The organism is Xanthomonas protegens (genome assembly GCF_038442435.1).
Taxonomy (GTDB): Bacteria; Pseudomonadota; Gammaproteobacteria; order Xanthomonadales; family Xanthomonadaceae; genus Xanthomonas_A; species Xanthomonas_A sontii.
Window position 1 is genome coordinate 1 of record NZ_JAQJCQ010000013.1, and the last position, 115,343, is coordinate 115,343.

88 protein-coding genes and 1 tRNA gene (1 of these 89 running past the window's edge) are annotated in these 115,343 nt (G+C 69.7%); 39 read left to right on the forward strand and 50 right to left on the reverse strand.

All coding sequences use genetic code 11. The features are described 5' to 3' along the window. Positions 1-474: 474 nt before the first annotated feature. Positions 475-4,665 (reverse strand): ATP-dependent RNA helicase HrpA, encoded by a 4,191-nt coding sequence (gene hrpA, locus PIQ37_RS14965; RefSeq protein ID WP_342074048.1) that lies wholly within the window; start codon positions 4,663-4,665, stop codon positions 475-477. A gap of 92 nt (positions 4,666-4,757) precedes the next feature. On the opposite strand from hrpA, the gene PIQ37_RS14970 reads away from it, so the two are divergent. From PIQ37_RS14970 to PIQ37_RS14985, 4 genes are all read left to right on the forward strand, one after another. Continuing rightward, positions 4,758-5,327, forward strand: coding sequence for a Dps family protein (locus tag PIQ37_RS14970; RefSeq protein ID WP_043091808.1), 570 nt, complete (start codon positions 4,758-4,760; stop codon positions 5,325-5,327). Between the two features lie 399 nt (positions 5,328-5,726). Further along, on the forward strand, positions 5,727-7,535 hold the full coding sequence (gene recQ / locus PIQ37_RS14975) for a DNA helicase RecQ (RefSeq protein WP_342074049.1): 1,809 nt from the start codon (positions 5,727-5,729) through the stop codon (positions 7,533-7,535). 151 nt (positions 7,536-7,686) lie between these two features. Further along, positions 7,687-8,181, forward strand: coding sequence for a hypothetical protein (locus PIQ37_RS14980; RefSeq protein ID WP_342074050.1), 495 nt, complete (start codon positions 7,687-7,689; stop codon positions 8,179-8,181). Between the two features lie 566 nt (positions 8,182-8,747). Next, entirely contained in the window at positions 8,748-9,374 is a 627-nt protein-coding gene (locus PIQ37_RS14985; RefSeq protein WP_017912596.1) for a TetR/AcrR family transcriptional regulator, read from the forward strand. A gap of 267 nt (positions 9,375-9,641) precedes the next feature. Here the strand turns inward: PIQ37_RS14985 and PIQ37_RS14990 are convergent, their stop codons facing one another. Beyond that, the gene (locus PIQ37_RS14990) at positions 9,642-10,550 is read right to left on the reverse strand and encodes a LysR family transcriptional regulator ArgP (protein ID WP_342074051.1); all 909 of its coding nucleotides are present in this window, start codon (positions 10,548-10,550) and stop codon (positions 9,642-9,644) included. Between the two features lie 104 nt (positions 10,551-10,654). Between PIQ37_RS14990 and PIQ37_RS14995 the strand changes: the two genes are divergently transcribed. Continuing rightward, positions 10,655-11,272 carry a LysE/ArgO family amino acid transporter gene (locus PIQ37_RS14995; protein ID WP_342074052.1) on the forward strand — a complete coding sequence of 206 codons (618 nt, stop codon included), beginning with the start codon at positions 10,655-10,657 and terminating at the stop codon, positions 11,270-11,272. 251 nt (positions 11,273-11,523) lie between these two features. On the opposite strand, the gene PIQ37_RS15000 is transcribed toward PIQ37_RS14995, so the two are convergent. From PIQ37_RS15000 to PIQ37_RS15075, 16 genes are all read right to left on the reverse strand, one after another. Then, positions 11,524-11,877 (reverse strand): hypothetical protein, encoded by a 354-nt coding sequence (locus tag PIQ37_RS15000; RefSeq protein ID WP_342074053.1) that lies wholly within the window; start codon positions 11,875-11,877, stop codon positions 11,524-11,526. Positions 11,878-12,219: 342 nt separating this feature from the next. Continuing rightward, positions 12,220-12,295 (reverse strand) — tRNA-Lys (locus PIQ37_RS15005). Positions 12,296-12,359: 64 nt separating this feature from the next. Beyond that, the gene (gene queC / locus PIQ37_RS15010) at positions 12,360-13,025 is read right to left on the reverse strand and encodes a 7-cyano-7-deazaguanine synthase QueC (RefSeq protein ID WP_342074054.1); all 666 of its coding nucleotides are present in this window, start codon (positions 13,023-13,025) and stop codon (positions 12,360-12,362) included. Between the two features lie 211 nt (positions 13,026-13,236). Beyond that, entirely contained in the window at positions 13,237-13,914 is a 678-nt protein-coding gene (gene queE, locus PIQ37_RS15015; protein WP_342074055.1) for a 7-carboxy-7-deazaguanine synthase QueE, read from the reverse strand. A gap of 46 nt (positions 13,915-13,960) precedes the next feature. After that, positions 13,961-14,788, reverse strand: a complete 828-nt coding sequence (gene ybgF / locus PIQ37_RS15020) for a tol-pal system protein YbgF (protein ID WP_342074056.1) — start codon at positions 14,786-14,788, stop codon at positions 13,961-13,963. Between the two features lie 6 nt (positions 14,789-14,794). Next, positions 14,795-15,313 (reverse strand): peptidoglycan-associated lipoprotein Pal, encoded by a 519-nt coding sequence (pal, locus tag PIQ37_RS15025; RefSeq protein ID WP_342074057.1) that lies wholly within the window; start codon positions 15,311-15,313, stop codon positions 14,795-14,797. A 68-nt stretch (positions 15,314-15,381) separates the two neighbouring features. After that, a complete protein-coding gene (tolB, locus tag PIQ37_RS15030; RefSeq protein WP_148828954.1) occupies positions 15,382-16,701 on the reverse strand; it encodes a Tol-Pal system beta propeller repeat protein TolB in 1,320 nt (439 codons plus the stop codon). A gap of 170 nt (positions 16,702-16,871) precedes the next feature. Further along, entirely contained in the window at positions 16,872-17,873 is a 1,002-nt protein-coding gene (gene tolA / locus PIQ37_RS15035; RefSeq protein ID WP_267105627.1) for a cell envelope integrity protein TolA, read from the reverse strand. Beyond that, entirely contained in the window at positions 17,863-18,300 is a 438-nt protein-coding gene (gene tolR / locus PIQ37_RS15040) for a protein TolR (protein ID WP_017907449.1), read from the reverse strand. Before tolR ends, tolA begins: the two co-directional genes overlap by 11 nt. 37 nt (positions 18,301-18,337) lie before the next feature. Next, positions 18,338-19,114 carry a protein TolQ gene (tolQ, locus tag PIQ37_RS15045; RefSeq protein ID WP_043091800.1) on the reverse strand — a complete coding sequence of 259 codons (777 nt, stop codon included), beginning with the start codon at positions 19,112-19,114 and terminating at the stop codon, positions 18,338-18,340. Continuing rightward, on the reverse strand, positions 19,111-19,614 hold the full coding sequence (ybgC, locus tag PIQ37_RS15050) for a tol-pal system-associated acyl-CoA thioesterase (protein ID WP_342074058.1): 504 nt from the start codon (positions 19,612-19,614) through the stop codon (positions 19,111-19,113). The genes tolQ and ybgC overlap by 4 nt, the downstream gene beginning before the upstream one ends. Continuing rightward, positions 19,611-20,645 carry a Holliday junction branch migration DNA helicase RuvB gene (ruvB, locus tag PIQ37_RS15055; RefSeq protein WP_342074059.1) on the reverse strand — a complete coding sequence of 345 codons (1,035 nt, stop codon included), beginning with the start codon at positions 20,643-20,645 and terminating at the stop codon, positions 19,611-19,613. Before ruvB ends, ybgC begins: the two co-directional genes overlap by 4 nt. 131 nt (positions 20,646-20,776) lie before the next feature. Next, positions 20,777-22,690, reverse strand: a complete 1,914-nt coding sequence (locus tag PIQ37_RS15060; RefSeq protein WP_017907445.1) for a potassium transporter Kup — start codon at positions 22,688-22,690, stop codon at positions 20,777-20,779. Positions 22,691-22,748: 58 nt separating this feature from the next. Next, a complete protein-coding gene (gene ruvA / locus PIQ37_RS15065; RefSeq protein ID WP_017907444.1) occupies positions 22,749-23,333 on the reverse strand; it encodes a Holliday junction branch migration protein RuvA in 585 nt (194 codons plus the stop codon). Between the two features lie 124 nt (positions 23,334-23,457). Beyond that, positions 23,458-23,970, reverse strand: coding sequence for a crossover junction endodeoxyribonuclease RuvC (gene ruvC, locus PIQ37_RS15070; RefSeq protein WP_081613235.1), 513 nt, complete (start codon positions 23,968-23,970; stop codon positions 23,458-23,460). Between the two features lie 166 nt (positions 23,971-24,136). Beyond that, complete coding sequence (locus tag PIQ37_RS15075) at positions 24,137-24,871, reverse strand: YebC/PmpR family DNA-binding transcriptional regulator (RefSeq protein ID WP_209229715.1); 735 nt, start codon at positions 24,869-24,871, stop codon at positions 24,137-24,139. A 283-nt stretch (positions 24,872-25,154) separates the two neighbouring features. On the opposite strand from PIQ37_RS15075, the gene PIQ37_RS15080 reads away from it, so the two are divergent. After that, a complete protein-coding gene (locus PIQ37_RS15080; protein ID WP_342074060.1) occupies positions 25,155-26,051 on the forward strand; it encodes a hypothetical protein in 897 nt (298 codons plus the stop codon). 92 nt (positions 26,052-26,143) lie between these two features. Here the strand turns inward: PIQ37_RS15080 and PIQ37_RS20685 are convergent, their stop codons facing one another. The 6 genes from PIQ37_RS20685 to aspS all read right to left on the reverse strand — a co-directional run bounded on the left by PIQ37_RS20685 (position 26,144) and on the right by aspS (position 29,825). After that, complete coding sequence (locus PIQ37_RS20685; protein ID WP_407136759.1) at positions 26,144-26,386, reverse strand: hypothetical protein; 243 nt, start codon at positions 26,384-26,386, stop codon at positions 26,144-26,146. Further along, positions 26,350-26,769, reverse strand: coding sequence for an esterase/lipase family protein (locus PIQ37_RS15085; protein WP_407136760.1), 420 nt, complete (start codon positions 26,767-26,769; stop codon positions 26,350-26,352). The genes PIQ37_RS20685 and PIQ37_RS15085 overlap by 37 nt, the downstream gene beginning before the upstream one ends. Before the next feature lie 7 nt (positions 26,770-26,776). Further along, complete coding sequence (locus tag PIQ37_RS15090) at positions 26,777-27,088, reverse strand: I78 family peptidase inhibitor (RefSeq protein WP_342074061.1); 312 nt, start codon at positions 27,086-27,088, stop codon at positions 26,777-26,779. A gap of 88 nt (positions 27,089-27,176) precedes the next feature. After that, positions 27,177-27,695 carry a GNAT family N-acetyltransferase gene (locus tag PIQ37_RS15095; protein ID WP_342074062.1) on the reverse strand — a complete coding sequence of 173 codons (519 nt, stop codon included), beginning with the start codon at positions 27,693-27,695 and terminating at the stop codon, positions 27,177-27,179. Between the two features lie 3 nt (positions 27,696-27,698). Next, the gene (locus tag PIQ37_RS15100; protein WP_342074063.1) at positions 27,699-28,007 is read right to left on the reverse strand and encodes a DNA primase; all 309 of its coding nucleotides are present in this window, start codon (positions 28,005-28,007) and stop codon (positions 27,699-27,701) included. Positions 28,008-28,040: 33 nt separating this feature from the next. Further along, positions 28,041-29,825 (reverse strand): aspartate--tRNA ligase, encoded by a 1,785-nt coding sequence (aspS, locus tag PIQ37_RS15105; protein ID WP_342074064.1) that lies wholly within the window; start codon positions 29,823-29,825, stop codon positions 28,041-28,043. Between the two features lie 157 nt (positions 29,826-29,982). Here aspS and PIQ37_RS15110 point away from each other — a divergent pair, with 157 nt between their 5' ends. Further along, the gene (locus PIQ37_RS15110) at positions 29,983-30,936 is read left to right on the forward strand and encodes a DUF3011 domain-containing protein (RefSeq protein WP_342074065.1); all 954 of its coding nucleotides are present in this window, start codon (positions 29,983-29,985) and stop codon (positions 30,934-30,936) included. A gap of 169 nt (positions 30,937-31,105) precedes the next feature. Here the strand turns inward: PIQ37_RS15110 and PIQ37_RS15115 are convergent, their stop codons facing one another. Further along, complete coding sequence (locus tag PIQ37_RS15115; RefSeq protein WP_342074066.1) at positions 31,106-31,447, reverse strand: FmdB family zinc ribbon protein; 342 nt, start codon at positions 31,445-31,447, stop codon at positions 31,106-31,108. Positions 31,448-31,518: 71 nt separating this feature from the next. Continuing rightward, the gene (locus PIQ37_RS15120) at positions 31,519-32,802 is read right to left on the reverse strand and encodes a cation:proton antiporter (protein ID WP_342074067.1); all 1,284 of its coding nucleotides are present in this window, start codon (positions 32,800-32,802) and stop codon (positions 31,519-31,521) included. A gap of 484 nt (positions 32,803-33,286) precedes the next feature. Between PIQ37_RS15120 and PIQ37_RS15125 the strand changes: the two genes are divergently transcribed. Together PIQ37_RS15125 and PIQ37_RS15130 are read left to right on the forward strand one after the other, a co-directional pair. Then, on the forward strand, positions 33,287-35,683 hold the full coding sequence (locus PIQ37_RS15125) for a TonB-dependent receptor (RefSeq protein ID WP_342074068.1): 2,397 nt from the start codon (positions 33,287-33,289) through the stop codon (positions 35,681-35,683). A 70-nt stretch (positions 35,684-35,753) separates the two neighbouring features. Continuing rightward, a complete protein-coding gene (locus PIQ37_RS15130) occupies positions 35,754-37,910 on the forward strand; it encodes a phosphocholine-specific phospholipase C (protein ID WP_342074069.1) in 2,157 nt (718 codons plus the stop codon). Positions 37,911-38,058: 148 nt separating this feature from the next. Here PIQ37_RS15130 and PIQ37_RS15135 read toward each other — a convergent pair whose 3' ends face one another. Beyond that, the gene (locus PIQ37_RS15135; RefSeq protein WP_342074138.1) at positions 38,059-38,982 is read right to left on the reverse strand and encodes an alpha/beta hydrolase; all 924 of its coding nucleotides are present in this window, start codon (positions 38,980-38,982) and stop codon (positions 38,059-38,061) included. A gap of 307 nt (positions 38,983-39,289) precedes the next feature. Further along, positions 39,290-40,198 carry a class A beta-lactamase gene (gene bla, locus PIQ37_RS15140; RefSeq protein WP_342074070.1) on the reverse strand — a complete coding sequence of 303 codons (909 nt, stop codon included), beginning with the start codon at positions 40,196-40,198 and terminating at the stop codon, positions 39,290-39,292. A gap of 98 nt (positions 40,199-40,296) precedes the next feature. Between bla and ampR the strand changes: the two genes are divergently transcribed. Both ampR and PIQ37_RS15150 read left to right on the forward strand, forming a co-directional pair. Further along, on the forward strand, positions 40,297-41,175 hold the full coding sequence (gene ampR, locus PIQ37_RS15145; protein WP_342074071.1) for a LysR family transcriptional regulator AmpR: 879 nt from the start codon (positions 40,297-40,299) through the stop codon (positions 41,173-41,175). Positions 41,176-41,384: 209 nt separating this feature from the next. Further along, positions 41,385-41,675, forward strand: a complete 291-nt coding sequence (locus PIQ37_RS15150; protein ID WP_242004261.1) for a hypothetical protein — start codon at positions 41,385-41,387, stop codon at positions 41,673-41,675. A gap of 495 nt (positions 41,676-42,170) precedes the next feature. On the opposite strand, the gene PIQ37_RS15155 is transcribed toward PIQ37_RS15150, so the two are convergent. Then, a complete protein-coding gene (locus PIQ37_RS15155) occupies positions 42,171-44,030 on the reverse strand; it encodes an ABC-F family ATP-binding cassette domain-containing protein (protein ID WP_267105640.1) in 1,860 nt (619 codons plus the stop codon). Between the two features lie 252 nt (positions 44,031-44,282). On the opposite strand from PIQ37_RS15155, the gene PIQ37_RS15160 reads away from it, so the two are divergent. From PIQ37_RS15160 to PIQ37_RS15175, 4 genes are all read left to right on the forward strand, one after another. Beyond that, entirely contained in the window at positions 44,283-46,673 is a 2,391-nt protein-coding gene (locus tag PIQ37_RS15160; RefSeq protein WP_342074072.1) for a TonB-dependent receptor plug domain-containing protein, read from the forward strand. 334 nt (positions 46,674-47,007) lie between these two features. Continuing rightward, entirely contained in the window at positions 47,008-49,398 is a 2,391-nt protein-coding gene (locus PIQ37_RS15165; protein ID WP_342074073.1) for a TonB-dependent receptor plug domain-containing protein, read from the forward strand. Between the two features lie 811 nt (positions 49,399-50,209). Continuing rightward, entirely contained in the window at positions 50,210-52,594 is a 2,385-nt protein-coding gene (locus PIQ37_RS15170; RefSeq protein ID WP_342074074.1) for a TonB-dependent receptor plug domain-containing protein, read from the forward strand. A gap of 800 nt (positions 52,595-53,394) precedes the next feature. Next, on the forward strand, positions 53,395-53,826 hold the full coding sequence (locus PIQ37_RS15175; protein WP_026144368.1) for a hypothetical protein: 432 nt from the start codon (positions 53,395-53,397) through the stop codon (positions 53,824-53,826). On the opposite strand, the gene PIQ37_RS15180 is transcribed toward PIQ37_RS15175, so the two are convergent. Then, entirely contained in the window at positions 53,816-55,327 is a 1,512-nt protein-coding gene (locus PIQ37_RS15180; RefSeq protein WP_342074075.1) for an MASE1 domain-containing protein, read from the reverse strand. The genes PIQ37_RS15175 and PIQ37_RS15180 overlap by 11 nt on opposite strands. 481 nt (positions 55,328-55,808) lie before the next feature. On the opposite strand from PIQ37_RS15180, the gene ybaL reads away from it, so the two are divergent. The 9 genes from ybaL to PIQ37_RS15225 all read left to right on the forward strand — a co-directional run bounded on the left by ybaL (position 55,809) and on the right by PIQ37_RS15225 (position 68,374). After that, positions 55,809-57,488 carry a YbaL family putative K(+) efflux transporter gene (gene ybaL / locus PIQ37_RS15185; protein ID WP_342074076.1) on the forward strand — a complete coding sequence of 560 codons (1,680 nt, stop codon included), beginning with the start codon at positions 55,809-55,811 and terminating at the stop codon, positions 57,486-57,488. 204 nt (positions 57,489-57,692) lie between these two features. After that, positions 57,693-58,424, forward strand: a complete 732-nt coding sequence (locus tag PIQ37_RS15190; RefSeq protein WP_342074077.1) for an HpcH/HpaI aldolase family protein — start codon at positions 57,693-57,695, stop codon at positions 58,422-58,424. A 79-nt stretch (positions 58,425-58,503) separates the two neighbouring features. Beyond that, entirely contained in the window at positions 58,504-60,582 is a 2,079-nt protein-coding gene (locus tag PIQ37_RS15195; protein WP_342074139.1) for a TonB-dependent receptor family protein, read from the forward strand. Between the two features lie 249 nt (positions 60,583-60,831). Next, positions 60,832-62,058 (forward strand): ATP-grasp domain-containing protein, encoded by a 1,227-nt coding sequence (locus PIQ37_RS15200; protein WP_342074078.1) that lies wholly within the window; start codon positions 60,832-60,834, stop codon positions 62,056-62,058. After that, positions 62,055-63,851 carry an IucA/IucC family protein gene (locus tag PIQ37_RS15205; RefSeq protein ID WP_342074079.1) on the forward strand — a complete coding sequence of 599 codons (1,797 nt, stop codon included), beginning with the start codon at positions 62,055-62,057 and terminating at the stop codon, positions 63,849-63,851. The genes PIQ37_RS15200 and PIQ37_RS15205 overlap by 4 nt, the downstream gene beginning before the upstream one ends. Further along, positions 63,848-65,020, forward strand: coding sequence for an MFS transporter (locus PIQ37_RS15210; RefSeq protein WP_342074080.1), 1,173 nt, complete (start codon positions 63,848-63,850; stop codon positions 65,018-65,020). Before PIQ37_RS15205 ends, PIQ37_RS15210 begins: the two co-directional genes overlap by 4 nt. Then, complete coding sequence (locus PIQ37_RS15215) at positions 64,998-66,755, forward strand: IucA/IucC family protein (protein WP_342074081.1); 1,758 nt, start codon at positions 64,998-65,000, stop codon at positions 66,753-66,755. Before PIQ37_RS15210 ends, PIQ37_RS15215 begins: the two co-directional genes overlap by 23 nt. Beyond that, positions 66,752-68,005 carry a type III PLP-dependent enzyme gene (locus PIQ37_RS15220; RefSeq protein WP_342074082.1) on the forward strand — a complete coding sequence of 418 codons (1,254 nt, stop codon included), beginning with the start codon at positions 66,752-66,754 and terminating at the stop codon, positions 68,003-68,005. Before PIQ37_RS15215 ends, PIQ37_RS15220 begins: the two co-directional genes overlap by 4 nt. A gap of 54 nt (positions 68,006-68,059) precedes the next feature. Beyond that, positions 68,060-68,374 carry a PsiF family protein gene (locus tag PIQ37_RS15225; RefSeq protein ID WP_017910801.1) on the forward strand — a complete coding sequence of 105 codons (315 nt, stop codon included), beginning with the start codon at positions 68,060-68,062 and terminating at the stop codon, positions 68,372-68,374. Between the two features lie 255 nt (positions 68,375-68,629). Here the strand turns inward: PIQ37_RS15225 and PIQ37_RS15230 are convergent, their stop codons facing one another. Beyond that, the gene (locus PIQ37_RS15230) at positions 68,630-69,739 is read right to left on the reverse strand and encodes a sterol desaturase family protein (protein ID WP_342074083.1); all 1,110 of its coding nucleotides are present in this window, start codon (positions 69,737-69,739) and stop codon (positions 68,630-68,632) included. 102 nt (positions 69,740-69,841) lie between these two features. Further along, positions 69,842-71,089 carry an MFS transporter gene (locus PIQ37_RS15235; protein ID WP_342074084.1) on the reverse strand — a complete coding sequence of 416 codons (1,248 nt, stop codon included), beginning with the start codon at positions 71,087-71,089 and terminating at the stop codon, positions 69,842-69,844. 30 nt (positions 71,090-71,119) lie between these two features. Here PIQ37_RS15235 and PIQ37_RS15240 point away from each other — a divergent pair, with 30 nt between their 5' ends. Then, positions 71,120-71,950, forward strand: a complete 831-nt coding sequence (locus PIQ37_RS15240; RefSeq protein WP_342074085.1) for an AraC family transcriptional regulator — start codon at positions 71,120-71,122, stop codon at positions 71,948-71,950. Between the two features lie 25 nt (positions 71,951-71,975). Here PIQ37_RS15240 and PIQ37_RS15245 read toward each other — a convergent pair whose 3' ends face one another. From PIQ37_RS15245 to clpB, 3 genes are all read right to left on the reverse strand, one after another. After that, positions 71,976-73,262 carry an O-acetylhomoserine aminocarboxypropyltransferase/cysteine synthase family protein gene (locus tag PIQ37_RS15245; protein WP_342074086.1) on the reverse strand — a complete coding sequence of 429 codons (1,287 nt, stop codon included), beginning with the start codon at positions 73,260-73,262 and terminating at the stop codon, positions 71,976-71,978. Between the two features lie 276 nt (positions 73,263-73,538). Further along, positions 73,539-74,189 (reverse strand): HAD-IA family hydrolase, encoded by a 651-nt coding sequence (locus PIQ37_RS15250; protein WP_342074087.1) that lies wholly within the window; start codon positions 74,187-74,189, stop codon positions 73,539-73,541. Next, entirely contained in the window at positions 74,189-76,774 is a 2,586-nt protein-coding gene (gene clpB / locus PIQ37_RS15255) for an ATP-dependent chaperone ClpB (protein WP_342074088.1), read from the reverse strand. The genes PIQ37_RS15250 and clpB overlap by 1 nt, the downstream gene beginning before the upstream one ends. Before the next feature lie 218 nt (positions 76,775-76,992). Here clpB and PIQ37_RS15260 point away from each other — a divergent pair, with 218 nt between their 5' ends. Beyond that, positions 76,993-77,697 carry a glutathione S-transferase gene (locus tag PIQ37_RS15260; protein ID WP_342074089.1) on the forward strand — a complete coding sequence of 235 codons (705 nt, stop codon included), beginning with the start codon at positions 76,993-76,995 and terminating at the stop codon, positions 77,695-77,697. Between the two features lie 268 nt (positions 77,698-77,965). Here the strand turns inward: PIQ37_RS15260 and PIQ37_RS15265 are convergent, their stop codons facing one another. From PIQ37_RS15265 to PIQ37_RS15285, 5 genes are all read right to left on the reverse strand, one after another. Beyond that, complete coding sequence (locus PIQ37_RS15265; RefSeq protein ID WP_342074090.1) at positions 77,966-78,799, reverse strand: DUF3014 domain-containing protein; 834 nt, start codon at positions 78,797-78,799, stop codon at positions 77,966-77,968. Positions 78,800-78,938: 139 nt separating this feature from the next. Then, entirely contained in the window at positions 78,939-80,144 is a 1,206-nt protein-coding gene (locus tag PIQ37_RS15270) for a lysozyme inhibitor LprI family protein (protein WP_342074091.1), read from the reverse strand. A gap of 54 nt (positions 80,145-80,198) precedes the next feature. Beyond that, positions 80,199-81,797, reverse strand: a complete 1,599-nt coding sequence (locus tag PIQ37_RS15275; RefSeq protein WP_342074092.1) for a hypothetical protein — start codon at positions 81,795-81,797, stop codon at positions 80,199-80,201. Between the two features lie 106 nt (positions 81,798-81,903). Beyond that, complete coding sequence (locus tag PIQ37_RS15280) at positions 81,904-82,323, reverse strand: GNAT family N-acetyltransferase (protein WP_342074093.1); 420 nt, start codon at positions 82,321-82,323, stop codon at positions 81,904-81,906. A gap of 100 nt (positions 82,324-82,423) precedes the next feature. Next, positions 82,424-82,903 carry a DUF3574 domain-containing protein gene (locus PIQ37_RS15285; protein WP_342074094.1) on the reverse strand — a complete coding sequence of 160 codons (480 nt, stop codon included), beginning with the start codon at positions 82,901-82,903 and terminating at the stop codon, positions 82,424-82,426. Positions 82,904-83,147: 244 nt separating this feature from the next. Here PIQ37_RS15285 and PIQ37_RS15290 point away from each other — a divergent pair, with 244 nt between their 5' ends. The 6 genes from PIQ37_RS15290 (at position 83,148) to PIQ37_RS15315 (ending at position 94,826) form a co-directional block, all read left to right on the forward strand. Further along, entirely contained in the window at positions 83,148-85,586 is a 2,439-nt protein-coding gene (locus tag PIQ37_RS15290; RefSeq protein WP_342074095.1) for a TonB-dependent receptor plug domain-containing protein, read from the forward strand. 320 nt (positions 85,587-85,906) lie between these two features. Next, positions 85,907-86,659, forward strand: coding sequence for a trehalose-phosphatase (otsB, locus tag PIQ37_RS15295; RefSeq protein WP_342074096.1), 753 nt, complete (start codon positions 85,907-85,909; stop codon positions 86,657-86,659). A 76-nt stretch (positions 86,660-86,735) separates the two neighbouring features. Next, positions 86,736-88,517 carry a glycoside hydrolase family 15 protein gene (locus PIQ37_RS15300; RefSeq protein ID WP_342074097.1) on the forward strand — a complete coding sequence of 594 codons (1,782 nt, stop codon included), beginning with the start codon at positions 86,736-86,738 and terminating at the stop codon, positions 88,515-88,517. Beyond that, positions 88,514-89,884, forward strand: a complete 1,371-nt coding sequence (gene otsA, locus PIQ37_RS15305; protein ID WP_017916188.1) for an alpha,alpha-trehalose-phosphate synthase (UDP-forming) — start codon at positions 88,514-88,516, stop codon at positions 89,882-89,884. Before PIQ37_RS15300 ends, otsA begins: the two co-directional genes overlap by 4 nt. Before the next feature lie 304 nt (positions 89,885-90,188). Continuing rightward, positions 90,189-92,660 (forward strand): membrane-bound PQQ-dependent dehydrogenase, glucose/quinate/shikimate family, encoded by a 2,472-nt coding sequence (locus PIQ37_RS15310; protein WP_407136772.1) that lies wholly within the window; start codon positions 90,189-90,191, stop codon positions 92,658-92,660. Positions 92,661-92,972: 312 nt separating this feature from the next. Further along, on the forward strand, positions 92,973-94,826 hold the full coding sequence (locus tag PIQ37_RS15315; protein WP_342074098.1) for a methyl-accepting chemotaxis protein: 1,854 nt from the start codon (positions 92,973-92,975) through the stop codon (positions 94,824-94,826). Between the two features lie 36 nt (positions 94,827-94,862). Here the strand turns inward: PIQ37_RS15315 and PIQ37_RS15320 are convergent, their stop codons facing one another. The 5 genes from PIQ37_RS15320 to rluD form a co-directional block, all read right to left on the reverse strand. Next, positions 94,863-95,615: a hypothetical protein gene (locus PIQ37_RS15320; protein WP_342074099.1), complete on the reverse strand. Its 753-nt coding sequence runs from the start codon at positions 95,613-95,615 to the stop codon at positions 94,863-94,865. Between the two features lie 249 nt (positions 95,616-95,864). Further along, positions 95,865-96,308 carry a thiol-disulfide oxidoreductase DCC family protein gene (locus tag PIQ37_RS15325; RefSeq protein ID WP_342074100.1) on the reverse strand — a complete coding sequence of 148 codons (444 nt, stop codon included), beginning with the start codon at positions 96,306-96,308 and terminating at the stop codon, positions 95,865-95,867. Further along, positions 96,295-96,837 (reverse strand): DUF4166 domain-containing protein, encoded by a 543-nt coding sequence (locus PIQ37_RS15330; RefSeq protein ID WP_342074101.1) that lies wholly within the window; start codon positions 96,835-96,837, stop codon positions 96,295-96,297. Before PIQ37_RS15330 ends, PIQ37_RS15325 begins: the two co-directional genes overlap by 14 nt. Beyond that, on the reverse strand, positions 96,822-97,595 hold the full coding sequence (gene pgeF / locus PIQ37_RS15335) for a peptidoglycan editing factor PgeF (RefSeq protein ID WP_342074102.1): 774 nt from the start codon (positions 97,593-97,595) through the stop codon (positions 96,822-96,824). Before pgeF ends, PIQ37_RS15330 begins: the two co-directional genes overlap by 16 nt. A 97-nt stretch (positions 97,596-97,692) precedes the next feature. Continuing rightward, positions 97,693-98,700 carry a 23S rRNA pseudouridine(1911/1915/1917) synthase RluD gene (gene rluD / locus PIQ37_RS15340; protein WP_342074103.1) on the reverse strand — a complete coding sequence of 336 codons (1,008 nt, stop codon included), beginning with the start codon at positions 98,698-98,700 and terminating at the stop codon, positions 97,693-97,695. Between the two features lie 116 nt (positions 98,701-98,816). On the opposite strand from rluD, the gene PIQ37_RS15345 reads away from it, so the two are divergent. From PIQ37_RS15345 to PIQ37_RS15360, 4 genes are all read left to right on the forward strand, one after another. After that, on the forward strand, positions 98,817-99,692 hold the full coding sequence (locus tag PIQ37_RS15345; protein ID WP_017910377.1) for an outer membrane protein assembly factor BamD: 876 nt from the start codon (positions 98,817-98,819) through the stop codon (positions 99,690-99,692). 333 nt (positions 99,693-100,025) lie between these two features. After that, positions 100,026-100,976 carry a glycoside hydrolase family protein gene (locus tag PIQ37_RS15350; RefSeq protein WP_342074104.1) on the forward strand — a complete coding sequence of 317 codons (951 nt, stop codon included), beginning with the start codon at positions 100,026-100,028 and terminating at the stop codon, positions 100,974-100,976. Between the two features lie 52 nt (positions 100,977-101,028). Beyond that, complete coding sequence (locus PIQ37_RS15355) at positions 101,029-101,766, forward strand: ATP-binding cassette domain-containing protein (RefSeq protein WP_342074105.1); 738 nt, start codon at positions 101,029-101,031, stop codon at positions 101,764-101,766. After that, positions 101,763-103,265 carry an ABC transporter permease/substrate-binding protein gene (locus PIQ37_RS15360; RefSeq protein ID WP_342074106.1) on the forward strand — a complete coding sequence of 501 codons (1,503 nt, stop codon included), beginning with the start codon at positions 101,763-101,765 and terminating at the stop codon, positions 103,263-103,265. The genes PIQ37_RS15355 and PIQ37_RS15360 overlap by 4 nt, the downstream gene beginning before the upstream one ends. Before the next feature lie 251 nt (positions 103,266-103,516). Here PIQ37_RS15360 and PIQ37_RS15365 read toward each other — a convergent pair whose 3' ends face one another. Beyond that, positions 103,517-104,725: an aminotransferase class V-fold PLP-dependent enzyme gene (locus tag PIQ37_RS15365; protein WP_342074107.1), complete on the reverse strand. Its 1,209-nt coding sequence runs from the start codon at positions 104,723-104,725 to the stop codon at positions 103,517-103,519. 70 nt (positions 104,726-104,795) lie between these two features. Between PIQ37_RS15365 and egtB the strand changes: the two genes are divergently transcribed. Continuing rightward, a complete protein-coding gene (egtB, locus tag PIQ37_RS15370) occupies positions 104,796-106,085 on the forward strand; it encodes an ergothioneine biosynthesis protein EgtB (RefSeq protein ID WP_342074108.1) in 1,290 nt (429 codons plus the stop codon). After that, entirely contained in the window at positions 106,082-107,065 is a 984-nt protein-coding gene (gene egtD / locus PIQ37_RS15375) for an L-histidine N(alpha)-methyltransferase (protein ID WP_342074109.1), read from the forward strand. Before egtB ends, egtD begins: the two co-directional genes overlap by 4 nt. 175 nt (positions 107,066-107,240) lie before the next feature. Here egtD and PIQ37_RS15380 read toward each other — a convergent pair whose 3' ends face one another. The 4 genes from PIQ37_RS15380 to sucC form a co-directional block, all read right to left on the reverse strand. Further along, a complete protein-coding gene (locus PIQ37_RS15380; protein WP_342074110.1) occupies positions 107,241-108,878 on the reverse strand; it encodes an NAD+ synthase in 1,638 nt (545 codons plus the stop codon). A gap of 631 nt (positions 108,879-109,509) precedes the next feature. Then, a complete protein-coding gene (locus PIQ37_RS15385; protein WP_342074111.1) occupies positions 109,510-111,567 on the reverse strand; it encodes a pyrroloquinoline quinone-dependent dehydrogenase in 2,058 nt (685 codons plus the stop codon). A gap of 378 nt (positions 111,568-111,945) precedes the next feature. Next, positions 111,946-112,821 (reverse strand): succinate--CoA ligase subunit alpha, encoded by an 876-nt coding sequence (gene sucD, locus PIQ37_RS15390; protein ID WP_010342226.1) that lies wholly within the window; start codon positions 112,819-112,821, stop codon positions 111,946-111,948. A 22-nt stretch (positions 112,822-112,843) separates the two neighbouring features. Continuing rightward, positions 112,844-114,013 carry an ADP-forming succinate--CoA ligase subunit beta gene (sucC, locus tag PIQ37_RS15395; protein ID WP_010342227.1) on the reverse strand — a complete coding sequence of 390 codons (1,170 nt, stop codon included), beginning with the start codon at positions 114,011-114,013 and terminating at the stop codon, positions 112,844-112,846. Positions 114,014-114,401: 388 nt separating this feature from the next. Between sucC and PIQ37_RS15400 the strand changes: the two genes are divergently transcribed. Beyond that, positions 114,402-115,343 carry the 5' portion of a sensor histidine kinase gene (locus PIQ37_RS15400; RefSeq protein ID WP_342074112.1) on the forward strand. 672 nt of this gene lie beyond the right edge of the window, so the window shows 942 of its 1,614 coding nt (coding positions 1-942); the start codon lies at positions 114,402-114,404; the stop codon falls past the right edge of the window.

Here is a 115,343-nt window from a genome sequence, read left to right on the forward strand (position 1 = left end):
ACAGGTGAACTGGCTAGGCAGGGCCAGGCAACGTCGAATCACCACCGCGCTGTTCGCCCGCGAGGCATAGCGCATGGCGCACGCGCCGGAGCGGCTGCTGTGGGAGGGGCTTCAGCCCCGACGCATGAACGCCAGAGCAGCGGGAATGCAGGGCACTTCCAGTAGCCCTGGAGCGTACGCGTAGGAGCGGCTTCAGCCGCGACGCATGGCGCCACGATGGTCGCGGCCGAAACCGCTCCTACGACACGACAAGACGCGACTGCGTCGGTGCTTTGCACCAAACACCACACGCCGTTGCAGCGCACATGCTTGACCGTCCACACGGCGCATCCCTTTTGTAAGAGGAGCTTCAGCCCCCACGCCTGCCGCTGAACGCGTCGGGACTGAAGTCCCTCCCACAAGAATGCTGCTCACGCGGGTGGTACGGGAACAGCACGGGAATCCCGCCACCAATCCCCAATCCCAACTCCCAAATCACCGCAGCAAAGCCACCCGCTGCGCCAGCTTCTTGGCCGAGATACCGGCGCGGGCGCCCAGTTCCTGCGCGAACAGCGACACGCGCAGTTCTTCCAGGTCCCAGCGCAGCGCCTGCCACTGCGGGTCGTTGCTGCGGCCGGCGGCGGCCGCGTCGATCAACGCGTCGACGAACGGCTTCAGTTCCAGCATCCGCGCCTGGTCGCGCGCCGGATCGCGCTTGGCGCGTTCGGCGCGCAGAATCATCGCGCGCAAATAGCGTGGGAACTGCGCCAGCGCGGTGGCCGGAGTCTCGCGCAGGAAGCCCGGGTGCAGCAGGGCCGCCAGTTGCGCGCGCAGGTCGTCGAGGTTGCCGCTGGCCCAGCCCATCAACGGCGATTCCAGTTGCGGCTTCAATTCCGCGGCCGCACCCATGATCGCCTCGGCCAGCTTCAGCCGTTCCATCGCCTCGCCAAACAGCTGCTTGGCGGCGGCGTCGCGGCGCTGGGCGAAACCGTCGGCATCGCGGATCGCCTCCAGCCCCTGCTCCAGCAGCGCGTTCAAGGCCGCTTCCACCAGGTCGCCACGCAGGCGTTCCTGCGATTCGATCGCGGCGTACAGCAGCCCGGTCTTGGGCGACACCGGCAACTGCTTGCGCGCCTGCTTGACCTTGTCGGCCAGGGCGATCTCCAGCAACCGGCGCACGCCACGCGGATGCGCCGCCTCGGCCTGCGCACGGTCGGCGAAGATGCGCAGCGCGGCGCTGTCGCCCTCGTCCACCAACGCCGGATACGCCGGCACACCGGCTTCACCCGGCACCTGCAGCGGGATCGGCGTGGCCGGGAACTCGCGCAGTCCGGTCGCGGCCATGGCGCGGCCGGCGCGCGCGGCGAAGGCCTGCCCGGCACGTTCGCCGAAGCGCGCACGCAGCGCGTCCAGGTCGCGCGACTCGGCCAGCACCTTGCCGGCCTCGTCGCGCAGGCGCAGGTTCATGCGCAGATGCGGCTCCAGCGTGCTCTCGTCGAACTCCAGCGCACTCAGCGGCGCGCCGGTGGCGCGCTGCAGGAACCGCGCCAGCTCGCCACGGATGTCGTCGGCGCTGGGCTGCGGGAACGCCTCGTAGAACGCACGGGCGAAGTCCGGTGCCGGCACGTAGTTGCGGCGCAGCGCCTTGGGCAGGCTGCGGATCAGCGCCGCCGCCTTGTCGGTGACGAAGCCCGGCGCCAGCCACGACAGCCGCGCCGGATCCAGCGCGTTGAGCAGGTGCACCGGCACCTCCAGGGTCACGCCGTCGTCGGCCGCGCCCGGTTCGAAGCGATAGTGCAGCGGCAAGCGCGCATCGCCCAGCGGGAAATACGTGGGATAGCGTTCGGCGGCGCTGCCCTCGCCCGGCAGCAGATCGGCCAGCGACCAGTGCAGCGCGCGCCGCTGCTCCGGCGCCAGCGCCTTCCACCAGGCGTCCAGGCCGGAGGCGGAATGGATCTCGCCGGGAATCCGGTCCAGATACCAGCGCGCCTGCCAGTCCTCGTCGGCGACGATGCCGGCGCGGCGCAGCTTGGCCTCTTCCTCGTGCGCCTGCGCCAGCACCTTCTGGTTGTCGGCGACGAAACTGGCACGGGTGTTGATCTCGCCCGGCACCAGACCCTGGCGCACGAACAGCTCATGCGCGCCTGGCGGATCGATGCGGCCGTAGTGCACCGGCTTCTTCGGCGCCAGCACCAGCCCGAACAGGCTGATCTGCTCGGAGGCCAGCACCTGCCCCTGCGCGCGCGACCAGTGCGGATCGAAGTGCTTGCGCGCCAGCAGGTGCGGCAACTCGGCGATCACCCAATCCGGCTCGATCGCGGCATTGGTCAGGCCCCACACCTTCTGCGTGTCCAGTAGCGTGGCCGGCAGCACCCACGGCGGCGGCTTTCGGGCAAGCGCCGAGCCAGGGAACAGCAGGAAACGGCGCTGCCGCGGCGCCAGGAAATCGCCCTTCTCTGTGCGATGGCCGACCTGGGTCGGCAGGCCGGCCAGCAGCGCGCGGTGCAGCGCCTGGTAGGCCGCGGCGCGCTCGCGTTCGCTGGCGCGCGGCGCCTCGCCCGCATCGGCGGGCGCTGGCGGCGGCGTCGGGGCCGCCGCCGGGACGGGCGTGGTCGGCGTGCCGCGGCCTTCGCGGGCCAGGCGCGCCGCACGGTGCAACTGCCCGCGGGTCGCGCGCGCCGCGGTTTCGGCATCGCGCGCCGGTGCCGGCGCGGCGGCGCCGGCCAGCAACGGCTGCAGCGAGGCCGCCGCCGGCTCCTCGGTCCAGCCCAGTTCCGCGCACAGCAGATGCAGCTGGCGGTGCAGTTCGCGCCACTCGCGCATACGCAGGAAGCCGAGGAAATGCCGTCCGCACCAGTCGCGCAGCTTGGATTGGGTCAGGTCCTCGTGCGCCTGCCGGTAGCCGTCCCACAGGCGCAGGATGCCGACGAATTCCGAGCGCGCGTCGGCGAACCTGGCGTGCGCGTTGTCGGCGGCCTCGCGCGCCTCCGGCGGGCGCTCGCGCGGGTCCTGGATGCCCAGGAACGCGGCGATCACCAGCATCGGCCGCAGGCAGCCGTGCTGCTGCGCCGCCACCAGCATCCGCGCCAGCTTCACGTCCACCGGCAGCCGCGCCATCTTGCGGCCGATCTCGGTGAGCTTGCGCAGGCCATGGCGGTCCGGCTCGCCGACCGCGCCCAGCTCCACCAACTGCTGCCAGCCATCGGCAACCGCGCGCTCGTCCGGCGGCTCCAGGAACGGGAAATCCTCGATCCGGCCCAGCCCCAGCTGCAGCATGCGCAGGATCACCCCGGCCAGGCTGGAGCGGCGGATTTCCGGATCGGTGAACTCCGGGCGCGCCGTAAAATCCGCCTCGGCGTACAGCCGGTAGCAGATGCCCTCGGCGATGCGGCCGCAGCGGCCCTTGCGTTGGTTGGCGCTGGCCTGCGAAATCGGTTCGATGTGCAGGCGATCGAGCTTCTGCCGCGGACTGTAGCGCTTGACCCGCGCATAGCCGGGATCGACCACGTAGCGGATGCGCGGCACCGTCAGCGAGGTCTCGGCGACGTTGGTGGCCAGTACCAGGCGCCGCTTTGGGCCGGGGTTGAACACCCGGTCCTGGTCGGCGTTGGAGAGCCGCGCGTACAGCGGCAGCACCTCGGTCTCGCGGTACTTGCGCCGCTCCAGCGCCTGGTGCGCATCGCGGATTTCGCGCTCGCCGGGCAGGAACACCAGCACGTCGCCGCGCGGGTCCAGCCGGGTGATTTCGTCCACCGCCGCCACGATCGCATCGTTGACCGAGAGGCCGGGATTGGGGATTCGGGATTCGGGATTCGAAACGGCAGTTGGCCGCGCGCGTTCGGCGTCACGGGCTTCTGCCAATCCCGACTCCCCACTCTCCAATCCCGGCTCTTCCAAGGGCCTGTAGCGCACCTCCACCGGATACGTACGGCCTTCCACGCTGATCACCGGCGCATCGTCGAAATGCGCGGCGAAGCGCGCGGTGTCGATCGTCGCCGAGGTCACGATGACCTTCAGGTCCGGGCGCTTGTGCAGCAGCTGCTTCAGATAGCCGAGCAGGAAATCGATGTTGAGGCTGCGCTCGTGCGCCTCGTCGACGATGATCGTGTCGTAGCTGGACAGCCAGCGGTCGCTGGCGATCTCGGCCAGCAGGATGCCGTCGGTCATGAACTTGATCCGGGTCTGCTCGCCGACCCGATCGTTGAAGCGCACCTGGAAGCCCACCGTTTCGCCCACCGGCGTGCGCAGTTCCTCGGCCACGCGGCTGGCCACCGCGCGCGCGGCGATGCGCCGCGGCTGGGTGCAGCCGATCATGCCGGCGGCGCCGCGCCCGGCGGCCAGGCACAGCTTCGGCAACTGCGTGGTCTTGCCCGAACCGGTCTCGCCGGCGATCACCACCACCTGGTGGTCGCGGATCAGCGCGACGATGCGCTCGGCCTCGCGCGCGATCGGCAGTTGCGGATCCAGGGTGATCGCCGGCTGCTGCGCCGCACGCGCGGCGCAACGCGCCTGCGACGTCTGCAGCGCCTGCTCGAACGCCGTCTCCAGCTCGGCATTGCCGGGCGCGGCCTGCCAGCGCGACCATAGGCCCAGCAGGCGCCCACGGTCGCGGGTCAGCGCGCCGTCGATCGCGGCGCGGCGTTCGCGCAGGCGCGCCGGCACGGAAGGTTTCTCGATAGCGTTCATCAATCGGATGCCATTGAACGTTGAATCACAGCACATGCTTTAGTCTGTCTATTGTGACGCCATCTCGTCCGTAACCCCCAGGAGGAATTCCCATGGCCAAGAACAAGACCCCCGGCAAGACCAAGAACACCGCCAGCAAGGCCATCGCCGCCGGCCAGCCGCTGGCCGGCCTGGCGCCGTCCGCGCCCAACATCGATATCGGGATCGGCGGCGGCGATCGCAAGAAGATCGCCGACGGCCTGTCGCACTACATGGCCGACGCCTTCACCCTGTACCTGAAGACCCACAACTTCCACTGGAACGTGACCGGGTCGATGTTCAACTCGCTGCACCTGATGTTCGAGACCCAGTACACCGAGCAGTGGGCGGCGCTGGACGACGTGGCCGAGCGCATCCGCGCCCTGGGCTTCAACGCCCCCGGCTCCTACAAGGAATACGCCGCGCTGACCTCGATCCCGGAAGAGGAAGGCCTGAGCGACAGCGCCGACTGGCGCGAAATGGTGCGCCAGCTGGTGGTCGGCAACGAAGCGGTGTGCCGCACCGCGCGCAAGGTGCTCAAGACCGCCGACGACGCCGGCGACGACCCGTCGGTGGACCTGCTGACCCAGCGCCTGCAGACCCACGAGAAGTACGCCTGGATGCTGCGCTCGCTGCTGCAGTAAGGGGTTCTGCCCTGCCTGCCCGGCAGGCAGGGCGGGCCAACCGGGCGACGCTGTGCGCTGCGTCCCCTGGATTGTGCGACCCGGCACGCCGACCGCTGCGTCGTCACGCCCAGCTCCCCTTGTAGGAGCGGCTTCAGCCGCGACGGGAACTCATGACCAGGAATCGTCGCGGCTGATCCCAAAAGGAGACAAGCGGCTCCCACCCGAACCTACGAGACGCCAGCAGGCTGCACTGTGGGAGGGACTTCAGTCCCGACGCCTTGCCAGGTCGGCCAGGCAGGCTTGGTTCGTCACCGCCGCAGGGTCCTTGAGTCCTACAGCACGCCACACCTTCGCCTGATACCCGCTTGCGGATATCCGGAAGGCAACCGCCCTTGCGCGGCGCGGTATCCTACACAGATGTCTTCCCCCGCCCACGCCTTGCTCAGCCGCGTCTTCGGCTACGACCAGTTCCGCGGCCTGCAACAGGACATCGTCGAACACGTCGCCGCCGGCCACGACGCGCTGGTGCTGATGCCCACCGGCGGCGGCAAGTCGCTGTGCTACCAGATTCCCTCGCTGCTGCGCGACGGCACCGGCATCGTCATCTCGCCGCTGATCGCGCTGATGCAGGACCAGGTCGAGGCGCTGCGCCAGCTCGGCGTGCGCGCCGAATACCTCAACTCCACCCTGGACGGCGAGACCGCGCAGCGGGTCGAACGCGACCTGCTGGCCGGCGAACTGGACCTGCTGTACGTCGCCCCGGAGCGGCTGCTGACCCCGCGCTTCCTGTCGCTGATCGAGCGCAGCCGCATCGCCCTGTTCGCCATCGACGAAGCGCACTGCGTGTCGCAATGGGGCCACGACTTCCGCCCCGAATACCGCCAGCTCACCGTGCTGCACGAGCGCTGGCCGCAGACCCCGCGCATCGCCCTCACCGCCACCGCCGATCCGCCGACCCAGCGCGAGATCGCCGAGCGCCTGGACCTGGCCCAGGCACGCCATTTCGTCAGCTCCTTCGACCGCCCCAACATCCGCTACACCGTGGTGCAGAAGGACAATGCGCGGCGCCAGCTGCTGGACTTCCTGCGCGCGCACCGCGGCAGCGCCGGCATCGTCTACTGCATGTCGCGGCGCAAGGTCGAGGAGACCGCCGACTTCCTGGCCCGCGAAGGCCTGAACGCCCTGCCCTACCACGCCGGCCTGCCGGCCGAAGTGCGCGCCGACAACCAGCGCCGCTTCCTGCGCGAGGACGGCATCGTGATGTGCGCCACCATCGCCTTCGGCATGGGCATCGACAAGCCCGACGTGCGCTTCGTCGCCCACACCGACCTGCCCAAGTCGCTGGAGGGCTACTACCAGGAGACCGGCCGCGCCGGCCGCGACGGCGAGGCCGCCGAGGCCTGGCTGTGCTACGGGCTGGGCGACGTGGTGCTGCTCAAGCAGATGATCGAGCAGGGCGAGGCCGGCGAGGAGCGCAAGCGCGTGGAGCGGCGCAAGCTCGACCAGTTGCTGGGCTACTGCGAATCGATGCAGTGCCGCCGCCAGGTGCTGCTGGCCGGCTTCGGCGAGACCTACCCGCAGCCCTGCGGCAACTGCGACAACTGCCTGCAGCCGGCCGACGCCTGGGACGCCACGGTGGCCGTGCAGAAGGCGCTGAGCTGCGTGTACCGCAGCGGCCAGCGCTTCGGCGTCGGCCACCTGATCGACATCCTGCGCGGCAACGAAGGCGAGAAGATCAAGCAGTTCGGCCACGACCAGCTCAGCACCTACGGCATCGGCAAGGACCTGGACGCGCGCGCCTGGCGCGGCGTGTTCCGGCAACTGGTCGCCACCGGCCTGCTGGAAGTGGACAGCGACGCCTACGGCGGCCTGCGCCTCACCGATGCCAGCCGCCAGGTGCTCAAGGGCGAACGCAAGATCATGATGCGCCGCGAACTGCCCAGCCGCGGCCGCGAGCGCAGCGACCGCAGCGGCAGTCCGCGCACCGGCGTGCCGGTGCAGGCACAGGATCTGCCCCTGTTCAACGCGCTGCGCGACCTGCGCGCCGGCCTGGCCAAGGAGCAGAACGTGCCGGCCTTCGTGATCTTCCACGACAGCACGCTGCGCAACATCGCCGAGCAGCGCCCGACCAGCCTGGACGAGCTGGCGCGGGTCGGCGGGATCGGCGGCAGCAAGCTGGCCCGCTACGGCCAGCAACTGCTCGACGTGGTCCACGCGCAGGGCTGAGCACGGGGCACAGGCTCTCTCGCATCGCCGGCACGCCGCGGCGCGGCCGGCAGCGCCGACAGGCCGGGTTCAACGTGGTATTGATAGCGTCAGCGTCATGGCGGAGCGTGCAACCGGCCCCGCCCGGCCCCTCTCTTTTGGCGGATGCCCGATGAACCGCAGCCTCCTTCTTCTCGTCTGCACCCTGCTCGCCGGCCCCGCCCTGGCCCAGACCGCCGATGCCACCAGCGACAGCGAGGCCGCCAAGCGCAAGCTCGACCTGAGCGTGCCGCAACAGCCGATCACCTATGCCGATCCCGGCACCAAGGCCGATCCGCCGGGCACTTACTACGGCGACACCAGCGGCACCTCGGCCTCCGCGCAGAAGGCGGCGGCGGCGCAGGCGCGCGCCGAGGCCCTGCAGGCGCAGGCCGACCGCTGCAACGGCGACGTACACGGCAGCGTCGCCACCGGCATCGGCTATTCCACGCATGGCGGCAACAGCAACTACCAGGCCGCCAATCTGAACATGTGCAAGACCTCCTACACCGACGACGGCAAGCCGCGGCAGATGGGCATCAGCATCAGCGTCGGCCGCGGCGACGGCCCGGTGTTCGGCCGCGGCTACTATCCCGGCGCCTACGGCCCACCGCCGTTCGGCTGGTAAGCACGGCGACACGGTGGCAGCGCCAATGATCCGCTCCCGCTACGCTCGAACCGATGCACGTTGCCTCGTACCGCGACGGGGCGTTCCCGGTAACGCCTGTCGCGGCTGAAGCCGCTCCTACGGCGCACTTCCCGAAGTTGACAGCAGTACCCGCCGGACTCCCAGGCTGGTCCGCACGCGGCCTGGGACTTTCCGGCAGCACGTGTCCCCCTGTCCACATCCGCAATCGCAGCACCCCGCGGTGCGTAGTGTCGTGCCGGCACCACTGAAACCGCCCGCTCCCATGCTCGGGCTCCAGCACCCAGTCACGCAGCCGTGCCCGCTGCGTCCACTGCGCGCGCGAAGCGCGCATCGACACCCCCACTCAAGAGTGCCGCCCGTCACGGTGGTGGCTACGGGATCGACCGACTTGCCGCCGCACGCGCGACCGCCACGCATCGCGTCTACAATCGCGCTGCCTTTGTTGGCATGCCGCCCGCGGCGGCGTCACGCATCGCGTGCGCGTCGCGGCCGGTCGCCGGCAAACCTCCCCTTCATGTGGCATCGCTTCCCCCCGAGCTCACGCCATGTCCAACGTAGTCCGGCTGCACAGCGCCCGCGAACGCGAGCAGCGCCTGCACGATGACGTCCTCGATGCGGCCGAGCGCTGCATCGTCGAGAACGGCCTCGGCGCCACCACCTTCGAACTGATCGCCGGGACCGCCGAGGTTTCCTGCAGCGCGGTGCGTCGGCAGTTCGACGACAAGCGCAGCCTGGTCCAGGCGCTGATGGAACGCGGCTACGAGCGCGCGATCCGCACCATGTGGCTGCTGCAACCGCCGCCGCACCAGGACGCGACCACGTTCATCGCCGGCGCATTGGAAGACTGGCTGGTGGCCGATGCAAACCAGCGGCGGCGCCGCCTGGATCTGGAGATGGACCTGGCTGCCGCACGCGACCCCGAACTGGCGCAATACGCGCGCCGGCTCAACGTGTCCCTGGTGCAGAACCTCGGCGACCTGCTGCGGCGCATGCTGCGCGACCACGGCTGGAGCGGCAGCGAAGCCGAATTCCAGGCCCGCGTCTACGCGGTCGCGGCGATGTGCGGCGGCCTGCACATGATGATGACCACCGGCGTGGAGCTCAACCGCATGCATCTGCAGTTGATCCTGAGCGAGAGCCTGGCCGGGATCTTCAGCACGGCGCAGGCCTGACGCCGTCGTCCGCTGTTCCCTTCGCCCTGACGGTTCGTCCACCCACATCACCCAAGCCTTGACCGGGATCCTGATGCGCCCTGCGGACACAGACGCCGGCGCTGCGTTCCTGCGCGAGGCGGCATGAGGCCGAGCGGCGTCATCCGCGAAACGACCCTGACCTGATCCCGGGCAGCACTCGACTTCGATGCACTGCTGCCGTCACAAGCAGGAGGTCGCCCTGGACGATGATCGGCACCGGAGCAAGCGACCCAACGCGAGCGGCGCTCAGGCAAGCGGCGCTGGCGCATGCATGCCCTCCGCTGCGGCACGCAGCGCCCGAGCGATGTGCTGCAGCGTCCTGGAACGGACCGCGACATGCTGCCAGTACAGCGGCACGTCGAGCCAGCGCTGCGGGTCGACGACCACGATCTGCCGCTGCCGCAGCGCGGCCACCAGCATCGGCTCCGGCGCCAGGCACCAGCCCAGTCCACGCGCGGCCGCCTCGACGAAGCCAATGGAGGTCGGCAGGTAGTGGATCGGCGGGCTCAGCCGCGCGCGGGTGATGCGCCGCACGAAGCGCGCCTGCAGCGCGTCCTTGCGGTTGTAGACGATCATCGGGGCGCGGGCCAGCGCCGCCGCATCCAGTCCGCCGGCAAAGTAGCGGGCGAAAAACGCCGGCGAGGCGATCGCGCGGTAGCGCATCGCGCCCAGCGACAGCACATTGCAGCCCTGCAACGCCTTGCCGACGGAGGTGACGGCGCCGAGGACCGCGCCGCTGCGCAACAGCTCCAGCGTGTGGTCCTGGTCGTCCACCTGGATATCGAACAGGTAGCCATGCGCGTCGTGCAGCGCCGCGAGCGCATCCAGGAACCAGGTCTGCAGCGAGTCGTCGTTGACGGCGATGGCGATGCTGCGTGTCGCTGCGCTGTTCGCAGGCGCGGGCAACAGGTCGGCCACCGCCTCGGCCTCCAGCACCTGCATCGGCCGCACGCTGCGCAGCAGGCGCTCGCCGGCGGGGGTCGGCCGGCATGGAGCCTGGCGCACGATCAGCACTTGGCCAAGCCGGTCTTCCAGCGCCTTGATCCGCTGCGAGACCGCCGATGGCGTCAGCGCCAGGCGGCGCGCGGCGGCTTCGAAGCTGCCTTCTTCCAGGACGGCGGCGAAAGCGGACAGTTGGGGGTGGAGCAGATCCATGGCAGCGATGCAGATTAGGAATTCTTTACAGCCTACAGAAAAATTAGTTTGGCTAATCCCGCTGACACATGCAGCATGCTCGCCCACGCCACTGGGTACTCCTCATGTTGCTGCACGCACTGTTGGCCGGCTTCGTCGCCGGCGCTAGCCTGATCGTCGCCATCGGTGCGCAAAACGCCTTCGTGTTGCGCCAGGGGCTGCAACGTCGGCATGTCGGCCTGGTCGTGGCCGTGTGCGCCGCCAGCGACATCGCGCTGATCGTCCTCGGCGTGTCCGGCATCGGTGCCGTGGTGGATGCCTGGCCGGGCGTGCTGCAGGGATTGCGCTACGGCGGTGGGGCCTTCCTTGGCGCATACGCGCTGCTGGCGGCGCGACGCGCCTGGCGCGGCAGTGGCGGCCTGCTGGCGCACGGCGAGGATCAGCGGAGCTGGCAGCGCGTCCTGCTGACCTGCCTGGCCTTCACCTTCCTCAATCCGCATGTGTACCTCGACACCATGGTGCTACTGGGTAGCCTCTCCACACGCTATCCGGGACAGCTGCGCTGGGCATTCGCACTCGGCGCGTGCCTCGCCAGCGCGACCTGGTTCTGCAGCCTGGGCTACGGCGCGCGGCTGCTGCAGCCGGTGTTCCGCAGGCCCGCTGCGTGGCGGTTGCTGGATGCGGCGGTCGCGCTGTTCATGCTGGGGTTGTGCCTCGCGTTGCTGCTGCAGCCCTTGGGGTGAGCGACCGGGAGGCGTGGGTGGGCCGCTACGATGCGTCCACCCCGACGCCCAAGACCGCCAGACGCTGCCTGCCCTGCCTTGATTGCTCTCCGACTCAAAACAAGGAGGCAAACTTTCATACCGACCGATGACGGCGCGGATGCTTGCGCTCCGCTGTCGGCCTGCGCGCACCTGAGGAGCGCGCAACAAAAACCCCGGCGCGTGGCCGGGGTTTGGAAGGTGCCGATCGTTGCGCGTACCGCGGCGCCGCGTCAGTCCCAGAAGTTGCTGTAGTCGCGCGCCTTCTTGTCTGGTGCCTGGGAGCTGACCAGTTCGCAGTTGGTCGAGACCGGCGGGTTGCCCGTGTCGATCGACGCACAGACGAAGCGCGCCAGGTCGCCGACCTTGGCACCGGTCGCTGGGACATGAGCGCCACCTTTCAGGGTGGTGCTTCCGGCGCTGACGTCGACGACCTTCCCGATGATCTCTGGGCGCATGTCATCGTCCGGCATGCTGGCAATCGTGAGTTGTTTGCGCGAGACCATATAGCGGTCAGATGGGGCGGCGTGTACAAACACGGAAAAAACCGCCAGGACGGCGGTGAAAATAGCGGCCTTCGATCGCATAGCAAGTCCCCTGTAGACAAAACCCATAATAGCAGCTTGAACGGAGCGTTCAGATGCGGGGACGTGCGTACGGCGTCGGCAACCTCTGCAAAAGCGCTTCGCCAAGTGCGGCCAAGGATAGCGTCATCGCCGCAGGTCATCGCGTTGCGGCGCACGCCCCGACGCATCGATGCCACCACGGATTTGAATGACAAGGGTCCAGGCCGTCACGAAATCGATTCAATGCGGCAATGCTGCGAACACTCTATGCCGAGCGTGCGTGCGTGCATCCAGCAAAACTGCCGTCGTTTTCAGGCGTGGCGAAAAAATCGCCAAAGGCGACGCCTAACCCGCTGAGAGGAGTGGTGGGCCGTGATGGATTCGAACCATCGACCAAAAGATTAAAAGTCTTCTGCTCTACCGACTGAGCTAACGGCCCAAAACAAGACCCCGGCGTTGCACCGGGGCGCGTAGTCTACCCCAGCACGGGGCGTTTCGCGAAATCAGGCGTAGCGGGTCGGGTCGGCAACGCCGGCGTCGGCGAAGCCGGCCGCGCGCAGGCGGCAGGCGTCGCAGTGGCCGCAGGCGCGGCCGGCGTCGTCGGCGCGGTAGCAAGACACGGTCAGGCCGAAGTCCACGCCCAGGCGCACCCCTTCGAGCACGATGTCGGCCTTGCTCATGTGCTGCAGCGGCGCGTGCACGCGCAGTCCGGCGCCCTCCACCCCGGCCTTGGTCGCCAGGTTGGCCAGGGTCTGGAACGCGTCGATGAACTCGGGGCGGCAATCGGGATAGCCGGAGTAGTCCACCGCGTTGACCCCGCAGAAGATGTCGGCCGCGCCCAGCACCTCGGCCCAGCCCAGCGCCACCGACAGCATGATGGTGTTGCGTGCCGGCACGTAGGTGACCGGGATGCCGTCGCCACCGGCGTCCGGCACCTCGATGTCGTCGGTCAGCGCCGAGCCGCCGATGCTGCGCAGGTCGACATTGACGGTCTTGTGCGCCACCGCGCCCAACGCCGAGGCGACGCGCGCGGCCGCATCCAGTTCGGAGGTATGGCGCTGGCCGTAGCGCACGCTCAAGGCATGCACCGCGAAGCCCTGCGCACGGGCGATGGCGACGACGACGGCGGAGTCCATGCCACCGGAGAGAAGGACGACGGCGTTTTTCATGGGGGCGGGGATTTGAGAGTGGGGATTGGGGATTGGCAAAAGCGGCGGCACATGGACGGATGGGATCCACATGGTCCATTTGACCATGCAGGAGCGGCTTCAGCCGCGATGAAAGTTCGGACAAGATCCGTCGCGGCTGAAGCCGCTCCTACGAATCCCCAATCCCGACTCCCCGCCTTTCCACAGCCGAATGGCTGGTCATCCCGGCCGCTCAGCGGCCAGGCTCGTCGTTCCACAGCAGCTTGTGCAACTGCATCTGGAATCGCACCGGCAGGCGGTCGGCGACGATCCAGTCGGCCAGGTCGCGCGCGGTCAGTTCGCTCTTGCTCGGCGAGAACCAGACGGTGCAGCGCGTGTCCAGCCGGTGTTCGGCGACCACGGCGCGCGCCCAGTCGTAGTCGGCGCGGCCGCACAGGACGAACTTGATCTGGTCGCGCGCGGTCAGCAACGGCAGGTTCTCCCAGCGGTTGCGATGCGCTTCCTGCGACGCCGGGGTCTTGATGTCGAGCACGCGCGACACGCGCGGATCGACCTCGGCGATGTCCAGCGCGCCGGAGGTCTCCAGCGACACGTCATAGCCGGCGTCGCACAGGCGCTGCAGCAACTGCAGGCAGCGCTTCTGCGCCAGCGGTTCGCCGCCGGTGACGCAGACATGGCGCACGCCGTGGCGCGCCACCTCTTCGAGGATCGCGTCGATGTCCCACCACTGTCCGCCATGGAAGGCGTAGGCGGTGTCGCAGTAGCTGCAGCGCAGCGGGCAGCCGGTCAGGCGCACGAACACGGTGGGCCAGCCGGCGCTCTCGGCTTCGCCCTGCAGCGACAGGAAGATCTCCGTCAGCTTCAGGCGGGGCAGCGGGCTTTGGACGATATCGCTGGGAACGGCGGCCATGGCGGGAGAAAGATGCTCCCGCGACGGCGGCGGCAGCGTAAGGGGCTCAGCGCAGCTGCTGGCCGAGACGGATCGACTGCAGGCGGTCCTGCGCGGTCCGCGCGGCATCGGACCCAGGATACTTCGCGCCGACCTGCTGCAGGGTCTGCTCGGCATCCTGGACGCGGCCTTCGCCGTACTGGGACAGACCCAGCTTGAGCAGCGCGCCCGGCGCCTTGTCGTGGGTCGGATAGCGGCCGATCAGGTCCTGGAACTGGGCCTCGGCCAACTGGAAGTTCTTGGTGGCGTAGTAGCTCTCGCCCAGCCAGTACAGCGCGTTCGGCGCATACACGCCGTTCGGGTAGGCCTGCAGGAAGTTCTGGAACAGGTTCGCCGAGTCGGCGTACTTGCCCGCCTTCAGGGCATCGAAGGCGACGTTGTAGGCGGCGCGCTCGTCACCCGCGGCGGCCAGGGTGCCGGCGTCGCCGTGCACCGACGGCGGCGGCTCGGCGACGGCGGACGGCTTGCCTCCAGGCGCGGCCGGCGCGACAGCCGGTGCGGTGCCATTGGCCGGCGGCAGCGACGGCGTCGCTCCTGCCCCTGCACCACCCTCCAGCCGGCCCACGCGGCCATCCAGGTCCAGGTACTGGTCCTTGATCTGCTGCTTGAGCTGGTCGTTGCTGTGCTGCAGTTGTTCGATCGTGGCTTCCATCGACTGCATCTGCGTGCGCAGCTGATTGAGCTGGTTCAGGATGTCGGTGTTGGCCTGGGTATTCATGGCCTGCTGCTCGAGCGCGGACACGCGGTCGGCCAGGCTTGCGCGCTGCGCATGAGCCGGCGCGGCGGCCACGAGGGCCGCCGCGACGATCATCGATGTAAGGACACCGATACGCATCTTTTCTTACTGCGCCGTGTAGACGATCTCGACGCGACGGTTCTGCGACCAGCAGGACTCGTTCGACTCGGTGCAGACCGGACGCTCTTCGCCGTAGCTGACCACGGTCAGCTGCGCAGCCGAGCCACCGTTGGCCTGCAGCGCCGAGGACACGGCGTTGGCACGACGCTCGCCCAGGCCCATGTTGTACTCGCGCGAACCACGCTCGTCGGTGTTGCCCTGCAGGGTGATGCGCGAGGACGGACGGTCACGCAGGTACTTGGCGTGGCACGCCATGATCGCCTGGAATTCCGGCTTCACGGCGTCCTTGTCCAGGTCGAAGTAGACCACGCGCTGACGCAGGCAGGAATCGGTGTCCAGGTCGCCCGGGCCGTACAGACCGGAGGTCGAGGGGCCGGTCGGGGCGGTGGTACCGGTGGTGCCGGTGGTGTCGGTCTGGGGCTGTTCCTTGACCTTCTTGGAGCAGCCGGCCAGAGCTGCAACGGACAACAGCGAAACAAGCAGAACGCGGGTGGTCTTGTTCATGGCGATACCTTGTGGCTCCTGGGCCGATGAGGGGTTCAACAGCGAAATATTAACACCAAACTTACATGTCAACGTGCAGTGCGATACGGCGACCAGGACGGTTCGCGCACGTCGCCATCGGCGAGCACCAGACGCTGCCGCACGCGGGCATCGGCCGAGACCGCGTACAGCACGCCACGGCCGCCTTCACGCGCCGCATACAGCACCATGCTGGCGTTGGGAGCGAAGCTCGGCGACTCGTCCAGCGAACCGGTCGACAGCGTGCTCCAGCGCGGCGAACCCAAGCTGCGGTCCATCATCGCGATCTTGTAGGTGTTGCCGCTGCCCTGGGCCACGACCAGCTTGTTGCCGTCGAAGGACACGCTCGGGGTCGCGTTGTAGTTGCCCTGGAAGGTGATGCGGGTGGCGCTGCCGCCGGTGGCCGGCACCTGGTAGATCTGCGGGCGGCCACCACGGTCGGAGGTGAAGTAGATGCTGTTGCCGTCCGGAGCCCAGGTCGGCTCGGTGTCGATGCCGAAGTGGTTGGTCAGCTGGGTCAGCTGCTTGCTGCCCAGATCCATCACGTAGATCTCCGGGTTGCCGCTGCGCGACAGCGCCAGCGCCAGCTTCTTGCCGTCCGGCGAGAACGACGGGGCGCCGTTGATGCCGCGGAAGCTGGACACCAGCTGGCGCGCACCGGTGGCGATGTCCTGGATGTAGATCGACGAGTTGCCGCGCTCGAAGCTCACGTAGGCCAGCTTCTTGCCGTCCGGGCTCCAGTTCGGCGACAGCAGCGGCTCGGCCGAGCGGACGATGGTCTGCGGGTTGTAGCCGTCGGAGTCGGCGACCATCAGCGCATAGCGCATCGCCCCGCCCTTGCCGCTGGCGGTGACGTAGGCGATGCGGGTCCAGAACGCGCCGCGCACGCCGGTGATCTTCTCGTAGATGGCATCGGCCATCTGGTGGGCGACGTCGCGCATGGCGTTGGCGCGGGCGGTCATGGCTAGGCCGAGCATGCGCTCGCCCTTGCCCACGTCGAACAGTTCGTACTCGACGCGGTAGGCGCCTTCGCCGGCATCCATCACCCGGCCCACGACCAGGTAGCTCTGCTTGAGCGCGCGCCAGGTGGCGAACTGCACCTCGCTGCCGCGGGTCGGACGCTCCACGATCTGCGATTCGGGCAGGTTGCGGAACTGGCCGGAGCGATCCAGGTCGGCGCGGACCACCGCGGCGACGTCGGTGCTCGGCGGGGTCGCCGATCCCTGGTACGGCATCGGCACCACGGTGATCGGGGTCGCCGAGGCATTGCCGCCGACGATGTCGATTTCCAGGCCCTTGTCCTGCGCGGACGCGGCGAGAGGCAGCAACAGGGCGGTGAGAACGGCAAGCCAGCGCGGCAGTTTCTTCATGGGTCGCTCAGCAGGATCGGAAAGGCGCAAGAGATAGCAATGCGCGGGTGAACGTATTCGCAATCATGAACCATCGCCATGTGAAGCCGATGGCAGGACGCAGCACATTATCGCCCATCGCATGTCGGGTGGATGGCGGGGCGCGCGCAACGCGGCGCCAGCCGCCGGGGTCATTGGTCCTGGGCGGTGAAGTTGAAGGTCAGATTGCGCGCAAACACGGTCTCGAAGCCGCGGTAGGGCAACGGCTGGGCGCGCAGCACCGCGGCCTCGATCGAGCGGCGGCCGGCCTCGTCGTAGGGACAGTCGGGGCTGACCTTGGCCTGCATGACCTGCCCACCGGGAATCTGGGTGATCGAGATCTTGCACTTCTGACCCAGCGGCACCGAGTCCGGGCGCACCCACTGGCTCAGCACCGCCTGCTGGATCGCCGCGGCGTACTTGGCCTGCAGGTCGGTATTGGTGCCGTTCTGGCCCGGCGCCTGCTGCGGCGTGGTGGCCGCGGCCGCCGACGCCTTCTTGGCGTTCAGGTCGGCGATCTGCTGCAGCTTCTGCTGGGCCAGCTGGGCCTCGCGCTCCAGCTTCTCGCGCTGCTTGCGGATGTCGGCGATCTTCTTCTGCCGCTCCTCTTCCTGCTGCGCGGCCAGGCGCTGCTTCTGCTCGGCCTCCTGCTGGCGCTTCTGCTCGGTCAGGTCGATCTGTTCCTGGCGGCGCTTGGCCTCCTGCTCCTGCTTCTCCTTTTCCTGGGAGATCGCGGTGCGGCTGGCACGGTCCTGGTCGACCTTGTCGGGCACCGGGACGAAGTCCTGCGCCTTCTGCTGCTGCGGGGTCGGCGCCTGCTGCGGCTTGGGCGTGGGCAGCGGCTGCGGCGGCGGCACCGTGTCTTCCTCGGCGACGTCCTTGACCGGCTCGGGCAGCGGTTCGGGCAAGGGCTTGGGCGCGTCCTTCACCGCCTTCTGCGCCGAGCGCACGTCGGCGGCCGAGACCACCAGCGAGGCCTCGACCATCGGCGAACCGGCGGCCGGTTCGACCTGGCGCACCGGCGACCACCACCAGGCCAGGAAGAACAGCAGTGCGATCAGCACGTGCACCAGCAACGCCAGGGCGACCCCGAAGATCAGCCCCTTGTCGTCGCCGCGCTGCTGCGGCGGGCGGGAATCGGCTTCAGCGTGCATTGTTTCCGGGCTGACTCATCAGGCCGACCTTGGGCACCCCGGCCTGCTGCAGCATGACCATGGTGTCCATGACCAGTTGGTAGTTCGAGGTACCGGGCGCGGCGACGAACACCGGCACGTCCTTGTTCTGGCCGACGAAGGCCTGGATCTTCGCCTTCAGCTCCGGCGCGGCGATCTTCTCCGGCTTGCCGTCCTGCAGGGTCAGGGTGTAGCGGCCTTCGGCGTCGACGGTGACGATCACCGGATCCTTCTTGCTCTCCACCGAGCGCGCGGTGGAATCGGGCAGATCCACGTCCACGCTCAGGCTGAGCAAGGGCGCGGTGACCATGAAGATGATCAGCAGCACCAGCATCACGTCGATGTACGGCACGACGTTGATCTCGGACTTGAGCTTGCGGCGCTTGCGGCGGGAAATGGCGGCAGTCATGCGGGAATCCTGTGAGTCGTGGGCAGGCGGGCGACGCTCAGTCGCCGCTGGCCTGGCGCTGCAGGATGGAGCTGAACTCTTCGGAGAAGGTCTCGAAGCGCACGGCCAGGCGCTCGACCCGGGTGGTGAAGCGGTTGTAGGCCCACACCGCCGGGATCGCGACGAACAGGCCGATGGCGGTGGCGAACAGCGCCTCGGAGATGCCCGGCGCGACCGCGGCGATGCCCGCCTGCTGGCCGCTGTTGATCATGTCGTGCATGGTCACCATGATGCCGAACACGGTGCCGACCAGGCCCACGTAGGGCGCGGTGGAGCCGATGTTGGCGAGCAGTTCCAGGTTGCGTTCCAGGCGGTCGACCTCGCGCGCGTAGGTGGCGCGCATCGCCCGCTGCGCGCCTTCCAGCTGGATGCGCGCATCGAGCCGGCGCTTGTCGCGCAGGCGGGTGAATTCGCGGAACCCGGCCTCGAAGATCGCCTCCAGGCCGCCGACCACGCGGTTGCGGTCGGTGGCGCCGGCGTAGAGCTTGCTCAGGTCGGTGCCGGACCAGAAGCGGTTCTCGAAGTCGTCGGCCTCGCGGTTGGCGTCCTTGAACACCTTGCCCTTGCGGAAGATGATGACCCAGCTGATCAGCGAGCCGAGCAGCAGCAGCAGCACGATCACCTTGACCGGCAGGCTGGCCTTGACCATCAGGTCCAGGTAGTTGATGCCGCCGTGGGCGGCGGTGTTGGCGACGGCCTGGGTGGCGGTCTGGGTCACGTCCTGCGGCAGCGCCTCCACCACCGTGTCCTGCAGGGCCAGGAGCAATGCGATCATCCGTCGTTCCTCAGTAATTCGGCTTCAGTGATTTCAAGAAGTTTCAATGCATCGTGCAGCGCGTCGTCCATGCCGCGCGGGCGGAAGCTGCCGGCGCTGAGCGCGGCCACCCGCACCTGCGCGCGCAACAGCAGTTCCCCGTCGTCGCGGCGGATCGACTGCGCGAACACCAGGCTGGCGCGCTTGCACTGCGACAGCGCGACGCCGACCTGCAGGGAATCGTCCAGGCGCGCCGGGCGCAGGAAGTCGAGCTGCATCGCGCGCACCGCGAACACCAGATCGTGTTGCAGGCGCAGACGCTCCTGACCATACCCCAGCGCCCGCAACCACTCCGTGCGCGCCCGCTCCAGGAAGGCCACGTAGCGCGCGTGGTAGACCACGCCACCGGCGTCGGTATCTTCCCAGTAGACGCGTGTCGGCCAACTGAATAGACGCGGGGATTGGGCATTGGGGATTGGGGATTCGCCGGACGGCGGTGTGTTCGGATCGATAGCGGTCAAAACAGCGCTCCTGTATCCCCAATCCCCATTCCCGAATCCCGCTTGGGCTGCAGGCCCAAGTGCAGATAGGCCTTGTTGGTCGCCATGCGGCCGCGGGCGGTGCGGATCAGGTAGCCCTGCTGGATCAGGTAGGGCTCGATCACGTCCTCCAGGGTGCCGCGTTCCTCCGACAGCGAGGCGGCCAGCGACTCGACGCCGACCGGGCCGCCGTCGAAGTACTCGATGATGGTGCGCAGCATGCGCCGGTCCAGCTCGTCGAAGCCCTCGGCATCGACCTTGAGCATCTGCGTGGCAGCCTGTGCCACCGCCAGGTCGATCTGCCCGCCGGCGCGGACCTGGGCGAAGTCGCGGACCCGCCGCAGCAGGCGGTTGGCGATGCGCGGGGTGCCGCGCGCGCGGCGCGCGATCTCGGCGCAGCCGTCTGCGTTGCAGGCGATGCCGAGGATGCTGGCGGAGCGGCGCACGATCTGCGCCAGCTCGTCGGGGGTGTAAAAGGCCAGGCGCTGGACGATGCCGAAGCGGTCGCGCAAGGGCGCGGTCAGCAGGCCGGCACGGGTGGTGGCGCCGATCAGGGTGAACGGCGGCAGGTCGATCTTGATCGAGCGCGCAGCCGGGCCCTCGCCGATCATGATGTCGATCTGGAAGTCTTCCATCGCCGGATACAGCACTTCCTCGACCACCGGCGACAGGCGGTGGATCTCGTCGATGAACAGCACGTCGTGCGGCTGCAGGTTGGTCAGCAGCGCGGCCAGGTCGCCGGCCTTCTCGATCACCGGGCCGGAGGTGACCCGCAGATTGACCCCCAGCTCGTTGGCGATGACGTGGCTGAGCGTGGTCTTGCCCAGGCCCGGCGGCCCGAAGATCAGCACATGGTCCATCGCCTCCCCGCGCGCCTTGGCCGCCTCGATGTAGATCGACAGCTGCTCGCGCACCGGCTGCTGGCCGAGATAGTCGTCCAGCCGCTTGGGGCGGATGCTGGCCTCGGCCGCGTCATCCTCGCGGGTGGCGCTGCTGGCGATGATGCGGTCCATTTAGAGCCGGGAGTGGGGAATGGGGATTCGGGATTGGTAGCGCAATAGTATCGGCTGTGGGACGGTCTCGGCGCCATGGCCTTGACCAATCCCGAATCCCGACTCCCCAATCCCGGCCGCCGCAGGCGGCCTCAGATCTCCACCTGCGCGCCCAGTTCCACCAGGCGATTGCCGGGGATGCGGAAGAAACCGGTGGCGGGGGCGGCGTTGCGGTGCATGACCGCGAACAGCTTGTCGCGCCAGATCGGCATGCCGCGGTTGGCGCTGGCCACGATGGTCTCGCGGCTGGCGAAATAGGTGGTGTCCATCGGGTCGAAGTAGATCCCGCCCTGATCGCAGGAGCGCATCAGCGCCAGCGGCACGTCCGGGGTCTCCATGAAGCCGAAGCGCACGTAGACCCGGTAGAACTCGTCGCCGATCGCGTCGATCTTCAAGCGCTGCCCGGCCGCCGCGTACGGCACCTGCAGGGTTTCGACGGTCAGGAACACGTTGCGCTCGTGCAGCACCTTGTTGTGCTTGAGGTTGTGCATCAGCGCATGCGGCACCACCATCGGGTCGGCGGTCAGGAACACCGCGGTGCCGGGCACGCGCACCGGCGGTGCCAGCATCAGCCCGGGCAGGAAGGTGTCGAGCTTGATGCCGTCCTTGCGGATCTCGTCGTGCAGCAGCTTGCGGCCGCGGCGCCATGTGCGCATCAGGGTGAACAGGATCAGGCCCAGCAGCAGCGGGAACCAGGCGCCGTCCAGGAACTTGATGATGTTGGCGTAGAAGAACGCGCAGTCCACGGCCAGGAAGACCAGGGCGAACAGCCACAGCAGCGGCGCCGGCACGCGCGGGTTGGCGCGCGCGTAGATGACCATCAGCACGGTGGTGATCAGCATGGTGCCGGTGACCGAGACGCCGTAGGCGGTGGCCAGCGAGGTGGAGTCGCCGAAGCCGATCACCGCCACCACCACCAGCGCCAGCAGGCACCAGTTCACCGCCGGCACGTAGATCTGGCCGATGGTGGAGTGCGAGGTGTGGCGGATGTGCATGCGCGGGATGTAGCCCAGCTGCATGGCCTGGCTGGCCACCGAGTAGGCGCCGGTGATCAGCGCCTGCGAGGCGATCACCGTGGCCGCGGTGGCCAGCACGATCATCGGGTACAGCGCCCACTCCGGCACCGCCTCGTAGAACGGGTTGCTGACCGCGGCCGGGTCGCGCAGCACCAGCGCGCCCTGCCCCAGGTAGGTCAGGGTCAGCATCGGCAGCACCACGCACTGCCACGAGCGGCGGATCGCCTTGGCGCCGAAATGGCCCATGTCCGCGTACAGCGCCTCGCCGCCGGTCACCGCCAGCACCACGGCGCCGAGCACGAACACCGCGTGCCAGTTGTGTTCGGCGAAGAAGCGCACGCCCCACCACGGGTTCAGCGCGTGCAGCACTTCCGGCGCGCGCGTCATGTTGTAGACGCCGATCGCGCCCAGGGCCACGAACCAGACCAGGGTGATCGGGCCGAACGCCTTGCCCACCCGTTCGGTGCCGTAGCGCTGGGCCATGAACAGCATGCCCAGCACCACCAGGGTGATCGGCACCACGAACGGTTCCAGCTTGGGCGCGGCCACCTCCAGGCCTTCCACCGCCGACAGCACCGAGATGGCCGGGGTGATCACGCCGTCACCGAAGAACAGCGAGGCGCCGAAGATGCCGAGGATGCCGACCACGTACATCGAGCGCGAGCCGCCCGGCAGGGTGCGCTGGGCCAGCGCGGTCAGCGCCATGATGCCGCCCTCGCCGTCGTTGTCGGCGCGCATGATCACGGTGACGTACTTGACCGTGACCACCAGCATCAGCGCCCAGAACACCAGCGACAGGATGCCCAGCACGGTGTCGTGGTCCGGGGTCAGCCCGTAGTGCGGCGAGAACGCTTCCTTGAGCGTGTACAGCGGACTGGTGCCGATGTCGCCGAAGACCACGCCGATGGCGGTCAGCATCACCCCAAAGCCCGTCTTGGCGTGCGGATCGTGGCTGCCCGGGCGGGCGGCGGAACTGGAGGAGCTGGACATGGTGGGAAGAGTAGCGCCAGAACGTGAAGAAAGAGCGGGGAGCCGAGCCGACCCGAGGTCAGCGCAGCGCCGCCTGCAGGGCCTTGCGGATCACCGTGGCGACCTCGTCGCCGTCGGCGGCGGCGTCGCGCGCCATCTTCGCCGCCTCGGCCGGCTTGTAGCCGAGCTGCTGCAGCGCCACCGTGGCCTCGGAGACCGCGTCGGTGCCCAGTTGTCCGGTGATCGGCGCACCACCGCTGAAGTCGGCCGCACGGTCGCGCAGTTCCACCACCATGCGCTCGGCGGTCTTCTTGCCGATGCCGGGGATGCGGGTCAGCGCGGTGACGTCGGCGGCGGTGATCAGCCGCGCGAACTCGTCGACGCTGACCCCGGACAGCACCGCCAGCGCGATCTTCGCGCCGATGCCGCTGACCCGCTGCACGTCGCGGAACAACCGCCGCTCGCCCTCGCGCAGGAAGCCGTACAGCGACACGCTGTCCTCCTTCTGCGCATAGTGGGTGAACAGGATCACGTCGCGGCCGACATCGGGCAGGTCGTAGAAGGTGCTCATCGGCGCCTCCAGCTCATAGCCCACCCCGCCCACGTCGATCACCAGCCACGGCGGCTGCTTGTAGGCCAGGATCCCGCGCAGACGGCCGATCATGGGGCGCCTCCCTGGAGGCGCCGGGATTGGGGATTGGGGATTGGGGATTCGCCAAAGCGGGGCCGGCGCGCATGCGCCCGGCTGTTGCCAATCGCCAATCCCCACTCCCGAATCCCAGCTACACTCATTTTCTACTCCACGCCTGCTGCGTGCTGACGCCCAGGCGCTGCGCGGTGGCGCGCACGTGGGCATGGGTGATGGCGACGGCCAGTGCGTCGGCGGCGTCGGCCTGAAGTTTGCCGGTCAGGCTCAGCATGAGACCGACCATGTGTTGCACCTGCTGCTTCTCCGCCGCGCCCTTGCCGACCACGGCGAGCTTGATCTCCTTGGCGGCGTACTCGTGCACCGGCAACTCGCGCAGCACCGCCGCGCAGATCGCCGCGCCGCGGGCATGGCCGAGCTTCAGTGCCGCGTCGGCGCTCTTGCCCATGAACACGCGTTCGATCGCCACTTCCTGCGGCCGGTATTCCTCGATCAGCGCATCCAGCCCGTGCAACAGGCGCTTGAGCCGCAGCGCGAAGTCGCCCTCGCCCAGCAGCACCAGCGGCGCGTGGTGCACGTGCCGGGTACGGCCGGCCGCGTCCACGTCGATGATGCCCACGCCGGTGCGCTGCGAGCCGGGGTCGATGCCGAGGATGCGCGTAGTGCCGGGATTGGGGAGTGGGGATTGGGGATTGGCAACAGCCGTGCGTGTCCTGGCAGCGTTGCCCGAGACAACCACCGCCGTCGGCAATGCCTCCGGCACCGGCACGACGCCGTTCCGGGTTCCGGGTCTTGGGCCCCGGGCCCCGGGTTTCATGGTCTCAGCCCCCGTCACTCAGCGCGGCCTGGTCGACGTTGGAATAGACGTTCTGCACGTCGTCCAGGTCTTCCAGCATGTCCAGCAGCTTGCGCACCTGCACCGCGGTGTCGCCGTCCACGGCGATGTCGTTGTCGGCGCGGAAGGTGATTTCGGCATGGTCGGCGGCCAGACCGGCCGCATCCATGGCGTCCTTGACCGCCTGGAACGCCTCCGGCGCGGTCAGCACGTCGATCGCGCCGTCCTCGGGGTAGACCACGATGTCGTCGGCACCGGCCTCGATCGCAACCTCGGTGATCTTCTCCTCGTCGGCGCCGGCGGCGAAGCTGAGCACGCCCAGGCGCTTGAACATGAAGGCCACCGAGCCGTCGGTGCCCATGTTGCCGCCGCACTTGCTGAAGGCATGGCGCACGTCGGCCACGGTGCGCACGCGGTTGTCGGTCAGGCAGTCGACGATCACCGCCACCCCGCCCGGGGCGTAGCCCTCGTAGCGCACTTCCTCGTACTCCACGCCTTCCAGTTCGCCGGTGGCCTTCTTGATCGCGCGCTCGATCACGTCCTTGGACATGTTCGAGGCCAGCCCCTTGTCCATCGCCACGCGCAGCCGCGGATTGTTGGACGGATCGCCGCCGCCAGCGCGCGCGGCGACGCCGATCTCGCGGATGATCTTGGTGAAAATCTTGCCGCGCTTCGCATCGGATGCGTTCTTGCGGGCTTCGATCGAGGGGCCTCTACCCATGGGGCGTTCCGGACAGTTGTAAGGACAAGACGCGGATTTTACCTGATGCCGCGCACATCCCGCGGCCTGGCCGCGCCGACGACCGACCGCGCGTGCGACCGGCGCATGCCGCCCGTTCCCCGGCCGGCGCCCACTCCAGCGCGCGCCGACCAGTGCTGCCGGTCGAACCTTGGCGGACTGTCTACCCATGCGCGCCACATCGCTGCCAGAACTGTCACGCCCCACCTGGAGGCTGAACGCGTAAGTCGCGCCCGCTTTCCATCGCACCGAAAGGAGATCCGTCATGTCCCGCACCACCCCCGCCCCGTTCCTTTCTCTGGCCCTGCGCTGCCTGGGCCTGCTCGCGCTTGCCGCCCCGGGCCTGGCCAGCGCCCAGACCGACGCCTTCAGAGGCCGCTACAGCGCCGGCCTCACCACCTACTCGATCAGCGGCCAGGAACCCCGCGCGACGGGCAAGTACCCGGTCTACGTGCATATCGGTGGCACCGGCGAGAACTACCAGAGCAACTGGGCGATGGCCGCGGTGAATGCCGCCGCGGCCAAGGGCTTCGTGGCGGCCTCGGTGGAGTACGACAACGCCAGCTTCGGCAGCTGCGGCGTCATCGGCAACCGCGCCAAGGCCATCTTCGACGCGCAGAACATCAACAGCGCCATCGCCCAGCTCTGCGCCCGCGACAAGGCCGATTGCTCCAAGGGCGTGGTGACCGGCGGGCTCAGCCAGGGCTCGATCATCTCGGTGCTGGCACACGACTACGATCCCCGGGTCGCCGCCTCGTTCGGCCAAGGCACCGGTGCGACCTACACCGCCTACTACAACCTGGCCTCCTGCATCGCCGACGGCAACCACAGCCTGCCGTCCGATCGCCTGCGCATCATCAACGGCGAACGCGACATGTTCGTCGGCGGCACCGAAAACATCGCCCGCACGCAGGCGCAACTGGTCACCGGCCTGCGCTGCGACGGGCAGCAGTCGTGCTTCCGCAGCAACGGCAGCGGCTGGTACGTCGTCAAGGACCGGGAAGTGCAGGACCTCTACGCCGACCACTGCTTCATGGGCTTCGGCGGGTATCCCGGCACCCAGTGCACGGGCGTCCTGGTCGACGGCAATTACCGCAGCGGCACCGCCGCCTGGGCGCTCAACCCCACGCTGGACTGGCTGAAGACCTTCGTGACGCCCTGAGCGACGGCATCGCCCCGTGCCGGCGCCGTCGTGGCATGTACCGCGACGCGGCGCCGGCCGCCGCCACCGGACGATCGATGTTGGTGGCCGGCTCAGGCGGCGAAGCGGCCGTCGCGCAGGAAGGCGGCGGTCTGCCGCGCGGCCTGCGCCGAGAACAGCAGGCCGCTGTGGCTGGCGCGGACCTGGCAGTGATCGCCCAGGCCAGGCACGCGGGTCTCGGCCAGCGCCACGCTGCCGTCGGAGTGCGGCCCCAGCGCGACGAAGCGCGCGCCCAGCCCGCGCGCCACGGTGCCGGCGATCATGCCGACCTCGGCCAGGCCGCTCCAGCGCGCCACGCCCTGCTGCAACAGTGCCGCGCTGCGGCCCAGCGCCACGCCCAGCCGCCGCTGCGCCAGGCGCGCGCGGCGGCACTGCCCGCCAAGGGGCTGCCCAGGCAGACCACCCGGGTCACCGGCAACGAGGGCGCCTGCTGCAAGGCCTGCAGCGCGATCAAGCCGCCGAGGCTATGCCCGACCAGGGCCACCGGACCGGTCGCGGCCAGGCGCTCGATGCGCGCGTGCAGCCGCGGCAACGCGGCCTCGGCGCCGCCGAAGGCGGTCGAATAACCAAAGCTGGCGACCCGCCAGCCCGCGCGGCGCAGGCGCAATGCCAGCGGCAGCAGCCACGGCCGCGCGTTCCAGATGCCGTGCAGCAACAGCACCTGCGGCGCGGTGGCCATGGGCGCCTCAACCGCAAGTGGTGCGAACGATGTGATTGCTGCCATCCAGGAACACGTTGAGCCGGTCCAGGCGCAGGTCGCGGGTCACCGCCTGACCGGGCGCGATCGGCCGCACCACGCCGGCGCCGCTCTCCTTCCAGACCCGGCTCATGGTCGCCTGGGTGGCTTCCTGGCCCACCGCCCAGGCCACCGCCTCGACATTGCAGCGGCCATCGCCCTGCACGCTTGGCCCGGCGCTGGCCGGCTGCAACGACGCCGGCGGCGCGCACGCGGCCAGCAGCGGCAACACGGCGGCGATTCCCATCCACGGTCGGAACATGGTGCGCTCTCCTGCAGACTGAACAGGCCTGCACTCTAGCGCGCCCTCGTTGCCGCGATGTGGACGCGGCGGGACCCAGCGCCAGGCGTCAGGTCGCGCGCGGCGGCCGGCGCAGGATGAATTCCAGATCGCGCACCTGCCCCACCGGGAATTCGTAGGTGCCGACCTTCTCGAAGCCGTAGCGCGCGTAGAAACGCTGCGCACCGAGGTTCTCCGACCACACGCCGACCCACAGCGTGCGCGGGCCGTCGCGTTCCAGCCAGGCCAGGGCGGTCTCGAACAACCGCGCGCCCCAGCCGCCGTTCTGGTGCGCACGCAGCAGGTACAGGCGCTTCAGTTCGCCGTCGCCGGGACGCACCTCGGCGTGCGGCAGGCCACAGGGGCCGGCCGCGGCGTGCCCGACCACGGCGCCGTCGTGCTCGACCAGCCAGATCGCGTAGTCCGGATGCGCCAGCACGACCTGGGCGCGCTCCAGCGAATAGGCCTCCTCGAGGAAGGCCTGCAGGTCCTGCGCGGGATACAGATGGCCGAAGGTTTCGCTGAAAGTGGCCGTGGCGATGCGGGTCACCGCCGCGGCATCGTCCGGCGTGGCGCGACGGATCAGCACGGCTCAGCGCGCCGGGTGCGCCGCGTCGGCGTCGGCGTCGGCATCGGCCTCTTCGCCGTCGTCCTCGTCCTCGCCTTCTTCCTCGTCCTCTTCTTCCTCGTCGTCTTCCTCGTACTCGTAATCGTCCTCGCCGAAGTCCTCGCCGTCCCAACGGCCCTCCGGATCCGGCACGAACGCCAGCGGCGCGTTGGCGCCGCTGCCGGCGCGCACCAGCCAGCCGCCGAACACGCGCGCGCGCTGGGTGACGATGGCCTCCACTGCGCCCTCGTTGCCGAGGGTTTCCCACTCCAGATTGAATGCGGTCTCGCTCATGTGTCGGCCTGCGCTACGGTTGGAAGAAAGGGATCACTGCGCCTGCGGACGCACCTGCACGTGCACTTCGGCCAGCTGTGCGTCGGCGATCGGCGACGGCGCGTCGGTCATCAGGTCCTGCGCGCCGGTGGTCTTGGGGAACGGAATGACGTCGCGGATCGACTCGGTGCCGGCCATCAGCGCGGCGATGCGGTCGATGCCGAAGGCGATGCCGCCGTGCGGCGGCGCGCCGTAGTTCAGCGCATCCAGCAGGAAGCCGAACTTGGCGCGCGCTTCCTCGGCGCCGATGCCCAGCAGTTCGAACACCGCGCTCTGCATGTCCGGGCGGTGGATACGGATGGAACCGCCGCCGATCTCGTTGCCGTTGAGCACCATGTCGTAGCCGCGCGACACCGCGGTCTTGGCGTGCGTGCGCAGTTCGGCGATGTCGTCCACCGCCGGCGCGGTGAACGGGTGATGCAGGGCCACGTAGCGCTGCGCCTCCTCGTCCCACTCGAACATCGGGAAGTCGGTGACCCACAGCGGCCGCCAGCCGTCGGCGACCAGGTTGAAGTCCTTGCCGGCCTTCAGGCGCAGCGCGCCCATGAAGTCGGAGACCTTGCCGTAGGCGCCGGCGCCGAAGAACAAGATGTCGCCGTTCGAAGCTGAGGTCGCGGACAAGATCGCATTGATTTGCTGATTAGTTAGGAATTTAACGATCGGCCCATCAACGTCATGCTCCAGCTCGACTCCACCAAATTTTCCATCAGCGAGATTCTTGACCCTCATATAGGCCAGGCCCTTGGCGCCGTACTTGGCGGCGTGCGCGGCGTACTCGTCGATCTGCTTGCGCGAGAGGCTGGCGCCGCCGGGAATGCGCAGCGCGGCGACGCGGCCGTCGGGATCGGCGGCCGCGGCACTGAACACCGCGAAGTCGCTGTCCTTGACCAGCTCGGCCACGTCGGTCAGTTCCAGGGCGATGCGCAGGTCCGGCTTGTCCGAGCCGTAGCGGCGCATGGCCTCGGCCCAGGTCATGCGCGGGAATTCGGCGGCCAGCTCGACGTCGACCACCTCCTTGAAGATGGCGCGGACCATGGCTTCGACGAAGTCCTGCACGTCGCGCTCGCGCACGAAGGCGAACTCCATGTCGAGCTGGGTGAACTCGAGCTGGCGGTCGGCGCGCAGCGCCTCGTCGCGGAAGCAGCGCGCGATCTGGTAGTAACGGTCGAAGCCGGCCACCATCAGGATCTGCTTGAACAGCTGCGGCGACTGCGGCAGCGCGTAGAACTCGCCCGGGTGCATGCGCGCCGGCACCAGGAAGTCGCGCGCGCCTTCCGGGGTGGCCTTGGTCAGGATCGGCGTCTCGATGTCCTGGAAGCCGCGCTCGTCCAGGTAGCGGCGCAGCGCCTGCACCAGCTTGATGCGGGTGCGCTGCATGCGCTGCATCTCCGGGCGGCGCAGGTCCAGATACCGGTACTTCAGGCGGGTTTCCTCGCCCGGGTTCTCGTGCGCGTGGAACGGCAGCGGCGCGGCCTTGTTGAGCACGGTGATGGCGGTGGCGATCACCTCGACCTTGCCGCTGCGCAGCTTGTCGTTGACCGCATGCCGCGCGCGCACCACACCCTCGACCTGCAGCACGTCCTCGTAGCCGAGGCTGGCGGCGACCTTGAACACCTCCGCGTTCTCCGGCTCCACCATCACCTGCACGATGCCTTCGTGGTCGCGCAGGTCGATGAAGCACACGCCGCCGAGGTTGCGGGCCACGTCGGTCCAGCCGGCCAGGGTGACGGTTTGGCCGATCAGGGTCTCGTCGACCAGGCCGCAGAAGTGGGTACGCATCGCTAGCTCCAAACAGGGGGCGCCCGGCGCAGAAGGCGCCGGTAAGCCCGGTATTCTGCGGCGGCGCGTCGGCCCGGGCAAATCGCGCATGACTCATCCTGGCTTAAGTTGGCCTGCGGCTATAGTCCGCGCACCATTCACGGGGAGGAGAGAACCCATGTTGAAGCACCTTGGTGGCTGCCTGGTGATCGCCGCGCTGGCCCTGTCCAGCGCCCCGGCCGCGGCCCAGAGCGCCCGCGCCTACGCGCCGCAGGACCTGCGGCAACTGTCGGTCCCCGGCCGGGTCCGGGTGATCGAGCGCGAGTACGCCGACCAGTCGCGCGGCCGGCAGATTCCCGACGACCAGCTCGAGTTCTACCTGGACCAGATTGACCGCGGCTGGGGCTTCGGCAACATCCAGCAGGACATCGCCACCTCGCTGCGCGGCAGCGGCGGCGGCTGGCGGCAGGAACCGGGCTTCGACGGCCGCACCGTCGCCTGCTCCAGCAACGACCGCCGCCGCCAGCAATGCGCAACGCCATTCCGCGGGCCTGCGCGACTGGTCGGCACCCTGTCCGCCTCGCCCTGCATCGAAGGCCGCACCTGGGGCTCGGCGCCCGGCGTGGTGTGGGTGGACCAGGGCTGCCGTGGCCGCTTCGTCGAAGGTCGCGGCAATTGGGGCGGCAACTGGGGCGACGGCGGCGGCAGTGGCGGCGTGGCCGGCACCGTACGCTGCGAGAGCCAGGACCAGCGCCAGCGCGTGTGCCCGACCGGCTGGCGCAACGCCATGCTGGTGCGGCAGTTGTCGGACACCCGCTGCATCGAGGGCCGCACCTGGGGCTCGCGCGATGGCGCGGTATGGGTCGACGACGGTTGTCGCGGCGAGTTCGCCCAGGGCCGCGGCGGCGGTGGCTGGGGGCCGGGCCGGCCGCCGCTGGACAGCGGCTACACGGTGACCTGCAGCAGCGACGACAAGCGCCTGCGCACCTGCGCCTGGGACCGCCGCCAGGGCCGCCCTGAACTGATCGAACAGCTGTCCGGCACCACCTGCGCGGAAGGCCGCACCTGGGGCTACGAAGGCAATACGGTGTGGGTCAACGGCGGCTGCCGGGCGCGCTTCGGGGCGCGCTGAGCCAAGGCGACGGGCCGCGTGGCGTGCCGCGCGGCCCGATGCATGGCGTGATACGTCGAGTTTGGGGCGGCGCCTGCCCCTTTTTGGATTGACCGCGACCGGGCAAGACCGGGTCGCGGCTGAAGCCGCTCCTACGAGAGGCCGCGGGCTTGGCGCGGCCTGGCGAGACTCAGGTCGCCGCAGGCTTGGCCGCGGCAGGCGCTGCGGCAGGCGTGGCCGCCGCAGCGGGCTTGGCCGGCGCATCGGACGTCGCCGCGGCGGCCGCGGGCTTGCTGTCCCCGCTGCTGGCCTTACTCCCCGACTCGGCCAGGTTGCGCTTCTTGTCGCCGTCCTTCTTGAAGTCGGTCTCGTACCAGCCGCTGCCCGACAGGCGGAACGCCGGCGCGGTGAGCTGGCGCTTGACCGCCGGGGCGGCGCAGGACGGGCAGGTCTCGGGATCCGGATCGGACAGTTTCTGCAGGCGGTCGAAGCTGTGACCGCACGCGGCACATTGGAAAGCGTAGATCGGCATGGCGGCAAAAACGCGAGAGCAACGGAGGCGGCCAGTATGGGGGCCGCACGCCGGCTTTCAAGCGTTCCCGCTCATGCCGGCCCGGGCTGGGGCCGCGGCGCGGTCTCCGGCGCATCCACCGGCGAGGTCGGTGCGGGCGCCACCGGTGCCTCGGCGACCGGCTCATCCGGCGCCGTCGGTACCTGCGCCGACGCGGGATCTGCCGGCGCGGCCGGTGCCGCCTCCAGCGGGCTGACGTCGAACGGCATCCGCAGCAGCAGCGCCGGCAGCAACGTGGTCAGGGCCGCGTACAGCAGCAGCGCGCCGAACAGAGCGTCGGCGATGGCGAAGCGGTCGCGCAGGATGCCGGCCAGCACCAGGGTGAAGATCAACGTCGGCGACAGCGCCAGCGACACCCGCAGGCTGCTGCGCGCGCCCTCGCCGAACAGCACCCGCCGCTGCAGCCAGAGGATGCCGATGCGCAGCGGCAGCACGCAGGCGGTCAGGGCCAGGCCCAGACCCAGCGCCTGCAGGCTCAAGGCCCCGCTCGGCACCTTGGTGCCGGCGTTGAAGAAGTAGAACGGCACGAAGAACGAGGCGAACAGGCGCACCGCCTGCAGGTTCTCATCGGAGGCCAGCAGCGGCATGCGCTGGCGCAGCAGCCGCGCCACCAGCCCGGCGATGAACGCACCGACCAGGTAGTACACGCCCAGCGAATAGGTGATGTAGGCGGCGATCAGGCCGACCATCACCAGCAGCGAGAACTCCGAGCCCGGCGCCTGCGGCGCCACCCAGCGCCCCAGGGCCACGAACAGCAGCGGCAGGCCGACCAGCATCGCCAGCAGCGCCAGGCTGGACAGGCCCATCTGCCAGGGATCGCCGGCCTGCAGGATCACGAACAGCGCCGCCAGCGCCAGCAGTTCGCCGGCGATGGCCTTGCTGGTGACCCAGAAGCGCTCTTCTTCGTCCAGCCCCAGCCGCCCCAGCGACTCGATGATGAAACCGGTGGACGGGGTCAGCAGGGCCAGCGCCAGCAATCCGGCCGCCTGCCACGACAGCCCGGCGTAGCGCCAGGCCAGCCAGCCCACGCCGAACAGGGTGCCGCCGCGCACCACCAGGTGCAGCAGCAGCGGCCACAGCCCGCGACGCAGCGCCTTCGGGTCCACTTCCAGGCCGGCGAACAGGAACAGCGAGGAGATGCCGAGCGTGGCCAGCAGGGTCACCACCGGGTCGTGCGCGCGCGGCCCCATCGCCAGCATCGCGATGATGCCGAACAGCAGGCAGGTCAGCGGCGCGGGCATCTTGAAACGCTGCAGCGCGCGCGGGATCACCAGCAGGGCGAAGATCAGCAGCAGGTAGATCAGTTCGTGGCTCATCGGGCAGGAAATTCCAGGGCGGTCCCGCCGGCGGCGGCAGCGGCGATGATGCCGGGTCGGCTGTGTGGTGCGCCATCACGGCGGGCGCCAGCCGCGGTCGCGCGCCCCGTGCGGCACTGGCGCGACGTGGCGCGACCAAGCAAGGACATCGCCTCGCTGCGACGGAACCCTCGCCCATGCCGGCACACGTGCCCGACACGGATCCCGACCGCGCTGCGCACGCAGTGATCTCGCTGAAGGCAATTCCGGCGGCCGACCGTCCAAGCTCCGGGGGGCGCACGCCAACGCCCCTCCCGGAAAGCGACGGAGGCCGCCGCGACCGCCTCGGCGGCGCGCGGCCCCTGCTGCGGGCGCGCACCGGAGCATCGCGCCAGGCATCTTTCATGCCGATTTACGCACGATGCATGGATTCGCAAGATCGCGGTCACACGCACGAAACCGCTCGATCGGACCATGAGCGCCCCTCAAGCAAGCCGCGCACCCGATGACCGTTTCGGCACATTTCCGCACCCCCGCCCGCACCCTGCTGGCCCTGTCGCTGGCCACCAGCATCGCCTGCGCCCATGCCGCCGAGGCCAGCGACGGCGCCGACGGCACCGCACCGGCCGACGGCAGCGACCGCGTCTCGACCCTGGACCAGGTGCAGGTGCTCGGCCAGGCCACCACCTACGCCAAGATCAACGTCAGCAAGGAAGCGCTGGACCGCCAGTTCGCGATGAGCAGCGTCAACGACGCGCTCAACGAACTGCCCGGCGTGATCGCCACCGAGGCCGATGCGTTCGGCTCCTCCGACTGGGGCACGCAGATCAGCATGCGCGGCTTCGTCACCAATCGCGACGACCAGCAGATCGGCACCACCATCGACGGCGTGCCCAACGGCGGCTCGGCCTACGGCGGCGGCTCCAAGGCCAACCGCTTCATCGACACGCTGGACCTGGAGACGGTGGAGGTCAGCCAGGGCACCGCCGACATCGCCTCGCGCTCCAACGAAGCGCTGGGCGGCACCCTCAACTTCCTCACCAGCGAGCCGCTGGAGCAGCAGCGCGTGCGCATGGCCTTCGGCATCGGCGACAACCAGGCGCGCAAGTACTACGCCCGCTACGACAGCGGCGACCTCGGCGGCACCCGCGCCTGGGTCAGCGGCTCGCACGCCAGCAACGACGACTGGATCGACGGCAGCGGCCACACCACCCGCGACCATCTGGCCGGCAAGTTCGTCAGCGACCTCGGCGCGTGGACGCTCAGCGGCTACCTGTCCTACGACGACGCCAACGAATCGGAGTACAGCAGCGTCACTCCGGCACAGTTCGCCACCGACCCGGACCACGACCTGCTCACCGGCACGCTCACCGGCATCCCCTACTACGACCAGAACTACCGCTCCGGCTCGCGCGCGCTGCGCAAGAACACCTTCGGCTACCTGCGCGGCCTGTTCGACGGCGGCAACGGCTTCAAGGCCACGCTGACCGGCTATGCGCACCGCATGCAGGGCCGCGGCGACTGGATCCCGCCCTATCTGGTGGACGTCACCAACGACGGTGCCGGGCGTCCCGAGTCCGAATACACCGGCGGCCACACCGTGTACGGCGGCAGCGCCCTGGGCAAGCTCTACTTCGTCACCCCGGGCGGCGCGGCGGCGAGCATGCTGCCCGGTTGCGCCGACACCGCGACCCTGCCGGCCGAGTCCAACCCGGCCTGCTACCCGGCCGGCTCGCTGCCGGTGCAGTCCTACCGCCACAGCCACTACGACAACCAGCGCGGCGGCGTCACCGCCGACGTGGAATGGGCGCAGGACTTCGGCGGGCTGCACAACACGGTGCGCGGCGGCCTGTGGCTGGAACGCTACGACCGCAGCGTCACCCGCGACTGGCACCGCCTGCTCAACGTCGGCACCAATATCGCCTTCGACCACGTGCCGTACTGGGTGCAGTTCAAGGACGACTACCGCACCGACGAGCAGATGTATTACGCCGAGGACGTGATGCGCTACGGCGACTTCGCCTGGCGCGTGGGCGTCAAGCAGTTCTTCGTCGACCAGACCCGTGACCGCCGCATCGGCGACGCCGCGCACATCGAATCGGATTCGCACTCCGATCCGCTGTTCTCCGCCGGCCTGACCTGGACCACGCCGCTCAAGGGCGTGGAAGCCTTCGCCGGCTTCTCGCAGAACTTCGCCGCGATTCCCTCCGGCGTGCTCGGCGAGACCGATCCGCTGGTGCTGAGCAAGGTCAAGCCGGAAACCGCCGACAACATCGAGGTCGGCCTGCGCATGAGCCGCTGGCCGCTGACCGGCAGCATCACCCTGTACGACATCCGCTTCGACAACCGCATCGTCTACGTGCCGGCCAACTTCGTCACCGGCATCGACTACCTGGGCGAGACCGACGGCGTCTACGAGAACTTCGGCGGCGTGCACGCGCGCGGCGTGGAGCTGGCACTGGGCTACGCCTGGGACAACGGCTGGCGGCTCAACGGCGCCTACACCTACAACAAGGCGACCTACCTGGGCAGCGGCAACGCCGCGCGCGACCAGGCGCTGGAGATCGCACCGGGCTCGCAGGTGATCGGCCAGCCGCGGCAGACCCTGGTGCTGTCGGCCGACTGGCAGGGCCAGCGCTGGCACGGCGGCCTGTCCGGCCGCTACCTGGGCCGGCGCTACCTAGACGCAGCCAACAGCGCGGCGCTGGATGCGGTGACCACCTTCGACGCCAATCTCGGCATCGCCCTGGGCGGACTGAGCCCGCAGTTGCAGCAGGCCAGGCTGGACCTGGTGATCAGCAACCTCACCGACAAGCGCTACCTCAACGGCGTGGACGGCAGCGACAGCGCCTTCATCGCGCCGCCGCGCACCGTCGGCCTGACCTTCATGGTCGACCTGTAACCGGCGCCGTGGCAGTCTCGCGGCGGCGGCCGATCCCGGCTGCCGCCGCTTTGCGTTTCCCTGGACCGACATGACCGACCTGACCCGCCGCCGGCTGCTCCGCGCCGGCCTCACCGCCAGCGCCGCCGGACTGCTGCCGCCGAGCATCGCCCGTGCCGCGGCGATCGCCCCGGACGTGCGCAGCGGCACCCTCGACGACCTGCAGCACGTGGTGATCCTGATGCAGGAGAACCGCGCCTTCGATCATTACTTCGGCAGCCTGGCCGGCGTGCGCGGCTTCGGCGACCGCTTCCCGATCCCCGCCCCGCCGCTGCCCGGCACCGCACCGCGCACGGTGTGGCTGCAGCCCAGCGCCGACGGCAGCCGCCACCTGGCGCCGTTCCCGCTGCGCACCGCGCGCGACTTCGCCACCATGCGCGTGCAGGGCACCCCGCATACCTGGCCGAACGCGCAGCAGGCCTGGGACCACGGCCGCATGGGCCGGTGGCCGGCGGCCAAGCGCGACCACGCGCTGGCCCACTACGAACGCGACGACCTGCCGTTCCAGTTCGCCCTGGCCGAGGCCTTCACCGTCTGCGACGCCTACCACTGCGCGATCCAGGCCGGCACCAATCCCAACCGCGTGTTCCTGTGGACCGGGCAGAACGATCCGCATGCGCGCGCCGGCGGCCCGGTCATCGCCAATTCGCACGACAACTTCCCGGAACTGGGCGGCGATCCGGACGACTACCGCTGGCCCAGCTACGTCGAGGCGCTGCAACAGGCCGGCGTGTCGTGGCAGATCTACCAGGACATGGCCGACAACTTCACCGACAACCCGCTGGCCGGCTTCGCGCCGTTCCGCGCGGCCTGGCGCGGTGCGCCCGGGCACGATACGCAACTGCGCGCGCGCGGCGTCTCCAGCCGCAGCCTGGCGCAGTTGCGCGAGGACGTGCTGGCCGCACGGCTGCCATCGGTGAGCTTCATCATCGCCGACGCCGCCGGCAGCGAGCATCCCGATCCGTCCAGCCCGGCACAGGGCGCGGCCTACACCGCGCGCGTGCTCGACGCGCTGACTGCCGACCCCAAGGTGTGGGCGCGCACCGCGCTGCTGCTGATGTTCGACGAGAACGACGGCTTCTTCGACCACGTGCCGCCGCCGGCGCCGCCCTCGCCCGACCCGTCGGCGGCCGGCGGCTGGGCCGGCGCCTCCAGCGTCGACACCGACGGCGAATACCACCTGCATCCGGCGCCGGGCGACGCCAAGGCCGATCCGCCGGAATTGCGCGGGCGTCCCTATGGCCTGGGCCCGCGCGTACCGCTGTACGTGATCTCGCCGTGGAGCCGCGGCGGCTGGGTCGATTCGCAGGTCTACGACCACACCTCGGTGCTGCGCCTGCTGGAGCGCCGCTTCGGCGTCGCCGCCGCCGGCCTGACCCCGTGGCGCCGCGCGGTCTGCGGCGATCTTCTGGACGCCTTCGACTTCCGCCAGGCCGACACCCGCCCGTTCGTCGCCGACCTGCCGGACGTGCGCGAGGCGGCTGCGCGCGCCGCGGCGTTGCACGATCACGCAGTGCCACCGCTGCCGGCGCAGCTGCAGGCACCGCGCCAGGCGTTCGGCGTGCGCCGCGCACGCGCCTTGCCGTATCGGCCGACAGTGCAGATGCAGTACGTGCTCGAGCGCGGCGAGGTGCAGTTGCGCATGACCAACACCGGCGCAGCGACCGTGCTGCACGTCTACGACCGCTACCTCCTCGACGCGATCCCACGTCGCTACACGGTGGGCACCGGCGCGACCCTGGACGGCGCCTGGACCACCTACGACGGCAGCTACGACCTGTGGCTGCTCGGCCCCAACGGCTTCCACCGCCACTACCGCGGCGACCTGAGCGCCCCGCTGCTGCAGGCCGACATCGCCCAGGACCCGGACGACGCACAGGCGCTGTGCCTGGTCCTGCGCAATCCCGGCACCGCCCCGCTCGGCGTGTCCCTGGAACCGGCCGCCTATGCACAGGCGCAACCGCGCCAACGGGTGACGCTGGCGCCCGGCGCCGAGCAGCGCATGCGCTGGAGCGCCAAGCCGAGCGGCGGCTGGTACGACCTGTGGCTGGTCCAGGACAACGCCCGCCAGCGCCTGGCCGGCCGCGTGGAAACCGGCAAGCCCGGCATCAGCGACCCGGCGATGGGCGGGCCGGCGCGGCTGTATCAGGAGAGCCCGCCCGACTATCAAGGCCCCGGACCCGTCTGAGGCGGGTGGGATTCGGGAGTCGGGAGTCGGGAGTCGGGATTCGCAAGAGCAGCACCTGCACGCTGATGCGTTTCCGCCAATTCCGAATAGCGCGACCTAAGCCCGACTCGCACGGATGCCGCTTTTACGAATCCCTAATCCCCACTCCCTAATCACGGCTCACAAGCACCCCGAGCGTCCGCAGCCAGGTCTCGACCAGTTGCGGCCATTGCGCGATCGGCAGGTTCTTGGCGCGCAGGCCGAAGGCATGGCCGCCCTTGGCGTAGATATGCATTTCCGTCGGCACGTCGGCATGGTTGAGCGCGACGTAGTACGCCAGCACTTGGGAGACGCCGTCCACGTAGTCGTCCTGCGCCTGCAGCAGGAAGGTCGGTGGGGTGTCGGCGACGACGTGGATGTCCGGACGCAACGCCAGATCGGTGGGATTGCGGGTGTCGGCGTCCTCGTCTTCGTGCACCCACAGATGGCCCGGGTACACGGCGATGGCGAAGTCCGGGCGGCAGCTGACGCGATCGGCGGCATCCACCAGCGGATAGGTGCGCTGGGCGAAGTGCGTGCTCACCGCCGCCACCAGGTGGCCGCCGGCGGAAAAGCCCATCACCCCGATCTTGTGCGGGTCCACGCCCCAGGTGGCGGCCTGCCGGCGCACCAGGCCCAGCGTGCGCTGCGCGTCCTGCAGCGCGGTCTGCACCTTGGGGTAGTAGCGCCGGTCGTTGACCCAGGTCGGCCCGGAGTTCGGCACGCGGTACTTCAACAGCACGCAGGTGATGCCGCGCGAGACCAGCCAGTCGCAGATCTCCGTGCCCTCCAGGTCCATCGCCAGCATCTGGTAGCCGCCGCCGGGAAACACCACCACCGCGGCGCCGGTGTTGTGGCCCTGCGCCGGGTACACGGTCATGGTCGGCCGGCTGACGTTGTCGATCCTGGCCCCGGGTCCAGCCGTTTCCGGCTTCGGATGCGGCAAGGCATCCGGCACCGCGCCGGGCCAGATCGGCACCTGCACATGGCCGGGCGAGGGCTCCCACACCCGCGCCTGCGCGGCGTGGGCGAACAGACCGAGGGCGATGGCCAACGAACAGCACACGAATCGACGCATGGGACGCTCCGAACAGGATGGGGAATGGAAGGGACCACAGGACGGCCGCGACGGCTGTGGCCGTTGGGTGCAACGCAGGCGATCGCATGCGGCATCGGCACGTGGCGTCGCCGCTGCTCGCGAGCAGCGTCTCGTACGCATGGCTGCTGTTCCCGTTTGTGGGATCAGCCGCGACGGACCTTCGCGGTGAAGCCTGTCGCGGCTGGAGCCGCTCCTACGGGAGAGCGACCTGCATCCGGCGCGATTGCAGCGAACGCAGGCGATACAGCGCGCGCAACGCCGCCTAGCCGGTACGCCGCGTCTGCGCAGGCAGCGAGGCCACGACCGCCTGCGCCACCGCTTTCAGCGTCGCGTCGCGCGCGGCGCTGTCGACCGTGGCGCCATTGAGATAGGCGGTCAGCAGCAGCGGCGTGGGCCGTCCCGGCGCCCACACGATGGCGATGTCGTTGCGGGTATCGGTGCCGTTGCTGCCGGTCTTGTCGCCGATCTGCCAGCCCGCCGGCAGTCCGGCGCGCAGGCAGTCGTTGCCGGTACGGTTGTCGCGCATCCAGGCAATCAGGCGCTGCCGCGACACCGGCTGCAGTACGTCGCCGAGCAACAGGGCACGCATCGTCGCCGCCATCGCGGCCGGCGTGGTGGTGTCGCGCGGATCGCCGGCGACGAAGTCGTTCATGCCCGGCTCGTTGCGGTCCAGTTGGGTCTGCGTATCGCCCAGCGCGCGCAGGAAGCGGGTCACCCCGGGCGGGTCGCCGACCAGCGGCAGCAGCAGGTTGGCCGCGGTGTTGTCGCTATAGATCATCGCCGCACGGCACAGCTCGGCCACGCTGAGCGTGCCGCCGACATGGCGCTCGGACACCGGCGCATTCGCCAGCAGATCCGCCTTGCGCACGGGCAAGCGCCGCTCCAGGGCCAGCTCGCCGCGGTCGACCCGCTGCAGCACCGCCCCCGCCAATACAAATTTGAAGGTGCTGCACAGCGGGAAGCGCTCGTCCTGACGCTGTCCGCCGAGCGTCGCGCCGCCGCCGTCGAGCAGGCTCACGCCGAGCCGGCCACCACTGCGCCGCTCGATCTCGGCCAGCCGCTGCGGTAGCGTCGGCGCCGGATTTTTAGCGGTTTTTGCCTGCGCACCAGCCACGACCAGCAGGCTCGCGCCCATTCCCACGCCCTGCAGGAACCGTCGTCTCGTCAGCATCGTCCACCTCCGTCGGGAGACAGGATGATGGCCGCATTGACCCACCCCCACCAGCGAGGTTATTCAATCGTACCCATGAGCCGAATTGATACCTGGCGATGATCCGTCCGCATCTGCCGTTGAACGCCCTGCGCGCCTTCGAAGCCGCGGCGCGGCACCAGAACCTGACCCGCGCCGCCGCCGAGCTGTGCGTGACCCAGGCCGCACTGAGCCATCAGATCAAGCAACTGGAGGCGCGCCTGGGCGTGGTGCTGTTCCAGCGCCTGCCGCGCGGCGTGGCCCTGACCGACGAGGGCCTGCGCCTGCATCCGGTGCTGACCGAGGCCTTCGACCGCATCGCCGGGACGCTGCAGCGCTTCGCCGGTGGTCGCTATCGCGAGACGCTGAGCGTGGGCGTGGTCGGCACCTTCGCGGTGGGCTGGCTGCTGCCGCGGCTGGACGCCTTCCACGCCGCGCATCCGGACATCGAACTGCGCGTGTACACCCACAACAACCGGGTCGACCTGGCCGGCGAAGGCCTGGACTTGGCGATCCGCTTCGGCGATGGCGACTGGCAAGGTCAGCACGCCACCGCGATCCTGGATGCACCGTTCGCGCCGGTGTGCGCGCCGGCGCTGGCGCAACGGCTGCGCACGCCTGCCGACCTCGCCAGGACCACCCTGCTGCGCTCCTACCGGCTGGACGAATGGCCGCGCTGGCTGCAGGCCGCCGGCGCGCCCGAGGTGCTGGCCGGCGGTCCGATCTGCGATGCCTCGCTGACCCTGGCCAGCATCGCCGCGGCCGGCCACGGCGTGGCCTTGCTGCCGCTGCGGCTGTTCGCCCAGGACCTGGATGCGGGGCGGCTGGTGTGTCCGTTCCCGACCCGCATCGATCTGGGCCGCTACTGGCTGACCCGGCTGCGGTCGCGCGCGGAAAGCGACGCCGCCCGGCGCTTGCGCGAGTGGTTGCTGGCCGAGCAGGTGGCGCAGGCGAACTGAGCGACACCGCCGCAGCCGGATGTGGCGGCTCCAGGCACGTCGAGGCACTCCCGGCACGTACTTTGCTATGCCTACCAGCACGGTCTGACAAGGATGTGAAGAATTTGTGCAGTGCCGCTTGGCGGCCATGCCGGGGCCGAACTATGATCCCGGTCGCAGTCGCACTGTGCGCCGGGGATGGCGCTGACCGTTTCGGGGGAACCATGCTGATGAACCGTGCTGTCCTGACCACCCGTCCGGGCCTGGTCTCGCGTGACGTCGTGCTGGCGGCCGCACTGGCCTGCCTGTGCGTGCTGCATCTGGCCTACTTCCTGCGCGGCGGCGCCAGCGAATGGCATTGGGCGCTCAGCGCCGCCGGCCTGGCGCTGATGGCGCTCAAGGCCAGCCTGCGACCGACGCCGACCGCCCGCCCCTCGCTGCAGGGCCTGCGCTCGCGCACGCCGCTGGACTGGGCGGCGATCGCTGGCGGCCTGCTGGTCGTGGCCAGCGCCGCTGCCTGAGCGGCACGGGCCGGCGCCGCGCGCGTCGGCCGATGCGATCGTCCTCCTCCTGCACGGTGCGTCCGGCGCGCGCGATTGCGCCGGGCACGGCGTGCCACTGTCGCCAGCAGCGTCCTCGTGGGCCAGGCGCGCGCGCAGCCCTGGGCGCTGGCGCATGCGATGCAGGCGGGACTTGCCGTTGGCGGAGGCGATGCGGCGTCGGGGCTGAAGCCCCTTCCACACGGGTTACTCCGGCTCGCGCTCCGGCCTCGCCTGGAGCAGCGTGAAGGAGCGATTGAAGCCCCTCTCCCACCGGGAGAGGGGTTGGGGTGAGGGTGCCGCGGCACGCACGGCCGGCCACTCCGACTCCCCCGGCACCCAACCCTCATCCGCCCCTTCGGAGCACCTTCCCCCGAAAAGGGGGCCACGGTCCCGCAGGGAGAAGGAACCGCTGGCTCGACGTGGATCATCCGTGCTCGCCGGCACACACCGGCCCTGGCGAGATCCCAACGCGGCTCAGGCGCCGTCGATCAGCTCCATCCACGCCTGCTCGGCCTGCGCCAGGTCGCGCGCGGCGGCCTCGCGGTCGCGGCCCAGTACCGCCATCTTCTCCGCATCGGCGTAGTGCCTGGGATCGGCGAGCTGGCGGTCGAGTTCGGCCAGGGTCGCTTCCAGTTCGCCCACGCGCTTCTCGGCGGCGGCCAGCTTGTGCGGATTCGGCGGTTTCTTCGCCGGCAGCGGCTTGACCGGCGGCGGCGGGGTCGGCGCGGCCTCGGCCAGTTTCTGCTTGGTGCCCTGCGCAGCGGGGCGGGTGCGCAGCCACGCGGCATAGGCGTCGAGGTCGCCGTCGAACGGCTCGACCACGCCGTCGGCCACGCGCCAGAAGGTGTCGCAGACCAGGCCGATCAGGTGGCGGTCGTGCGAGACCATCACGATCGCGCCCTCGAAATCGCTCAGCGCCTCGGCCAGCGCCTCGCGCATTTCCAGGTCGAGGTGGTTGGTCGGTTCGTCGAGCAGCAGCACGTTGGGCTGCTGCCAGGCGATCAGCGCCAGCGCCAGGCGCGCGCGCTCGCCACCGGAGAAGCCGTCGACCGGCTCGAACGCGCGGTCGCCGGGGAAATTCCACTTGCCGAGGAAATCGCGGAACGCCTGGTTGCTGGCCTCCTTGTCGATCTCGCGCATGTGGTCCATCGGCGACTGGCCCTCGTGCAGCGACTCCACCGTGTGCTGGGCGAAGTAGCCGATGCGCAGGTCCGGGTGCGCCATGCGCTCGCCGGCGATCGGCGGCAGTTCGCCGACCAGGGTCTTGACCAGGGTGGTCTTGCCGGCGCCGTTGGGGCCGAGCAGGCCGATGCGCTGGCCGGCCTCCAGGCCGAAACCGACGTTGTGCAGGATCACCGCGTCGGCGCCGTAGCCGGCCTCGGCGTGGTTGAGGCGGATCAGCGAGAACGGCAGCTTGGCCGGCGGCGCCAGTTCGATGCGGAACTCGCGCTCGGCGCGCACCGCCTCGGTGCCGGCCAGCTTCTCCAGGCGCTTCATCCGGCTTTGCGCCTGCGCCGCCTTGGAGGCCTTGGCCTTGAAGCGGTCGATGAAGCTCTGCAGATGGGCGCGCTCGGCCTGTTCCTTCTCGTGCGCGATCTGCTGCTGGCGCAACTGCTCGGCGCGCTGGCGCTCGAAATCGGTGTAGCCGCCGGTGTACAGCTTGGCGCCGCCGTTGTGCAGGTGCAGGGTGTGGGTGGCGACGTTGTCGAGGAACTCGCGGTCGTGCGAGATCAGCAGCAGCGTGCCCGGGTACTTCAGCAGCCACTGCTCCAGCCAGTACACCGCGTCCAGGTCGAGGTGGTTGGTCGGTTCGTCGAGCAGCAGCAGGTCGCTGGGCATCATCAGCGCGCGCGCCAGGTTCAGGCGCACACGCCAGCCGCCGGAGAACGAGGACACCGCGCGGTGATGGGTCTCGGCCGGGAAGCCGAGGCCGTGCAGCAGCTTGCCGGCGCGCGCATCGGCATCGTAGGCGCCCATCTCGGCCATCTTGGTGTGGGCGGCGGCGACCGCCTCCCAGTCCTCGCGCGCGGTCGCCTCGGCCTCCTCGGCCAGCACCGCGGCCACCGCGGTGTCGCCGCCGAGCACGAAGCTCAGCGCCGGGTCCGGCAGCGACGGGGTTTCCTGGGCCACGCTGGCGATGCGCACCTTGCCGGGCAGGTCGACATCGCCCTTGTCGGCCTCCAGTTCGCCCTTCACCGCCGCGAACAGGCTGGACTTGCCGGCCCCGTTGCGGCCGACCACGCCCACCCGGTAGCCGGCATGCAGGGTGAGGTCGACATTGGACAGCAACAGCCGCTCGCCGCGGCGCAAGGCGAAATTACGTAGGGAAATCAAGGCAGGGCACTCGGCTAGCGAGGCCGAAGTGTAGCCGCTTCGCCCGCCCCGGCCCACCCGGGGCGGCAATGCGGCGCGGTCCGGCGCGGCGCGCGGGCCGCCGCGAAAACCCGACCCAGGTCCGTTTTTGTATACGCGCCCATGTGAAAAACGGATTTCAATCCGATGGCACACGCTGCACCGCAGCATCCACCCCGCCCCACCGGAAATCGCCAGACCCGCGCCAATCCCCCAGCCAGGAGTCTCCGCCCGATGACGCAACGCCGCCTCCCCCTCGTCCGTGCCGTCCTGCTCGTGCTCGCCTCCGGCAACAGCCTCGCCCAGTCCCAGCAGGCGCCGACCACGCTGGACAACATCATCGTCACCGGCACCCGCATCGCCGACCGCACGGTGGCCGAATCGCAATCGCCGATCGACATCATCGCGCCGGAGGCGCTGCAGGCCACCGGCGCCAGCGACCTCGCCAGCGCGCTCGGCAAGCTGCTGCCGTCGCTGAACTTCCCGCGCCCGGCGATCAACGACGGCAACGACGCGCTGCGCCCGGCGACCCTGCGCGGCCTGTCGCCGGACGCGGTGCTGGTGCTGCTGGATGGCAAGCGCTATCACACCACCTCGCTGGTCAACTACAACCCATCGGTCGGGCGCGGCTCGGCGCCGGCCGACCTCAACTCGATTCCGATGTCGGCGATCGCGCGCATCGAGGTGCTGCGCGACGGCGCGTCGGCGCAATACGGTTCCGACGCCATCGCCGGCGTCATCAACATCGTGCTCAAGCACGGCGCCAAGGCCGGCAGCAACAGCGTCGCGGTCAACGGCGGCATCATGGACAAGGGCGACGGCGCGCAGAACGGCATCGACGGCTCCTATGGCCTGGCCTTCGGCGGCGCGCCGGGCGGCGAGGCGCCGGGCTGGGTGCGGGTGTCGTGGAACTACCAGAACGCGATGAACACCAATCGCGCCGAGAACACCGACAAGGCCACCACCCTCGCCGGCGCCGCCAACCCCAGCTGGGTGCCCTACGAGCGCTACGGCGACCCGGCGGTAAAAACCTACCAGGGGCTGGTCAATTTCGGCTACGCGCTCACCCCGCACGTCGACCTGTACGGCTACGCCAACGTCAGTCGTCGCGAGGTGCTGTCCAACGGCTACTACCGCGCCTGGGACAACAGCGACCGCAACGTGCAGGCGGTCTACCCCAACGGCTTCCTGCCGCAGATCTACAACCCCTCCAACGACCGCGCCGCCGTGCTCGGCCTCAAGGGCAGCACCGACAGCGGTTGGACCTGGGACGTCTCCGCCGACTACGGCAAGAACGACGTCACCTTCGATCTGCGCAACACCATCAACACCAACCTGTACTGGAGCACCGGCGCCTCGCCGACGCGCTTCAACGCAGGCGGCTTCCGCAACGAGCAGAACGCGCTCAACGCCGACTTCAGCAAGTCCCTGGACTGGGGCCTGGCCTACCCGGTCAACCTCGCCTTCGGCGCCGAGTACCGGCAGGACAAGTACGCCGTGGTGGCCGGCTCGCCCACCTCGATCTACTTCGACCCGAACGCCATCAACCCGGACACCGGCGCACCGTATCCAGGCGGCTCGCAAGTGTTCCCCGGCCTGTCGCCGACCGTGGCCGGGCAGTTCCAGCGCCACAGCAAGGCGGTGTACGCGGACCTGGAAGCGGACCTGAGCGAGCGCCTGTCCGGCGGCGTGGCCGCGCGCTACGAGGACTACAGCGATGCCGGCACCACCCGCTCGGGCAAGCTGTCGGCGCGCTACCAGCTCAACGACGCCTTCGCCGTCCGCGGCACGATCTCCAACGGTTTCCGCGCGCCCTCGCTGGCGCAACAGAACTACGCCTCGGTGGTGACTCTGCCGGTGGACGGCGTGCTCAGCCAGATCGGCACCTACCGCACCTCCGATCCGGTAGCCATCGCGCTCGGCGCCAAGCCGCTGTCGCCGGAGAAATCCACCAACTACAGCATCGGCGCGGTCTGGCAGCCCGGCGGCGGCTTCAATTCCACCCTGGACCTTTACCAGATCCGCATCTGGGACCAGATCCTGTATTCGGACCAGATCTCGCTGGCCGTGCCGATCGGCCAGGTCAGCGCCGCGCAGTTCTTCGTCAACGGCGCCACCACCCGCACCCGCGGCGTGGACTGGGTGAACAACTACCTGCTCGACCTCGACCGCGCCGGCACGCTCAACCTGAGCTTCAGCGCCAACTACAACAAGATCGAGATCCTGGAGATCTCCGATCCGAACTTCGGCCGCGCCAGCCAGGGCCTGCTGACCGATGCCACGCCGCGCACCAAGTACGTGCTCAGCGGCGACTGGAGCCTGGCCGGCTGGACCCTGCACGGCGACGCCACCCGCTATGGCGCGATCACCCGCCGTGGCGACGAGGCCGACGGCAGCCAGGACCAGGGCTTCGCCGCGCGCTGGCTGCTGAACCTGTCCACCAGCTACGCCTGGCACGACCTGACCTTCACCGTCGGCGCCGACAACGTCACCAACCAGTACCCGACCCGGACCGCGCTGAACAACATCTACGACGACCGCCCCAACGGCCTGCAGTACTCGCCGCTGTCGCCGTTCGGCTTCAACGGACGCTACTGGTACGGGCGGGTGAGCTACCGCTTCTGAGCGCCCCTGGCGGGCGTCGCCGCGATGGGCGGCGACGTCTCGCCGCGCGTGACTCACGCGGCCAACAGGCCTATGCCGCAGCTGTCCCGGTGGGCGCGGACGCTACCGGGACGCTGTTCGTCCCTCGCCATTGCGGCCACCGTCCGCCCTCAGCGGACGGCGGCGCGCGGCGTTCTGCCGCCCCTTAGAACGCAATGGAATAAGAACATGCGCTTGCATCCTGCGACGCAGCACGCATGTTAAAAAATAATTAGACACCCCTGAGGACGCGGCCTGCCAGCCCTGCCGGTCGCCGCATGCCCCGCCTGCCGTTTCGGCACCTGCTGGAGTTTTCATGAACCGTCCGTTGTCGCTGCTGGCGAGCGCCGTGCTCGCCGCCCTCGCCGCCCCCTCCTTCGCCCAGACCGCGTCCGACGCACCGAGCACGCCCAGCACGCTGGATACGGTGATCGTCACCGGCACCCGCGTCAGCGATCGCACCGTCGCCGAGTCGCAATCGCCGATCGACATCATCACCCCCGAGGCACTGCAGGCCACCGGCACCTCGGAACTGGCGACCGCGCTGTCGCGCGCCCTGCCCTCGCTGAACTTCCCGCGCCCGGCCTTGACCGACGGCACCAGCGGCATCCGCCCGGCGCAGTTGCGCGGGCTCTCGCCCGACCAAGTGCTGGTGCTGGTCAACGGCAAGCGTCGCCACACCTCGGCGATGATCAACGTCAACGGCACCATCGGCCGCGGCGCCTCGGCGGTGGATCTCAACGCGATCCCGATCGCCGCGATCGAGCGGGTGGAAGTGCTGCGCGACGGCGCCTCGGCGCAGTACGGCTCCGACGCCATCGCCGGCGTGGTCAACATCGTGCTCAAAGGCGCCGGCGAAGGCGGCAGCCTGGCCGTGGAGCACGGCAAGTACTCGGCCGGCGACGGCGCCAAGTCGCAGCTCTCCGGCGACGCCGGGGTCGGCTTCGGCGACGGCCGCGGCAGCCTGCACGTGGCCGGGCAGATCAGCCAGCAGGACGCCACCAACCGCGCCGGCCCCTACCAGGGCACCGCGCCGAACACCGGCAACTATCCCGGCATCGGCCAGACCACCTTCGTCTACGGCGACCCCAAGGTCGACGCCACCGCGGTCTCGGCCAACGGCGAGTTCCGCTTCAGCGACAACCTCACCGGCTACGCCACCGCGATCGCCAGCAACCGCGACATCACCTCGTTCGCGTTCTACCGCTCGCGCAACCACAACGGCCAGACCGCGCTGCTGGCGCAGGTCTATCCGGACGGCTACGTGCCGCAGATCGAGCAGTACTCCAAGGACCGCTCGCTGGTCGCCGGCCTGAAGGGCAGCACCGCCGGCGGCTTCACCTGGGACGTCAGCTACAACTACGGCTACAACAAGGTCGACTTCCACACCGCCAACAGCATCAACTACAGCCTCGGCGTCGACAGCCCGAGTCGCTTCTACGACGGCGCGCTGGAGTACACCCAGAACGCGGTCAACGCCGACTTCACCCAGCCGCTGGAGTGGGGCCTGGCCTATCCGGTGACGCTGTCCTTCGGCGCGGAGTACCGCCAGGAGAAGTGGAACCAGTCGCCCGGCGAGCCGGCCTCGTACACCGGCACCACCGGCGGCGCGCAGGGCTTCGCCGGCTTCGCGCCGCTCAACGCCGTGCATTCGGACCGCCACAACTACGCGGTGTACGCGGGGCTGGAAGCCGACCTCACCGACAAGTTCTCCGCCGGCCTCACCGGCCGCTACGAGGACTACTCGGATTTCGGCAGCAAGACCTCCGGCAAGCTGTCGGCGCGCTACGCGTTCACCGACAAGGCGGCGCTGCGCGGCACCGTCGCCAGCGGCTTCCGCGCGCCGTCGCTGGCGCAGCAGCAGTACCAGGCGGTGACCAGCAGCTACATCAACGGCAGCTTCTTCGAATCCGGCACCTTCCCGGTGAACAGCGCCGTGGCCCAGGCCCTGGGCGCCGCGCCGCTGAAGGCCGAGACCTCGCTGTCCTACAGCCTCGGCCTGGTGCTGCAGCCGGTCGAGCGCCTGTACCTGACCGTGGACGCGTACCAGATCGAGATCGACGACCGCATCCTGCTGTCGTCCAACCTCAACGATGCGGCGGTGCTGGGAAAGCTGCGCCAGCTCGGCTACAGCAACGTCACCAGCGTGCGCTACTTCAGCAACGCCGCCGACACCCGCACCCGCGGCGTCGACGTGGTCGGCACCTACAGCATCCCGCTGGCGGCCAGCACGCTGGACCTCACCGCCAGCTACGGCTACAGCAAGACCGACATCACCCATGCGGTGACCCAGCCGCAGGCGCTGGCCGCGATCGGCTCGACCCAGACCACGCTGGGCCGCGACGAGATCGGCCGCCTGGAAGACAGCTACCCGAAGGACAAGCTGATCCTCAGCGGCACCTGGAAGCTGCCGAAGTGGGATCTGAGCCTGGCCGCCACCCGCTACGGCGAGTTCACCGTGCGCAACTCGGCCACCGCCGCACGCGACCAGACCTACGGTGCGGACTGGGTGGTCGACGCCTCGGCCAGCTTCAAGCCGAGCACGAACTGGACGCTGACGCTGGGCGCGGACAACGTGTTCGACCAGTACCCGGACAAGACCGCCAACCTGATCAACTCCACCTACGGCATGCTCCCGTACAGCAACTACTCGCCGTACGGCTTCAATGGCGCCTACGTGTACGGGCGGATCAATTACCGCTGGTGATCGCATGCGCGGGCATCGATTGCGCCTGCGTTGAACGGCATGACGACGGCCCGGGTTTCTCCGGGCCGTTGTTGTTGTTGGGGCGGGGATTTGGGATTCGGGATTTGGGATTCGAACTTCACGTTTCCGCCGGCATAGGCTGTGTTGTAGGAGCGGCTTCAGCCGCGACGTTCACCGGTGGCGCGTCGCGGCTGAAGCCGCTCCCACGAAGAACGAGATTTACAAAGAACGAGATTCGCCACACTGGCATCTTTCCGGCTCCTCACCCCAGCCTGCAGCGTGAGGTTCGATCTCGCCGAAACAGGCGACCGAGCGCATCGCTCGCCGCAGCCCGCTCGCGCTTCTGCAACGCAACGCCATTGCCCCTTGTAGGAGCGGCTTCAGCCGCGACGCTCTATCGGTGACGTGTCGCGGCTGAAGCCGCTCTTACAGAGACAGCGGCATGCGTGCGAGATGCTGCGCGCGTGCAACCGCGACGCGCCCAACACCGTGCTCTGCCCCGTACCGCACAGCCAGCATCCTGCACGTCGCGCTGCGAAAACGCCGCAGCGCCCGCGCGCAGGCACCGCCGCGTGCCCCACGTCCGTGCGCATCGCCGGCATTTTGTCTACACGCCCGGAAAATCCCGGGATTGGCGCTGCCGCAACGCCTGCAGCGGTGGTTTCAATTGCAACCTCGGCATCAGGCTTAACGGAATATTGACTCCATTGACATCAACCGGTAATCCCTAGGTCGCGTCGTCGCATCCGCCAGGGGACAGGGGAGTGCGCATGCAGCGGCGCCTCCCCCCACTTCTGGAGCCGCCTCCCCCATGACGCGCACGCTCACTCCGCTCGCCCACGCCGTCGCCCTGTGCCTGGCGACGTCCGCCGTTTCAGTCCACGCGCAGAACACCGGCAACGCGCAAACGCTGGACACCGTCATCGTGACCGGTACGCGTGTGGCCGATCGCACCGTCGCCGAATCGGCTTCGCCGATCGACATCATCTCGCCGGAGACGCTGCAGTCCACCGGCACCACCGAACTGGCCACTGCGCTGTCGCGCGCGGTGCCCTCGCTGAACTTCCCGCGCCCGGCGATCACCGACGGCTCCGATGCCGTGCGCCCGGCGCAGTTGCGCGGGCTCTCGCCGGACCAGGTGCTGGTGCTGGTCAACGGCAAGCGCTACCACACCACCGCGCTGGTCAACCTCAACGGCGCGCAGGGCCGCGGCTCCTCGCCGGCCGATCTCAACACCATTCCCATCGCCGCGGTCGAACGCATCGAAGTGCTCCGCGACGGTGCCTCTGCGCAATACGGTTCCGACGCCATCGCCGGCGTCATCAACATCGTGCTCAAGGGCAGCGGCACGGGCGGCAGCCTGGCCGGGCGCTACGGCAAGTACAGCGCCGGCGACGGCGAGCAGTACCAGCTCTCCGGCGATGCCGGCCTCACCTTCGCCGAGACCGGCACAGTGCACTTTGCCGCGCAGGCCGGACACCAGGACCAGACCGACCGCGCCACGCCGTACCAGGGCCAGGTGCAGCAGCGCTACGGCGACCCCGACGTGGACCAGGGCGCGGTCTCCTACAACGGCCAGTACAGCCCGGCCGACTACATCACCTTCTATTCCTACGCGATGCTCAGCCGCCGCGAGGTGCTGTCCAACGGTTACTTCCGCTGGTCCGGCGACAACCGCAATCGCCCGGAGATCTACCCCGACGGCTTCCTGCCGCAGATCTACAACGTCAGCAAGGACGTGTCCTGGGTCGGCGGGGTCAAGTCCAGCACCGCCGGCGGCCTGGCCATCGATCTCAGCTACAACTACGGCCGCAACGACCTGAGTTTCGACGTGCGCCACAGCCTCAACAACAGCCTCGGCCTGGCCAGCCCCACCGAGTTCTACGCCGGCGCGCTACAGGTCACCCAAAATGTGCTCAATGCCGACTTCAGCAAATCGCTGGAAGTCGGACTGGCCTACCCGCTGACCCTGGCCTTCGGCGCCGAGTGGCGCGGCGAGAAATTCAACGAATCGCCGGGCGCGCCGGCGTCCTACGTCAACGGCGGCATTCCCTCGGCCAACGGCACGCTGCTGCCGGGCGCGCAGGTGTTCGCCGGCTTCAAGCCCAGCGACTCCGGCCACTACGATCGCAACAGCTATTCGGCCTATCTCGACCTGGAAGGCGACATCACCGACAAGTTCTCCGCCGGCCTGGCCGGGCGCTACGAGAATTACAGCGACTTCGGCGACACCGCCACCGGCAAGCTGTCGCTGCGCTACGCCTTCAGTCCGAAGGTCGCGCTGCGCGCCACCGTCTCCACCGGCTTCCGCGCACCGTCGCTGCAGCAGCAGTATTTCCAGTCGGTCGCCACCAACTTCATCAACGTCGCCCAACCCGACGGCAGCATCGCCGCCACACCGTTCGAGATCGGCACCTTCCGCACCGACAACCCGGCGGCGATCGCGCTCGGCGCCGAACCGCTGAAGGCCGAGAAGTCCAAGAACTACGGCCTGGGCCTGGTGCTGCAGCCGGTGGACGCGCTGTACATCACCCTCGACGCCTACCGCATCGACATCGACGACCGCATCGTGCTCTCGGAGAACCTCACCTCCACCGCCGTGCGCAACTACCTGCAGGGCAACGGCTACGCCGGCATCGGCGGCGGCCGCTATTTCACCAACGCCATCGACACCAAGACCCAGGGCGTGGACGCGATCGGCACCTATAAGCTGGCGCTGCCCGCCAGCAGCCTCGACCTCACCGCCGGCTACAACTACAACAAGACCGACATCGAGAAGATCGCCGGCAACCCGGCGGTGCTGGAAGCGATCGACCCGACCGCGGTGCGCATCGGCCGCGCCGAGATCGGCCGCATCACCCGCGGTTCGCCGCGCGACAAGTTCTTCCTGAGCAGCGTGTGGTCGCCCGGCGCCTGGGCCTTCACCGCCACCGCCACGCGCTGGGGCGAATTCACCGATTTCGGCACCACGCCCGCTGCCGACCAGACCTACGCGGCCAAATGGACCCTGGACCTGTCGGCGGCCTACACCCTGGGCCGCTGGCGCGTGACCGTCGGCGGCGACAACGTGCTCAACGAGTATCCCGACCGCTCGCGTGCCGGCGCCGGCACCCGCACCTATCTGCCGTACAGCACGTCCTCGCCGTTCGGCTTCAACGGCGCCTTCGCCTACGCCAACGTCAACTACAGCTGGTGATGCATTGCGGCGGCGGTGTCCCGGCACCGCCGCCGCCACGTTCATCGCAGACAACGCCGCGACCCCATGTGCGCCAGGTCGGTCGCGATGGCGTGCGGCGCTACGCCGCTGACGCAGGAATCGGATGGGCACCAACGCAGCGGTGACGAAGCGTCGGCAAAGCGCGCGCTCATCAACCTCGTCCCCGTTCGGCAACGCATCGCACTCGCGCCGTCGTCCGTTCGAACCATGCGTTTGCAGCGGCACTCCGCCTGATCGCGGCCGGCAGCGACGCGCAGGGGCGTCAAACATTCGCCGCGCGATTCGAGCGCATCGTGCCAAGCGACTGCACCCATCGCGTCACGTCGGTGATGGCCATCTCAGACACGGCACGACTCGTGATCGCATTCGACAAACGCCGGGCAACGGCGCGGCGGATTTTCCCCACGATGCAACTCGCTCGCCATCGACAGCGGCATTCGGCATCACTTGGCTGTGCCGAACGCGGAAACGCCATAAACAAAATGCCCTGTTGCACCGCGAGGACAGGCCTGCAATGTGTGGCATGGAAACTGCAGTAAGGTCCACGCCCGACACCCCGGCGATGCCGGATGGTCGACGCGAATCGCGCGTGACCTGGGGCCATACCTGAGCAAGCCGATGCGGCGTATTTGCGGGAATTCTTCCGCAAAAATAAGCGTGAGCCACATCACAAGTATGAATCGATTGATTATTTGTCAACAGTGGCCTGTTGCGATTCGCGTAATGTGGAATCGCCTGAACGGCAGGCAAAAAAGCCCCATCCGGGGAAGGACCGTGTCATGTGGAAAACTTCAAAAATAGCGGTGCTATCAGGCATCGTCGCGTGCTCGGCGCTGGCGTCCAGCGCCTATGCGCAGAGCTGTTGCCCGAGCGGCGGCAACGGCAGCCCGATCTCCATCCGGGGTCTGGGTGAAAGCGCGCCGGCGGCGACCAATCTGTCCACCAACGCGTCGGCGCGCATCTACCAGTTCGAGCGCAATGGCGTGACCTACCTGCAGATCAACGACTCCACCGGCCAGGTGCGTGGCGCGATCGGCCGTGTCGGCGACACCGCCTGGGTGACGCCGATGGGCAAGGACGTGGATCGGGTGAGCACCGTCGACACCTTCGACAGCAGCCGCGGCACCGTGGTCTACGATGCGCGCTACTTCACCGTGCAGCTGGCCAGCAGCGCCAACGGCGACGTCTGGACCGTGACCATCAAGAAGTAACGGTCTTTTCCAGCGGCTCGGAGATCAGGAAGCTGATCTTTTGCTCATGACGGCGCCGGCAGGTGCCGTCATGAGCCTTCAACCGGCTGGCCAGTTCCCAGTCCATCTCGTTGGCGCTGTGATGCTTGCGGCCGCTGCCCGGCATCGCCGCATCGGCTTCCACCGTCACTACTACGCCGCGCTTGCCGCGTGCCGACCAGACCCGTGCAGTGATCGTGTGCCGGCCCGCATCGGGCAGGATTTCCATGGCGTTGAGCACGCAGCGATACGCCGCCAGTTGCAGCCCGATCGACAGCCGCCGCGAATCCCCGCGCAGGCGCGCCTCGACCTCGGTATCGCAGGCGTTGGCGAAGGCGATGGAGTTCAGCGCGCCGTACAGGCCGTGGGTTTCGATATCCAGCGGATACAGCGCGGCGACGTAATCGTCCAGCAACTGCGCCTGGATCACCCCGGTACGGTTCATTTCCATCGCCGCGGCGTAGTGGCCGTGCTCCTTCAGCGTGCTGGCGATGTCGCGGCGCAGCTTGTTGATGTGCACGTGGATGTCGGTGTACTCGATCACGCGGTTACGCAGGGTGCGCTCGGCCGACATATAGCTGGCCTGGGCCACCTGCAGCGCCTCCTGTTCGGCGAAGCCCAGGCGCCGGGCCTGGTCCATCACCCCGGCAATGCGGGTACCGAGCACGAACAGCGTGGTGGCGGCGAACGACACCAGCATCTGCACGTAGAAGGTTTCCAGGTCGAACGCACCAGCGTGATGCGACTTGGCCAGCGCCATCGCCACCGCGATGTCGGCCATGACGATGCCGACCGCCGCACCGCGCCACTCGTGGCCCAGGGTCAGCCAGAAACCCGGCACGATCATCATCACCAGCAGGAACTGGCGTGCCACTCCATCCGGCACGTTCATCGCCGCCGCGAACAGGACCGCCACCATCAGCGCCGCGCGCAGGCTGTCGTGCATCAGCCCACGCGACATCAGCGCGGTGCCTTCGCGGCGTACCCACAGCAACGCCGGCAACACGAACACCAGGATGCCGAGATAGTTACCGACCCAGAACTTCAGCGCGTTCTCGACGTTGATGTCGGTGGTCGGCCCATCCAGCACCCAGTTCAGCGCCTTGTTGATCAGCACGCCCCACAGCGCCATGCCCAGCACCACCGGCAGCAACCGCTGCTGCCAGACCAGCATGTCGGGGACGCGGCGGCGGAACCACAACGGCACCAGCGCCGACAGCGGCATCAACAGCAACGGGCTGAGATAGGCCCAGGCCGCGCTCTGCCCCTCGTCGATCAGCGGCACACGCAGCACCAGCAGCGCAGCGGCATCGCCAAGCAGCAAGTACGGCCATAGCCGCAAGGGCATGAACAGCAACACGGCCGCGCGCAGGCCGGCGGGCAGGAACCATTGGTCCAGAGACAACTGCCACGCCATCAGGTATCCGGCGCAGTACACGGAGCTCAGGAGCAGTCCCTTCGCGAATGTCTTCAGTCTAGCCATGCCACCCTGGTCCTGGCAGGACACCTAATTGGCGCAAACATACACCACGGGATGGGCCGAAACAGTAGACAGATAACGTCCATCATCCGCTGTAATGCCTTTCCTGACAGGGAGTTGCGCGGGGGACCCGATCGCTGCGACTTCCATCCCACTCAGGGTGTCGGGGAGCGGGAGCCGGGGCCGGGATGCGGCACCGCCCGGGGCGCCGGTTGCGCGGCTCGCCGGCCCTGGCAAGCGCGTCCATGCCCCACCTGCGCGATGCCGGGGGCATGCGTCTCGCGGCTGCCTGCTCCCGATGGCAGCCGCCCAGCCGCCGCCCGAGATCGTCCCTCCCTGTCGCCGCACGCGCAGCCCTCGACGTAATAGGTCTGTGGCCCAATCACGATTCCCCGGCTCCGCCGGCCGTTTGGCGGCCCCCACCGATTTGCCGACAAAAGCCCCGATCGGCGACACTCGGGGCCTACTTGTTCTGCGATCCTGAATGCATCACGACACCAGTCTCATCGACATCATCGCGGTCGGGCTCGCGCTCGCCTTCATCCTCGGCACGCTCGCCCATCGCCTCAAACTCTCGCCGCTGGTCGGCTATCTGGTGGCGGGCATCTGCGTGGGCCCGTTCACGCCGGGCTTCGTCGCCGACCAGGCCCTGGCCAACCAGTTGTCGGAACTGGGGGTGATGCTGCTGATGTTCGGGGTGGGGCTGCACTTCTCCCTCGAAGACCTGATGGAAGTGAAGTGGATCGCGATCCCCGGCGCGCTGGCGCAGATCGCGGTCGCCACCCTGCTCGGCTGGGGGCTGGCCTGGAGCATGGGCTGGCCGACCCTGCACGGCCTGGTGTTCGGCCTGGCGCTGTCGGTGGCCAGTACCGTGGTGCTGCTGCGGGCGATGGAGGAACGGCGCCTGCTGGAAACCCTGCGCGGGCGCATCGCGGTCGGCTGGCTGATCGTGGAGGATCTGGTGATGGTGCTGGCGCTGGTGCTGCTGCCGGCACTGGCCGACGCGCTCGGCGGCAAGGGCGCCGACACCGGAGCGATCCTTGGCGCGCTCGGCGTCACCCTGCTGAAGATGGCCGCGTTCGTGGCGGTGATGCTGGTGGTCGGCCGCCGCGCGATTCCGTGGGCGCTGGAGAAGGTCGCCGCGACCGGCTCGCGCGAACTGTTCACCCTGTCGGTGCTGGCGATCGCGCTGGGCGTGGCGTTCGGCTCGGCCACCCTGTTCGGCGTGTCGTTCGCGCTGGGCGCGTTCTTCGCCGGCATGCTGCTGAAGGAGTCCGAGCTCAGCCACAAGGCCGCCAACGACTCGCTGCCGCTGCGCGACGCCTTCGCGGTGCTGTTCTTCGTCTCGGTGGGCATGCTGTTCGATCCGCACATCCTGCTCGAGCATCCCTGGCAGGTGCTGGCCACGTTCCTGACCATCACCGTCGGCAAGTCGCTGGCCGCCTTCGTGATCGTGCGGGCGTTCGGCCACCCCACCGGCATCGCCCTGACCATCTCCACCAGCCTGGCGCAGATCGGCGAGTTCTCCTTCATCCTGGCCGGCCTGGGCGTGAGCCTGGCGATCCTGCCCGAGACCGGCCGCGACCTGATCCTGGCCGGCGCGCTGCTGTCGATCATCGCCAACCCGCTGCTGTTCACCTGGCTGGACCGCTGGCAGGCGCGGCAGGCGGTGGAGGCGCCGGTGACGGTGGAACCGGAACTGCCGCCGGGCCCGTCGCTGGACCTGGTCGACCATGCCATCGTGATCGGCTACGGCCGGGTCGGCAGCGCGCTGGCGGCGGTGCTGCGCGAGCGCGGCGTGCCGGTGCTGGTGATCGACGACAACCGCGACCACGTCGAACGCGCCCATGCCGACGGCATCCCCGGCATCCGCGGCAGCGCCGCCGCCGACCGCGTGCTGGCCGAGGCGCACCCGGACCGGGCCAAGATCGCGATCCTGGCGATCCCGCAGCCGCTGGAAGCCGGCGAAGCCCTGGCCAAGCTGCGTGCGCTGAACCCGGCGCTGACCCTGCTGGCGCGTGCGCACAGCGACGCCGAGGTCAAGCACCTGCTCGACCACGGCGCCGACGGCACGGTGATGGCCGAGCGCGAACTGGCCTATTCGCTGGCGGAAATGGTGATGGCGACGCCGCCGTATCGGGGGATGCGTGCCGCCGCACGCTGAGGCCTTGACCGCAGGGATTGGGGATGAGGGATTGGGGATTCGCAAAAGCGGCTCCTCTTCGGAGAGTGAGTCGCAGCGAAAAGCGCGGTAGCGCACAGAAAGCGTCTACGGCGACCGTGAAGGCCTGCGGCCGATCGTCTTGATAAGCATTCTCGTTTACGGCAGGATTGCGCTCCCTTCCCCAGTTCCGCGCGCCCTCCCCCCATGGCCTGCAAGATCGGGTTGCTCAACTCCGTGCCCAGTGCCCTGCTGTGCGAGATGTTCGGGCATGTCGGCTACGACTTCGCGGTGCTCGATCTGGAACACGTGCTGCGCTCGCCCGCCGAGCTGGAGCACGCCATCCGCGCCTGCGAGCTGGGCGGCTGCGAACCCTGGGTGCGCGTGCCCGAGGTCGACACCAAGCTGATCGGCCGGGTGCTCGATGCCGGCGCCCGCGGCGTGGTCCTGGCCGGGCTGGACAGCGCCGAGCAGGCCGAGCGCGCGGTCGCCGCCGCGCACTTCCCGCCGCACGGCCGCCGCGGCATCACCGGCGGCCGCGTCACCGGCTTCGGCAGCGTGGCCCTGGCCGACTACATCGCCGGCAGCCGCGCGCGCCTGCGCGTGATCACGATGATCGAGAGTGCCGCCGGCGTGCGCGCCCTGCCGCAGATCCTGCAGGTGCCCGGCGTGTCGCTGGTGATGGAAGGCGCGCTGGACCTGGCGCTGGACCTGGGCGTCGGCCCGCAGCCCACCCATCCGCAGGTCTGGGACCAGCTGCTGGCGATAGACGCGGCCTGCCGCGCCGCCGGCGTTCCCTTCTGCCCCAATCCCCGCGACGCCGCGCAACGCGCGCACTGGCTGGCGCAGGCGGACCTGCAGTGGCTGTTCGCCGGCGAAGACCGCGCGCTGCTGCAGGCCGCGTTGCGCCAGCGCGCGGCCGACCTGCGCAGTCCCTGACCGTTTTCGTGCCTCTGGAGTCGTCGTCTTGATCGCTTCGCTTTCCCCTTCGCTGCTGGCCGTCGCCCTCGCCGCCGCCATGCTCGCCCCTTCCAGCGCGCGCGCCGAGGACACGCCGCCCGACGCCGACGCGCAGGCGCGGATCCGCCAGCTCGACGCGGTGCAGGTACAGGGCAGCCTGCTTGGCCGCTCCACCGTCGAGGACGTGCAGCACTACGCCGGCAGCCGCCAGGTGATCGACAGCACGCAGCTGCGCACCGGCGCCAACCGCTCGCTGGACGACGCGCTGCAGAAGGTGCCGGGGATCAAGGTGTTCGACGAGACCGGCACCGGCGCGCTGCCGCAGATCATGCTGCGCGGCCTGTACGAGAGCCGCAGCGGCCGCGTGCAGGTGCTCGAGGACGGCATTCCGCTGGCGCTGGCGCCGTACGGGCAGACCAGCCTGTCGCTGTTCCCGGTCGGCCTGAACCAGGTCGACCGCATCGACATCGTGCGCGGCGGCGCGGCGGTGCAGTACGGCCCCAACAACGTCGGCGGCGTGATCAACCTGATCAGCCCGGACATCCCCACCACCTGGACCACCACGCTGGGGCAGAAGGTCACCGCCGGCGGCGCCGGGCATTACCTGGGCGACACCGCGATCAGTACCGGCGGCTACGCCAGCGATACCTTCGGCCTGCAACTGGACGCCAACTGGACCAAGGGCGACTACTGGCGCGAGCACAGCGCCACCGACATCAAGAACCTGCGCCTGCGCGCGGAGTGGTGGCTGGCGCCGGACAAACTGCTCAAGGCCAGCGTGCAGCGCTACGTCGCCGACATGGACATGGCCGGCGCCTTGTCCACCGCCGACTACCTGCGCGATCCGCGCCAGTCGACGCGGCCGCTGGATGAGTTCAACGGCCGTACCACGCGCGCCTCGCTGGTCTACCAGCAGGACTTCGGCGATGTGGGGCCGTTCCGGGACCTGCGCCTGGACTGGAGCAACTTCAGCGCGCGCAGCAGCCGCAACTTCATCGTCGGCATGCGCCAGGCATCCAGCGAGACCTGGCGCCCCGACCTGCCCCCGCAGCTGCGGCAGAGCGCCCCGCGCGATTTCCGCGTCTACGGCAGCGAGCCGCGGCTGAGCTGGACGATGGGCGACGGCGCGGTGCGCCAGCAGTGGACGCTGGGTGCGCGCGCGATCAACGAGGACATCGACTTCCTGGTCGGCAACACCCGCCTCAGCGATGGCCTGTACACCCTGGTGCGCGACTGGCGCTTCAAGGACCGCGGCGCCGCCGCCTACGTCAGCGACGCGATCGCCTTCGCCGACGGCCGCGTCACCGTCACCCCCGGCCTGCGCTACGAGCAGGTCGATTCGCGCTACTACAACCTGGCCAGCGGCGCGCGCACGCGCAACAAGACCGACGACGTGCTGCCCGGCCTGACCCTGGGCTTCCAGGCCAGCCCGCAGTGGTACCTGTACGCCGACGGGCAGCGCTCGCTGCGCGCGCCGCAGGTCACCCAGATCATCTTCGGCGACAACCTCGACGCCGAGCTGGCCTGGAACTACGAGGCCGGCGCGCGCTACCAGCCCAACGAACGCACCCGCGTGCAGTTCGGCGGCTACCTGATCGACTTCGACCAGCAGATCCAGCTCGACAACACCACCCGCACCTACCGCAACCTCGGCAAGACCCGCCACCAGGGCGGCGAAGTGGAACTGCAGTGGAGCCCGGCGCAACTGCGCGCGCTGACCCTCAACGCCGGCTACGCCTATCTGGACGCACGGCAGAAATCCGGCGTGTACGACGGCCTGCGCGTGCCCTACACCTCGCGCAACCAGCTCACCCTCGGCGCGTCGTACCGGCCCGACTCCGGTCATACCACCGTCGCCGTTTCCAGCTATTACTTCAGCCGCGCCTTCAGCGATGCGGCCAACACCGTGCAGGAAAACGCGATCGGTTCGGTCGGCGAACTGCCGGCCTACTGGGTGTGGAACGCGCAGCTGAGCCAGGTGCTCAGCGAAGGCGCCAGCGGCAAGCTCAGCGCGTCGCTGGCGGTCAACAACCTGTTCGATCGCAAGTACTGGTACCGCGGCATCGACACCAGCCCCTGGGGCCGGCAGCCGGCGCCGGGCCGCAGCGTCACCGTCGGCCTCGAGTACACGTTCTGATCCACGCCGGCGGCGGACGACGCCGCCGGCCGCCGCACCACCGCGCGCCACCACGGCGCGCCGCCGCCCGCGGGAGACGCGGGCCAGTGCAACGGACGCAGCCGCGTCCTTCCCCACCCAGCGCGCGCCCGATGCGATGCGCCAGGCAACCACGCGACCCTGCCGCAGCCGCGGCGCATGCCTCCCGTGTCCGCCGCCGCGCGGCCGCGCCGGTGGCGTGCGTGCGCCTGCGCCCGACGAGACCCGCACATGACCCCGCACGACGCTCCCCTGCTGCTCCTCAGCCACGTCTGCCACCCGGCGGTGACCGATGGCTTCCTTCCCGCCGCGCAGCGCCTGGGCGTGCCGGCGCTGCTGCTGACCGACCACCGCCACGCGCACCTCGACCATTTCCGCCGCCATCCGCCCGCCGCACCGGTGCAGGTGCTGGAGTGCGACGTGTTCAATCCGCTGGGCGTGCTCGACCTGCTCGGCAGCCTGCCGCAGCCGCCGCGCGCGGTGTTCAGCAACAGCGACCACCTGCAGACCAGCGCCGCCGTGGTCGCCGCCGCGCTCGGCGTGCCGGGCAAGGACTGGCAGGTCTGCTACGCGGCCAAGAACAAGGCGGCGATGCGCCAGCGGCTGCGTGCGCTCGGCCTGCCGGCGCCGTGGTTCTGCAGCCTGGCGCCGGGCGCGCAGCCGCCGGCGCAGGCGCCCTGGCCGCTGATCGCCAAGCCGCGCGAAGGCGTGGCCAGCCTGGACGTGCGCCACTGCGCCGACGCGGCCGCGCTGCAGGCCTACCTCGATGATTTCTGGCAGCGCCACCCGCAGCGCAGCGTGCTGCTGGAAAGCGTGCTGGAGGGCCCGCTGTTCACCCTGGAAACGCTGGGCGACGGGCGTAGCCTGCAGCCGATCGGCGGCTTCGACGTGCAGCTGTCGGCGCCACCGCATTTCGTCGAATGCGAGGCGCGCTGGCGCGGCGCCACCGACACCCCGGTGCTGCAGCAGGCACTGGCGCAACTGCAGGCATTCGGCATCGGCTTCGGCGTGTGCCACAGCGAATTCATCCTCACCGCCGACGGCCCGGTGCTGGTGGAGATCAACTACCGCAGCATCGGCGACGGCCGCGAATTCCTGCTCGATCGCCTGTTCGGCGGACACTGGTTCGACAGCGTGCTCGGCCTGCACCTGGGCCGGCCGCTGCCGGCGCTGCGGGCGCGCCGCGCGCAGGCGCTGGTGCGCTACTACGTGGCCGAGCACGACGGCACGCTGGCGGTGGCCAGCGCCGACCACGCCAGCAGCGACGCGCACTGGGAGGCACGCTACCGGCGCCTGCGGCAACCCGGCGACGCCATCCGCCTGAGCCATTCCAACAAGGATTACCTGGGCGTGCTGGACGTGCTCGCCGATACCGAGGCGGACCTGCAGCAGGCGCTGGCCAGCACCGAGGCGTCGCTGCATTGGCGCATCGACACCACCACCGGAGTGGCGGCATGAGCCAGGACGCCGACCGCCGCTACATCGACCTGCGCGTGATCGACGCCTGCCTGCGCGAAGACCTGCGCGGCATCGTCAGCCACGGCGCCGCCGCCACGCCGCCGCCGGCGGTGCTCGCCGCCTGGGCGCAGGCGCCGCTGCCTGCGGACGCCACCTGGTGGCGCATCGCGCACCTGCCCGACGGCGAACTGTGGCTGCCGCTGCGCCGCGCCGGTTACCTGCAGACCGTGAGCGCCTGCAGCGACGGCTGGGTCGTGCACACCGGGCAGCAAACTGCCTACGAATCCGGCGCCGCGCAGTGGCTGGCACGGCTGGGCGCCGGGCTCGACGCGGAAACCCAGGCGCTGCACCGCGCCTATGTCGAGGAAGCCGACTGCGCGGTGCGCCAGCGCGCGCTGGCGCGACAGGCCTACGCACAGCAACAGCCGCTGCTGGCCACCGCGCTGGACGCCGCCGACGCGCACGAGCGCGCCTACCGCTGCGAACAACTGGCCAGCCACCGCGATCACCCGTTCTATCCCAGCGCACGCGCCAAGCTCGGCCTGGACGATGCCGACCTGCCGCGCTATGCGCCGGAGTTCGGCCCCAGCTTCGCGCTGCGCTGGCTGGCGCTGCCGGTCGCAAAGGTCACCCAGACCACCCCGCCGCCGGCGTTCTGGCCGCGCCCGAGCATGCTCGGCCTGGATCCGGCGCTGGACGCCGACCACGTCGCCTGGCCACTGCACCCGCTGATCTTCGCGCGGCTGGGCGAGGATGGCTTCGCCCTGCCGGACGGCGCGGTCGCCGCGCCGCAGCCGTGGCTGCAGGTGCGCCCGTCGCTGTCGCTGCGCACGGTGATCCCGCTGGCGTTTCCCGATCATCATCTGAAGCTGCCGGTGCCGATGCGCACCCTCGGCGCGCTCAACCTGCGCCTGATCAAGCCGTCCACGCTGTACGACGGGCACTGGTTCGAACGCGTGTTGTGCGACCTCGCCGCGCACGATCCGGCGCTGGGCGAACGCTACCTGCACGTGGACGAGGCGCATGCCGGCCATGTCGGCGAGACACGGCACCTGTCCTACCTGCTGCGCCGCTATCCGGCGTTGCCGGAGGCGACCCTGGTGCCGGTGGCCGGCCTGTGCGCGACGCTGCCCGATGGCCGGCCGCTGGCCGTGCACCTGGCCGAGCGCTTCCACGGCGGCGACCTCACCGCCTGGTGGGACAGCTACCTGGCGCTGATGTGCCAGGTGCACCTGCGGCTGTGGCTGCGCTACGGCATCGCGCTGGAGGCCAACCAGCAGAACAGCGTGCTGATCTACGCCGCCGGCCGCGCGCCGCGGCTGCTGCTCAAGGACAACGACGCGGCGCGGGTGCTGCTGCCGCGGCTGCACGCGCAACGGCCGGCGCTGGCCGCGTTGGGCGCTCCGCGCGACGCGCGCATCGTGGTGCAGGACGACGCCGCGCTGGCGCGGATGTTCTGCACCATCATCCTGCAACTGGATCTGCAGGCGATGCTGGAAGGGCTGGCGGAACGGCAGCCGGGGCTGCGCGCCCCGCTGTACGCACTGCTGCGCGCGCGCCTGCACGGCACCCTGCGCGCGCTGCGCGAGGACGGCATCGACACCGCCCCGGCGCAGGCGCTGCTGGACGCGCCCACGCTGCCGGTGAAGTACCTGCTCAGCGCCGGCAGCCTGCTCGGCAAGCAGATCACCGGCGCGGCGGACATCAACAAGTTCTACGGCGACAGCGCGCCCAACCTGCTGCGCGAGGATGCACTGGCGGCGCGCGCGGTCGCGGCCGGGGCGGCGCGATGAAGCGCCTCCTCGGCCCGGTGCTGGCCGCGCACTATCTGGCCGCCTTCACCGCGCTGGGCATGCCGCTGTTCCTGCCGCAGGTGCTGCAACAGCTTGCGCCGGGCGCGGCGATCGGCTGGAGCGGCGTGCTGTACGTGCTGCCGACGCTGTGCACCGCGCTCACCGCCAGCGCCTGGGGCCGGCTGGCCGACCGCTACGGACGCAAGCGCTCGCTGCTGCGCGCGCAACTCGGCCTGGCGCTTGGCTTCCTCATGGCTGGCTTCGCGCCGGACCTGGGCTGGCTGGTCGCCGGCCTGGTCGTGCAGGGCGCCTGCGGCGGCTCGCTGGCCGCGACCAACGCCTATCTCAGCAGCCAGGCGCACAGTGGCTCGCTGGCGCGGGCACTGGACTGGACCCAGTTCTCGGCACGGCTGGCGATGGTCACCGCGCCGGCGCTGCTCGGCCTGGCCACCGCGTTGGGGCCGGCGCAATCGCTGTACCGCTACCTGGCGCTGCTGCCACTGCTGGCCTTCGCGCTGAGCTGGCGGTTGCCGGCCGATCCGCCGCGCGCGCCGACGACCGCCACGTCCACGCCCTCCCTGCCGCACACCGATGCCACGCAGCGCCGCCAGCGCTGGGCGCTGTGGACCACGCAGTTCCTGTTCTGTTTCGCGATGGTGGTGACCTTTCCCTACTTCCTGCCGTATGCGCAGGCGCACGGCATCGGCAGCAGCGCGGTCGCCGGCCTGCTGTACAGCCTGCCGCACCTGGTCTACCTGGTGCTGATGCCGTGCTGGCGCGGTCGCGACCATCGCATGTCGCCGCTGCCGGCGGGACTGGCGCTGTTCGCCCTGGCCTGCCTGCTGCAGATGGCGCCGCCGGCGCCCGGCTGGTTGATCGCCGCGCGGCTGCTGTTCGGCCTGGGCATGTGGATGGCGCTGCGCGGCCTCAACCGCAGCCTGGCCGAGGTTGCCGGCGGGCGCGGCGCGGGCCAGCTGTTCGGCCGCTTCGATGCCGCCGGCAAGTACGCCGGCGTCGCCGGCGGCGCCCTTGCCGGTGCCCTGGTGCAAGGCCATGGCCTGGCCGTGCCGTTCCTCGCCGCCGCCGCGGCCGCCCTGCTGGCGCTGCTGCCGGCCCTGATGCTCACGTCCGTTCGGAGAACCGTCCATGTCCCCGTTGCCGATGCATGACCCGTGGTACGACAGCCTGGCTCAAGCGCAGGCGATCACCTGCTGGCTCAACTGCTACCTGCGCGAAGTCGCGCTCGATCGCGGCCTGGCCGACTTCGACTATCGCGGCCTGGACCGGCCCGGCATCGCCGCCGCCGGCGAGCGCTGGCTGCGCCTGCGCCTGCCCTCCGGCGCCACGCTGTGCGTGCGCCTGGCGCATGCCGACCGCCTGGGCCGCTGCCGCTTCGCCTCGGCGCCCTACCTGAAGGCCGACGGCCGTCCGTGGCACTGCCTGGACGCGGAGACGCTGGTGCGGCTGCTGCTGCAGGAGCTCAGCGAAGGCGAGCACGCGCCCAACCTGGAACTGCTGGCGCAGAGCGCCAACAGCGTCGCCATCACCGCGCAGCTGCTGCGCCAGGCCGACGCCGCCCAGCCCACCGGCGAGGCACTGATCGATGCCGAGCAGTCGATGCTGTGGGGCCACGCCTTCCATCCCACGCCCAAGAGCCGCGAGGGCGTGCCGCTGGACCAGGTGCTGGCGTGCGCGCCGGAAGCGCGCAGCGCCTTCCCGCTGTTCTGGTTCCGCATCGACCCGCGCCTGTACCGCGCGCAGGGCGATGACGTGCGCGCCACGCTGGCGCAGGCCGGCGGCGGCGCCGACCTGTACCCCTGCCACCCGTGGGAAGCAGAGCGCGTGCTGGCGCATCCGCTGCTGCGCCAGGCGCAGGCGCGCGGCCGAATCGAACCGTTGGGCGAACGCGGCCTGGCGCTGCGCCCGACCTCGTCGGTGCGCACGCTCTACCACGCCGACCTCGATCATTTCCTCAAGCTGTCGGTGCACGTGCGCCTGACCAACTGCGTGCGCAAGAACGCCTGGTACGAACTGGAAAGCGCGGTGGCGCTGACCCGGCTGCTGGCACCGGACTGGCAGGCGCTGGCGCAGCGCGTGCCTGGCTTCCACGTGCTGCTGGAGCCGGCCGCCACCGACCTGGATTTCTCCGCGCTGGACGCCGATGCACAGGCCTGCCGCGAGCTGGGCGAGAGCTTCGGCGTGCTGTACCGGCAGGCGATCCCGGCCGCGCAGCGCGCGCGCTATCGCCCGCAGGTGGCCGGTGCGCTGTTCACCAACGACGCGCGCGGCCAGCCGGCCTGCGCCGCCGCGCTGCAGGCGCTGGCGCAGCACAGCGGCAGCAGCCTGGAGGCAGCCACGGCGGCCTGGTTCCGCGCCTATGCACAGCTGCTGCTGGACGGCGTGTGGAGCGCCTGGTTCGGCTACGGCATCGTGCTGGAGCCGCACCTGCAGAACACCGTGATCGGCTGCGAAGGCGGCCTGCCGACACAGGTGTGGATCCGCGACCTGGAAGGCACCAAGCTGCTGCCGTCGCGCTGGCCGGCGGCACGCCTGCCCGGCATGTCCGAGACCGCGCGACAGTCGCTGTACTACAGCGCCGAACGCGGCTGGAACCGCATCGCCTACTGCGCGCTGGTCAACAACCTGGCCGAAGCGATCTTCCACCTCGCCGACGGCCACGACCGCCGCGAACGCCAACTGTGGCAGATCGTCGGCGACATCGCCCGCCGCTGGCAGCAGCGCCACGGCGCGCAGCCCGCGCTGCAGGCCCTGCTCGACGGCGCGCCGCTGCCGGCCAAGAACAACCTGCGCCTGCGCCTGTTGCAGCGCGCCGACCGCCATGCCGACTACAGCTTCCTGCCCAACCCGATCGGCAGCGCCGCACTGCGGCAGGCGGCCGCATGAGCCTGCGCATCCATTCCGCCCCGCTGCACGCGGCGCTGGCGCAGTTGCGCGCGCAGGCCGACGGCCCGGTCTGCGCCTACGTCTACGACCTGGCGGCGCTGCAGGCGCACGCGGCGATGCTGCGCACGCAGCTGCCGGCCGAGTGCGAACTGTTCTACGCGGCCAAGGCCAACGCCGAGCCGCCGGTGCTGCGCACGCTGGCGCCGTGGGTGGACGGTTTCGAGGCGGCCTCCGGCGGCGAACTGCAGTGGCTGCACACGCACCAGCCGGGGCGCCGGCTGCTGTTCGGCGGCCCCGGCAAGCTCGATGCCGAATTGCAACTGGCCGCCAGCCTGCCCGACTGCAGCGTGCATGCGGAAAGCCTGGGCGAACTGCAACGGCTGGCCCGCATCGCTGCATCGCGGGAGCGGCCGCTGTCGGTGTTCCTGCGCCTGAACATCGTGGTGCCGGGCATGCAGGACACGCGCCTGGTGATGGGTGGGCGGCCCTCGCCGTTCGGCCTGGACGCGGACGACCTGGACACGGCCATGCAGGTGCTGCGCGGCGCGACCGGGCTGCACCTGGACGGCTTCCATTTCCACCTGCTGTCGCACCAGCGCGATGCGCAAGTGCAGTTGCGCCTGATCGCACACTACCTGCAGACCGTGCAGGGCTGGCGCCAGGCCTACGCGCTGGGACCGCTGACGGTGAACGCTGGCGGCGGCTTCGGCGTGGACTACGCCGATCCGGCGGCCTCGTTCGATTGGGCCGCGTTCTGCGCGGGGTTGCCGGCGCTGCTGCGTACGCACGGCGAAGGCCTGCGCCTGCGCCTGGAACCGGGCCGCTACGTCAGCGCCGCCTGCGGCTGGTACCTGATGGAGGTGCTGGACATCAAGCGCAGCCATGGCGCGCAGTTCGCCATCGGCCGCGGCGGCACCCATCATTTCCGCACGCCTGCCGCGCAGGGCCACGATCATCCGTTCCTGGTGCTGCGCGGCACGCAGCCGCCGGTGCTGCGCGATGCGCGGGTGACCCTGGTCGGGCAACTGTGCACGCCCAAGGACGTGCTGGCCCGCGACCAGCCGGTGGCCGCACTGGCGCCGGGCGACTGCCTGGCGTTCCCGCTGGCTGGCGCCTACGCCTGGAACATCTCGCACCAGCAGTTCCTGATGCATCCGCCGCCGCAGATGCTGTTCCTCGACGGCCCGGCGCAGGCCGCCGACGCCTTGCCGCAGCGCCGCATTGCCGACCCGGCCACCGCGGCGTCATGATCCGGTCACCCGTGCCGGCGCACCCTGCCGGCACATCCAACCGGAGCTGCCGCCATGACCCGTTCCGCCCGCTTCGCCGCCACCTGTCTGCTGCTGAGCTTCACCGCCGCCCCACTGCTGGCCACTGCCGCGACCAAGCCGCAGACCGCCCAACAGACCCTAATGGCCAAGTGCTCGGCCCAGAACAAGGGCAAGAAAGGCGATGAGTACAAGAGCGCGCAAAAGGCCTGCCTCAGCGGCGGCACCGCCCCGGCGGCGGGCAACGCCTCCCAGCAACGGATGAAGGACTGCAATGCCCAGGCCGCCACGCAGAAGCTGCAGGGCGACGCCCGCAAGACCTTCATGAGCGGCTGTCTGAAGAAGCAGTAAGCGCAGTAAGCCCCTCTCCCCCGGGAGAGGGGTTGGGGTGAGGGTACGGCGCGTAGCATCTCGCGATGTTTGGGTGCACGAGGCTTCGCCCGCACCCTCATCCGCCCCTGCGGGGCACCTTCCCCCGAAAAGGGGGCCATGGTCCCGCAGTGAGAAGGGAAACGCTAAGCCCCTCTCCCACCGGGAGAGGGGTTGGGGTGAGGGTACGACAGCCAGCGAAGCAGGCAACAACCGCATCGCCAACCGCCACCGCTCCTACGAATCCCGGCTTTCCACAGCCGAACGGCTGGTCATCCCCACTCCCGAATCCCCGCCGCCCACCGGCATCCCCGCATGATCCACCGGAATCGGCGCATAGTCCTCGCCGAACGCCACCTCGCCGGGCGTCCATCCGGAACGGCGCCGCACCGCGCCCCAGAAGCGCTTGAGCCCTTCCCACTGCAGCGCGACCAGGCCCAGCTCGTTGTCGCGATCCACCATCGGATCGCCTACTCCGGTCGGCCGCACCGGCTCACCATACAACGCAGTGCCGAACAGCACGTCCCAGAACGCGAACACCTGGCCGAAGTTGCAGTTGTGCAGGCCGGGCCGCTCCGGATCCACGCGCATGTGGTGCAGGCGATGGAACGGGGGATCGACCAGGAGCTTGTTGAACACCGGGCCGAAGCCGAAGCGCACGTTGGCGTGCGACAGGTTCTGCACCAGTTCGCCGAGCAGCATCAGCCAGGCGAACTCGTCGGCCTCGATGCCGAAGGCGATGCCCACCGCGGCCAGCACGAACGACTGCAGCATGCCATCCAGGTAGTTGCTGCGGTCGTTGGCCCAGCAACTGAGCTGGCGCTGGCTGTGGTGCATGCTGTGCATGGCCCACCACCACGGCATCCAGTGCTGCACCCGGTGCATCCAGTAGTAGGTGAAGTCGTAGGCCAGGTAGTACAGCGCGAACAACGCCAGCGGATGCTGGTCCAGCCACGGCCAGGCATGGCGCAGGCCGGTCTCCGGCGCCGCCGCGGCGTTGGGGTCGGCGCCGCCCAGTGCGTTGACCACCGGGGTCAGGATCAGGAACGAGAACAGCGGAAACACCCCGATCAGCATCAGCCAGGTGTAGTGGAAGTCGATCCGCGCCAGCCGCCGGTGCTCCCAGCGCTCGGCCGGCCACAGGCTCTCCAGAGGCCGGAACAGCACGCCGATGATGGACAGTTGCAGGGCCGCCACCAGCAGCGAGGCGGCGATGTCGTGCGGATCGTCGCTGAGTCCGGTCAGGTGCAGCGCCGCCAGCAGCGGCGCCACCGCGTGGCTGGCGACCAGGTCGACCAGCGTGGACCAGGCGTGGGCAACGGACGAGACCAGGGCGATGACAGGCATGCGAAGACGGCGATGGGGGCGCGACGGCCGGCGCGACAGCATGCGGCCGCAGGCTTTCGCCAAGCTGTCCGTGCCGGTCGATGCCGGCCACACGCGGTCGCGCTAGTGCGCCGCGGCGGCATCCGGCCGCCGGCTCGGCAGAAACGCCGCAACGATGCCCAGCAGCGGCAGGAACGACATCACCTGGTAGACGAAGACGATGCCGCGGTGGTCCGCGAGCAGGCCCAGCACCGCCGCGCCCAGCCCGCCCATGCCGAAGGCGAAGCCGAAGAACAGCCCGGAGATGGTGCCGATGCGCCCGGGCATCATTTCCTGCGCGTACACCAGGATCGCGGAGAACGCCGAGGACAACACGAAGCCGATCAGCACGGTCAACGCGGTGGCCGCATGCAGACCCACGTGCGGCAGCGCCAACGCGAACGGCGCCACGCCCAGGATCGACACCCAGATCACCGGCTTGCGGCCGATGCGGTCGCCGACCGGGCCGCCGATCAGCGTGCCCAGCGCCGAGGCCAGCAGGAACGCGAACAGATGCAACTGCGCGCTCTGCACCGAGATGCCGAAGCGCTGGATCAGGTAGAACGTGTAGTAGCTGCTCAGCCCGGCGATGTAGAAATACTTGGAGAAGATCAGCAGCAGCAGGATGCCGACGATGCGCACCACCGTGGCGCGCGGCAGCGCCGGCACCGCGGCGACCGGCCGCGGCGTCGCTCGCGCGGCCTGCAGGTGCAGCGCGTACCAGCGCCCGACATAGGACAGCAAGGCGATGCCGAGCAGTGCCGCGCCGCCGAACCAGGCCACGCTGTGGCGGCCGTTGGGCACGATCACCGCCGCGGCGATCAGCGGCCCCAGCGCGGTGCCGGTATTGCCGCCGACCTGGAACACCGACTGGGCCAGGCCGTGGCGGCCACCCGAGGCCAGCCGCGCGATGCGCGAGGATTCGGGATGGAAGATCGCCGAGCCGATCCCGACCAGGGCCGCCGCCAGCAACACCATGCCGAAGCTCGGCGCATAGGCCAGCAGCAACAGCCCGCACAGGGTGGAACTCATGCCCATCGGTAGCGAGTACGGCGCCGGTCGGCGATCGGTGCGCAGCCCGATCAGCGGCTGGAACAGCGAGGCAGTGATCTGATACGTGAGAGTGATCAGGCCGACCTGGGCGAAGCTGAGCTGGAACTGGCCCTTGAGCACCGGGTACAGCGCCAGGATCAGCGACTGCATCATGTCGTTGATCAGGTGCGAGGAGGTGATCGCGGCCAGGACGCCCGACGCGACCTTGCGCGGGGCGACGGGAGCGGCGGGAGCGGCGGGGGAGGAAACGACGGGCGCGGCAGGACGCAAAGTGGACATGGCGGGACAGGCATTGCCGGGAGTGCGTGCATGGTAGGCTGCCCCGCCTCGACCTTCTCGCGCGACATGCCCAGCAACCATCGCAAAAAGGACATCATGGTGCCGGGGTCCGGCCGCAATGCGGACGACGCGCCCGCCGACGTGGTGTGCAAGGCCATCGACTACACGCCGGACAGCGCCATCGCCCCGCACCGGCATGCGCGCCACCAGTTGATCTACGCGGTGTCCGGCCTGATGGTGGTGCGCTCGGGCCAGGGCCACTGGGTGGTGCCGAGCACGCGCGCGCTGTGGATCCCCGCCGGCACCGAGCACAGCGTGCGCTGGATCGGCATCCTGCGCATGCGCAGCCTGTACATCCGCCCCGCCGCCATCGCCGGCATGCCAGGCACGCCGACGGTGATGGCGGTGGAGCCGCTGCTGGAAGCGCTGATCCGCAGCGCCGCGGAGATTCCCTGGGACCACGCCGCCGACTCGCGCGACGGGCGGCTGATGCGGCTGATCCTGGACGAACTGCATGCGCTGCCGGCGCTGCCGCTGTACCTGCCGCAGCCGCGCGATCCGCGCCTGCTGCGCATCGCCGCCGCGCTCGACGCCGACCCGGCCGCTCCCACCACGCTGCACGCCTGGGCCGCGGCGCTGGGCGTGGACGTCAAGACCATCCAGCGCCTGTGCCAGCGCGAACTGCAGATGCGCTTCGGCCAGTGGCGCCAGCAACTGCGCCTGCTGCGCGGGCTCGAACGGCTGGCCGCCGGCGACCGCATCATCGACGTGGCGGTGGAGCTGGGCTACGACAGCCCCAGCGCGTTCACCGCCATGTTCAAGCGCCAGTTCGGGCAGCCGCCGAGCCAGTTCTTCCGCTGAGCACGCATGCAGCGCGCGGCGTGGCTCAGGCCTGCGCCAGCGCCTGCCGCAGGTCGGCGAGCAGGTCGTCGATGTGCTCGATGCCCACCGACAGCCGCACCGTGTCCTCGCTGACGCCGCTGCGCTGCAATTCCTCGGGCGAGAGCTGGCGATGGGTGGTGGACGCTGGATGCGTGGCCAGCGACTTGGCGTCGCCGATGTTGACCAGGCGGGTGAACAGTTGCAGCGCATCGAGGAAGCGTGCGCCGGCGGCGCGGCCGCCGCGCAGGCCGAAGGTCAGCACGCCGGAGCCGTGGCCGCGCAGGTACTTCTGCGCCAGCGCGTGCTCGGGATGGTCCGGCAGGCCAGCGTAGTTAACCCACTCCACCTTGGCCTCGCCCTGCAGGTGCCGCGCCAGCGCCAGCGTGTTCTGGTTGATCCGGTCCATGCGCAGCGGCAGCGTCTCGATGCCCTGCAGGATCTGGAACGCGTTGAACGGCGACAGCGCCGCACCGGTGTTGCGCAGCGGCACCACCCGCGCGCGGCCGATGTAGGCGGCCTCGCACAGCGCCTCGGTGTAGACCACGCCGTGGTAGCTCACGTCCGGCTCGTTGAGGCGGCGGAAGCGCTGCGCGTGCGTCGCCCACGGGAAGCGCCCGGAATCGACGATCGCCCCGCCCAGGCTGGTGCCGTGGCCGCCCAGGTACTTGGTCAGCGAATGCACCACGATGTCGGCACCGAAGTCGAACGGCCGCAGCAGGTACGGCGTGGGCACGGTGTTGTCGACGATCAGCGGCACGCCGTGGGCGTGGGCGATGGCGGCCACCGCTTCCAGGTCGGTGACATTGCCGCGCGGGTTGCCGATCGACTCGACGAAGATCGCCTTGGTGCGCTCGTCGATCAGTCCGGCGAAGGCGCCCGGATCGCGATAGTCGGCGAAGCGGGTCTGGATCCCGGACAGCGGCAAGGTGTGCGCGAACAGGTTGTAGGTGCCGCCGTACAGCGCACTGGAGGACACGATGTTGTCGCCGGCCTCGGCGATGGTCTGGATGGCATAGGTCACCGCCGCCTGCCCGGACGCCACCGCCAGCGCGCCGATGCCACCTTCCAGCGCGGCGATGCGCTGCTCCAGCACGTCGGTGGTGGGGTTCATGATGCGGCTGTAGATGTTGCCCTGCACTTTCAGGTCGAACAGGTCGGCGCCATGCTGGGTGTCGTCGAAGGCATAGGCCACGGTCTGGTAGATCGGCACGGCCACCGCGCGGGTGGTCGGATCGGGACGGTAGCCGCCGTGCACGGCGATGGTTTCCAGCTTCCAGTTCGGGTCGGACATGGGCGGGTCTCGGCAACGGGAGCGCAGACGATAGCGCCGCGCGCGACGGCACATGCAAACCTGCGGTTATGAGGCCATGCCGCTGGGTTGTCAGCGCTGCGGCGCGCCGCGCGGGATGCTTGGCGAACTAGTCGCTATCGCCCGCGCAATCGCTGCGCACGCTGCCTGGCGAGCCGCCAGCACCAGCCTGCTGCCGGCACGAGGGTCCCAGCCGATCGTCACGCCGCCGCGCGCTGAGCGCGGCACGGTCGCCGATGCCGCGGACGCATGCCGGCCTCAGTCGTCGCCGAGCACGCCCTGGGCGAACAGCCAGGCACGCAATGCCTCGACGCCGACGTAACGCTCGGCGCGCAGGCCCAGGGCGCGTGCCGCCTCGACATGGGCCGCCGTGTCATCGACGAACAGCACCTCGTCCGCGGCCATCCCGAGGTGCGCCAGCGCATGCAGGAAGATCGCCGGCTCCGGCTTGATCGCGCCGACCTCGCTCGAATTCACCACGGCATCGAACGCGTCGGCGATGCCCAGCGCCTGCAGATCGTGCGGCAGGCGCGAGGTGGCATTGCTCAGCAACACCACGGGCACGCGCTGGCGCGCCTGTCGCAGCAGCGCCAGCACGGGCTGGTTGAGGCGGGCCGCCGTCGGCGCGGACCACGCGGCGACCAAGGCCGCGACGACGGCCTCGGGCGCCAGCGCGGCGAGGCGCGCAGCCACCTCGGCCCGCCATTGCGGGTCGCTGGTCGTGCCGCGGATCGCCGGTTCCAGCAGCGCCGGCGCGAACGCCACCGCACGCAGACTGCCCGGCGGCACGCCGTGCGCGCGTTCCAGTGCCGCGTCGTCGTCGGGCCACAGCCGCAGCACGCCGTCCATGTCCACCAGCAGGGCGCGCGCCGCCGATGCAGCGGAACGCGCCTGCGCGATGGAACCCATCAGGCCTTCTCGAACACCAGCTTGCCGCCCTCGGCCTCGATCTTGATGGTGTCGCCGCTGAGGAACTGGCCGGACAGGATCTGCTGCGCCAGCGGATTCTCCAGTTGCGCCTGGATCGCGCGCTTCAGCGGCCGCGCACCGTACACCGGGTCGAAACCGACGTTGCCGAGCAGTTCCAGCGCGCGGTCGCTCAGTTCGATCTTCAGCCCGCGCTCGGCCAGGCGCTTCTCCAGGCCATGCAGCTGGATGCGCGCGATCGACTTGATCTGCGCCTTGTCCAGCGGATGGAACACCACGATGTCGTCCAGGCGGTTGATGAATTCCGGACGGAAGTGCGCCTGCACCACGCCCATCACCGCCGCCTTCATCTGCGTGTAGGCCTCGGCGCTGCCGTCGCCGCTCAGCTCCTGGATCTGGTGCGAACCGAGGTTGGAGGTCATCACGATGACGGTGTTGCGGAAGTCCACGGTGCGGCCCTGTCCATCGGTGAGGCGACCGTCGTCGAGCACCTGCAGCAGGATGTTGAACACGTCGCTGTGCGCCTTCTCGACCTCGTCGAGCAGGATCAGCGAATACGGCCGACGCCGCACCGCCTCGGTCAGGTAGCCGCCTTCCTCATAGCCGACATAGCCCGGAGGCGCACCGATCAGCCGCGCCACAGAGTGCTTCTCCATGAACTCGCTCATGTCGATGCGGATCATCGCGTCGCTGCTGTCGAACAGAAACTCGGCCAACGCCTTGCACAGCTCGGTCTTGCCGACGCCGGTGGGGCCCAGGAACAGGAACGAGCCACTGGGCCGGTTCGGATCGGACAGACCAGCGCGCGAGCGGCGCACCGCGTCGGACACCACCTTGATCGCCTCTTCCTGGCCGACCACGCGCTGGTGCAGTTCGTCCTCCATGCGCAACAGCTTGTCGCGCTCGCCCTCGAGCATCTTGTTGACCGGGATGCCGGTCCAGCGCGACACCACCTCGGCGATCTCTTCGGCGGTGACGCGGTCCTGCACCAGCTTGAAATCGTGCTGTTCGGCCTCGTTGGCCGCGGCCAGCTGCTTCTCCAGGTTCGGCAGCAGGCCGTACTGGATCTCGCTCATCTTGGCGTAGTCCTGGCGCCGCTGCGCCGCTTCCAGCTCGACGCGCGCCTGCTCGATCTGCTCCTTGATCTTGGTCGCGCCCTGCAACGCCGCCTTCTCCGACTTCCACACCTCGTCCAGATCGGAGAACTCGCGCTCGAGCTTGTCGATGTCGCTCTCCAGGTCGGCCAGGCGCTGCCGCGAAGCCTCGTCCTTCTCCTTCTTCAGCATCTCGCGCTGGATCTTGAGCTGGATCAGGCGCCGCTCCAGGCGGTCCAGTTCCTCCGGCTTGGAGTCGATCTCCATGCGGATGCGGCTGGCCGCCTCGTCCATCAGGTCGATGGCCTTGTCCGGCAACTGGCGGTCGGTGATGTAGCGGTTGGACAACGTCGCCGCGGCGACGATCGCCGGGTCGGTGATCTCCACCCCGTGGTGCACCGCGTAGCGCTCCTTGAGCCCGCGCAGGATGGCGATGGTGTCCTCCACGCTCGGCTCGCCGACGAACACCTTCTGAAAGCGCCGCTCCAGCGCAGCGTCCTTCTCGATGTACTTGCGGTACTCGTCCAGGGTGGTGGCGCCGATGCAGTGCAGCTCGCCGCGCGCCAGCGCCGGCTTGAGCATGTTGCCCGCGTCCATGGCGCCATCGGCCTTGCCGGCACCGACCATGGTGTGCAGTTCGTCGATGAACAGGATGATCTGGCCCTCGTTCTTGGACAGATCGTTGAGCACGCCCTTGAGCCGCTCCTCGAACTCGCCGCGGAACTTGGCGCCGGCGATCAGCGCGCCCATGTCCAGCGACAGCACGCGCTTGTCGCGCAGGCCTTCGGGCACTTCGCCGTTGACGATGCGCTGGGCCAGGCCCTCGACGATGGCGGTCTTGCCGACGCCGGGCTCGCCGATCAGCACCGGGTTGTTCTTGGTGCGCCGCTGCAGCACCTGCACGGTGCGGCGGATTTCCTCGTCGCGGCCGATCACCGGATCGAGCTTGCCGCTCTCGGCGCGCGCGGTGAGGTCGATGGTGTACTTCTCCAGCGCCTGGCGCTGTTCCTCGGCGTTCTCCGACTGCACGGTCTCGCCGCCGCGCAGCTTGTCGATGGCGGCCTCGAGCTTCTTCTTGTCGGCGCCGGCCGCGCGCAGCGCCAGGCCCAGCGCACCGCTGTCGTCGGCGGCGGCCAGCACGAACCACTCGCTGGCGATGAACTGGTCGTTGTGCTGCTGCGCCAGCTTGTCGGTCTGGTTGAGCAGGCGGCTGAGGTCGTTGCCCAGCGACACGTTGCCGGGCTGGCCGCTGACCTTGGGCAGCTTGTCCAGCGCCTCGCCGAGCCGCTCGCGCAGCACCGGCACGTTGACACCGGCCTGCGCCAGCAACGGCCGGGTGCTGCCGCCGGCCTGGTCGAGCAGCGCGACGAACACGTGCACCGGCTCGATGATGGTGTGGTCGCGGCCCACGGCCAGCGACTGCGCGTCGGCCAGGGCCTGCTGGAAGCGCGAGGTGAGCTTGTCCATCCGCATCGGGAAGTCCTCTGAATGAAAGGGCCGGCCGTGCCGGCATGCCAGCAAAATGCGGCTGTCCGCCCGTGTTTCAAGGCCGTCCAAGACGTCTGTATACGCTACGCAGGAGCAACGCGACCCGGTGTGCCGTTCGCCGCACTTTGGCACCGGCCAGTCACACGCCGCTACCGCAAGGGCGGCTACCCTCGGCGCTCCCGTCCCCACGCACAGGCCCCGCCATGCACTACGAGCTCTACTACTGGACCGGCATCCAGGGCCGCGGCGAGTTCGTGCGGCTGGCGCTGGAGGATGCCGGCGCCGGCTATCGCGACGTGGCCCGCGAGCAGGGCGACGCGGCGCTGCAGCCCTTCCTCGACGGCGCCCATGCCGGCGCACGCCCGTTCGCGCCGCCGTTTCTCAAGGCCGGCCGGCTGGTGATCGCCCAGGTCGCCAACATCCTGCACTACCTCGGCCCGCCGCTGGGCCTGGTGCCGGAAAGCGAATCGCGGCGACTGCAGGCCCTGCAACTGCAGTTGACCATCGCCGATCTGGTGACCGAGGTCCACGACAGCCACCATCCCATCGCCAGCGCGCTGTACTACCAAGACCAGCAAGCCGAAGCGCGGCGCCGTGCCGAGGACCTGCGCAAACAGCGGCTGCCGAAGTTCCTCGGCTATTTCGAGCAGGTGCTGGACCAGGGTGGCGGGCGCCACGCGCTGCGCGAGCATTCTTACGTGGACCTGTCGCTGTTCCAGCTGATGAGCGGGCTGGACTACGCCTTCCCGCAGGCGATGAAAAAACTCTCGCCGAAGCTGCCACGGCTGCGCGCGCTGCAGCAGCGCGTGTGCGAGCGCCCGGGCATCGCCACCTACCTCGCCTCGCCGCGGCGCCTGCCGTTCAACGAGAACGGCATCTTCCGGCATTACCCGGAGTTGGATGGCTGAGTAGGATTGCAGCGTTGTCATCGGCGCGCGGCGGCCGTCGGAAAGCAGCCGTCAAACCGCAGCACCGACGGGATGACGCAATAGAAGCATCGCGGCTGTAGGAGCGGCTTTAGCCGCGACAGGCATTATCGGTGACGCCTGTCGCGGCTAAAGCCGCTCCTACGAAAAACCAAAAATCGCTGCAGCGTATGCCGGCGCGCAAACGCGGGACCGAGCCCGAAGACGCGGCCGCACTATGAGGCACGCGCCTCGTGGCTCACTCTATCGCTCAGGTCCGCGTCAGGGCCTCGCGCACCGCGCGCAATTGCGCCTTGACCGCGGCGGCCTGGGTCGGACCCATGCGCAGCAGCGCCTTCTGCCCGATCGACAGCGACTCCAGCGCCGGATCGACGAAACGGTACTTGCCGCGCACCGGGTCGACCTCAACCGCCAGCGGCGCGGTCGGCGTCGGGGTCTGCAGCAGGTGGTCGATCACCTGCACCAGGCGATCGTTGAAGTAGCCCTGCGGATAGCCCAACTCCACATAGGCCTGCTGGAACAGCGGATAGAAGCGGCGATAGGCCGCCACCGCCGTGCCCGGATCGGCGCGGGTGAACGCCTCCACGTAGGGCGCATAGCGCTGTGCGTTGGCGTCGGCGATGACGCTGGTGCCGTTGGCATCGGTGCTCACCTGCAACTCGCCCGGCACCTGCCTGAGCGCCAGGGAGCGGGCCGTGACGCGGCGCTGGGTCAGGTTGTCGACCATGGTCACCAGGCGCTGGATCAGGTGGTCGCGCAGCAGCAGCGCCAGCGGTGCGTCACCGCCTACCAGCATGCGCAGTGCCGCCCAGGCGGCATCGTCGCTGGCGGCCAGGGCCGGAATCGCCGCGTCGGCGGCTTCCGCGGCATCGATGGGGTGCTGGATCGGCGGTGGCGTTGCCGCCGCGGCAGGCGCGGCAGGCGTTGCCGGCGCGACCGCGGCGGGCGGCGGCGCGACCGCGGCAGGTGCGGGCGCAGCGGCGGGCCACAGCGCGGCGATGTTGTCGCGGAACAACCAGGCCGCGGCGGCGGCTACCAGCACGGCGACCAGGATCCACGGCCAGAACGAGTGACGCGGCTGCATGGGATGCACATCTCCATCGGACAATGGAGGTGTGACCGCCGCGATGCGCACCGGTTCCAGCGCGCGACGGCTGGCGTTCAGTCTCGATGCACGCCTTGCGCGAGGCGCCAGCGCCCCGGCAGCGCCGCGCCCGCCACGATTACCCCTGCGGGCCCTCGGCAAAGGCGATGCGCGCGCCGACCCAATCGGCGACCAGCGCGGCCGCGACGCGGTCGGCCTGCGACGCCGGCATCGCCTTGTGCGCGATCATCCATTGCGCCGTGGCAGTCCGCGCCGGCTGCAGGGCCGCCAATGCCGCCTTGCGATCGGCCTGCGGCCACAGGCTCGCGTCGTGCCACGCGGCGATGGCGGCGGCCGGATCGCCGGGCGGCTCCGCGCCCTTGGGCTGCTTCAGCAACAACAGCGGCGATACCGTGGCCTGCAACGACAGCACCCGCCATGCGGCGAAATCCGCGTAGCGCATCGTGCCGGCGTCGTCGGACACGCGATCCACCAGGCTGCCGAACGCCTGCTGCAACCGCGTCCATGCGGGTTGATCGAACAGGCCGGGCAACGGCCGGCAGATCGGTGCGGAAAGATCGCGGCTGGAACCGTACAGCGGGCCCATGGCGTCGTAGGCCGCCTCGCCCTGCGCGGCGAACACAAAACAATGCACGTAGGGACGCGGATTCGGCTGCGTAGCCGCATCCGGCGTATAGCCGCTGCGTTCGATCCACAGCCGCAACAACGTCAGGTCGCGCGCTTCCCCGGCCTGTCGGCTGGTCGGCTCGGACGTGTCGAGCAACCCGGCGGACACCCCGTCCTGCTGCCTCAGCGCGGTGCTTGCGGACGCAAACCGGGCACGCGCTTCGGCCGCCTGCACCCCGGCCGCCGGCACGAAGCGATGCAGGTACACCAGCCAGGCCGAGGCCAGACCGCCATCGTAGGCGCGCAGCTGCGCCGCCGCCGCCGCCGGCGCGGTGGGAATGCTGGCGACGATGCGGTCGAAGCGCGCCGCCTGCGGCGCGAATTCGGCGTCCAGCGCGCGCACCCGCGCCTCCATTCGCTGTTTCAGGCAGGCACCCGGATCGGTCTCGGCCAGGCAGCTCTGACGCTGCGCCAGCCAGTCGCGCTGCGCGTTGCGCACGCCAGGCCGCTGCGCCGCCGGGACCACGTCGCGCAGCGCCGCATAGCGCAGGGCCAGCCATTCCTCCGTGGCGTCCAACCGCTTGTCCGTGCACAACAGCCGCTCCACCGCCGTGGATGCATTGCTGCAGTCGAACGACACCGCGCCGGCCTCGGGCATCCAGCCCAGCGCCAGCAGCAGTGCCAGCGCGCTCATGCGCAGGCCAGGGCGAGCGTTCATGCCTTCCTCCTCTCGTGCATCGTTGCGATCCCGGCACCGATTGTCGCGCCGCCGTCAGTCCAGCAGCACCGCGCGCGGCTTCTGCAACGACAGCAGGCCGAGCAGCGCGGCCAGCACCAGGTAGCCGCCGACGAACTGCCAGGCGATCAGCTTCGGCACGCCGCTCAGCGTCCACGGCAGGTACAGGCCACCGCGCGGATCCACCGAGTGGATCAGCCCGAACAGGGTCAGCCCAGCCGCTACCAGCAGGAACACGGCGGCACGGCGCAGGCGGCCGTCGACCATCGCCGCCACCGTGGCGATCCACAGCATCGCGGTGATGATGAAGCCGTTGCCCAGGGTCAGGATCACCGCCAGTTCCGGCAGGCCGTGGCCGTCCAGGGTGGTGGTGAGTTTCGCCAGCTGCTCCGGGGCGATCCAGCCCGGCGCCTTGATCGCCAGCAGGTACGCCACCGACGGCAGAAAACCCAGCACCATTGCCCCGGCGTGGCGCTTGGGCGTGGCCTGAAAGGCCTGGGTGGTGATGTCGATGGCGACGTAGACGATGATCGGCGCCAGCACCGCCATCGGCAGCCACTGCACCAGGCCGGCGACCAGCCCGAACATGCCGCCCAGGCCGATGAACAAACCGGTGAGCAAGGTGTAGCCGCTGCGCGCGCCCATGTGCTTGTAGGCCGGTTGGCCGATGTACGGCGTGGTCTGGGCGACGCCACCGCAGACACCGGCGATCAGGGTCGCGCCGGCCTCGACCAGCAGGATGTCGCGGGTGCGGTAGTCGTCGCCGGCGGCGCGTGCGCTTTCGCTGACGTTGATGCCGCCGACCACCATCAGCAGGCCGAACGGCAGCAGCAACGGCAGCAGCGGCACCGTGTCGGGCAGGCCGGTGACGAACCCCAGGCTCGGCCACGGCAACACCAGTTGCGGCGCGATCCACTGCGGCGCCTGGTGGCCGGGAATGCCGATCCCCGCGGCATTGGCCCAGTAGTACAGACCGGTACCCAACGCCAGCGCCAGCGGCACCCCCGGCAGGCGCCATGGCAGCCGCCCCTTGGCGATCAGCACGTACAGCAGCAGGCCCAGCACCACCAGCCCGACCAGCGGCGTGCGCAGCGCCTCCAGCAGCGGCAGGAAGCCCATCAGCACGATGGCGATGCCGGCGATGGAGCCGAGCAGCGCGGCGCGTGGCAGTGCGCGGGTCACCGCATCGCCGAAGAACGACAGCACCGTCTTCAGCATGCCCATCACCACCAGGGACGCCATGCCCAGGTGCCAGGTGGCCAGCGCCGCGGCCTGCGGGTCCAGGCCCTGCTGCTTGTAGCGCACGAACGCCGGACCGAGCACCAGCAGGGCCATGCCGATGCTGGTCGGCGCGTCCAGGCCCAGCGGCATCGCGGTGACATCGCTGCGCCCGCTGCGCGCGGCCAGCCGCCGCGCCATCCAGGTGTAGAGCAGGTTGCCGACCAGCACGCCGAAGGCGGTACCGGGAATCATCCGGGTGTAGATGACCTCGGCGGGGAACTGGAAGATTCCCACCAGCGCCAGGGTGATGAAGCCGAGGATCGACAGGTTGTCGACCACCAGGCCGAAGAAGCCGTTGAGGTCGCCGGCGACGAACCAACGCAGACGCGGCGAGACAGGAGCGGGAGTGGACATGCGGGCAGTGGCGGCGTTGGGGGTCGAAGGATGGTAAGGGGAAGCGGTGCCGACGGAGCGCTGCACGCGCAGGATGCCGTTTTCCGGCGACGGCGCGGCGCGGCGGCTACAACGGCAGATGCAGGAACTGGTTGAACGCGCTCGGCACGTAGTCGCCGAACGCCGGCCCGTTGCGGAAGCCGCGCCGGCGATACAACGCCAGCGCCGGCTCGAACGCCGCGCCGCTGCCGGTCTCCAGGCTCAGGCGCTGCAGGCCGTCGGCACGGGCGATCGCGATGAGGTGGTCGAGCAGGGCCGCTGCCGCGCCCTGGCGCAGGAACGCCGGATGCGTGCGCATCGACTTCAATTCGCCGCCGCCCTCGCCAAGCACCCGCAGCGCACCGACTGCGGCCAGCGCATCGTCGCGCCACACGCTCCACACCCGCACATCGGTGCGCCGCAGACCGGAAAGATCCAGCGCATACACGCTCCCCGGCGGCGACTGCGCCTGCATCTGCTGCAGGTGGTACTCCAGCAACCCCCGCACCGCCGGATCGTCCAACTCCCCCGGCCGAATCACGAACGACCCAACAGTCACCGCGGTCCGCCCTTGCGAATCCCCATTCCCCACTCCCGAATCTCCGCAGTCAAAACGACACGTCCACCGCCTGCCGCGCCCACAGCACCGACTGGTGCCCGGTGGCCTGCTTCCACGCCAGCCGGATCGCCTCGATGTCGGCGCGGCGCTGCGGGGTGTCCTCGTGCAGGATCACCAGCACCTTGGTGTTGAGCCGGTTCGGCTCCTTGGCGCCGCGGAACAGCCACTGGCCGTAGGCGTCGAACACGGTCAGGCCATCGGGAAAGCGCGGCGTGACCTCCTTGTCCAGGAACGCGCGCCAGCGCGCCTCGCTGATCGGCTCGGCCTGCGGGCGGTCGGCCGGGCCGCTCTCCTCGCCCACGCCGAAATACAACTCGCTGCGCACCCAGCCGCTCGCCTGCGCCGGCCGCGCCGCATCGCCCTGCAGCGTCGCGCTGACCTTGCTCGGCGCGGTGGGCGCGGACGGGGCGACGCTGGCGCAGGCGCTCAGGGCCAGGAGGACGGCGATCAACGGGGCGCGCAGCAGCATCGGCAAGGTCTCGGTCGGAACGGAAATGGGACAGGCGATCGTAGGCCAGACGCAGGACGTGCCCGGATAACTACAGGGCATGAGCTCATGCCCCACGGCACCGAACACGCGGCTCGCACATCGCCTTAACATCGGGCTAATATATCGCTTCATCCGGATGGATGCAGCAACCTTTGCCGACCCCAGTCGCCGCCATGGCCGGCGCGGCCGGTCTTGATGGTCATCGTTTCAGGAGAGAACCCCCATGTCGTCCCCGTTCGTCAGGCCGCTGAGCCTGGCCATCGCCCTGGCCCTGGCGGCCCCCGCGTTCGCCCAGGACGCCGCCCCGGCCACCGCGACCAATCTGGACACGGTGATCGTCACCGGCACCCGCGCCAGCGGCCGCACCGTGCTCGAATCCACCGCCCCGGTGGACGTGCTCAGCGCCGAGGACATCCGCAAGGCCGGCGTGGTCAACGGCGAACTCGGCAGCGCGCTGCAGGCGCTGCTGCCGTCCTTCAACTTCCCGCGCCAGTCCAACTCCGGCGGCGCCGACCACGTGCGCGCCGCACAGCTGCGCGGGCTCTCGCCCGACCAGGTACTGGTGCTGGTCAACGGCAAGCGCCGCCACACCTCGGCGCTGGTCAACACCGACAGCAAGATCGGCAAGGGCACCACGCCGGTGGACTTCAACGCCATCCCGATCAGCGCGATCAAGCGCATCGAAGTGCTGCGCGACGGTGCCGGCGCGCAGTACGGTTCCGACGCGGTGGCCGGGGTGATCAACGTGATCCTCGACGACGACCCGGACAGCGGTGCGCTGGAGGCCAGCTACGGCGCCAACCACACCGACGTCAAGCCGATCCACCGCACCCTCACCGACGGCCAGACCGGCTATGCCAGCGGCAAGGTCGGCACGCGCCTGGGCGAGGATGGCGGTTTCTTCAAGGTCGGCCTGGAACTGAAGAACCACGAGGCCACCAACCGTGCCGGCTTCGACCAGATCCCGCCGTTCGAGGAACAGACCCCGGCCAACCTGGCGCTGGCCGGCAAGCGCAACTATGAACTCGGCGACGGCGCCAGCAAGGATCTCAACGCCTGGATCAACGGCAAGCTGCCGTTCGGCCAGGGCAGCGAGGTCTATGCCTTCGGTACCTACAACCAGCGCGACACGCAGGGCGCCAACTACTTCCGCTACCCCGACGGCGCCGCCAACTGGACGCAGGTGTATCCGCAGGGCTACCGCCCGGTGTCGCTGGGCGAGAACCGCGACCTGCAGGCGGTGCTCGGCGCACGCGGGCAATGGGGCGAATGGGCCTACGACGCCAGCCTCGACTACGGCCGCAACGACTTCACCTACCGGCTCAAGCACTCGCTCAACGCCTCGCTGGGCCCGGGCAGCCCGACCCGCTTCAAGACCGGCGACTACGCCTTCGAGCAGGGCGTGGCCAACCTCGACCTGAGCCGCAGCTTCGACGCCGCCGGCGCCACCCACACCGTGGGCACCGGCGTGGAGCTGCGCCGCGAGCACTACCGCACCCGTCCGGGCGACCCGGCCAGCTACGCCGCCGGCCCCTACACCGACCGCCCCACCGGCGCCCAGGCCGGCGGCGGCCTGACCCCGCAGGATGCGGCCGACCTGTCGCGCAACGTCGCCAGCGTCTACGCCAGCGTGTCCAGCCAGTTCGGCGACAAGCTCTCCACCGATCTGGCCGCGCGCTACGAGCACTACCAGGACTTCGGCGGCGAACTGACCGGCAAGCTGGCCGCGCGCTACGAGTTCGTCCCCGCGTTCGCCCTGCGCGGCGCCATCTCCAACAACTTCCGCGCGCCGTCGCTGAGCCAGATCGGCTACGAGGCCAGTTCCACCGGCTACAACGCCAACGGGCAGTTGCTGCAGGGCCGCCTGCTCTCGGTCGACAACCCGATCGCGCAGGCGCTGGGCGCGCGCACGCTGCAGCCGGAAAAGTCGCGCAACTACAGCCTGGGCTTCACCAGCCGCGTCGGCAGCCACTTCGACCTGTCGCTGGACCTGTTCCAGATCGACATCGACAAGCGCATCGCGTTGTCGGAAAGCATCGACGGCGACGCCCTGACCGACTTCGTCGCGCAGCGCTTCGGCATCACCGGCCTGCAGAGCGCCAGCTTCTTCGTCAACGCCGCCGACACCCGCACCCGCGGTGCCGAACTGGTCAGCAACTGGCGGCAGGCGCTGGGCCAGGGCCAACTGCAGTTGACCGGCACCTGGAGCTACGCCAAGACCGAGCTGGAGAACGTGGTGGCCACGCCGGCGCAGTTGCTGGCGCTGAATCCGGACTACGTGTTGTTCGGCGTGGAAGAGCGCAACACCCTGACCGAGGCGACCCCGCGCACCCGCGCGCAGCTGGCGGCGAACTGGAGCGACGCGCGCTGGTCGCTGCAGACCCGCGTCACCCGCTACGGCAGCGCCACCCGCGTGTTCGACTTCGGCGGCGGCTTCGCCCCGGAGCAGACCTACAGCGCCAAGTGGCAACTCGACGCCGAGGTCGAGTACCACCTCACTCCGCAGTGGAGCGTGGCGGTGGGCGGACAGAACCTCACCGACGCCTACGCCGACCGCTCCAAGCCGGACATCGCCTACTTCGGCAACCTGCCCTACGACGTGCTCTCGCCGATCGGCAGCAATGGCGCTTACTACTATGGGCGGGTGCGGTACACCTTCTGACTGAGGTGCCGGGATTCGGGAGTCGGGATTGGGGATTCGTAGAAGCGGTGCGTCGGCGCTCGTGGAGCGCTATCCAATCCCGACCCCAATCCCGGCATCTGCAGACAGCCGGGATTCGGGAGTCGGGATTAGGGATTGGCAAGGACGGTGCGTCGGCGCTCGCAGAGCGCTAGCCAATCTGGAATCCCCACTCTTCCAATCCCGGCACGTGCGGACAGCCGCAGCCGCCAGGCGCTCGCTTTTGCGAATCCCCACTCCCGAATCCCGAATCCCCGCCCCAATCCACCTGACGCTAACGCCATCCCGTTCATGATGATGGGATGGCAGACGCGCTCCCCCTCCGACCGCCGCCGCCGCGTCTGGACGATGCCTGCGCATTGTTCCTGGACGTGGACGGCACCCTCATCGCCTTTGCCGAACGCCCCGACCAGGTGCAGCTGTTGCCCGAGGTGCGTGAGGCGATCGGCCGCCTGCACCAGCGCCTCGGTGGCGCGGTGGCGCTGGTCAGCGGACGTCCGCTGACGCAACTGGACGCCTTGTTCGCGCCGCTGCGGCTGCCCGCCGCGGGCCTGCACGGCCACGAACTGCGCAGCGACGCCGACGCTCAGGCGGCGATGCCCGCCGATACCTCCGAGTTTCTGCATGCGCTGCATGCGCGTGCCGCGCACCTGCGCCAGGCGCATCCGGGCGTGCTGGTCGAGGACAAGGGCGCCAGCGTGGCCCTGCACTGGCGTGCGGCGCCGAGCGCGGCCGAGGCCGTGCTGGCGTTCGCGCGCGAACAGCTCGCCGACCTGCCCGGCTACCGCCTGCAGCCCGGCGACCACGTGGTCGAGTTCGTGCCCGAGGGCAGCGACAAGGGCGTGGCGCTGACCACGCTGCTGCAGCAACCGCCGTTCCGCGGGCGCCGCCCGGTGTTCGTCGGCGACGACCTCACCGACGAATTCGGCTTCGCCGCGGCCAACCAGGCCGGTGGCTGGAGCGTGCTGGTCGGCACCCGCGCCGACAGCGTCGCCACCTATGCGCTGCCCGATCCACGCGGCGTACACGCCTGGCTGCGCGATAACGCCGGATGAGGCCGTCACCACGCCCGCCCACCTGCGCCCCGTGGCCGCTTCCCCCACTGCTTCCGCACAAGGACCCGACCGCTCCATGAGTTCCCCCAATCTCGACCTCGGCGTCATCGGCAACGGCAGCTTCGGCGCCCTGATCGACAAACGGGCCAGCGTGGTGTGGAGCTGCCTGCCGGCCTTCGACGGCGATCCGGCGTTCTGCGCCCTGCTCTCCCCGCGCGCGCACCCCGGCGGCGATTTCAGCATCGAACTGGAAGACTTCGTCGACAGCGATCAGCACTACCTGGCCAACACCGCGATCCTGCGCACCGTGCTGCGCGACGCCCATGGCGGCGCGGTGGAGGTGATCGACTTCGCGCCGCGCTGGCGCAACCACGGCCGCTTCTATCGCCCGGTCAGCATCATCCGCCAGGTGCGGCCGCTGGCCGGCAACCCGCGCATCCGCGTGCTGGCCAGGCCGCTGGCCGACTGGGGCGCGCGCCAGCCGGAGAGCACCTGGGGCAGCAACCACGTGCGCTGGCTGCTGCCGGACTTCACCCTGCGCCTGACCACCGACGTGCCGGTGCGCTTCATCCGCGACGAACTGCCGTTCGTGCTCAACCACCCGGTCAACCTGATGCTGGGCGTGGACGAATCGCTGACCCGCTCGCTGACCGGCTACATCCAGGAAGCGCAGGAACGCACCGAGGAATACTGGCGCGAGTGGGTACGCTACCTGTCGGTGCCGCTGGACTGGCAGGACGCGGTGATCCGCAGCGCGATCACCCTGAAGCTGTGCCAGTACGAGGACAGCGGCGCGATCATCGCGGCGATGACCACCTCCATCCCGGAAGCGCCGGACACCCCGCGCAACTGGGACTACCGCTACTGCTGGCTGCGCGATGCCGCCTTCGTGGTGCGCGCGCTGAACCGGCTCGGCGCCACCCGCACGATGGAGCAATTCCTCGGCTACATCTTCAACATCGCCACCACCGACGGCAGCCTGCAGCCGCTCTACGGCATCGGCTTCGAGGCGGCGCTGGAAGAACACGAGGTCGAGTCGCTGGCCGGCTACCGCGGCATGGGCCCTGTGCGGCGCGGCAACCTGGCCTGGATCCAGAAGCAGCACGACGTCTACGGCAGCGTGGTGCTGGCCTCCACGCAGTTGTTCTTCGACCTGCGCCTGAAGGATCCCGGCGATACCCACACCTTCCTGCGCCTGGAGCCGCTGGGCGAGCGCGCGTTCGAACTGCACGACGTGCCCGATGCCGGCCTGTGGGAGTTCCGCGGCCGCGCCGAGGTGCACACCTACACCAGCGCGATGTGCTGGGCCGCCTGCGACCGCCTGGCCAAGATCGCCGCGCGGCTGGGCCTGGACGAACGCGTGGCGCACTGGCGCGACCGCGCCGAGCGCATCCACGCACGCGTGCTGGCCGAGGCCTGGAGCACGGAGCTGGGCCACTTCACCGACACCTTCAACGGCCACCGGCTGGACGCGTCGCTGCTGTTGCTGGCCGACATCGGCTTCATCGCCCCGGACGATCCGCGCTTCATCGCCACGGTCGAGGCGATCGGCCGCGACCTGAAGCATGGCGATGCGCTGTACCGCTACGTGGCGCCGGACGATTTCGGCGAACCGGAGACCAGCTTCACCATCTGCACGTTCTGGTACATCGACGCCCTGGCCGCGATCGGCCGCAAGGAGGAGGCGCGCGAGCTGTTCGAGCGCATCCTCGCTCGGCGCAATCACCTTGGCCTGCTGTCGGAGGATCTGGCCTTTGACAACGGCGAAGCCTGGGGCAATTTCCCGCAGACCTATTCGCATGTCGGCCTGATCATCGCCGCCATGCGCTTGTCGCGCAGTTGGCAGGAGGCATCATGAGCAGACTGGTGGTGGTATCCAACCGCGTGGCCTTGCCCGGCGAGAACCGCGCCGGCGGCCTGGCGGTGGGCTTGCTGGCGGCGCTGAAGGAGCGCGGCGGCGTGTGGTTCGGCTGGAGCGGCAAGACCGTGCGCGGCGACAGCGGCGCCATGCACGAGCAGACCCAGGGCGACATCCGCTTCGTCACCATGGATCTGAATCGCGCCGACCTGGACGCGTACTACAACGGCTTCGCCAACCGCACGCTGTGGCCGCTGCTGCACTTCCGCCTGGACCTGGTCGACTACGACCGCGCCACGCGCGAGGGCTACCGCCGGGTCAACGCCATGTTCGCCGACAAGCTCGCGCCGCTGCTGCGCGAGGACGACACGGTGTGGATCCACGATTATCACCTGATCCCGCTGGCCTCGCTGCTGCGCGAGCGCGGCATCGGCTGCCGCATCGGCTTCTTCCTGCACGTGCCGTTCCCCTCCGCCGACCTGATCCAGGCACTGCCGGACCACGCGCGGCTGTTCTCCGGCTTCTACGCCTACGACCTGATCGGCTTCCAGACGCGCCGCGACGTCGACCGCTTCCAGGCCTACGTGCGCCTGTTCGGCGGCGGCAAGGTGATCAAGGATGGCGTGCTGGAAGCGCCGGGCGGGCGCCGGTTCCGCGCGGCCATGTTCCCGATCGGCATCGACACCGAACTGATCGCGCAGCAGGCGCGCGCAGCGATGTCCAAGCCGGCGGTGCGCGACCTGCGCAGCAGCCTGCGCGATCGCCAGCTGGCGATCGGCGTGGACCGGCTGGACTACTCCAAGGGCCTGCCGGAACGCTTCCTCGGCTTCGAGCGCTACCTGGAGCGGCATGCCGACCAGCGCGGCAGCCTCACCTACCTGCAGATCGCCCCGGTCTCGCGCGGCGACGTCACCGAATACAAGCAGTTGCGCAACCAGCTCGAGCAGATCGCCGGCCACATCAACGGCGGTCACGCCGAGCCGGACTGGACGCCGCTGCGCTACGTCAACCGCAACTTCACCCACGCCACCCTGACCGGCTTCTACCGCGCCGCGCAGGTCGGCCTGGTGACGCCGCTGCGCGACGGCATGAACCTGGTGGCCAAGGAATACGTGGCCGCGCAGGATCCGGAGAATCCCGGCGTGCTGGTGCTGTCGCTGCTGGCCGGCGCCGCTGACGAGCTGAAGGAAGCGCTGCTGGTCAATCCGCACGACCTGGACGGCGTCGCCGATGCCATCGCCACCGGCGCGTCGTTGCCCAAGGCCAAGCGCATCGAACGCTGGCAGGCGATGATGGACCACCTGCGCAAGCACGACATCAACGCATGGCGCCAGCGCTATCTGCAGGCGCTGGAGAGCGTGCGCTAGCCGCGGCACACGCGTTGCACCACGCGGCGCGCAGCGCCTGCGCGCCGCACGATCGCGCCATGCGCCGTCTCCCTGCACCGCATGACGCAGTGTTCCGCATGCCATCACGGCCCGACGACCTGCACCGCCTAAAATAGGCCGCACGTGCCGCGCCGGTTCCGCGCTTTCCGAGAACGCGGCAGCGCGGTCGCTGCCTTGCGATGCGCGCCGTCCTCTCGACCCCGCGCTCGCCTCTCCCCCCACGATCGCCTGCATCGCCGCCAGTCGCGCCACGCGCCAGGGATCCTCGTCGGATGTTTCGCTCATGACCGTTTCTCCCCCACCGAATGGAGCCGGCCGCTGGCTGTTCGCCGGCTATGCCCTCCTCATCGCCGTGATCGGCGTCGCCCTCGCCGTCATGGGCGGGCAACTCGCCGCCGTCGGCGGCTCCTGGTACTACCTGCTCGCCGGCGTGGCGCTGGCCGCGTCCGGCGTGCTGCTCGCGCTCGGCCGCCGCATCGGCCTGTGGCTGTTCGGCGTCACCCTGGCCGCGACCATCGCCTGGGCTCTGGCCGAGGTCGGCCTGGACGGCTGGGCGCTGATTCCGCGTCTGGCGATGATCTCGGTGCTGGGCCTGCTGCTTTTGCCGTTCTGGAGGGTCGCGCGCTGGCGTTTGGCGCCCGTGTCCGGCATCGGCTACCTGCTGGTCGCCGGCGTGCTGCCGGTGCTCGGCGCGGCGCTGGTGTTCGTGCCGCTGCTGTTCCCGCGCACGGTGGAACTGGCCGACCCCGGCCTCGCCGCGCAGCGTCCGCAGGCCGCCTTCAGCCGCGCGACCGTGGACAGCCCCGACCGCAACGTCGCCGGCAACCACGATGCCGGCAACTGGACCGCCTATGCCGGGTCCAACCTGTCCAACCACTACAGCCCCGGCGCACAGATCACCCCGGACAACGTCAAGGACCTGAAGATCGCCTGGGAATTCCACACCGGCGACCTCAAGCCGGCCGGCTCCAAGCTCGGCTACGCATTCCAGAACACCCCGCTGAAGGTCGGCGACCTGGTCTACATCTGCACGCCCACGCAAAAGGTGATCGCAGTGGAGGCCACCACCGGCAAGGAGCGCTGGCGCTTCGATCCGCAGACCAATCCCAAGGCCATGGCCGGCGTCGCCGCCACCACCTGCCGCGGCGTGTCCTACTTCGAGGCGACCACGCCGGTGGCGGAATGCGCCAAGCGCATCTTCTGGCCGATGGTGGACGGCCGCCTCGGCGCGCTCGATGCGATGACCGGCAAGCTCTGCGACAGCTTCGGCACGCACGGCTATGTCGATCTGAACAAGGACACCGGCAACACCAAGCCCGGCTTCGTCGGCCCCACCTCGCCGCCGGTGGTGATGCGCGGCGTGGTGATCCAGCCCACCGGGCAGATCCGCGACGGCCAGGAACGCGACGCGCCGTCCGGCGTGGTGCGCGCCTTCGACGCGATCAGCGGGCAGTTGCGCTGGGCCTGGGACCTGGGCAACCCGGCGATCGACGCGGCGCCGCCGGCCGGCCAGACCTACACCCGCTCGACCCCGAACGTGTGGTCGCTGATGGCCGCCGACGACCAGTTGGGCCTGGTCTACCTGCCCACCGGCAACGCCTCCGGCGATTTCTTTGGCAAGCAGCGCACCCCGCAGGAAGAGGAGTACACCGCTTCGCTGGTCGCGCTGGATGCGGCCACCGGCAAGGAACGCTGGCACTTCCGCACCATCAACCACGACCTGTGGGACTACGACATCGGCCCGCAGCCGAACCTGGTGGATTTCCCGGTACCCGGCGGCGGCACTCGCCCGGCGGTGATCCAGGCCACCAAGTCCGGCCAGGTGTTCGTGCTCGACCGCGAAACCGGGGCGCCGATCATGCCGGTGCAGCAGATCCCGGTGCCGCAGGGCACCGACCACGGCGACTGGACCGCCAAGACCCAGCCGGTGTCGCCGGGCATGCCCAATACCGTGGGCGCGCCGAGCAAGGACTACGAGACCATCGTCGAATCCGATGCCTGGGGCATCACCCCGTTCGACCAGTTGGCCTGCCGCATCCAGTTCAAGCGGCTGCGCTACGAGGGCATGTTCACCCCGCCCAGCCTGGGCGGTTCGCTGGCCTTCACCGGCAACCACGGCGGCATCAACTGGGGCGGCGTGTCGGTGGACCTGCAGCGCGGCATCATGGTGATGAACAGCAATCGCCTGCCCTACACCGAGCACGTGTATCCGCGAAAGGAAATGCAGGCGCTGGGCGTGGTGTCGGTGTTCAACGGCAAGAGCAAGACACCCGGCTACATGGCCCAGGAAGGCCTACCCTACGGCGCGCGCAAGGAGCCGTGGATGTCGCCGCTCAACACCCCGTGCGTGGCGCCGCCGTGGGGCTACATCTCCGGCGTGGACCTGCGCACCCAGCAGGTGATCTGGCGGCGTCCGCTGGGCACCGGCTACGACCAGGGCCCGATGGGCATTCCCTCGAAGATGAAGTTCGAACTGGGCACGCCCAATAACAGCGGCTCGCTGGCCACCGCCGGCGGCGTGACCTTCATCGGCGCGGCGCTGGACAACTTCCTGCGCGGCTACGACACCCAGACCGGCAAGCTGCTGTGGGAAGTGCGCGTGCCGGCCGGCCCGCAGGCCGCGCCGCTGAGCTACACCGTCGATGGCAAGCAGTACATCGTCGCCGCGATCGGCGGCCACGACCGCATGGAGACCAAGGCCGGCGACAGCGTGATCGCCTGGACCCTGCCCGACGCGGCGACGCCGGCGAAGTAAGTAGGCAACGCAACCTTACCCCGCCACCGGCCGCACGCATGCGGCCGGTGGCGTATCGCCGCCCTGGCGCTGATTTTCAGGGCTCGCCCGAGCCGCTTCCTGCGCGCGGCACTGAGTCAATCACCTGCTGCACTGCAGCACACCATCACGCCTTTGGCACCAAGCAGCGCGCGTTCAGGCCATGTAAAGTTTCCGACGAACGGCAGGTGAAGGCGATCAAGCCGGCGCGGTGATACGCCGATACTGGATGAACCCCCGCGCGATTGCATCGCCCTCGCGGCGTTGCCCGTTGTTTCCCAGCCGGTGCAGACCATGCCCTCGCCAACCGCCGCTCTCCACCCCACCGCCTCCTGGCTGCGCCCGCGTTCGGCGCTGCTCGCCCTGTCCCATGTCCTGGTCCTGCTGGCGCTGGCCGGCTATGCGTTGCACGTCGGCCGCACAGTGGGAGCCAACGGATCGGCATTGCCGCGGTTGCTGCCGGCGCTGCTGCTCGCCGTGGCCGCAGCCGCGGCACTGGTCTGGCTCGGCAGACGCAGCGCGCCACGCGCCCTGGAACGCGCCACGCAGGCGCTGCAGGCACTGGGCGAAGGCCGCTTCGAGCAGCGTGTGGAAGTGCTCGGGGACACGGCCGAGGTGGCGCTGCTGCGCGCGCTGCAGAACGCGCAACAGGCGCTGGCGGCACGCCAGGCGCAGACCGAGGCGGAACTGCGCCACGGCCGTTTCGTGATCCAGGCGCTGGACGATCTCGACACCATGGTGCGCATCGCCGACGACGATGGCCGCGTGCATTTCGCCAACCGCAAGCTGCTGCAGATGCTGCGCACCATCGAACCGGACGTGCAGCGCTTCCGCCCCGAATTCCGCGCCGAACAGTTCGTCGGCGGCAGCATCGGCGACATCTATCCGGACAGCCAGGCGGCGATCGATCGCATGCGCGCGCTGACCGGCTCCAAGCGCGTGCGCGCGCCGTTCTTCGGCCGCCAGATCGATTTCGTGTACAGCCCGATCAATGACGCCGACGGCCACCGCCTGGGCACCATCGCGCAATGGGAAGAGGTAACCGCGCAGGTCGCCGCCGAACAGGCGCTGGCCACGGTGATCGAGGCCGCCGCGCACGGCGATTTCAGCCAGCGCATCGAGACCGCGGCGATGGACGGCGTCCTCAAGTCGCTGGCCGAGGGCGTCAACCGCATCTCCGATGGGGTGGAGAGCAACCTGGCGGAACTGGCCGGGGCGCTGACGGCGCTGGCCGAAGGCGACCTCACCCACCGCGTCGACGGCCAGGCGCAGGGCGTGTTCGCGCGCTTGCGCGAGGACACCAACCGCACCGTCGCCAAGCTCACCGAGATCATCGTCGGGATCCAGGAGTCGGCCGACACGATCCGCCGCGCCGCCTCGGAGATCGCCGCAGGCAATACCGACCTGTCCGACCGCACCGAACAGCAGGCGGCGAGCCTGGAGGAGACCGCCAGCTCGATGGAAGAGTTGACCTCGGCGGTGAAGCAGAACGCCGACAACGCGCAGCAGGCCAACGGCCTGGTGCAGAACACCGGCGAGGTCGCCCGTTCCGGCGGCCAGGTGATGGACGAGGTGGTGGCGACGATGCGTGCGATCAGCACGTCCTCGCAGCGCATCGGCGAGATCATCGGCGTGATCGATGGCATCGCCTTCCAGACCAACATCCTGGCGCTCAACGCCGCGGTGGAAGCGGCGCGCGCCGGCGAACAGGGCCGCGGGTTCGCCGTGGTCGCCTCGGAAGTGCGGTCGCTGGCGCAGCGCTCGGCCGATGCGGCCAAGGAGATCAAGGATCTGATCGAGGCGTCCACGCGCACCGTCGGCGAAGGCGCCGCCCTGGTCAACCGCGCCGGCGCGACCATGCACGAGATCGTCGGTTCTGTGCAGCGGGTGACCGGCCTGATCGGCGAGATCAGCGCCGCCAGCGGCGAGCAGTCCAGCGGCATCGAACAGGTCAACCGCACCGTGGCGCAACTGGACGAAGTGACCCAGCGCAACGCCGCCCTGGTCGAGGAAGCCACCGCCGCCGCGCGCAGCATGGAGGAGCAGGCCGGCGGCCTGGCTGCGGCGGTCGGCGTGTTCCGGCTCGAGACGGGACAAGGGCGGCCGGGCGGCAGCAATGTCACCCCACTGCTGCGCCGTACGTATTGAGGCGACGCACGCGACGACCGCCCGCCTTGTCCAGGATCAGGCAAAGCTCATGAATTGCTGGAGCAGGAACTGCAACTGGCTGGCGCGGGTGGGAAACTCGCTCTGAGGAAAGTACCCGGTGTCGGTATTGATGACCGTCACGACGTCATCGCCATTGGGCGCTTGCGAAACGAAGGATTGCTGGGCCTGCCCGAGCAGCATCAATTGCCCCAGCACATGCGGGTAGTAATCGGCATAGAACCGCTCCACCGCCTCGCGCGTGGCGAAGGCATGACCGGCATGGGCCTTCTTGCTGGGGCCGGTTGCATCGACCACCTTCAACGGCTTGTACACGTTGCCGGTCTTTTGCTTGTCGCCGCCCCACACTGTTCCGGCCAAGGCGCCCTCGTTGACGAAGACGACGGCGTCGTTCAACTCCAGTGGCTGAGCGGTATTCTGCTGAATGATCTCGTCGGTGCGTCGCGCGACCAGTTTCAGGCGTTCGATGCTGGCGGCGATGTCGGCTGCATTTGCGCCGAGTTCGCGATACAGCGCCACATTCTGGATGTTCTGCGCGAAGGTGTCGTCCCGGTCCCAGTCGCCAACATAGAGCCCCACCACGCGCGTCGGCCTTTCGTAGATGGCGAAACCGGATCGATGCAATGGGCGCAAGCGGATGAACGGGCCCGTTCCGCTCATGTAGTAGGTACTGGGCAACTGCTCGCCGACAAATCTGTAGTTCTTGATATCGATCGTGCCGAACACGCGATTGCTTGGATGGATCAGCCGCGCAGGCGTAGGACTGGGCATAGCGGAACTCCTCTCGGGCGGGTGTGGGAGCGTGGAAACGGGGGGCACCACGGTGCTATCTGCCAAGGAGGCTGACGGACGCCGCTGCCAGCGCCTTGCCAGCAGAAGCAGCAGAGGCATCTCCATCGTTGCCGGTCCGATCGCGTGTGTGGCCCGTCCGTCAAGAACGGCCACCGCAGGCACTTGTGAACCCGCGGCGATGGATTCGCGCAAGGAAACAGCCGATCGGACGCGCCGCGCGCGCCACCCTCACTCCAGAAAGCGTGAGCGCTGTTGCGGCTCCGGCAGGAAACACTGCGCCGTGGTCCCGAACCAGCGATGGCGGTTGCGCGCCAGCACGCGGTAGCCGGCATCGCGCCAACGCCGCGGCAGCAGGCGCAACAGCGCGACACTGCGCCACACCCCGCCAAGCCCGGCGATCACCGCGATCGCCGCGTCCGAATCGGTCAATGCGCCGTGCCGTGTCAGCAGCAGGAACGACAGCGGATCGGCCGGATCCAGGCCGTGCTCGCGCAACAGCGCGCTGCCGCGCGGCGACTGCATCGCCGCAAACCGGTAGCGGCCGCGGCGGTCATGGCGCAGCAGGAACCGCACCCAGCGGCTGCACAGCGCGCAGACCCCGTCGAACACGACGATGGCCGTGTCGTCCGCCGCTGCGGGCGCCGTACCCGGCGGTGGCTCAGGCCGGCGCAAGCCAGCCCTCGTAGCGGATGAACGGGCCGATCCACGGCAGGGTCACCGCGATCACGAACGCGTAGCGGCCGTCGCGCTGGTCTTCGCGGCAGTGCACGCCGGCCAGCCAGCGCCGCGGCAGCGGCATCAAGCCGAAGGCCCAGGCCCGCGCCGCGCGCCATTCGATGCCGGCGCCGTCGATCCGCAGGGCGAATTCGAACACCACCGCACCCAGACGCTCGCGCAGGCGGCCGCGGTGCAGCCACAGCCGCGAGGGCATGGCATGCGTGCCGAAGCGGCGCTCCCAGCGCTCGCCATGGGCATCGGCGTGAAACACCACCTCCACCGGCGTCGCCGGCCCGGTGCGCGGCAGCCGCACCAGCCACGCGCACAGCGGCAGCAACGGATGGCGGCCGCGCTGGACCATGGCCTGGCCGACATAGCGCGACTGCGACGACGGCATGTGCAGCGCGCGCAGTACCGGCGGCAATTGCGCGAACGCCGGTCCCAGCACCTGCGCGAACAGCGGCGGCGTCAGGGCGCGATCCACGCCAGGGTCGCCATGCGCCCGCTGCGGCGGTCGCGCCGGTAGGAATAGAAGCGCTGCGCATCGGCGATGGTGCACAGGCCGCCACCATGGATCTGCTCCGGGGCCATGCCGGCCGCGACCAGGCGTTGCCGCGCCAGTGCGTACAGGTCCACCCGCCAGTGGCCGGGCCGGGTGTCCACGAACGCGGCCGCGGCTGCCGGATCGTGGCGCAGGAACGCCTCGCGCACCTCGGCGCCGATCTCGTAGTGCTGCGGTCCGGCCGCCGGCCCCAGCCAGGCCTGCAACTGCGTGGGCGGCGTGCGCAGCGCGGCCACGGTGGCCTCCAGCACGCCGCCGGCCAGCCCCTGCCAGCCGGCGTGCGCGGCGCCGACCTCGCTGCCGTCGCGGGCGGCGAACACCACCGGCAGGCAGTCGGCGGTCAGGATCGCCAGCACCACGCCCGGTTCGGCGGTGACCGCGGCATCGGCGGTCGGCTCGGCGTCGATGCCGGTGCCCTGCGGCGGCCCGTCGAAACGCAGCACCTGCACGCCATGCACCTGCCGCAGCCAATGCGGCGACGTCGGCAGCGCCAGGCGCGCGGCCAACTCATCGCGGTTGCGCTGCACCGTGGCCGGGTCGTCGCCGTCGGCGGCACTGCGGTTGCCGAGGTTGAAACGGTCGAACGGCGGCTGCGAGGCGCCGGCGCCGGTGCGCAGGGTGGTCAGGGCGTGGACCCGCGGCGGTGCCGGCCAGTCGGCCGGCAGGGCGAAGTCGCTCATCGGCCGCGCCCTCGCCCGACATCGGCCGACATGCCGCCAGCCTGGCGTCCCCGGCAGTCGCGCGCGAGGGCGTGGGAAAGCGGGACCCCAGCCATGCTCAGCGCCGCGCCCGTTCGGCGGCCGCCTGCGCATCCACGCGGAGGGAGGCCATCAGTTGCTGCAGGTCGGCCGGCACCGCCGCGGTGGCGCGGACCGGCTCGCCGCTCGTGGGATGCTTGAACTCCAGGGTCTCGGCGTGCAGCGCCTGGCGCTTGAAGCCGCGCAGTTCGCCGATCAGCTCCTCGCTGGCGCCCTTGGGCAGCTTCAGCGGGCCGCCGTACAGCGGGTCGCCGACGATGGGGTGCTTCAGGTGCGCCATGTGCACGCGGATCTGGTGGGTGCGGCCGGTCTCCAGGCGGCATTCCAGGGCCGTATGCGCACGGAAGCGCTCGCGCAGCCGGTAATGGGTGACCGCGTCGCGGCCGTCCTCGCGCACCGCCATGCGCAGGCGGTCGCGCGGATGGCGGTCGATCGGCGCATTGGCGGTGCCGCCGGAGACCAGCGCCCCGACCACCACCGCCAGGTATTGCCGGTGCACGTCGCGCGCGGACAGCTGCGCCACCAGCGAGGTGTGCGCCTGCAGGGTCCGCGCCACCACCATGGCGCCGCTGGTGTCCTTGTCCAGGCGGTGCACGATGCCGGCGCGCGGCAGCGCCGACAGCCCCGGGTCGCGGTACAGCAAGGCATTGACCAGGGTGCCGCTGGGGTTGCCGGCGCCCGGGTGCACCACCAGCCCGGCCGGCTTGTTCAGCACGATGACCTGGTCGTCCTCGTACAGCACCTCCAGCGGGATGTCCTCGGGCAGGGCGTGGGTCTGGGTGTCCAGCACCGCGTGCAGGCTGGCGATCTCGCCGCCGCGCAGCGCATCGCGCGGCCGCGCCGGGGCGCCGTCGAGCAGGGCATCGCCGGATTTGATCCATTCGGCCAGGCGCGAACGCGAGTATTCGGGGAACAGTTCGGCCAGCACCGCGTCGAAGCGGCGGCCGGCGGCGTGATCGGGGACGCGCGCCTGGCGCGGGCCGTCGCTGACGGCGTCCTCGGGGAGATCCGGGGGGGTATGGGGCATGGCAGGGGCACGGCTTGGGTCGGAAAAAGGGGGTCGCGGCGGCCATAGTCAGTCGCAGGACAGGCCACTAGGCTATCATCGCCCCTTCGTATTCCTGCCCTGCCGCGCCCGAACCCATGATCCGACGCTCCGTCCCGCTGTCCGCGCACGTCCGTTTCATCGCCCTGCTGCTGGTCACGCTGGTCGTGGCGACGGGTTGCCACCGTCAGAAGAAGAACCCCGAAGAAGGGATGCCGGTCGAGCAGCTCTACCAGAAGGCGCATGCGCAGATGGAGAGCGGCAACTGGGCCGGCGCCGAGAGCAGCTTCAAGCGGCTGATCGCGCAGTACCCCTACGGCAACTACACCGAGCAGGCGATGATCGAAAGCGCCTACGCCCAGTACAAGGCCGGCAAGCACGACGACGCGGTGTCGACCATCGACCGCTTCATCCGCACCTACCCGACCCAGCGCAACATCGCCTACATGTACTACCTGCGCGGGTTGTCCAACTCCAACCGCGACACGGTGTTCCTGCGCCGGGTGTGGTCGCTGGACCCCAGCCGCCGCGACCTGTCCACCCCGCAGCAGGCCTACGCCGACTTCAACACCGTCGCCGAGCGCTACCCGAACAGCCGCTACGCCGCCGACGCGCGCGCGCGCATGATCGCCCTGCGCAACGTGTTCGCCCAGCACGAGTTGGACAACGCGCTGTACTACCTGCGCCGCGATGCCTGGGTGTCGGCCGCCTCGCGCGCCACCTACCTGCTGGAGACCTATCCGCAGAGCGCCTACCAGAACGACGCGGTGGCGGTGCTGGCCGATGCCTATACCCACCTGGGCAACAAGACCCTGGCTGCCGACGCGCGCCGCGTGCTCGAGCTCAACGACCCGCAGCATCCGTGGCTGACCGGCAACTGGCCGAAGTACCCGTGGATGATCCGCAAGCTCAATCCGTTCGCCGGCGAGAAGTCCGCCGCCACCGGGCAGTCCAATTCGCAGATGCAGCGCTGATCCACCGCGCAGGCAGAATGCACACCGACAGGGGCCGCAAGGCCCCTGTCGCGTTTCCGGGCAGCGCCGATCGGCCCCGGTGGTCCGTTCGGGCACCTGCGCGCGGCTGCTGCGGGTGGCCATGACGACACCTGCGGGCACCCAAGGCGAGGTAGGTGCGCGTCGCCCAGACAGCGCCAGTCCGGTCACTGGCCGCCCAGCATGGCGCGCCTCCAGACCAATCCCGGCGGAGTGCGACCCGCACCGCAGTCCCGGGAATTGGCGCCGATGCCCGTGGCCGGGCTTGCTAGGCTGGTCCCGTGCCCGCCCCGGGCCGCTTCCGCCGGGAACGCCATGTCTCTGTCCTTGCTGCGCCCGCTGCTGCGCCTGTTCGCTGCCCTCCTCGTCGTCGCTGCCGCCCCTGCCACCGCGGCACCGGCCATCGTGTACGGGGTCAACGGCCACGATGGTCGCCAGGCCTATCCCCTCAGCCAGAGCGAGGCGGTGTTCCGCCTGCTCGACCAGCGCAACCTGCGCAGCTACCGGTTCGACGTGGACCCGCGCAACTTCACCGTGCTCGACCGGCTGGTACAGCTCTCGCGCCAGTACAACATCGCGCTGCGGCCGATGGTGTACCCGATGTCGCGCGAGATCGGCTACGCGCTGGCGCGCCGCTATGCCAACGACATCAAGGTCTGGGAGATCGGCAACGAGCAGGACCTGGACCGTGCCGCCGCCCCGGCGCGGATCGCGGCGATGACCACCATGTACCGCGGCATGAAGCAGGCCTCCGACGAGTTGGGCGCCGGCCTGCAATTCACCATCAACATCACCGCCTGCAACAGCGACGATCATTCGGCCAACGCGCGCTGCCCCGGCGACCGCAACGGCTCGCTGTGGTTCCTGGACCAGGCAAAGGCCGCCGGCTTCGACTTCGACCGCATCAGCTTCCACTACTACGCCTTCCACGGCGAACGCGGCTACTGGATGGATCTGTATCTCGGACAACTGCGCGCCGCCGCGCAGAAGTACGGCACCAAGGTGTACGTCAACGAACTCAACTGCGCCGAGATCTACACCGGCAACACCGATGGCGGCCATCCCGGCGACGGCGCCTGCTACGACAGCGTGGCGGAGCTGCTGCAGACGCTGCGCAACGACTACGCCGACGTGGTCGCCGAGATCAATCTCTACGAACTGCTCGACCAGCCGGACCAGCAGGGCGCGGAAGCCCATTTCGGCCTGATGTACGACCTGGGCAGGCCGAAACCGACGCTGGACCTGCTGACCGACGCCGCCCGCTGAGGCCGCGACGTCTTCGCACGGCGTGGTCGCCGCCTGCGGCTATGCTGCTTCGATGTTCGAACTGCATCGGGTCACCCGCCGCTACGGCGACATGCTGGCGCTGGACCAGGTCGATCTTCGCATCGCCCCGGGCCGCACCACCGCGTTGATCGGTCCCAGCGGCGCCGGCAAGTCCAGCGTGCTGCGGCTGCTGCTGGGGCTGGAGTGGCCGGATAGCGGCGAAGTGCGCTTCCAGGGCGAGCCGCTGCGTCGCGCCACCTTGCTGGCGCAGCGCCGGCGCATCGGCTATGTGATCCAGGAAGGCGGCCTGTTCCCGCACCTGAGCGCCCGCGACAACGCCGCCCTGCTGGCGCGCACGCTGGGCTGGCCGCGGCCGCGCATCGAAGCGCGCCTGCATGAGTTGGCCGAGTTGTGCCGCCTGCCGGAAGCGCTGCTGGCGCGCTACCCGGCCGAACTGTCCGGCGGCCAGCGCCAGCGCGTCGGACTGATGCGCGCGCTGTTGCTGGACCCCCCGGTGTTGCTGCTGGACGAACCGTTGGGCGCGCTCGACCCGATCGTGCGCCACGAACTGCAGACGCAGATGCGCGAGCTGTTCGCGCTGCTCGGCAAGACCGTGGTGCTGGTGACCCACGACGTCGCCGAGGCCGCCTACCTGGGCGATACCCTGGTGCTGATGCGCGGCGGCCGCGTGCTGCAGGAAGGCAGCGCGCGCACCTTGCTGGAGGCGCCGGCCGACCCGTTCGTGAGCCAGTTCCTGCAGGCCCAGCGCACCCTGGAGGAGGCGCGATGACCTCGCCGGGCGCGCGCTGGCGCGCGATCGCAGCGGTCGCCTTGGGCAGCCTTGCCAGCCTGCTGGGTCTGCCGGCCGCTGCCGCAGACGCCAAGGTCGTGGTCGGCTCGAAGAACTTCACCGAAGCGGTGGTGCTGGGCGAGATCGCCGCCGGCGCCGGGCGCCTGGCCGGGGTCGAGGTCGAACATCGGCGCCAGCTCGGCGGCACCCGCATCCTGTGGCGTGCGTTGGGGCAGGGGTCGATCGACGCCTATGCCGAGTACACCGGCACGCTGGCCGCCGAACTGCTGCAACTGCCGGGCGCCGACGACGACACGTTGCGCAAGGCGCTGGCGCAGCGCGGCCTGGCGATGAGCGCGCCGCTGGGCTTCGACAACACCTACGCGTTCGGCATGCGCCGGCAACGCGCGCAGGCGCTGGGCATCGTGCGCCTGTCGGACCTGGCCGCGCATCCGACGCTGACATTCGGGCTGAGCAACGAATTCGTCTCGCGTGCCGACGGCTGGCCCGGCGTGCGCGACGCCTACGGACTGCCACAGACGCCCACCGGCCTGGACCACGACCTCGCCTACCGCGCGCTGGACAGCGGCGCGATCGACCTCACCGACCTGTACAGCACCGACGCCGAGATCCCGGCGCACGACCTGCTGGTGCTGCAGGACGACAAGCACTACTTCCCGCGCTACGCGGCGGTGTTCCTGTACCGCGCCGACCTGGCACAGCGCGCGCCGCGCTTCGTGCAGGCGCTGCAGGGACTGGGCGGACGCATCGACGCGGCGACCATGCAGCGGCTCAACGCCGAGGCCAAGCTCGACAAGCGTGCCGAAAGCGCCATCGCCGCACACTGGCTGGGCATCGCCGCGCCAGCCGAGGACGGGCGGATGCAGCGGCTGCTGCAACGCACCCGCGAGCACCTGGCGCTGGTCGGGCTGTCGCTGGGCCTGGCCCTGCTGGTGGCGCTGCCGCTGGGTATCCTGGCCGCGCACCGGCCACGGCTCGGCCAGGCGGTGCTGGCGCTGACCGGCGTGCTGCAGACGCTACCGTCGCTGGCGGTGTTCGTGTTCATGATCCCGCTGTTCGGCATCGGCGCCAAACCCGCGATCGCCGCGCTGTTCCTGTACAGCCTGCTGCCGATCGTGCGCAACACGCACGCCGGCATCACCGGCATCCCGCGCGAACTGCGCGAGACCGCCGCCGCTTTGGGACTGCCGCCGGGCACGCGGCTGTGGCGGATCGAGTTACCGCTGGCGCTGCGCACCCTCCTCGCCGGCATCAAGACCGCGGCGGTGATCAACGTCGGCACCGCGACCCTGGGCGCGCTGATCGGCGCCGGCGGCTACGGCCAGCCGATCCTCACCGGCATCCGCCTGGACGACCTCGGTTTGATCCTGGAAGGCGCGGTGCCGGCCGCGCTGCTGGCGCTGCTGGTACAAGGCCTGTTCGAGCTGCTGGAACGGGTGCTGACCCCACGTGGATTGCGCCTGGCGGCACGTCGGTAGGGCAAGCCAGCGCCGCGGGCATCAGCGATGTGGCCGGCTTCGGCAACCCGCCCCCGCGCTAAACGCATCACAGCGGCATCGAGTCGCGGCCAAGCCGCGCCTACGGCATACCTGCCGCCTTTTTTCTCGTAGGAGCGGCTTCAGCCGCGACCAACGAAGCCATGCACCCAACAGGATCTACGATGCGGACCGGTACTCGACTGCTTTCCCCATAGAAACCGAAGACAGACAACGATCGCAGGCCCGTGCGTTCAAGCACGCACCGCAGCCACCATCGCTTGCGCCAGGCCGCGCATCGCCTCCGGCGTCAACTGCAGATACGGCGCGATGCGCAGGGCGCCATGGCGATGGGTGCAGATGACTTGCGCGTGCTGCAGCCAGGGCAGCAACACTGGCATCGCCGATGCCGGTGGGCGTAGCGCGTACAGGTGTGGCGCATGCCCAGGCACGGTCCAGTCGCCCGCGCCCAGCGCGTGCAACTCCGCGTCGAATGCCGCACCAAGTGCGCCAAGCCGTTGCGCGATGCGCGCCGGCTGCCACTGCTGCACCTGCTGCAATGCCGCGCTGGCCATCGCCAGGCGCAGCGGGTCGGCGACGCCGCCGGCATCGAAGCGGCGCGCGCCACTGCGGTACGGCGGCGGCGCCTCGGCCGGGAACTGCCAATCCGCCCCCGGGTCGCGCGCCTGCCAGTGCTGCTCGAACGGCACGCCGTGCGCGCGCCAGTGCGGCGAGGCCCACAGCCATGCCAGCCCCATCGGCCCGAGCAGCCATTTGTGGCCGACCGAGACCACGAAGTCCGGCCGCCAGGCGTCCAGCCGTACCGGCAGCACGCCCAGGCTCTGGCTCAGATCCAGCACCAGCATCGCGCCGGCCGCATGCACCCGCGGCGCGATCCGGTCCAGATCCAGCAGACTGCCGTCGCGCCAGTAGGCGTTGGGCAGAGTCGCCACGCGCACGCGCGGCTCCGCATCCAGCGCCGCCAGGACCGCCGCGGTCCAGTCCTGCCCGGGCGCCCGCCGCACCACCGCAAGATGCGCGCCGCTCTCGGCACAGCGTTGCTGCCACGCCAGCAAATTCGATGGAAACTGGCCATCGAGCAGCAGGACCGCATCGCCAGGCGCCAACGGCACCTGCCGCGCCGCGATGGCCAGGCCATAGGCGGCCGACGGCACCATCGCCACGCCCTCGCTGTCGCCGGAGAACACCGTGGCTGCCGCGAGCACGCGTAAGTCTTCGATCTGCGCGCGCCACGCATCGAAGGACAGCGTCCACGGCGCGATCGCATCGGCCAGCGCCGCCTGCCCCGCGATCAGTGCACGGTGCAGGCGCGGTCCCTTGCTGGCGGTGTCCAGATAGCGCACGCCGGGCGGTAGCGCGAACGCCTCCGCCGCGGCATCGAGGTCGACCAAGTCGCCGGCGGAAGCCGGACCGGCAGCGTAGTGCAAGGCGCTCGTAGACATGTGTCTAGGGTAACGCCACGGTCCGCGACGCGTGACGGTCCGTTCACGCCGCTGCGCTAAGACTGCATCGATGCAAGCGATCTCTCCGGCGTCACCGCCCTCGCCAATCGCACCCGTCGCGACGCTGGCGGACCGCCTGCGCCGCGTGCGCGCACACAGCCGTCATCTCGCGGCACCGCTGAGCGAAGAAGACGCGATGGTGCAGAGCATGGACGACGCCAGCCCGGCCAAATGGCATCTGGCGCACACCACCTGGTTCTTCGAGCGGTTCGTGCTCGGCGCCGATCCGGCGTACCGCCCCCAGGATCCGCAGTGGGACTACCTGTTCAACAGCTACTACCAGAGCATCGGCCCGGCGCATGCGCGGCCGCACCGCGGCCTGCTGTCGCGGCCCTCGCTGGCGCAGGTGCTGGACTACCGCAGCGCGATCGAAACCCGCGTACTGGCGCAGTTGCAGGCCGGCGCGCTTGCGCCGCAGACCCTGCAGATCCTGGAGCTGGGCCTGCAGCACGAGCAGCAGCATCAGGAACTGCTGCTGACCGACATCAAGCATGCGTTCTGGCGCAACCCGCTGGGTCCGGCATATCGCGCGGACTTGGCGACCCAGCACGCGCCGGCGTCTGCGCTGCGCTGGCTGCAGCGCGACGAACAGATCAGCCAGATCGGTGCCGCACCGTGGCCGGCGCATGCCGGCTTCGCCTACGACAACGAATCACCGCGGCATCGTGTGCTGGTGCCGGCGCATGCGCTGGCCAGCCGCCCGGTGAGCAATGCCGAGTACGCCGAGTTCATCGCCGACGGCGGCTATCGCACGGTCGGGCTATGGCTCAGCGACGGCTGGGCGCAGCGGTGCGCCGAGGATTGGCAGCGCCCGCTGTACTGGCATGCCGACGGCGCGCGTGAATTCACCCTCGGCGGCTGGCGCGAACGCGATCCGCATGCGCCGGTGTGCCATCTCAGCCTGTTCGAAGCCGACGCCTTCGCGCGCTGGGCAGGCGCGCGCCTGCCGACCGAGGCGGAGTGGGAACAGGCGGCTACCGGCGTCGCCATCGCGGGTAACTTCGTCGAGAGCGATGCACTGCATCCGCAGTCGACGGCGCCGGCCGACACCGGCCTGCAGCAGTTGTTCGGCGATGTCTGGGAATGGACCGGCAGCGCCTACCTGCCCTACCCCGGCTTCCGCCCGTGGTCGGGCACGCTGGGCGAATACAACGGCAAGTTCATGAACGCGCAGTGGGTGTTGCGCGGCGGCAGTTGCGCCACGCCGCACGATCACATCCGCGCCAGCTACCGCAACTTCTTCCCCTCCGATGCGCGATGGCAGTTCGCCGGCGTGCGCCTGGCCAAGGATTCCGCATGAATGCCGCAACCGCCCGTGCCCTGACCGAGGCCGCCCTGACCGACCTGCATCCGCAGGCGGACGACATCACCGCCGACGCGATCGCGGGCCTGTCGTGCAGCCCAAAGCAGTTGCCGTCCAAGTATTTCTACGACGCCGAGGGCTCGCGCCTGTTCGAGGCGATCACCCGCCAGCCCGAGTACTACCTGACCCGCACCGAGCTGGATTTGCTGGAAGCGCGGATGCCGTCGATCGCGCAGGCGGTAGGCACTGGCGCGCACGTGGTGGAACTGGGCAGCGGCAGCGGCCGCAAGACCCAGTTGCTGCTGGACGGCCTGCGCATGCCGGTGGCCTATACACCGATCGAAATTTCCCGCGACATGCTGATGTCCAGCACTACGCGGCTGGCCGAGCGCTTCCCGCACATCCAGATGCTGCCGGTGTGCGCCGACTTCACCGCGCCGGTGGCGCTGCCGGCGCCGCAGCGCGGCGCGCGCCGCACGTTGGTGTTCTTCCCCGGCTCGACCCTGGGCAACTTCACCCGCGAGGATGGCATCGCCCTGCTGCGCTCGATGCGCCAGACCATGGGTGCTGACGGCTGCGCGCTGATCGGCATCGACTTGGTGAAGGACACAGCGCTGCTGGAGGCGGCCTATAACGACGCCGCCGGGGTCACCGCCGAATTCACCCTGAACCTGCTGCGCCGGCTCAACCGCGAGATCGGCAGCGACTTCGACCTGGCGCAGTTCCGCCATCATGCCGTTTATTCGGAAACGCGCGAGCGCATCGAGACCTTCCTGGTCAGCCAGTGCGCGCAGCAGGTGACCGTGGCCGGGCGGCGCTTCGATTTCGCCGAGGGCGAAGCGATGCAGGTCGAGTACAGCCACAAGTACACCGACCAGAGCTTCGCGGCGATGGCCGCCGAGGCCGGCCTTCGCGTCAGCCACGGCTGGAATGCGCAGGACGATGCGTTTGGGTTGCGGTTGTTGCAGGTGGTTTGAAGGCCGGGATTGGGGAATCGGGATTGGGGATTCGCAAAAGCGAGCGTGCTTCGCGACGGCCGTATCCCTTGTAGGAGCGGCTTTAGCCGCGACCGGGCTTTACCGAGAACGCCTGATCGCATGATCCCCGAAAAGCGGACAAGCATCGCTCCTCTCTCGTCCGTTCGATTGCGCGCTAGGCCTGATACCCATTGCTGATCGGATAGCGCCGCTCGCGGCCGAACGCGCGGCGCGACACCTTCGGTCCCGGTGCGGCCTGGTGGCGTTTCCATTCGCTGATGCGCACCAGCCGCACCACCCGGTCGACCACCTCGGCGGCGTAGCCGGCGGCGACGATCTCGTCGCGCGATTCCTCCTGGTCGACGTAGCGGTACAGGATGCCGTCGAGCACGTCGTACGGCGGCAGCGAATCCTGGTCGGTCTGGTTGGCGCGCAGCTCCGCCGAGGGCGGCCGCGCGATCACCGCCGGCGGGATCACCGGTGTGCCGCCGACCGTGTTGCGCCATTTCGCCAGGCCGAACACCTCGGTCTTGTACAGGTCCTTCAGCGGCGCGTAGCCGCCGCACATGTCGCCGTAGATGGTCGCGTAGCCCACCGCGTACTCGCTCTTGTTGCCGGTGGTCAGCAGCAGACCGCCGAACTTGTTGGCCAGCGCCATCAGGATCACGCCGCGGCTGCGCGACTGCAGGTTCTCTTCGGTGACGTCGGGCTCGGTGCCGGCGAACAGCGGGCCGAGCGCGCTCAGCAGGCCCTCGAACGCCGGCTCGATCGCCACCGTCTCCAGCTTCACGCCCAAGGTGCGGCATTGATCCGCGGCCAGGTCGTTGGACAGGTCGGCGGTATAGCGCGACGGCAGCCGCACCGCGGTGACGTTGTCCGCGCCCAGCGCGTCCACCGCCATCGCCAGCACCAGTGCCGAATCGATGCCGCCGGACAGGCCCAGCCACACCTTGGAAAAACGATTCTTGGCGCAGTAGTCCTGCAGCCCGCGCACCACCGCGCGCCAGGCCAGCGCGTCCATGCTTTCGTCGCCGTCGTCGATCCAGCGCAGCGGCGCGAAGCGGCGCGCGACGGTGTCGTAGTCCACCACCAGCCACTGGTCGGTGAAGGCGGCCGCGGCCGGATGCACGGTGCCGTCGCCGTCGGCCACCACCGAAGCGCCGTCGAACACCAGCGCATCCTGGCCGCCGACCACGTTGAGATAGGCCAGCGCCGCGCCGCTCTCGCGGCTGCGCTCGGCCAGCAAGGCATCGCGCTGCGCGTGCTTGCCGCGCTCGTAGGGCGAGGCGTTGGGCACCAGCACCAGTTCCGCGCCCGCCCGCACGGTCGCCGACAGCGGCTCCGGGAACCACAGGTCCTCGCAGATCACCAGGCCCACCGGCGTGCCCTTGACCTCGAACACGCAGTTCTCGCCGTCCGGGTCCACGTCGAAATAGCGGCGCTCGTCGAACACCGCATAATTGGGCAGTTCGCGCTTGCGGTAGGTGCGTTCGATGCGGCCGCCGCGCAGCACGCTGGCGGCGTTGTAGACCACGCTACCGGCACTCTGCGGCCAGCCGACCACCGCGACGATGCCGTGCACCTGCGCGGCGATGCGCTGCACCGCGCGCTCGCAGTCGGCCAGGAACCCCGGCCGCAGCAGCAGGTCTTCCGGCGGGTAGCCGCTGACCGCCAGTTCCGGGAACAGCACCACGTCGGCGCCGCACTCGTCGCGCGCCTCTTCGATCAACGCGATGATCCGGTCGGTGTTCTGGGCCACGGCGCCGACCGGGAAATCGAATTGGGCCATGGCGAGGCGGAGAGAGGCGGACATAGGCAACCTTGCAGGAACGGGTGGGAGACACGCAGGCGCCACTGCGTCGCGTGCCGCCATGCGCAGTGTAGCGCTGTGCCGGGTTGCGGCCGATGATGCGCGTGCCGCCACGTTGGAGTGTGGGCATGTGGCCCGGGCAGGCCGCAGCTTGGTGCGCACATGGCGGCAGCCGCGGAGATGCCGCAGGACGCTCTCTATGGCGCGCGCCCGGGAGATAGCTGCTTAGCCAGTCACTCCGCGTCGCGACTGAAGTCGCTCCCACAAGGGGCGGCATGCCAAGTGCTGGCTGCTGCAATGTCGAAGAACTCCAGGGCACATAGAACAACGTGCTTTTGCCGCGGCTCAGCGCGACGCGTCGTGACCCTCGTAACGTCGTGACCCTCGTAGGAGCGGCTTCAGCCGCGATGGGCGTTACCGGGAATGCCCATCGCGGCTGAAGCCGCTCCTACGAAAACGTGTGCCTGCTTGTCGAAGGCGATCGCCGTATTGCAGCATCCGCGTCGCGGCTGAAGCCCCTCCCAAAGGAACACGACACAGCAACGGAAGACGGCATGCCGGCCAGTCACTGTGGGAGGGACTTCAGTCCCGACTGCAATCCCCCCGAAGCGCCGGCCAGCCACCACCCTGTGCTTCAGCGCGCGCCAGCACCAGCCCGTGCGCGGCGCCGCCGGCGCCAGCGCCGCAGCAACACCACCACTCCCGCGCAAAGCCCCAGCGCGGCCAGACACAGCACCGCCATGCGCACGCCGACGCCGTGCTGGAACACCACGTCCTTGCCCTCGCCGTCGAGCGTATAGGCGACCACGTAGTCGCCCATCGTGCCCATGCCCTCACGTCCACCCGCTGCGATCACCACGTACTGCTTGCCGTTCACCGCATAGACCGAAGGCGTGGCCTGGCCACCGGCGGGCAACTTGGCCTCCCACAGGGTCTTGCCGGTTGCGCTGTCGAGCGCGCGCAGACGCGCGTCGGCGGCCGCGGCGATGAAGGTCAGTCCGCTGGCGGTGGTCACCGCGCCGCCGAGCAGCGGCGTGCCCACGTCCAGCGGCAGCCACGGCAGTTTCTCTTCCAGGGTGCCGAGCGGGCGCTCCCAGGCGATCCTGCGCGTGCGCAGGTCCACCGCCACCAACCGTCCCCACGGTGGCTTGACGCAGGGAATGCCACCGGACGAGCTCAACATGCCGCGGCGCATGTAGTACGGCGTGCCTTCCATGTCGTTGAACTGCTGGTCCGGATGGCGCGCGCGCTCGGCCTTGCTGAATTGCTCGCGCGGGATCAGCGCCACCTGCATCGGCAGGTCCGACACCGGCATGATCGCCAACTGGCGCTGCGGATCCACCGCGATGCCGCCCCAGTTCACGCCACCGGCCCAGCCCGGCAGCGCGATCGTGCCGCGCACGCTGGGCGGGGTGAACAGGCCTTCCGAGCGCAGCCCGGCGATCAGCGCTGCGCATTCGCGGCGCGCGCCGGGCGTCGCCCCCCAGGCGTCGGCGGCAGTCAGCGGCGTATGCCGCGCCAGGCGCAGCGCCGGCTCGGGCATCGGCTGGGTCGGCGAGGCGCGTTCGCCCGGCACGTCGGACGCCGGCACCGGCACCTCGCTGATCGGGAACAGCGGCGTGCCGTCGCGGCGATCGAAGGCGAACAGGAAGCCGGTCTTGGTCGCCTGCAGCACCGCCGCGCGCGGTCCCTGCGCAGTCTGCACCGTGGTCAGCACCGGCTGCGAGGCCAGGTCGTAGTCCCACAGATCGTGATGCACCAGTTGCTGCGCCCACATCCGGCGCCCGCTGTGCAGGTCCAGCGCCACCAGCGAGTCGGTGTCGCGGTTGTCGCCCAGGCGCTCGCCGCCGTAATAGTCGGGGCTGGCCGAGCCGGTCGGTACGTACACCAGGCCCAGCGCCGGATCCACCGACAGCGGCGCCCAGGCATTGCCGCCGCCGACCGTGGCCGCCTGTTCCGGCTGCCAGCCGGCGGCGGTGTCCTTGGCCGGATCGCGCGGCACCGGATCCCAGCGCCACAGTTCGCGGCCGCTGCGCGCGTCGTAGCCGCGTACCACGCCCTGCTCCAACGCATGCCCGCGGTTGTCGCCGATCGAGCTGCCGACCACCAGCACGTCGCCGGCCACCACCGGCGGCGAGGTCACCGCATAGTTGGACCAGGCATCGCTGGCGCTGTCGTGTACATCGACCCCGGCGTGCAGGTCGATCGTACCGTCCCTGCCGAACCCGGCGCAGGGCCGTCCATCGGCCGCATCCAGTGCGATCAGCCGTGCATCCAGGGTGCCGTACACGATGCGCTCGCGGCATGCGCCCGCCGCGGCCTGGGGGTCGCGCCAGAAACTCACCCCGCGCGAGGCCGGGTCGCTGTAGTGCTTGTTGCGCGCGACCTTGGCATCGAACGACCACAGTTCGCGGCCGCTCGCCGCATCCAGGGCGAAGGCGATGCCGGTCCCGGTGGTGAGGTACATGCGCCCACCCAGCACCAGCGGATTGGCCTCGAAGCGGCGCCGCTCCGGATCGGGCAGGCCCGCACCGAGTTCGCCGGTGCGGAACGACCAGGCAATGCGCAGCCGGCCGATGTTGTCCGGGGTGATCTGGGTCAGCTGCGAGTACTGCCCGCCGCCGGGTGCGCCGGCATAGCTGGCCCAGTCGCCCGGCGCCGCCGCGCAGATGCCGCCGATGCCCATTGCCATGCCCGCCCCGCATACCGCTGCCCGCCATCGCCTGATCACGCATCCACTCCTGTTGCTGCCGAAGAAAGTGGCGCCAGTCTCGGCACCGTGCCGGACCGCGTCGTCAAAGCAGGGACGGCACCACCCGGTCAGGGGACCAATGGCGGGGCCGCGGGGACGAATGGCGACCACCGGGATGGCGCAACTGCTTGATTGCGCAAAAGTTGGTGGGCCGCATTGCGTCGCCACCCGATCCGTCCCGTCGCGCCGTGCACGCCGCGACAGTGCCGCGCACCGGATCCTCGAAACGCAAAAGGCCTCGCTCGCGCGAGGCCCTTGCGGACAGCGGCGGCGACAACGACGCACCCGAAGGCGGGTCGCTGCCGCAGCGCTGACGGCTTACTTCACCAGCGAGGCGATCGCCGCACCCAGGTCGCCCGGCGAGCGGACGGTCTTGACGCCAGCGGCTTCCATCGCCGCGAACTTGCCCTCGGCCGTGCCCTTGCCGCCCGAGGCGATGGCACCGGCGTGGCCCATGCGCTTGCCGGCCGGCGCCGAGGCACCGGCGATGAAGCCGACGACCGGCTTCTTGACGTGCTTGGCGATGTACTCGGCACCGGCTTCCTCGGCGTCGCCGCCGATTTCGCCGACCATGATGATGCCTTCGGTCTGCGGATCCTCGTTGAACAGCTTGAGGCAGTCGACGAAGTTCAGGCCGTTGATCGGGTCGCCGCCGATGCCGATGCAGGTGGACTGGCCCAGGCCGACTTCGGTGGTCTGCTTGACCGCTTCATAGGTCAGCGTGCCCGAACGCGAGACGATGCCGATCTTGCCCGGCTTGTGGATGTGGCCCGGCATGATGCCGATCTTGCACTCGCCCGGGGTGATCACGCCGGGGCAGTTCGGCCCGATCAGCACGGTGTCCGGATGCGAGCGGGTCAGCACGTTCTTGACGCGCAGCATGTCCAGCACCGGAATGCCTTCGGTGATGCAGACGATGACCTTGATGCCGGCCGCGGCCGCTTCCAGGATCGCGTCGGCCGCGAACGGCGGCGGCACGTAGATCACCGAGGCGTCGGCGCCCGTGCTCTGCACGGCATCGGCCACGGTGTTGAACACCGGCAGGTCGATGTGGGTGGTGCCGCCCTTGCCCGGCGTGACACCGCCGACGACCTGGGTGCCGTACTCGATCATCTGAGTGGCGTGGAAGGTGCCCTGCTGGCCGGTGAAGCCCTGCACGATCACCTTGGTGTTCTTGTTGATCAAAACAGACATTGGAGTTCCTTGGTGTCGTGGATCAGGCGGCGTTCTTGACAGCTTCAACGACCTTCTTGGCGCCGTCGTTGATGTTGTCGGCCGGGATGATGGCCATGCCGCTGTCGCGCAGCAACTGCTTGCCTTCTTCCACGTTGGTGCCTTCCAGGCGCACCACGACCGGAACCTTGACGCCTACTTCCTTGACCGCCGCGATGATGCCCTCGGCGATCATGTCGCAGCGGACGATGCCGCCGAAGATGTTGACGAAGATGCCTTCGACCTTGTCCGAGGACAGGATCAGCTTGAACGCCTCGATCACGCGCTGCTTGTTGGCGCCGCCGCCCACGTCCAGGAAGTTCGCCGGCTCGCCGCCGTTGAGCTTGATCACGTCCATGGTCGCCATGGCCAGGCCGGCGCCATTGACCATGCAGCCGATGTTGCCGTCCATGGTGACGTAGTTGATGTCCAGCTCCGAAGCGGTCACTTCGGTCTCGTCTTCCTGGGACTTGTCGCGCATGGCGACCAGTTCCTTGTGGCGGAAGTTGGCGTTGTCGTCGCTGTTGAACTTGCCGTCCAGCGCGTAGAGGTTGCCGTCGTCCAGGATGGCCAGCGGATTGATCTCCACCAGGGCCAGATCCTTCTCGTTGAAGATGCGGTACAGGTTGACCATGATGCTGGCGAACTGGCCGGCCTGCTTGGCGGTCAGGCCCATCTTGAAGCCGATGTCGCGGCCGTGGTAACCCTGCACGCCCTCGACGAAGTCGACGTTGAGCGTGTGGATCTTGTCCGGGGTCTCGGCGGCGACCTGTTCGATCTCCATGCCGCCTTCGCTCGATGCGATGTAGCTGATGGTACGGGTGCCGCGGTCGACGAGCACCGACAGGTACAGCTCCTTGACGATCTCACCGGCGGTGGTCACCAGCACCAGGTTGATCGGCAGCTCGACGCCGGCGGTCTGGTAGGTGGCCATCTTGGTGCCGAGCAGCTTCTCGGCAACGGCCTTCACATCGTCGGTGGTCTTGCAGAACTTGACGCCGCCAGCCTTGCCGCGGCCACCTGCGTGGATCTGCGCCTTGACCATCCAAGGGCCAGCGCCAAGCGACTTGGCGGCTTCAACCGCTTCTTCCGGAGTAGCCGCGACCTTGCCGGCCGGGACCGGGATGCCGTACTCGGCAAGCAGTTGTTTTGCCTGATATTCGTGGAAATTCATGCGTCACCGTGGGAAAAGGAACGGCCGTCCCGCAGCGATCCGGGCCCTGAGTGGCGGCCGGGAGCGGTACGGACGGGACGCCTATTGTCGCCGACCGAGGGCGGCGGCGCAAAAGCGCCGGCGGCCTGGCCCGGCCGAGGCCTCCGGCGAGGTCCGCGGTGGCGCCACCGGGTGGAGCGGGCACTCGGCCGCCCACGCCTTGCTGCCCTCATCCCGCGACCTTGTCCATTGGCCCTTGCCCCTATCCGGCGCCGGACCGCCGGCGACGACAATTGCACCCCGTCGAGGGCGACGATGGCCCAGGCAGGTCGCCGCCGCCCCGGCTGCCCTCCGCGTAGACGGCGCCGCCCCTATACTCGCGCCGTCCGCTGTCCGCCCGGAGTCCGGCTTGCCCACCAGCGCCTCGCTCATCGATCGCATCGAGTCCATTCCGCGCCGCGAGCTGTACTTCTTCGCGCTGTACCGGGTGCTGGTGGCCGGGCTGATCGCCGCCCTGGTGTTCAGCCCGCTCGGCGTGCTGGTGGGCGAACCGCGCTACCCGCAACTGGCCGCCACCTTGTCCACCGCCTACCTGGCGGTGGCGCTGGCGCTGCTGATGTGGGGGCGCAACGAGGCGCACCTGGCGCCCATCGTCGGTTTCAGCGCCTTGGCCGACATCGTCGCCGCGACCCTGGCCGCGCATGCCCTGCCTGCGGCCAGTGCCGGCATCGCGATGATGCTGCTGTTCAACGTCGCCGCCGCAGCGATGCTGCTGCGCCTGCGCGGCGGCATCGCCATCGCCCTGACCGCCTCGGCGGCGACGCTGGCCGAATACGTCTGGAGCGTGCTGGACGGCGCCGATAACACCCGCAGCCTGGCCGAACTGGCGATGTTCGCCACCAGCTACCTGGCGGTGGCCTACATCTGCAACCGGATCGGCCAGCGTGCGCGCACCAGCCAGCGCCTGGCCGAGCGCCGCGGCGCCGAGGTGGCCAATCTCTACGAAATCAACGAACTGATCATCCGCCGCATGCGCACCGGGGTACTGGTGGTGGACGCGCAGAACCGGGTGACGCTGGCCAACGAGGCCGCGTCGGCCCTGCTCGGCGATACCGACGGCAACAGCGGCAGCGGCCGGCTGGACCTGGCCAGCGCCGCACCGGAACTGGCCCGACGCCTGCAGCGCTGGCGCAACGGCTGGAATCAGGACGAAAGCCCGCTGCAGCTGTCGCCGGACCAGCCGGAGGTGCAGCCGCGCTTCGCCCGGCTGCTGGCCGAGGGCGACCTGACCCTGGTGTTCCTCGACGACGCCACGGTGGTCTCGCGGCGCGCCGAATCGCTGACGCTGTCG

Bases quoted from the DNA above. Each gene is read 5' to 3' on its own strand.
- hrpA (WP_342074048.1), bottom strand. From the start codon at position 4,665: ATGAACGCTATCGAGAAACCTTCCGTGCCGGCGCGCCTGCGCGAACGC.
- PIQ37_RS14970 (WP_043091808.1), top strand. From the start codon at position 4,758: ATGGCCAAGAACAAGACCCCCGGCAAGACCAAGAACACCGCCAGCAAG.
- recQ (WP_342074049.1), top strand. From the start codon at position 5,727: ATGTCTTCCCCCGCCCACGCCTTGCTCAGCCGCGTCTTCGGCTACGAC.
- PIQ37_RS14980 (WP_342074050.1), top strand. From the start codon at position 7,687: ATGAACCGCAGCCTCCTTCTTCTCGTCTGCACCCTGCTCGCCGGCCCC.
- PIQ37_RS14985 (WP_017912596.1), top strand. From the start codon at position 8,748: ATGTCCAACGTAGTCCGGCTGCACAGCGCCCGCGAACGCGAGCAGCGC.
- PIQ37_RS14990 (WP_342074051.1), bottom strand. From the start codon at position 10,550: ATGGATCTGCTCCACCCCCAACTGTCCGCTTTCGCCGCCGTCCTGGAA.
- PIQ37_RS14995 (WP_342074052.1), top strand. From the start codon at position 10,655: ATGTTGCTGCACGCACTGTTGGCCGGCTTCGTCGCCGGCGCTAGCCTG.
- PIQ37_RS15000 (WP_342074053.1), bottom strand. From the start codon at position 11,877: ATGCGATCGAAGGCCGCTATTTTCACCGCCGTCCTGGCGGTTTTTTCC.
- queC (WP_342074054.1), bottom strand. From the start codon at position 13,025: ATGAAAAACGCCGTCGTCCTTCTCTCCGGTGGCATGGACTCCGCCGTC.
- queE (WP_342074055.1), bottom strand. From the start codon at position 13,914: ATGGCCGCCGTTCCCAGCGATATCGTCCAAAGCCCGCTGCCCCGCCTG.
- ybgF (WP_342074056.1), bottom strand. From the start codon at position 14,788: ATGCGTATCGGTGTCCTTACATCGATGATCGTCGCGGCGGCCCTCGTG.
- pal (WP_342074057.1), bottom strand. From the start codon at position 15,313: ATGAACAAGACCACCCGCGTTCTGCTTGTTTCGCTGTTGTCCGTTGCA.
- tolB (WP_148828954.1), bottom strand. From the start codon at position 16,701: ATGAAGAAACTGCCGCGCTGGCTTGCCGTTCTCACCGCCCTGTTGCTG.
- tolA (WP_267105627.1), bottom strand. From the start codon at position 17,873: ATGCACGCTGAAGCCGATTCCCGCCCGCCGCAGCAGCGCGGCGACGAC.
- tolR (WP_017907449.1), bottom strand. From the start codon at position 18,300: ATGACTGCCGCCATTTCCCGCCGCAAGCGCCGCAAGCTCAAGTCCGAG.
- tolQ (WP_043091800.1), bottom strand. From the start codon at position 19,114: ATGATCGCATTGCTCCTGGCCCTGCAGGACACGGTGGTGGAGGCGCTG.
- ruvB (WP_342074059.1), bottom strand. From the start codon at position 20,645: ATGGACCGCATCATCGCCAGCAGCGCCACCCGCGAGGATGACGCGGCC.
- PIQ37_RS15060 (WP_017907445.1), bottom strand. From the start codon at position 22,690: ATGTCCAGCTCCTCCAGTTCCGCCGCCCGCCCGGGCAGCCACGATCCG.
- ruvA (WP_017907444.1), bottom strand. From the start codon at position 23,333: ATGATCGGCCGTCTGCGCGGGATCCTGGCCTACAAGCAGCCGCCGTGG.
- PIQ37_RS15075 (WP_209229715.1), bottom strand. From the start codon at position 24,871: ATGGGTAGAGGCCCCTCGATCGAAGCCCGCAAGAACGCATCCGATGCG.
- PIQ37_RS15080 (WP_342074060.1), top strand. From the start codon at position 25,155: ATGTCCCGCACCACCCCCGCCCCGTTCCTTTCTCTGGCCCTGCGCTGC.
- PIQ37_RS15085 (WP_407136760.1), bottom strand. From the start codon at position 26,769: ATGGCCACCGCGCCGCAGGTGCTGTTGCTGCACGGCATCTGGAACGCG.
- PIQ37_RS15090 (WP_342074061.1), bottom strand. From the start codon at position 27,088: ATGTTCCGACCGTGGATGGGAATCGCCGCCGTGTTGCCGCTGCTGGCC.
- PIQ37_RS15100 (WP_342074063.1), bottom strand. From the start codon at position 28,007: ATGAGCGAGACCGCATTCAATCTGGAGTGGGAAACCCTCGGCAACGAG.
- aspS (WP_342074064.1), bottom strand. From the start codon at position 29,825: ATGCGTACCCACTTCTGCGGCCTGGTCGACGAGACCCTGATCGGCCAA.
- PIQ37_RS15110 (WP_342074065.1), top strand. From the start codon at position 29,983: ATGTTGAAGCACCTTGGTGGCTGCCTGGTGATCGCCGCGCTGGCCCTG.
- PIQ37_RS15115 (WP_342074066.1), bottom strand. From the start codon at position 31,447: ATGCCGATCTACGCTTTCCAATGTGCCGCGTGCGGTCACAGCTTCGAC.
- PIQ37_RS15120 (WP_342074067.1), bottom strand. From the start codon at position 32,802: ATGAGCCACGAACTGATCTACCTGCTGCTGATCTTCGCCCTGCTGGTG.
- PIQ37_RS15125 (WP_342074068.1), top strand. From the start codon at position 33,287: ATGACCGTTTCGGCACATTTCCGCACCCCCGCCCGCACCCTGCTGGCC.
- PIQ37_RS15130 (WP_342074069.1), top strand. From the start codon at position 35,754: ATGACCGACCTGACCCGCCGCCGGCTGCTCCGCGCCGGCCTCACCGCC.
- bla (WP_342074070.1), bottom strand. From the start codon at position 40,198: ATGCTGACGAGACGACGGTTCCTGCAGGGCGTGGGAATGGGCGCGAGC.
- ampR (WP_342074071.1), top strand. From the start codon at position 40,297: ATGATCCGTCCGCATCTGCCGTTGAACGCCCTGCGCGCCTTCGAAGCC.
- PIQ37_RS15150 (WP_242004261.1), top strand. From the start codon at position 41,385: ATGAACCGTGCTGTCCTGACCACCCGTCCGGGCCTGGTCTCGCGTGAC.
- PIQ37_RS15160 (WP_342074072.1), top strand. From the start codon at position 44,283: ATGACGCAACGCCGCCTCCCCCTCGTCCGTGCCGTCCTGCTCGTGCTC.
- PIQ37_RS15165 (WP_342074073.1), top strand. From the start codon at position 47,008: ATGAACCGTCCGTTGTCGCTGCTGGCGAGCGCCGTGCTCGCCGCCCTC.
- PIQ37_RS15170 (WP_342074074.1), top strand. From the start codon at position 50,210: ATGACGCGCACGCTCACTCCGCTCGCCCACGCCGTCGCCCTGTGCCTG.
- PIQ37_RS15175 (WP_026144368.1), top strand. From the start codon at position 53,395: ATGTGGAAAACTTCAAAAATAGCGGTGCTATCAGGCATCGTCGCGTGC.
- PIQ37_RS15180 (WP_342074075.1), bottom strand. From the start codon at position 55,327: ATGGCTAGACTGAAGACATTCGCGAAGGGACTGCTCCTGAGCTCCGTG.
- ybaL (WP_342074076.1), top strand. From the start codon at position 55,809: ATGCATCACGACACCAGTCTCATCGACATCATCGCGGTCGGGCTCGCG.
- PIQ37_RS15190 (WP_342074077.1), top strand. From the start codon at position 57,693: ATGGCCTGCAAGATCGGGTTGCTCAACTCCGTGCCCAGTGCCCTGCTG.
- PIQ37_RS15195 (WP_342074139.1), top strand. From the start codon at position 58,504: ATGCTCGCCCCTTCCAGCGCGCGCGCCGAGGACACGCCGCCCGACGCC.
- PIQ37_RS15200 (WP_342074078.1), top strand. From the start codon at position 60,832: ATGACCCCGCACGACGCTCCCCTGCTGCTCCTCAGCCACGTCTGCCAC.
- PIQ37_RS15205 (WP_342074079.1), top strand. From the start codon at position 62,055: ATGAGCCAGGACGCCGACCGCCGCTACATCGACCTGCGCGTGATCGAC.
- PIQ37_RS15210 (WP_342074080.1), top strand. From the start codon at position 63,848: ATGAAGCGCCTCCTCGGCCCGGTGCTGGCCGCGCACTATCTGGCCGCC.
- PIQ37_RS15215 (WP_342074081.1), top strand. From the start codon at position 64,998: ATGTCCCCGTTGCCGATGCATGACCCGTGGTACGACAGCCTGGCTCAA.
- PIQ37_RS15220 (WP_342074082.1), top strand. From the start codon at position 66,752: ATGAGCCTGCGCATCCATTCCGCCCCGCTGCACGCGGCGCTGGCGCAG.
- PIQ37_RS15225 (WP_017910801.1), top strand. From the start codon at position 68,060: ATGACCCGTTCCGCCCGCTTCGCCGCCACCTGTCTGCTGCTGAGCTTC.
- PIQ37_RS15230 (WP_342074083.1), bottom strand. From the start codon at position 69,739: ATGCCTGTCATCGCCCTGGTCTCGTCCGTTGCCCACGCCTGGTCCACG.
- PIQ37_RS15235 (WP_342074084.1), bottom strand. From the start codon at position 71,089: ATGTCCACTTTGCGTCCTGCCGCGCCCGTCGTTTCCTCCCCCGCCGCT.
- PIQ37_RS15240 (WP_342074085.1), top strand. From the start codon at position 71,120: ATGGTAGGCTGCCCCGCCTCGACCTTCTCGCGCGACATGCCCAGCAAC.
- PIQ37_RS15245 (WP_342074086.1), bottom strand. From the start codon at position 73,262: ATGTCCGACCCGAACTGGAAGCTGGAAACCATCGCCGTGCACGGCGGC.
- PIQ37_RS15250 (WP_342074087.1), bottom strand. From the start codon at position 74,189: ATGGGTTCCATCGCGCAGGCGCGTTCCGCTGCATCGGCGGCGCGCGCC.
- clpB (WP_342074088.1), bottom strand. From the start codon at position 76,774: ATGCGGATGGACAAGCTCACCTCGCGCTTCCAGCAGGCCCTGGCCGAC.
- PIQ37_RS15260 (WP_342074089.1), top strand. From the start codon at position 76,993: ATGCACTACGAGCTCTACTACTGGACCGGCATCCAGGGCCGCGGCGAG.
- PIQ37_RS15265 (WP_342074090.1), bottom strand. From the start codon at position 78,799: ATGCAGCCGCGTCACTCGTTCTGGCCGTGGATCCTGGTCGCCGTGCTG.
- PIQ37_RS15270 (WP_342074091.1), bottom strand. From the start codon at position 80,144: ATGAACGCTCGCCCTGGCCTGCGCATGAGCGCGCTGGCACTGCTGCTG.
- PIQ37_RS15275 (WP_342074092.1), bottom strand. From the start codon at position 81,797: ATGTCCACTCCCGCTCCTGTCTCGCCGCGTCTGCGTTGGTTCGTCGCC.
- PIQ37_RS15285 (WP_342074094.1), bottom strand. From the start codon at position 82,903: ATGCTGCTGCGCGCCCCGTTGATCGCCGTCCTCCTGGCCCTGAGCGCC.
- PIQ37_RS15290 (WP_342074095.1), top strand. From the start codon at position 83,148: ATGTCGTCCCCGTTCGTCAGGCCGCTGAGCCTGGCCATCGCCCTGGCC.
- otsB (WP_342074096.1), top strand. From the start codon at position 85,907: ATGGCAGACGCGCTCCCCCTCCGACCGCCGCCGCCGCGTCTGGACGAT.
- PIQ37_RS15300 (WP_342074097.1), top strand. From the start codon at position 86,736: ATGAGTTCCCCCAATCTCGACCTCGGCGTCATCGGCAACGGCAGCTTC.
- otsA (WP_017916188.1), top strand. From the start codon at position 88,514: ATGAGCAGACTGGTGGTGGTATCCAACCGCGTGGCCTTGCCCGGCGAG.
- PIQ37_RS15310 (WP_407136772.1), top strand. From the start codon at position 90,189: ATGACCGTTTCTCCCCCACCGAATGGAGCCGGCCGCTGGCTGTTCGCC.
- PIQ37_RS15315 (WP_342074098.1), top strand. From the start codon at position 92,973: ATGCCCTCGCCAACCGCCGCTCTCCACCCCACCGCCTCCTGGCTGCGC.
- PIQ37_RS15320 (WP_342074099.1), bottom strand. From the start codon at position 95,615: ATGCCCAGTCCTACGCCTGCGCGGCTGATCCATCCAAGCAATCGCGTG.
- pgeF (WP_342074102.1), bottom strand. From the start codon at position 97,595: ATGAGCGACTTCGCCCTGCCGGCCGACTGGCCGGCACCGCCGCGGGTC.
- rluD (WP_342074103.1), bottom strand. From the start codon at position 98,700: ATGCCCCATACCCCCCCGGATCTCCCCGAGGACGCCGTCAGCGACGGC.
- PIQ37_RS15345 (WP_017910377.1), top strand. From the start codon at position 98,817: ATGATCCGACGCTCCGTCCCGCTGTCCGCGCACGTCCGTTTCATCGCC.
- PIQ37_RS15350 (WP_342074104.1), top strand. From the start codon at position 100,026: ATGTCTCTGTCCTTGCTGCGCCCGCTGCTGCGCCTGTTCGCTGCCCTC.
- PIQ37_RS15355 (WP_342074105.1), top strand. From the start codon at position 101,029: ATGTTCGAACTGCATCGGGTCACCCGCCGCTACGGCGACATGCTGGCG.
- PIQ37_RS15360 (WP_342074106.1), top strand. From the start codon at position 101,763: ATGACCTCGCCGGGCGCGCGCTGGCGCGCGATCGCAGCGGTCGCCTTG.
- PIQ37_RS15365 (WP_342074107.1), bottom strand. From the start codon at position 104,725: ATGTCTACGAGCGCCTTGCACTACGCTGCCGGTCCGGCTTCCGCCGGC.
- egtB (WP_342074108.1), top strand. From the start codon at position 104,796: ATGCAAGCGATCTCTCCGGCGTCACCGCCCTCGCCAATCGCACCCGTC.
- egtD (WP_342074109.1), top strand. From the start codon at position 106,082: ATGAATGCCGCAACCGCCCGTGCCCTGACCGAGGCCGCCCTGACCGAC.
- PIQ37_RS15380 (WP_342074110.1), bottom strand. From the start codon at position 108,878: ATGTCCGCCTCTCTCCGCCTCGCCATGGCCCAATTCGATTTCCCGGTC.
- PIQ37_RS15385 (WP_342074111.1), bottom strand. From the start codon at position 111,567: ATGGCAATGGGCATCGGCGGCATCTGCGCGGCGGCGCCGGGCGACTGG.
- sucD (WP_010342226.1), bottom strand. From the start codon at position 112,821: ATGTCTGTTTTGATCAACAAGAACACCAAGGTGATCGTGCAGGGCTTC.
- sucC (WP_010342227.1), bottom strand. From the start codon at position 114,013: ATGAATTTCCACGAATATCAGGCAAAACAACTGCTTGCCGAGTACGGC.